The sequence below is a fragment of the Acinetobacter sp. I-MWF genome (assembly GCF_025433935.1).
Taxonomy (GTDB): Bacteria; Pseudomonadota; Gammaproteobacteria; order Pseudomonadales; family Moraxellaceae; genus Acinetobacter; species Acinetobacter guillouiae.
The window spans coordinates 2007886-2123228 of the sequence record NZ_JAMBAR010000001.1; the positions used below are offsets into that span (position 1 = coordinate 2007886).

The 115343-nt window shown below is 38.0% G+C and carries 116 protein-coding genes (2 of these 116 only partly in view); 66 read left to right on the top strand and 50 right to left on the bottom strand.

What is annotated here, in order from left to right:
* Both M2R48_RS09260 and M2R48_RS09265 read right to left on the bottom strand, forming a co-directional pair.
* On the bottom strand, positions 1-1396 hold the beginning of the coding sequence (locus M2R48_RS09260) for an efflux RND transporter permease subunit (protein WP_262085889.1). 1775 nt of this gene lie to the left of the window's left edge; the window shows 1396 of its 3171 coding nt (coding positions 1-1396); the start codon lies at positions 1394-1396; its stop codon lies beyond the left edge, outside the window.
* Position 1397: 1 nt separating this feature from the next.
* Positions 1398-2591, bottom strand: coding sequence for an efflux RND transporter periplasmic adaptor subunit (locus M2R48_RS09265; protein ID WP_262085891.1), 1194 nt, complete (start codon positions 2589-2591; stop codon positions 1398-1400).
* A gap of 413 nt (positions 2592-3004) precedes the next feature.
* Here M2R48_RS09265 and M2R48_RS09270 point away from each other — a divergent pair, with 413 nt between their 5' ends.
* The gene (locus M2R48_RS09270; RefSeq protein ID WP_262085893.1) at positions 3005-5227 is read left to right on the top strand and encodes a TonB-dependent receptor; all 2223 of its coding nucleotides are present in this window, start codon (positions 3005-3007) and stop codon (positions 5225-5227) included.
* A 52-nt stretch (positions 5228-5279) separates the two neighbouring features.
* On the opposite strand, the gene dapC is transcribed toward M2R48_RS09270, so the two are convergent.
* The 6 genes from dapC to M2R48_RS09300 all read right to left on the bottom strand — a co-directional run bounded on the left by dapC (position 5280) and on the right by M2R48_RS09300 (position 12310).
* A complete protein-coding gene (gene dapC, locus M2R48_RS09275) occupies positions 5280-6449 on the bottom strand; it encodes a succinyldiaminopimelate transaminase (protein ID WP_262085895.1) in 1170 nt (389 codons plus the stop codon).
* A 28-nt stretch (positions 6450-6477) separates the two neighbouring features.
* Positions 6478-9144 carry a [protein-PII] uridylyltransferase gene (gene glnD, locus M2R48_RS09280; RefSeq protein ID WP_056510738.1) on the bottom strand — a complete coding sequence of 889 codons (2667 nt, stop codon included), beginning with the start codon at positions 9142-9144 and terminating at the stop codon, positions 6478-6480.
* A gap of 26 nt (positions 9145-9170) precedes the next feature.
* Positions 9171-10379 carry a formate-dependent phosphoribosylglycinamide formyltransferase gene (gene purT, locus M2R48_RS09285; RefSeq protein WP_262085897.1) on the bottom strand — a complete coding sequence of 403 codons (1209 nt, stop codon included), beginning with the start codon at positions 10377-10379 and terminating at the stop codon, positions 9171-9173.
* 190 nt (positions 10380-10569) lie between these two features.
* Positions 10570-11067, bottom strand: coding sequence for a metal-dependent hydrolase (locus M2R48_RS09290; RefSeq protein ID WP_056510742.1), 498 nt, complete (start codon positions 11065-11067; stop codon positions 10570-10572).
* Positions 11068-11235: 168 nt separating this feature from the next.
* Positions 11236-11571: an L-valine transporter subunit YgaH gene (gene ygaH / locus M2R48_RS09295; protein WP_056510745.1), complete on the bottom strand. Its 336-nt coding sequence runs from the start codon at positions 11569-11571 to the stop codon at positions 11236-11238.
* A gap of 1 nt (position 11572) precedes the next feature.
* Positions 11573-12310 carry an AzlC family ABC transporter permease gene (locus M2R48_RS09300; RefSeq protein WP_004720941.1) on the bottom strand — a complete coding sequence of 246 codons (738 nt, stop codon included), beginning with the start codon at positions 12308-12310 and terminating at the stop codon, positions 11573-11575.
* Positions 12311-12412: 102 nt separating this feature from the next.
* Between M2R48_RS09300 and M2R48_RS09305 the strand changes: the two genes are divergently transcribed.
* Positions 12413-12895 (top strand): hypothetical protein, encoded by a 483-nt coding sequence (locus tag M2R48_RS09305; RefSeq protein WP_004720940.1) that lies wholly within the window; start codon positions 12413-12415, stop codon positions 12893-12895.
* Positions 12896-12970: 75 nt separating this feature from the next.
* Here the strand turns inward: M2R48_RS09305 and M2R48_RS09310 are convergent, their stop codons facing one another.
* Positions 12971-13378 carry a hypothetical protein gene (locus M2R48_RS09310; protein WP_262085898.1) on the bottom strand — a complete coding sequence of 136 codons (408 nt, stop codon included), beginning with the start codon at positions 13376-13378 and terminating at the stop codon, positions 12971-12973.
* A 168-nt stretch (positions 13379-13546) separates the two neighbouring features.
* Positions 13547-14248, bottom strand: a complete 702-nt coding sequence (locus tag M2R48_RS09315) for a Crp/Fnr family transcriptional regulator (protein ID WP_262085899.1) — start codon at positions 14246-14248, stop codon at positions 13547-13549.
* 332 nt (positions 14249-14580) lie between these two features.
* Here M2R48_RS09315 and M2R48_RS09320 point away from each other — a divergent pair, with 332 nt between their 5' ends.
* Entirely contained in the window at positions 14581-15123 is a 543-nt protein-coding gene (locus M2R48_RS09320) for a DUF962 domain-containing protein (RefSeq protein ID WP_262085901.1), read from the top strand.
* Positions 15124-15345: 222 nt separating this feature from the next.
* On the opposite strand, the gene M2R48_RS09325 is transcribed toward M2R48_RS09320, so the two are convergent.
* The 9 genes from M2R48_RS09325 to M2R48_RS09365 all read right to left on the bottom strand — a co-directional run bounded on the left by M2R48_RS09325 (position 15346) and on the right by M2R48_RS09365 (position 25273).
* Positions 15346-15957 (bottom strand): superoxide dismutase, encoded by a 612-nt coding sequence (locus tag M2R48_RS09325; RefSeq protein WP_151801703.1) that lies wholly within the window; start codon positions 15955-15957, stop codon positions 15346-15348.
* Between the two features lie 461 nt (positions 15958-16418).
* A complete protein-coding gene (gene ychF / locus M2R48_RS09330) occupies positions 16419-17510 on the bottom strand; it encodes a redox-regulated ATPase YchF (RefSeq protein WP_004720929.1) in 1092 nt (363 codons plus the stop codon).
* 349 nt (positions 17511-17859) lie between these two features.
* Positions 17860-18519: a methionine ABC transporter permease gene (locus tag M2R48_RS09335; protein ID WP_004720927.1), complete on the bottom strand. Its 660-nt coding sequence runs from the start codon at positions 18517-18519 to the stop codon at positions 17860-17862.
* Positions 18500-19570: a methionine ABC transporter ATP-binding protein gene (locus tag M2R48_RS09340; RefSeq protein ID WP_262085902.1), complete on the bottom strand. Its 1071-nt coding sequence runs from the start codon at positions 19568-19570 to the stop codon at positions 18500-18502. The genes M2R48_RS09335 and M2R48_RS09340 overlap by 20 nt, the downstream gene beginning before the upstream one ends.
* An 11-nt stretch (positions 19571-19581) precedes the next feature.
* A complete protein-coding gene (locus tag M2R48_RS09345; RefSeq protein WP_262085904.1) occupies positions 19582-20418 on the bottom strand; it encodes a MetQ/NlpA family ABC transporter substrate-binding protein in 837 nt (278 codons plus the stop codon).
* A 10-nt stretch (positions 20419-20428) separates the two neighbouring features.
* The gene (locus M2R48_RS09350) at positions 20429-21310 is read right to left on the bottom strand and encodes a MetQ/NlpA family ABC transporter substrate-binding protein (RefSeq protein ID WP_262085905.1); all 882 of its coding nucleotides are present in this window, start codon (positions 21308-21310) and stop codon (positions 20429-20431) included.
* A 55-nt stretch (positions 21311-21365) separates the two neighbouring features.
* Positions 21366-22799 carry an LLM class flavin-dependent oxidoreductase gene (locus M2R48_RS09355; protein ID WP_262085907.1) on the bottom strand — a complete coding sequence of 478 codons (1434 nt, stop codon included), beginning with the start codon at positions 22797-22799 and terminating at the stop codon, positions 21366-21368.
* Complete coding sequence (locus M2R48_RS09360; protein ID WP_262085909.1) at positions 22799-24031, bottom strand: SfnB family sulfur acquisition oxidoreductase; 1233 nt, start codon at positions 24029-24031, stop codon at positions 22799-22801. Before M2R48_RS09360 ends, M2R48_RS09355 begins: the two co-directional genes overlap by 1 nt.
* Before the next feature lie 36 nt (positions 24032-24067).
* Entirely contained in the window at positions 24068-25273 is a 1206-nt protein-coding gene (locus M2R48_RS09365; protein WP_105712788.1) for an SfnB family sulfur acquisition oxidoreductase, read from the bottom strand.
* A gap of 396 nt (positions 25274-25669) precedes the next feature.
* Here M2R48_RS09365 and M2R48_RS09370 point away from each other — a divergent pair, with 396 nt between their 5' ends.
* The 5 genes from M2R48_RS09370 to M2R48_RS09390 all read left to right on the top strand — a co-directional run bounded on the left by M2R48_RS09370 (position 25670) and on the right by M2R48_RS09390 (position 31591).
* Positions 25670-26434: a glutathione S-transferase family protein gene (locus M2R48_RS09370; RefSeq protein WP_262085911.1), complete on the top strand. Its 765-nt coding sequence runs from the start codon at positions 25670-25672 to the stop codon at positions 26432-26434.
* A 71-nt stretch (positions 26435-26505) separates the two neighbouring features.
* Positions 26506-26880 carry a hypothetical protein gene (locus M2R48_RS09375; protein WP_004821171.1) on the top strand — a complete coding sequence of 125 codons (375 nt, stop codon included), beginning with the start codon at positions 26506-26508 and terminating at the stop codon, positions 26878-26880.
* A gap of 318 nt (positions 26881-27198) precedes the next feature.
* Entirely contained in the window at positions 27199-27468 is a 270-nt protein-coding gene (locus M2R48_RS09380) for a hypothetical protein (RefSeq protein ID WP_004720907.1), read from the top strand.
* Between the two features lie 697 nt (positions 27469-28165).
* Positions 28166-30805 (top strand): bifunctional aconitate hydratase 2/2-methylisocitrate dehydratase, encoded by a 2640-nt coding sequence (locus M2R48_RS09385; RefSeq protein WP_004720906.1) that lies wholly within the window; start codon positions 28166-28168, stop codon positions 30803-30805.
* A gap of 87 nt (positions 30806-30892) precedes the next feature.
* Positions 30893-31591, top strand: coding sequence for a hypothetical protein (locus tag M2R48_RS09390; protein WP_262085912.1), 699 nt, complete (start codon positions 30893-30895; stop codon positions 31589-31591).
* Between the two features lie 86 nt (positions 31592-31677).
* On the opposite strand, the gene M2R48_RS09395 is transcribed toward M2R48_RS09390, so the two are convergent.
* Positions 31678-32106 (bottom strand): hypothetical protein, encoded by a 429-nt coding sequence (locus M2R48_RS09395; protein ID WP_262085914.1) that lies wholly within the window; start codon positions 32104-32106, stop codon positions 31678-31680.
* A 128-nt stretch (positions 32107-32234) separates the two neighbouring features.
* Here M2R48_RS09395 and M2R48_RS09400 point away from each other — a divergent pair, with 128 nt between their 5' ends.
* The gene (locus M2R48_RS09400; protein WP_004720899.1) at positions 32235-32567 is read left to right on the top strand and encodes a helix-turn-helix domain-containing protein; all 333 of its coding nucleotides are present in this window, start codon (positions 32235-32237) and stop codon (positions 32565-32567) included.
* Between the two features lie 353 nt (positions 32568-32920).
* Here the strand turns inward: M2R48_RS09400 and mqo are convergent, their stop codons facing one another.
* Both mqo and M2R48_RS09410 read right to left on the bottom strand, forming a co-directional pair.
* The gene (mqo, locus tag M2R48_RS09405; RefSeq protein ID WP_004720897.1) at positions 32921-34567 is read right to left on the bottom strand and encodes a malate dehydrogenase (quinone); all 1647 of its coding nucleotides are present in this window, start codon (positions 34565-34567) and stop codon (positions 32921-32923) included.
* Between the two features lie 320 nt (positions 34568-34887).
* Positions 34888-35373, bottom strand: coding sequence for an Lrp/AsnC family transcriptional regulator (locus tag M2R48_RS09410; RefSeq protein WP_004720894.1), 486 nt, complete (start codon positions 35371-35373; stop codon positions 34888-34890).
* Positions 35374-35854: 481 nt separating this feature from the next.
* Between M2R48_RS09410 and M2R48_RS09415 the strand changes: the two genes are divergently transcribed.
* The 4 genes from M2R48_RS09415 to M2R48_RS09430 all read left to right on the top strand — a co-directional run bounded on the left by M2R48_RS09415 (position 35855) and on the right by M2R48_RS09430 (position 40484).
* Positions 35855-36838 (top strand): ion transporter, encoded by a 984-nt coding sequence (locus M2R48_RS09415; RefSeq protein ID WP_151801695.1) that lies wholly within the window; start codon positions 35855-35857, stop codon positions 36836-36838.
* Between the two features lie 169 nt (positions 36839-37007).
* Complete coding sequence (locus M2R48_RS09420) at positions 37008-37460, top strand: hypothetical protein (protein ID WP_262085916.1); 453 nt, start codon at positions 37008-37010, stop codon at positions 37458-37460.
* A 331-nt stretch (positions 37461-37791) separates the two neighbouring features.
* Entirely contained in the window at positions 37792-39012 is a 1221-nt protein-coding gene (gene gltS, locus M2R48_RS09425) for a sodium/glutamate symporter (RefSeq protein WP_262085918.1), read from the top strand.
* A 458-nt stretch (positions 39013-39470) separates the two neighbouring features.
* Positions 39471-40484: a sensor domain-containing diguanylate cyclase gene (locus M2R48_RS09430; RefSeq protein ID WP_262085920.1), complete on the top strand. Its 1014-nt coding sequence runs from the start codon at positions 39471-39473 to the stop codon at positions 40482-40484.
* Positions 40485-40707: 223 nt separating this feature from the next.
* On the opposite strand, the gene M2R48_RS09435 is transcribed toward M2R48_RS09430, so the two are convergent.
* The 3 genes from M2R48_RS09435 to M2R48_RS09445 form a co-directional block, all read right to left on the bottom strand.
* On the bottom strand, positions 40708-41616 hold the full coding sequence (locus M2R48_RS09435; protein ID WP_262085922.1) for an alpha/beta fold hydrolase: 909 nt from the start codon (positions 41614-41616) through the stop codon (positions 40708-40710).
* 604 nt (positions 41617-42220) lie between these two features.
* Positions 42221-42679 carry a DUF441 domain-containing protein gene (locus M2R48_RS09440; protein ID WP_056510794.1) on the bottom strand — a complete coding sequence of 153 codons (459 nt, stop codon included), beginning with the start codon at positions 42677-42679 and terminating at the stop codon, positions 42221-42223.
* 108 nt (positions 42680-42787) lie between these two features.
* Positions 42788-43246 carry an RrF2 family transcriptional regulator gene (locus M2R48_RS09445; protein WP_262085923.1) on the bottom strand — a complete coding sequence of 153 codons (459 nt, stop codon included), beginning with the start codon at positions 43244-43246 and terminating at the stop codon, positions 42788-42790.
* Positions 43247-43348: 102 nt separating this feature from the next.
* Here M2R48_RS09445 and M2R48_RS09450 point away from each other — a divergent pair, with 102 nt between their 5' ends.
* From M2R48_RS09450 to M2R48_RS09460, 3 genes are all read left to right on the top strand, one after another.
* Positions 43349-44257, top strand: coding sequence for an NAD(P)/FAD-dependent oxidoreductase (locus tag M2R48_RS09450; protein WP_262085924.1), 909 nt, complete (start codon positions 43349-43351; stop codon positions 44255-44257).
* A 107-nt stretch (positions 44258-44364) separates the two neighbouring features.
* Positions 44365-45087 carry a pseudouridine synthase gene (locus tag M2R48_RS09455; protein ID WP_262085925.1) on the top strand — a complete coding sequence of 241 codons (723 nt, stop codon included), beginning with the start codon at positions 44365-44367 and terminating at the stop codon, positions 45085-45087.
* Between the two features lie 2 nt (positions 45088-45089).
* Positions 45090-45425 carry a peptidyl-tRNA hydrolase gene (locus M2R48_RS09460; protein ID WP_262085926.1) on the top strand — a complete coding sequence of 112 codons (336 nt, stop codon included), beginning with the start codon at positions 45090-45092 and terminating at the stop codon, positions 45423-45425.
* Between the two features lie 22 nt (positions 45426-45447).
* On the opposite strand, the gene M2R48_RS09465 is transcribed toward M2R48_RS09460, so the two are convergent.
* From M2R48_RS09465 to M2R48_RS09475, 3 genes are all read right to left on the bottom strand, one after another.
* Positions 45448-45891 carry a GNAT family N-acetyltransferase gene (locus M2R48_RS09465; protein WP_004821200.1) on the bottom strand — a complete coding sequence of 148 codons (444 nt, stop codon included), beginning with the start codon at positions 45889-45891 and terminating at the stop codon, positions 45448-45450.
* Between the two features lie 94 nt (positions 45892-45985).
* Positions 45986-46297 (bottom strand): type II toxin-antitoxin system RelB/DinJ family antitoxin, encoded by a 312-nt coding sequence (locus M2R48_RS09470; protein WP_004720870.1) that lies wholly within the window; start codon positions 46295-46297, stop codon positions 45986-45988.
* A gap of 107 nt (positions 46298-46404) precedes the next feature.
* Positions 46405-47322 (bottom strand): pseudouridine synthase, encoded by a 918-nt coding sequence (locus tag M2R48_RS09475; RefSeq protein ID WP_262085928.1) that lies wholly within the window; start codon positions 47320-47322, stop codon positions 46405-46407.
* A 147-nt stretch (positions 47323-47469) separates the two neighbouring features.
* On the opposite strand from M2R48_RS09475, the gene tsaE reads away from it, so the two are divergent.
* From tsaE to hfq, 4 genes are all read left to right on the top strand, one after another.
* Positions 47470-47928 carry a tRNA (adenosine(37)-N6)-threonylcarbamoyltransferase complex ATPase subunit type 1 TsaE gene (gene tsaE / locus M2R48_RS09480; RefSeq protein WP_004720868.1) on the top strand — a complete coding sequence of 153 codons (459 nt, stop codon included), beginning with the start codon at positions 47470-47472 and terminating at the stop codon, positions 47926-47928.
* A 65-nt stretch (positions 47929-47993) separates the two neighbouring features.
* Positions 47994-50003 carry a DNA mismatch repair endonuclease MutL gene (gene mutL / locus M2R48_RS09485; RefSeq protein WP_262085930.1) on the top strand — a complete coding sequence of 670 codons (2010 nt, stop codon included), beginning with the start codon at positions 47994-47996 and terminating at the stop codon, positions 50001-50003.
* Positions 50004-50009: 6 nt separating this feature from the next.
* Positions 50010-50954 carry a tRNA (adenosine(37)-N6)-dimethylallyltransferase MiaA gene (gene miaA / locus M2R48_RS09490; RefSeq protein ID WP_262085932.1) on the top strand — a complete coding sequence of 315 codons (945 nt, stop codon included), beginning with the start codon at positions 50010-50012 and terminating at the stop codon, positions 50952-50954.
* 90 nt (positions 50955-51044) lie between these two features.
* Positions 51045-51560 (top strand): RNA chaperone Hfq, encoded by a 516-nt coding sequence (gene hfq, locus M2R48_RS09495; protein ID WP_004720864.1) that lies wholly within the window; start codon positions 51045-51047, stop codon positions 51558-51560.
* A gap of 132 nt (positions 51561-51692) precedes the next feature.
* Here the strand turns inward: hfq and M2R48_RS09500 are convergent, their stop codons facing one another.
* Together M2R48_RS09500 and M2R48_RS09505 are read right to left on the bottom strand one after the other, a co-directional pair.
* Positions 51693-53009: a peptidylprolyl isomerase gene (locus tag M2R48_RS09500; protein ID WP_262085934.1), complete on the bottom strand. Its 1317-nt coding sequence runs from the start codon at positions 53007-53009 to the stop codon at positions 51693-51695.
* A complete protein-coding gene (locus M2R48_RS09505) occupies positions 53009-55459 on the bottom strand; it encodes an LPS-assembly protein LptD (RefSeq protein ID WP_096734006.1) in 2451 nt (816 codons plus the stop codon). The genes M2R48_RS09500 and M2R48_RS09505 overlap by 1 nt, the downstream gene beginning before the upstream one ends.
* A gap of 119 nt (positions 55460-55578) precedes the next feature.
* On the opposite strand from M2R48_RS09505, the gene M2R48_RS09510 reads away from it, so the two are divergent.
* The 27 genes from M2R48_RS09510 to M2R48_RS09640 all read left to right on the top strand — a co-directional run bounded on the left by M2R48_RS09510 (position 55579) and on the right by M2R48_RS09640 (position 77013).
* Positions 55579-56598: an aminoglycoside phosphotransferase family protein gene (locus M2R48_RS09510; protein ID WP_262085936.1), complete on the top strand. Its 1020-nt coding sequence runs from the start codon at positions 55579-55581 to the stop codon at positions 56596-56598.
* Positions 56595-57284 carry an N-acetylmuramate alpha-1-phosphate uridylyltransferase MurU gene (murU, locus tag M2R48_RS09515; protein WP_004821212.1) on the top strand — a complete coding sequence of 230 codons (690 nt, stop codon included), beginning with the start codon at positions 56595-56597 and terminating at the stop codon, positions 57282-57284. Before M2R48_RS09510 ends, murU begins: the two co-directional genes overlap by 4 nt.
* Before the next feature lie 106 nt (positions 57285-57390).
* Entirely contained in the window at positions 57391-58023 is a 633-nt protein-coding gene (gene rsmG, locus M2R48_RS09520; RefSeq protein WP_004821214.1) for a 16S rRNA (guanine(527)-N(7))-methyltransferase RsmG, read from the top strand.
* A gap of 24 nt (positions 58024-58047) precedes the next feature.
* A complete protein-coding gene (locus tag M2R48_RS09525) occupies positions 58048-58830 on the top strand; it encodes a ParA family protein (protein ID WP_004720853.1) in 783 nt (260 codons plus the stop codon).
* Positions 58827-59717, top strand: a complete 891-nt coding sequence (locus tag M2R48_RS09530) for a ParB/RepB/Spo0J family partition protein (RefSeq protein WP_004720851.1) — start codon at positions 58827-58829, stop codon at positions 59715-59717. Before M2R48_RS09525 ends, M2R48_RS09530 begins: the two co-directional genes overlap by 4 nt.
* A gap of 35 nt (positions 59718-59752) precedes the next feature.
* On the top strand, positions 59753-60385 hold the full coding sequence (locus M2R48_RS09535) for a MotA/TolQ/ExbB proton channel family protein (protein ID WP_262085938.1): 633 nt from the start codon (positions 59753-59755) through the stop codon (positions 60383-60385).
* A 20-nt stretch (positions 60386-60405) separates the two neighbouring features.
* Positions 60406-60828, top strand: a complete 423-nt coding sequence (locus tag M2R48_RS09540) for an ExbD/TolR family protein (RefSeq protein WP_004821219.1) — start codon at positions 60406-60408, stop codon at positions 60826-60828.
* 3 nt (positions 60829-60831) lie between these two features.
* Entirely contained in the window at positions 60832-62562 is a 1731-nt protein-coding gene (gene msbA, locus M2R48_RS09545; RefSeq protein ID WP_056510831.1) for a lipid A export permease/ATP-binding protein MsbA, read from the top strand.
* Between the two features lie 6 nt (positions 62563-62568).
* Positions 62569-63585, top strand: a complete 1017-nt coding sequence (gene lpxK / locus M2R48_RS09550) for a tetraacyldisaccharide 4'-kinase (RefSeq protein WP_262085940.1) — start codon at positions 62569-62571, stop codon at positions 63583-63585.
* Positions 63586-63589: 4 nt separating this feature from the next.
* The gene (gene kdsB / locus M2R48_RS09555) at positions 63590-64351 is read left to right on the top strand and encodes a 3-deoxy-manno-octulosonate cytidylyltransferase (protein WP_262085941.1); all 762 of its coding nucleotides are present in this window, start codon (positions 63590-63592) and stop codon (positions 64349-64351) included.
* Between the two features lie 67 nt (positions 64352-64418).
* Entirely contained in the window at positions 64419-65399 is a 981-nt protein-coding gene (locus M2R48_RS09560; RefSeq protein ID WP_004821226.1) for a DNA polymerase III, delta' subunit, read from the top strand.
* A gap of 26 nt (positions 65400-65425) precedes the next feature.
* Positions 65426-65767, top strand: coding sequence for a PilZ domain-containing protein (locus M2R48_RS09565; RefSeq protein ID WP_004821228.1), 342 nt, complete (start codon positions 65426-65428; stop codon positions 65765-65767).
* 30 nt (positions 65768-65797) lie between these two features.
* Positions 65798-66571 carry a TatD family hydrolase gene (locus M2R48_RS09570; protein ID WP_004720827.1) on the top strand — a complete coding sequence of 258 codons (774 nt, stop codon included), beginning with the start codon at positions 65798-65800 and terminating at the stop codon, positions 66569-66571.
* Positions 66572-66658: 87 nt separating this feature from the next.
* Positions 66659-67273, top strand: coding sequence for a TetR/AcrR family transcriptional regulator (locus tag M2R48_RS09575; protein WP_004821232.1), 615 nt, complete (start codon positions 66659-66661; stop codon positions 67271-67273).
* Between the two features lie 5 nt (positions 67274-67278).
* Positions 67279-67845: a prepilin-type N-terminal cleavage/methylation domain-containing protein gene (locus M2R48_RS09580; RefSeq protein WP_034610211.1), complete on the top strand. Its 567-nt coding sequence runs from the start codon at positions 67279-67281 to the stop codon at positions 67843-67845.
* On the top strand, positions 67832-68215 hold the full coding sequence (gene gspI, locus M2R48_RS09585; protein WP_004821236.1) for a type II secretion system minor pseudopilin GspI: 384 nt from the start codon (positions 67832-67834) through the stop codon (positions 68213-68215). Before M2R48_RS09580 ends, gspI begins: the two co-directional genes overlap by 14 nt.
* Complete coding sequence (gene gspJ, locus M2R48_RS09590) at positions 68215-68871, top strand: type II secretion system minor pseudopilin GspJ (protein ID WP_004821238.1); 657 nt, start codon at positions 68215-68217, stop codon at positions 68869-68871. Before gspI ends, gspJ begins: the two co-directional genes overlap by 1 nt.
* Positions 68872-68918: 47 nt before the next feature.
* Entirely contained in the window at positions 68919-69875 is a 957-nt protein-coding gene (gene gspK, locus M2R48_RS09595; protein WP_262085943.1) for a type II secretion system minor pseudopilin GspK, read from the top strand.
* 232 nt (positions 69876-70107) lie between these two features.
* Positions 70108-70704: a 6-pyruvoyl trahydropterin synthase family protein gene (locus M2R48_RS09600; protein ID WP_262085945.1), complete on the top strand. Its 597-nt coding sequence runs from the start codon at positions 70108-70110 to the stop codon at positions 70702-70704.
* A 74-nt stretch (positions 70705-70778) separates the two neighbouring features.
* Positions 70779-71492, top strand: coding sequence for a uracil-DNA glycosylase (ung, locus tag M2R48_RS09605; protein WP_151957114.1), 714 nt, complete (start codon positions 70779-70781; stop codon positions 71490-71492).
* Positions 71489-72610: an enoyl-CoA hydratase/isomerase family protein gene (locus M2R48_RS09610; RefSeq protein ID WP_004720808.1), complete on the top strand. Its 1122-nt coding sequence runs from the start codon at positions 71489-71491 to the stop codon at positions 72608-72610. The genes ung and M2R48_RS09610 overlap by 4 nt, the downstream gene beginning before the upstream one ends.
* 6 nt (positions 72611-72616) lie before the next feature.
* Positions 72617-73141 carry a tRNA adenosine(34) deaminase TadA gene (gene tadA, locus M2R48_RS09615; RefSeq protein WP_262085947.1) on the top strand — a complete coding sequence of 175 codons (525 nt, stop codon included), beginning with the start codon at positions 72617-72619 and terminating at the stop codon, positions 73139-73141.
* Positions 73142-73227: 86 nt separating this feature from the next.
* Positions 73228-73662, top strand: a complete 435-nt coding sequence (locus M2R48_RS09620) for an SRPBCC family protein (RefSeq protein WP_262085949.1) — start codon at positions 73228-73230, stop codon at positions 73660-73662.
* A gap of 11 nt (positions 73663-73673) precedes the next feature.
* Positions 73674-74363: a (d)CMP kinase gene (cmk, locus tag M2R48_RS09625; RefSeq protein ID WP_262085950.1), complete on the top strand. Its 690-nt coding sequence runs from the start codon at positions 73674-73676 to the stop codon at positions 74361-74363.
* Positions 74364-74481: 118 nt separating this feature from the next.
* On the top strand, positions 74482-76164 hold the full coding sequence (gene rpsA / locus M2R48_RS09630) for a 30S ribosomal protein S1 (protein WP_004821252.1): 1683 nt from the start codon (positions 74482-74484) through the stop codon (positions 76162-76164).
* 159 nt (positions 76165-76323) lie between these two features.
* The gene (locus M2R48_RS09635; RefSeq protein WP_004720793.1) at positions 76324-76626 is read left to right on the top strand and encodes an integration host factor subunit beta; all 303 of its coding nucleotides are present in this window, start codon (positions 76324-76326) and stop codon (positions 76624-76626) included.
* A gap of 21 nt (positions 76627-76647) precedes the next feature.
* Positions 76648-77013, top strand: coding sequence for a lipopolysaccharide assembly protein LapA domain-containing protein (locus M2R48_RS09640; RefSeq protein WP_004821255.1), 366 nt, complete (start codon positions 76648-76650; stop codon positions 77011-77013).
* Between the two features lie 141 nt (positions 77014-77154).
* On the opposite strand, the gene M2R48_RS09645 is transcribed toward M2R48_RS09640, so the two are convergent.
* The 6 genes from M2R48_RS09645 to M2R48_RS09670 form a co-directional block, all read right to left on the bottom strand.
* On the bottom strand, positions 77155-78222 hold the full coding sequence (locus M2R48_RS09645) for a fimbrial protein (RefSeq protein WP_262085951.1): 1068 nt from the start codon (positions 78220-78222) through the stop codon (positions 77155-77157).
* 15 nt (positions 78223-78237) lie between these two features.
* A complete protein-coding gene (locus tag M2R48_RS09650; RefSeq protein ID WP_262085952.1) occupies positions 78238-80742 on the bottom strand; it encodes a fimbria/pilus outer membrane usher protein in 2505 nt (834 codons plus the stop codon).
* Between the two features lie 24 nt (positions 80743-80766).
* On the bottom strand, positions 80767-81471 hold the full coding sequence (locus M2R48_RS09655; RefSeq protein WP_262085953.1) for a molecular chaperone: 705 nt from the start codon (positions 81469-81471) through the stop codon (positions 80767-80769).
* A gap of 87 nt (positions 81472-81558) precedes the next feature.
* Positions 81559-82095: a fimbrial protein gene (locus tag M2R48_RS09660; protein ID WP_262085955.1), complete on the bottom strand. Its 537-nt coding sequence runs from the start codon at positions 82093-82095 to the stop codon at positions 81559-81561.
* Positions 82096-83161: 1066 nt separating this feature from the next.
* Positions 83162-83497, bottom strand: coding sequence for an AzlD domain-containing protein (locus M2R48_RS09665; RefSeq protein WP_262085957.1), 336 nt, complete (start codon positions 83495-83497; stop codon positions 83162-83164).
* A gap of 1 nt (position 83498) precedes the next feature.
* The gene (locus M2R48_RS09670; RefSeq protein WP_262085959.1) at positions 83499-84161 is read right to left on the bottom strand and encodes an AzlC family ABC transporter permease; all 663 of its coding nucleotides are present in this window, start codon (positions 84159-84161) and stop codon (positions 83499-83501) included.
* Positions 84162-84277: 116 nt separating this feature from the next.
* Between M2R48_RS09670 and M2R48_RS09675 the strand changes: the two genes are divergently transcribed.
* Together M2R48_RS09675 and pyrF are read left to right on the top strand one after the other, a co-directional pair.
* Positions 84278-84826 (top strand): helix-turn-helix domain-containing protein, encoded by a 549-nt coding sequence (locus M2R48_RS09675; protein ID WP_262085961.1) that lies wholly within the window; start codon positions 84278-84280, stop codon positions 84824-84826.
* A gap of 103 nt (positions 84827-84929) precedes the next feature.
* A complete protein-coding gene (gene pyrF / locus M2R48_RS09680) occupies positions 84930-85625 on the top strand; it encodes an orotidine-5'-phosphate decarboxylase (RefSeq protein ID WP_004821273.1) in 696 nt (231 codons plus the stop codon).
* Between the two features lie 204 nt (positions 85626-85829).
* On the opposite strand, the gene M2R48_RS09685 is transcribed toward pyrF, so the two are convergent.
* Positions 85830-86738, bottom strand: coding sequence for a lysine exporter LysO family protein (locus M2R48_RS09685; protein WP_034610237.1), 909 nt, complete (start codon positions 86736-86738; stop codon positions 85830-85832).
* An 87-nt stretch (positions 86739-86825) separates the two neighbouring features.
* On the bottom strand, positions 86826-88349 hold the full coding sequence (locus M2R48_RS09690) for a flavin-containing monooxygenase (RefSeq protein ID WP_262085965.1): 1524 nt from the start codon (positions 88347-88349) through the stop codon (positions 86826-86828).
* 154 nt (positions 88350-88503) lie between these two features.
* Here M2R48_RS09690 and M2R48_RS09695 point away from each other — a divergent pair, with 154 nt between their 5' ends.
* The gene (locus M2R48_RS09695; RefSeq protein WP_004720772.1) at positions 88504-89514 is read left to right on the top strand and encodes an AraC family transcriptional regulator; all 1011 of its coding nucleotides are present in this window, start codon (positions 88504-88506) and stop codon (positions 89512-89514) included.
* Between the two features lie 108 nt (positions 89515-89622).
* Positions 89623-90771 (top strand): cell division protein ZapE, encoded by a 1149-nt coding sequence (gene zapE, locus M2R48_RS09700; protein WP_004720770.1) that lies wholly within the window; start codon positions 89623-89625, stop codon positions 90769-90771.
* Positions 90772-90974: 203 nt separating this feature from the next.
* Here zapE and M2R48_RS09705 read toward each other — a convergent pair whose 3' ends face one another.
* Together M2R48_RS09705 and M2R48_RS09710 are read right to left on the bottom strand one after the other, a co-directional pair.
* Positions 90975-92327 (bottom strand): TrkH family potassium uptake protein, encoded by a 1353-nt coding sequence (locus M2R48_RS09705; protein ID WP_004720769.1) that lies wholly within the window; start codon positions 92325-92327, stop codon positions 90975-90977.
* Positions 92328-92335: 8 nt separating this feature from the next.
* Complete coding sequence (locus M2R48_RS09710; protein ID WP_004720766.1) at positions 92336-92986, bottom strand: potassium channel family protein; 651 nt, start codon at positions 92984-92986, stop codon at positions 92336-92338.
* Positions 92987-93231: 245 nt separating this feature from the next.
* Here M2R48_RS09710 and M2R48_RS09715 point away from each other — a divergent pair, with 245 nt between their 5' ends.
* Entirely contained in the window at positions 93232-93777 is a 546-nt protein-coding gene (locus M2R48_RS09715; RefSeq protein ID WP_004720765.1) for a hypothetical protein, read from the top strand.
* A gap of 48 nt (positions 93778-93825) precedes the next feature.
* On the top strand, positions 93826-94320 hold the full coding sequence (locus tag M2R48_RS09720) for a hypothetical protein (protein ID WP_262085966.1): 495 nt from the start codon (positions 93826-93828) through the stop codon (positions 94318-94320).
* Between the two features lie 83 nt (positions 94321-94403).
* On the opposite strand, the gene ilvA is transcribed toward M2R48_RS09720, so the two are convergent.
* Positions 94404-95942 (bottom strand): threonine ammonia-lyase, biosynthetic, encoded by a 1539-nt coding sequence (gene ilvA / locus M2R48_RS09725; RefSeq protein WP_004821288.1) that lies wholly within the window; start codon positions 95940-95942, stop codon positions 94404-94406.
* Between the two features lie 115 nt (positions 95943-96057).
* On the opposite strand from ilvA, the gene rpiA reads away from it, so the two are divergent.
* The 5 genes from rpiA (at position 96058) to M2R48_RS09750 (ending at position 98845) form a co-directional block, all read left to right on the top strand.
* Positions 96058-96729 (top strand): ribose-5-phosphate isomerase RpiA, encoded by a 672-nt coding sequence (gene rpiA, locus M2R48_RS09730; protein WP_262085967.1) that lies wholly within the window; start codon positions 96058-96060, stop codon positions 96727-96729.
* A 97-nt stretch (positions 96730-96826) separates the two neighbouring features.
* Complete coding sequence (locus M2R48_RS09735) at positions 96827-97498, top strand: M48 family metallopeptidase (protein WP_262085969.1); 672 nt, start codon at positions 96827-96829, stop codon at positions 97496-97498.
* A 52-nt stretch (positions 97499-97550) separates the two neighbouring features.
* Positions 97551-97907: a VOC family protein gene (locus tag M2R48_RS09740; protein WP_262085971.1), complete on the top strand. Its 357-nt coding sequence runs from the start codon at positions 97551-97553 to the stop codon at positions 97905-97907.
* A gap of 29 nt (positions 97908-97936) precedes the next feature.
* The gene (locus M2R48_RS09745; RefSeq protein WP_262085973.1) at positions 97937-98359 is read left to right on the top strand and encodes a bleomycin resistance protein; all 423 of its coding nucleotides are present in this window, start codon (positions 97937-97939) and stop codon (positions 98357-98359) included.
* A 54-nt stretch (positions 98360-98413) separates the two neighbouring features.
* Positions 98414-98845 (top strand): GNAT family N-acetyltransferase, encoded by a 432-nt coding sequence (locus tag M2R48_RS09750; RefSeq protein ID WP_262085975.1) that lies wholly within the window; start codon positions 98414-98416, stop codon positions 98843-98845.
* Here M2R48_RS09750 and M2R48_RS09755 read toward each other — a convergent pair.
* A complete protein-coding gene (locus M2R48_RS09755) occupies positions 98835-99656 on the bottom strand; it encodes an alpha/beta fold hydrolase (protein ID WP_262085977.1) in 822 nt (273 codons plus the stop codon). The genes M2R48_RS09750 and M2R48_RS09755 overlap by 11 nt on opposite strands.
* Before the next feature lie 3 nt (positions 99657-99659).
* The gene (locus M2R48_RS09760; RefSeq protein ID WP_262085979.1) at positions 99660-100412 is read right to left on the bottom strand and encodes an HD domain-containing protein; all 753 of its coding nucleotides are present in this window, start codon (positions 100410-100412) and stop codon (positions 99660-99662) included.
* 449 nt (positions 100413-100861) lie between these two features.
* Here M2R48_RS09760 and M2R48_RS09765 point away from each other — a divergent pair, with 449 nt between their 5' ends.
* The 5 genes from M2R48_RS09765 to clpA all read left to right on the top strand — a co-directional run bounded on the left by M2R48_RS09765 (position 100862) and on the right by clpA (position 106691).
* Positions 100862-101968: a sensor domain-containing diguanylate cyclase gene (locus M2R48_RS09765; RefSeq protein WP_262087473.1), complete on the top strand. Its 1107-nt coding sequence runs from the start codon at positions 100862-100864 to the stop codon at positions 101966-101968.
* Between the two features lie 114 nt (positions 101969-102082).
* Positions 102083-103132, top strand: a complete 1050-nt coding sequence (gene argC, locus M2R48_RS09770) for an N-acetyl-gamma-glutamyl-phosphate reductase (protein ID WP_262085982.1) — start codon at positions 102083-102085, stop codon at positions 103130-103132.
* Positions 103133-103214: 82 nt separating this feature from the next.
* The gene (locus M2R48_RS09775; protein WP_004720739.1) at positions 103215-103958 is read left to right on the top strand and encodes a DUF6776 family protein; all 744 of its coding nucleotides are present in this window, start codon (positions 103215-103217) and stop codon (positions 103956-103958) included.
* Between the two features lie 21 nt (positions 103959-103979).
* The gene (gene clpS, locus M2R48_RS09780; protein WP_004720737.1) at positions 103980-104405 is read left to right on the top strand and encodes an ATP-dependent Clp protease adapter ClpS; all 426 of its coding nucleotides are present in this window, start codon (positions 103980-103982) and stop codon (positions 104403-104405) included.
* 9 nt (positions 104406-104414) lie between these two features.
* A complete protein-coding gene (gene clpA, locus M2R48_RS09785) occupies positions 104415-106691 on the top strand; it encodes an ATP-dependent Clp protease ATP-binding subunit ClpA (protein ID WP_004720735.1) in 2277 nt (758 codons plus the stop codon).
* Positions 106692-106750: 59 nt separating this feature from the next.
* Here clpA and M2R48_RS09790 read toward each other — a convergent pair whose 3' ends face one another.
* Positions 106751-107659, bottom strand: coding sequence for an alpha/beta hydrolase (locus M2R48_RS09790; RefSeq protein WP_262085984.1), 909 nt, complete (start codon positions 107657-107659; stop codon positions 106751-106753).
* Positions 107660-107879: 220 nt separating this feature from the next.
* On the opposite strand from M2R48_RS09790, the gene M2R48_RS09795 reads away from it, so the two are divergent.
* Positions 107880-108233, top strand: a complete 354-nt coding sequence (locus M2R48_RS09795) for a YnfA family protein (RefSeq protein ID WP_004720731.1) — start codon at positions 107880-107882, stop codon at positions 108231-108233.
* A gap of 13 nt (positions 108234-108246) precedes the next feature.
* On the opposite strand, the gene M2R48_RS09800 is transcribed toward M2R48_RS09795, so the two are convergent.
* The 5 genes from M2R48_RS09800 to M2R48_RS09820 all read right to left on the bottom strand — a co-directional run bounded on the left by M2R48_RS09800 (position 108247) and on the right by M2R48_RS09820 (position 112583).
* The gene (locus M2R48_RS09800) at positions 108247-109314 is read right to left on the bottom strand and encodes a hypothetical protein (RefSeq protein ID WP_262085985.1); all 1068 of its coding nucleotides are present in this window, start codon (positions 109312-109314) and stop codon (positions 108247-108249) included.
* A gap of 134 nt (positions 109315-109448) precedes the next feature.
* Complete coding sequence (locus tag M2R48_RS09805; protein WP_004720727.1) at positions 109449-109679, bottom strand: hypothetical protein; 231 nt, start codon at positions 109677-109679, stop codon at positions 109449-109451.
* A gap of 242 nt (positions 109680-109921) precedes the next feature.
* Positions 109922-111004 carry a tRNA (uridine(54)-C5)-methyltransferase TrmA gene (gene trmA / locus M2R48_RS09810; protein WP_262085986.1) on the bottom strand — a complete coding sequence of 361 codons (1083 nt, stop codon included), beginning with the start codon at positions 111002-111004 and terminating at the stop codon, positions 109922-109924.
* Between the two features lie 162 nt (positions 111005-111166).
* Positions 111167-112066, bottom strand: coding sequence for a LysR family transcriptional regulator (locus M2R48_RS09815; RefSeq protein WP_004821316.1), 900 nt, complete (start codon positions 112064-112066; stop codon positions 111167-111169).
* An 88-nt stretch (positions 112067-112154) separates the two neighbouring features.
* Positions 112155-112583, bottom strand: a complete 429-nt coding sequence (locus M2R48_RS09820; RefSeq protein ID WP_004720720.1) for an HD domain-containing protein — start codon at positions 112581-112583, stop codon at positions 112155-112157.
* Positions 112584-112704: 121 nt separating this feature from the next.
* Between M2R48_RS09820 and M2R48_RS09825 the strand changes: the two genes are divergently transcribed.
* Complete coding sequence (locus tag M2R48_RS09825; RefSeq protein WP_004720717.1) at positions 112705-113040, top strand: hypothetical protein; 336 nt, start codon at positions 112705-112707, stop codon at positions 113038-113040.
* A 209-nt stretch (positions 113041-113249) separates the two neighbouring features.
* Here M2R48_RS09825 and M2R48_RS09830 read toward each other — a convergent pair whose 3' ends face one another.
* Positions 113250-114203 (bottom strand): LysR substrate-binding domain-containing protein, encoded by a 954-nt coding sequence (locus M2R48_RS09830; protein WP_151803114.1) that lies wholly within the window; start codon positions 114201-114203, stop codon positions 113250-113252.
* 345 nt (positions 114204-114548) lie between these two features.
* Here M2R48_RS09830 and M2R48_RS09835 point away from each other — a divergent pair, with 345 nt between their 5' ends.
* Positions 114549-115343 carry the 5' portion of an acyl-CoA dehydrogenase gene (locus M2R48_RS09835; protein WP_262085987.1) on the top strand. The gene runs 429 nt beyond the window's last position, so the window shows 795 of its 1224 coding nt (coding positions 1-795); the start codon lies at positions 114549-114551; its stop codon lies beyond the right edge, outside the window.

Sequence of the window (115343 nt, forward strand, 5' to 3'; positions counted from 1 at the left end):
CCGCTGTCCAGCCAAATTGCACAAAGAATTTACCCGCAATACCACTCATAAAGGCAGTGGGTAAGAACACTGCAATCAAGGTGAAAGTGGTGGCAATCACGGCTAAACCAATTTCATCGGCTGCCTCCATGGCCGCTTCATAAGGTGTTTTTCCCATTCGAAGATGCCGGATGATATTTTCAATTTCTACAATGGCATCATCGACCAGTATTCCCACAACCAACGACATGGCTAACAGTGTGACAATATTTAAAGTAAAACCTAAGTAATACATGCCAATTAAGGCAGGTAGAATGGACAAAGGCAGGGCAGTTGCCGCAATGATGGTGGCACGCCAATCACGTAAAAACAGCCAAACCACCAAGATTGCAAGCAGTGCGCCTTCATACAGCAAGGACATTGAGCCTTTATAGTTATCAACCACAGGATTTACAAAGTTAAATGCTTCAGTGATTTTAATATCGGGATGCGCCGCTTTTAATGTTTCAAGTGCCTCTTTTACTCCGATTTCAACATCAACTTCACTTGCACCTTTACTGCGGGTAATTTCAAAGCCAATCACAGGGTGGCCATTTAACAGTGCAGCAGAACGTCGTTCAGCAATGCCATCACGAATGCTGGCAACTTGATCCAGCCGAATATGGCGACCATCACTCAAGGCAATATCCATTGCTGCAATTTCGGCAGCAGTTTTTACTGTGGCAATGGTACGAATAGACTGTTCACTGCCGCCTATTTTGGTTTGCCCACCAGAAGCATCTTGCTGAACAAGGCGTAATTGTCGGGTGATGTCTGTTGCTGTGGCATTTAACGCCAAGAGTTTTTCAGGATCTAATTCAACTTCAACTTGACGCGTGACACCGCCTACACGAGAAACCGCACCAACGCCTTTGACTTTTAACATTGCACGTGCAACGTCATAATCTACAAACCAAGACAGTGCTTCCTCATCCATACGAGGGGATTGGATGGTGTAGGTGAGAATCGGTGAACCTGAAAGATTGATTTTACTGACAATTGGATCACGAAGATCCGCAGGTAAATCTGAACGTACTTGTGAAACCGCGTTACGGACATCATCAACAGCTTCTTGCAGTGGTTTTTCCAGTTGAAACTCTGCGGTTACGGTGACTACACCATCTTGGATGTTGGTATATTGATTTTTAAGTCCCTGTAAAGTTGCAATCGAGTTCTCAATTTTACGTGCAACTTCTGTTTCCAGTTGCGGCGGTGCTGCACCGGGTAAAGCCGCAGTAACCGTAACCATCGGTAATTCAATATCGGGGAATTGTTGGATTTTCATCCAATGAAAACACATCAAACCGGCTAAACCAAGCATGATAAAAAGCAAGATACCGGGAATCGGATTTTTAATCGACCAAGCGGAGAAATTCATGTTATTTCTCCTGCGCGCTAACGAGTTGTTTGGTCAATGGTGTATCTGGAATGGCATGACCACGTTTGATTAAATCACCATCTGACAAGAATCCTGTTCCAGAGGCAACCAGTTGAGTATTTGCTGCTAAATCAACAATTTCAACGCGATCATTTAAACGTCGACCAAGTGTGACTTTCTGTTGAGTTACTCGATTATCTTTATTGACAATAAACACATAAGAGAAACCATCACGTAAAAGTACTGCGGTTTGAGGCACTGTTAGTGCTGGCTTTTCGCCTAGATCAAACTCACCTTTGACAAACATACCCATACGAACAGCATCAGTGGTAGGTATATCCACATAGACCAAGCCATAGCGTGTTTGCGGGTCAATGACTGGTGCAATCATCCGAACGCTACCTGAAACGGCTGAACGGCTAGGATCAGGTGAGGTGATATGCGCTGTCATACCTTTTTTAAGTTTATATAAGTCTGTCGAGGTGACTTCGGCACGCCATTCCAAACGGTTATCACGGATCAAGCGAAACAGTTCTTGTCCCGTTTGTGCCAATGAGCCAACTGTTGCTGTACGTGCTGAGATAACGCCATGATCGGGTGCAATCACTTGGGTTTGCGTTAAACGAAGCTGATTACTGTCAATTTGGGCTTTGGCTGCATCTAAGCGGGCTTGTGCTGTACTTTGAGAAGTCAAATATTTTGTCGCTTCTTGTTGTGAAATTGCACCAGTATTTTTGAGTTGTTGAATACGTTGATTATTGATACTGGCATCAGCTAGTACAGCTTTCGCTTCTGCATAATTGGCCTTTGCTGTCGCCAATTCAGCGCGAATACTTTCACTGTTAATTTCAGCTAAAACTTGCCCACGTTGTACGCTATCTCCAACGTTAACATTGACTTTGGTAATTCGTTGCCCCGAAAGTTCACTGCCAATCACCACTTCTTGCCATGCAGCAATATTGCCATTGGCTGTAAAGTTTTGCTTCCAGTTTTGTAGCTCGGGTTGTATCACCGTTACAGTCAGTGCTGGTTTTGCGCTAGAAGCGGATGTTGCTGCATTTTCTGGAGAAGGCTGTTTTTTATTTGAAGATTTCCATCCAATAAAAGCCACGATTAGCACAATAATAATAATTGCAATAATGATCCCGAGTTTTGAGTTTATGCGCTTTTTTTTCATTGGGTCATGCGATTTCATTTTAGTTTTTTAAATGAGTAGAGATAAGTTGAGTATCTCTAAAGGCTCTATGTTTGGTCAAGTTGCAATACAGCGCTTAATGTGATTTTTTGAAAGTTAAGCGGTTAAATTTTGCTATAGAGAGGCCGTTGAATTTAGTGATATTTGTTGTTTTAAGGCCTTGATTATTAGATCTCGTGAATGAATAAAATTATTTATATGTTTTTAATATAAAAATGATAAAAACAAGCATTATTTTGTATAAAAACTACATGGCTAATTGAGATTTATAATATTTTTTAATAAATAAATACCATGAGATCTTGCTTTTTTATTTAAAAAATCACGCTTATAAAATGAGAAAGCAAGTTTAAGTAAGAGTGATTATCATTTAATATGGCGGCTTAATTTAGATGACTGTTTTAGAGCCTCCTATGCGAAAAATTAAACCCTTAATTGTGATGATGGCAGTGGCGACAAGTGCTGCAATTGCGCATGCTGAACAACAAGATGCTTCATCGACTCAATCGAGCAATGGCAATGCAAAACAACTGAGTACGATTACAGTAGTCGCAAGTGCAGATGCATCAGCAGAGGGTTTAATGCCAGCATTTGCCGGTGGACAAGTGGCTTCTGGCGGTAAAGTTGGGATATTTGGCAATCTGAAAAATATAGATACGCCGTTTAATCTGACCAGCTATACCAATCAATATATTCAAGAGCGGCAAGCAAAAAGTGTTGGGGATGTTTTAAAAGCAGATCCAAGTGTTCGTGTCGGACGCGGTTTTGGTAATTTCCAAGAAAACTATTATATTCGTGGCTTTAACTTGGGTTCAGACGACACAGCCTATAACGGTTTATATTCAATTTTACCACGTCAATATATTCCTGCGGAGCTGTTTGAACGTGTTGAGGTATTAAAAGGGGCATCCTCATTTTTAAATGGCGCCATGCCAAGTAATGGTGGGATTGGTGGTGCAATTAACTTATTGCCGAAACGTGCAAGTAACGAACCACTCAATCGTGTCACAGTGGGTACGGATTTTAATGGTGGTTATATTGCCAATGATATTTCTCGCCGTTTTGGTGAAGATCAACAATTCGGTGTACGTGTAAACACAGCATATCATGGTGGTGATACGGCTGTTGATAATGAACAAGCATCTTTAGGTTTAGCTTCTATAGGCTTGGATTACCGCGGTGATCGTTTACGTCTTTCTGGCGATATGGGTTATGTGAATAATCGTTTAAAAGCGACTCGTCCAAACGTGACTTTAGGCGCGGGTATTACTGAGATTCCGAAAGCAATTGATGGCTCAGATAACTTTGCACAAAAATGGACGTATTCAAATGAAGAGGATGTTTTTGGAAGTTATCGTGCTGAATATGATTTAGCTGATAATTTAACGGCTTACGCTGCTTATGGTTTTCGACATGGCGAAGAGCAAAACAGTTTAGCAAATATGACCTTGACCAATCAGACAACAGGCGCGGGGACCATTTACCGATTTGACAATGCGCGTGTAGATATGGTCAATACTGGTGAAGTTGGTGTGCGTAGCAAAGTAAACACAGGTTCAATTGAACATAATTTAGTGCTATCTGCATCGGCATTTCAACAGAACACCCGCAATGCTTATGTGATGGACTATAAAAATACATTAGCCAACAATATCTATAATCCAATTCAGTATGACCAACCTACTTATTCACAAAATGCGTTGTTTGGGAATAACTTAGATACACCTAAATTAACGACTCGGACACGTTTAAGAAGTATTGCCATTGGCGATAACCTCAAAGCTTTAGATGATAAATTAACAGTTATGCTCGGTGGACGTTATCAAACCATCATGCAAGAAAACTATAATTATGGAACTTCAATTAAGTCTGGCGAATATGATGAGAGTAAGTTTACCCCTGCTTTAGGTCTAAGTTATAAAATTCTGCCTGAAGTTTCAGTTTATGCAAATTATATTGAATCTTTAGCTAAAGGTTTGAGTAATACCAATTCAACAACGAAAGAAACCACAACACTCAAACCATTCGTTGCTAAACAAAAAGAAATTGGTGCCAAATATGAAAATGATCAGTTTGGTGCAAGCCTAAGTTTGTTTGATATCGATAAGCAGCGCGCAGTACTTGAAAACAGTATTTTTAGTGATGCGGGTAAATATGTACATCGTGGTGTTGAACTCAATACTTTTGGTCAATTGACTGATTCTTTAAAAGTGTTAGGTGGTGCAACTTGGATTGATGCAAAGCAAAAAAATACAGGAAATGTTAACTACGATAATAAAAAGGAAGTGGGTGTTGCAGAATTTCAAGCAAATGTTGGTGCTGATTGGAAATTACCAACAGTTCAAGATGTGTCTTTAAATGCTCAAGTCACTTATACAGGTTCGACTCATGCAAGTTTAGACAACAAATTGAAAGTAGGTGATTGGACAACTTTAGATCTTGGTGCGACATATAAAACTCAGTTGGGGCAAACACCGACAACTTTTAATTTCCGCGTAAATAATGTCTTCGATAAAAATTATTGGTCATCAGTTGGTCTATTCGACAACATCAACAGTACTACTAACACCAATAACGGCTACTTGGTTGCTGGGCAACCTCGTACATTCATGTTAAGTGCAGCTTTTGATTTTTAAATACCATAAAAAAATGCCCCAAATTTGGGGCATTTTTTATAACAGCATATTTTTATAAAATGGTTTTTAGACGTTGAATCACTTGCTCACATTGAGCAATATCTGCGACCAATGCCATACGAACATGACCTTCACCAGGATTGCCTTGTTCAGTATCACGAGACAAATAACGCCCTGGTAAAACTTTAATGTTGGCTTTTTCCATTAACATTTTGGCAAAGTTTTCATCATGATCGACTTTTAACCAATAATAGAAACCTGCATCGGGCTTTTGTAATGGTAAAAGATGACCGAGTTCATTTTGGAACAAATCAAACTTAGTACGATACAGTCTACGATTTTCTTCAACATGTGTTTCATCGTTCCAAGCAACAATTGAAGCCAATTGATGTTGGACTGGCATTGCAGCGCCGTGATAAGTGCGGAATTTTAAATAAGGTTTAAGTAAGTTTGCATCCCCAGCAACAAAACCTGAGCGCATACCCGGTAGGTTTGAACGCTTAGACAGTGAATGGAACACGATACAATTTTTATAGTCGTCACGACCTAATTCAGCACAGACTTCCAATAAACCGATCGGTGCTTCATCAAACCACAATTCTGAGTAACATTCATCAGAGGCAATCACAAAGTCATATTGGTCAGAAAGTGCAATTAGCTTTTCGAATTGAGCTTTTGAAAGTACCGCACCAGTAGGATTTCCCGGCGTACAAACAAACAAAAGTGCAGTTTTTCCCCAAACTTCAGCAGGTACAGCATCAAAATTACCGAGGTAATTGTTGTCTTCGGTACAGTTGACAAAGTATGGCTTGGCGCCAGCTAAAAGTGTTGCACCTTCATAAATCTGATAGAACGGATTAGGCATTACTACATAAGGTGCATCATCACGATTAATCAAGGCCTGTACAAAAGAGAAAATTCCCTCACGTGTACCTGTAACTGGAAGGACATGATCTTCGGCACTGATTGCATTCAGTTTAAAACGACGGGTTAGCCACTGAGCAATACTTTCACGAAGTTCAGGTAAACCTTTGCTGTTTGGATAAGTTGAAAGGTGCTGAAAATTATCAATGATCGCTTGCTTCACAAACTCAGGAGCAGGATGCTTTGGTTCTCCAATTGAAAGTGGGATCAAAGGTAAATCTGCAGGTTTTACATCCTTAAAAAGCTGGCTTAACTTTTCAAATGGATAAGGATGTAATAAAGACAAACTAGAGTTCATGAAACAATTACCACGATAGAAAGTAAGATTAATGTTGCCCACAGATTTGATTGGATGCTTCATCTAATGCCGCTTTTAATTTTGCGGTAAAGACTTCAGCCTCAGCTTCAGTGAGGGGGGTGCCATCTTTTTTGGTGACAAAGAAGATATCTTCTGCTTTTTCACCCAGTGTGGCGATTCTAGCAGAATGTATGTCTAAACCTTGCATCATAAATAAACCACCAACGCGTGCAAGTAAGCCCGGTTGATCGAGGGTAGAGATTTCAACCATATTTTGTTGCAAAGCTTCGTTAAGTGTTACATCCACGGTATTCTCAATGTCGAAGTGGCGAAGTTGACGTGGAATACGACGTTGCATCAAACCCGGATATTTATCTGATTCACTTAAGGCTTTAATTAACGCCTGTTTGACTGTTTCTTCACGTTCAGGATCGGTTAATAAGGTACCGAAACGATCCAAGACCACATAAGTATCTAAACTAAAGGCTTTGGTTGCAGTGATAATCCGTGCATCTTGGACATCCAGATTCATACGATCCAAAATTGCCACTGTGGTGGCAAACAGATTGGGTTGGTCTTGAGTATAAATAAAGATCTGTACAGCATCTTGTGCTGCTTTACGGTGCGCACGCATGAGCACCAATGGTGCAGGGTTGTCGCCGTGTTGCAAAATGGCGCGAGTATGCCATGCAATTTCATCTGCGGATTCTTTAAGGAAGTATTCGTCCCCAAGCTCTTGCCAAACCTTTTCAACTTGATCGAGTGGAAACTCATCCACCAAGACTTCGCTTGCAGAGAATTTGGTATCTTCAATCAGCATTTGATAATCAACAGGTCGACCCAAACCAGAACGAATTACATCACGCGCATGGGTATAGAGTTGACGCATCAAAGAAGAGCGCCATGTATTCCAAAGTTTTGGATTGGTGGCATTGATATCGGCAACTGTCAGCGTATAGAGATAATCTAAATGCTCCATATCACCAAGCTTTTCAGCAAACTCTTTCACCACATCTGGGTCAGAAATATCTTTTTTCTGTGCGGTCATCGACATCAGTAAATGGTTTTGGATGAGCCAAGCAACCAGATTACATTCGCGCTCAGTAAACCCATGCGCAAGACAGAATTCAATTGCATCTTCAGCGCCAAGTTCACTGTGATCTCCACCACGGCCTTTGGCAATATCATGGAATAATGCAGCAAGGAATACGATGTCACGGCGGACTAAGCGTTGAAATACAGAACTGACAACAGGATAATCTTTGGCAAAGCCAGGTTCTTTAAAACGATTTAAATTACGAATTAACAGTAAGGTATGTGCATCGACGGTATAAATATGGAACAAGTCATATTGCATCAGCCCCATGATTTGACCAAATGCAGGAATATAATTTCCTAATACACCATAACGCTTCATTGCCACCATGGTTTCATATAAACGATATGGAGAGCGAATGATCGCCATGAATAATGCTTGATGGGTCGGATTATCACGAAAAGCTTGATCGATGCGTTTTGCTGCTAAAGTCAAAAGACGCAGTGTACGTGCACGAATACCCTCGATTTCAGGGCGATTCGCCAAGATATAAAAAATCTCTAAAATAGCGCTTGGATTTTCGGAAAAGGTTTTATGTTGTTGAACGGCAAGCTTGCCATCGACCAATTTAAAATGTTCGTTAATATTTTCGATTTTACGTTCATAGTCGGGTAAACGTGGGGTAATCACCGATTCATTGAAATAAGCCAATAACATTTCATTTAAGGTCGAAACCTGCTGCGCGGTACGATAATAACGCTTCATGAACTGTTCAATTGGATAATTTGGATGATGATCATCTTCTCGTGTATAGCCAAATTTAGCTGCAATATCACGTTGATAATCAAACAATAGGCGATTTTCATCACGTTTGGTTAAACGGTGTAAATGATGGCGGATTTCCCAAAGAAAGTTTTCAGCTTCTTCTAGGACACCCAATTCAAATTCAGAAATAAAACCCAAATGAACCAAGTCGTAAATACGATTGACTCGGAAATGCCGTTTGGCAATCCAGCCAATTTGGTTAATGTCCCGAATACCACCGGGTGCATTTTTAATATCGGGTTCTAAATTGCTTTCAGTATTGTTATGTTGCGCATAACGTTGTGCTTGTTCATCCATCTTGGCATCAAAGAAAGTCTTATCTGTCCAAGTTTGGGAAACGACACGACGAGGCCATCTTGCCAGATGTTGATTGCCAATAATTAATCGCGCTTCAATCAGCGAGGTTGCCACAGTGAGATCATTGGTGGCTTGTTCAAAACAACTTCGGATGGTACGTACACTGACACCCGGTTTAAAATTCCCCACATCCCAAAGTGTAGAAATAAATTGCGTCACTGTTTGTTCTTGTTCAGGAGAAAGATCTTCTTCTGAAAGAATCATGATGTCGACATCGGAATAGGGCAACATTTCGCGTCGCCCATAGCCACCAACAGCAAATAAACCGAGATCTGTTTGATCTAGCCCCGAATGCTTCCAGAGAAACATAAGGGCTTCATCTACCACATTTGAACGGGTACGGACAATTTCGCGTATTGTTGTACCATGATCATAGGCCTCATTTAACTGTTGCTCAACATCGCTACGCCATTGATTAATCGCTTTAATGTCATGTATATCAGTTACATATTCCAACAGAGGAGAGGTGTTGATCATGGATGTCTTGTCCGCAAATATATTGGCTAGTTGTTTAAATGAACAGTGACTTTTGCAGCCGTTTCTTGTGCAAGTTCACGTGCTTGGTCTGTTGTTTCAGCACGTGCTGTTGCCACGCCCATACGACGACGTTTAAATCCTTCAGGTTTACCGAACAGGCGTAAGTCTGTCGCAGGATTTTGCAAAGCAAGATTTAAGCCAGCGTATGAAAGATTCTTTGCATCTACACCTGCATAGATTACAGCACTTGCAGCAATACTATGTCGTTCAGTATTGACAGGTAAACCCAAAATCGCACGTGCATGTAATTCAAATTCGCTTTGGAATTGTGATGCAAGTGTGACTAAGCCTGTATCGTGTGGACGCGGTGATACTTCACTAAACCATACTTTATCACCTTTTACAAACAGTTCTACCCCAAAAATCCCACAGCCACCAAGTGCTACAGTGACTTTATTGGCAATGCGTTTGGCTTCATTTAAAGCTGCTTCTGTCATTGCTTGGGGCTGCCAACTTTCTACATAGTCGCCTGAATCTTGACGATGCCCAATTGGGTCACAATAAGCGGTTTCAATTTCACATGTTTCTGGATTTTTCGAACGTACAGTGAGTAAGGTGATTTCAAAATCAAAGTCAATTTGTGACTCAACGATGACTGTACCTTGATTTACCCGACCACCAGTTTGAGCATATTCCCAAGCTGCATCAACTTCAGCATATTCTTTGACACGAGATTGCCCCTTACCAGAGGAAGACATTACAGGTTTAACAAAGTTCGGATAACCAATGTCATCACATGCAGAACGGAAGCTTTCTAAGGTATTGGCAAAACGGTAAGCGGAAGTGGGTAAACCAAGTTCTTCCGCCGCTAAACGACGAATCCCTTCACGGTTCATGGTTAAATTCACTGCTTTTGCCGAAGGGATCACGGTTGCAATATTTTGTTGTTCGATTTCGACTAATACTTGAGTAGCAATCGCTTCAATTTCTGGAACAATAAGATTGGGTTTTACTTTTTCAATTAAAGCTTTTAATTCTGTTGCATCTGCCATGTTTAAGGCATAAGAGAAATGAGCAACTTGCATGGCAGGTGCGTTTTCGTAGCGGTCTGCCGCGTGAACTTCAACACCAAGTCGTTGTAATGAAATCACCACTTCTTTACCAAGCTCTCCTGAACCTAACAGTAAAACTTTAAATGCAGATGATTGAAGTGGGGTACCAATAGTAACGCTCATGCTATTCTTCCATGCTTGTCTTATGGACTGTTAGCATAGCAGAACTCAGGCGTGTGTTAAGGGCTGATTGACATAAAATAATGATATTGTCTAACAGATTTTTTTATAAAGTTTTTAGCTTATAGGCGGTTTGCCACTACAAATGAAGTGGCTTTGAATTTGCGCAAGGAAACTGATCAAGAATTTTTAATTAATTCTTTTTACGAACCAACAGAATCAACGCAATGAGGCAGATCAGTAGTTCTACAAAAAACGACCAATGCAGTATAAAGTTTAACCACCATGGCTGATAACGTGAGCTGACTTCAAAAAACACATAGGGTTGATCAATAAACGGTGCAAAAAGCCAAACATCACCTACAAAAGTATCCAAGCCAATATGTAGCAGGGCAGCACCCGAAAAAAGACTGATCATCAGGGCAGGTTTAGCCGTGTATTTTGAATGGATGAAATAAAATAAAGCGATTAGAAAGATTGGAATCCAAAATGAAAACCAATGTAAAAAATACTTATGGTGATGAACCGATCTATGATCGAATAAATAGAAATAGAATAGATCAATATCAGGAAAAACTGCACCAAGCATAATCAGCGTAAAAAAAGCTTTATTGGTGATTTTTGTCTGTTTAAATTTCTTGAGTAAAAGTTTAGCCAGTATATAGCCAGAAGGTAAGTGTGCGATAAACATATCAAGTTGCGTATTTTAAATATTTTATTTGAAAGTAATCATACACAACTAATTAATTCACATGGTTTTTTATTGTAAATTAATTAGATGAAAGCATTTTAAATCCGAAAGACTTTAAATTTACACGCTGATCTGCTGATGCATTAAAATATGCTTTAATCAACAAAACTACAGATAGGTATAGACCAAGCCATAGGCCAATGCTGCTGTGAGTGTCGCCAAAACGATTCTTTTAAATTTAAAATACAATCCTGTGAGTACAATAAAGCCCACCAACATCGCAAAACTTTTATTTGGAGTTTCGATCAATGGTGGAAGAGTGGCGACAATTAACATTGAACTGATTGCTGCAATTCCAATACTGCCTAATGCAATTTTTAACCATGTTGCGCCACGAGTTTGTGTGTGTTGTTGGCTTTTTTGCAGCAGATAGAATGGACCAAAGCGTGAAGCAAAATTTGCAATACCGACCAATATCCCCACCAAGATAATCTGTAAATCCATTTTAAATACTCACTTCATCAGTTTGCTTTAAAACATAATGTTTAAATAGTCCTGCTAAAATCCCAGATGCAATCCCAATAAAAATTGCTGCCGACATGTTGATAAAATAACAGGCCAATGCTGAAACCACTAAAGATACGGCAACCACAAAAGTATGTTTTTTCTCAAAGGCTGCTAGTAAGAAGCTTAAGAACAATGCAGGTAACAAAAAGTCTAAAGCGGCTTGTAAAAATTGCGGCAAGTCGCTGACTTGATCTGCAAATAAACCACCTAAAAATGAACCCAAGGCCCATGACATCCAGCTAAACAAGCTGAGTCCTAGCATCCAAGACTCTGACCATTCTTGACGACGTTGGGAAAGTTTAATCATTCCAGCCGCAAAAACTTCGTCGGTTAAACCCCAGGCCCATACTGCGGTCTTTTTAAGGTTTAAACGGTCTTGAATCAGGTTTTGTAAGGCTGGCCCATAAAGTACGTGGCGAATATCCAGTGCAATGACTGTAAGTGCTGTCATCCAAATAGATGTACCACTGCCCAATAATGCAACCACAAGAAATTGGCTAGCACCAGCGTACATAGAGCAAGATAGAAATAAGGCTTCCCATGCACTAAAACCAAATTGGGTCGCGGATACACCAAAGGCAAAAGATACAGGCAGATAAGTAAAGATGATGGCTTGACTGTCTTTAGCGCCTTGCCAAAAGCCAGCAGTTTGGACTGAGGGATTGTGCTCTGACACAGGACACCTAAAACGAGAGTAAAACAAAAGGTAAAATCAAGATTGTGTATTCTACCCGAATTTACTAGCATAGTAGCGAAATGTTTATTTAGGCGTAACTTTATGTTCGCAAATCAGTCGAAATTATTATTGAGTATGACCTTGGTGTTAGGTGTTTTAGGTTTACAAGCATGTGGTAATTCATCTTCTGAACCTAAAGAAAAAGTTGAAATTAAAGCTGCGCCAAAACTAACCAATGATGCGACAACCTATGCCAATGAAGCATGGAAGCTGATCAATCAGGTGGAACCCTTTGTCTACCGTAAGCAATTGAATTTGATTGAAGACAATGTACGTAAACCTTTACGGAAACTCAGTACCGACTGGCGTATCAATGTCAAAATGACCGATTCGGTGACAGAAGGTAAATACGCGTTGTGTCGTAAAGCCATGACCAGTTTAGATACTTGGGCAAGATCGACATTGGAAAAAGATGGTGAAATGCAAAAAAATCAAGCGCAATATGAGCGTGATAAAGCCCAGTGCAAAGATGCAATTGAAAATCCAAGTTTAGGCAATACCAAGGCAAATAATAATATTTTTTAACAGACCCTAGTAAATGGCGCAAATATGCGCCATTTTTTATTGATACAGATCTAGGTTAAGTACGTTCGGTGTTACTTAAGGTTTTAATGGATTGGTTGATGCAGTTTTCACTGCTTTGTCTTTGGCAGCAGTTGATTTTGCAGCGGCGCCATTTTTTACTGCTTTGGTTGTTGCTTCAGCTTTTGCTTTGCTTGCAGCAGTTTCAGTTTTTAGCTTTGTTGCTGTTTCTTTCGGTTTCGCTTCAACAGCTTTTGTTGCAGCTACACTTTTGTCTTTTGCTTGCGTTGCATCAGCTTTGGCTTTTGTACTTGCAGCCGTTGCTTTTTGAGTCGCTTGAGCTGCAGGATTAGCCGCAACACATTTGCCGCCTTTATGGTTTGGACCTGTACCACCAACCAATGTTGTGCCTTTAGGGCAAGCAAAAGCAGAAGCGCTAAGTACAGTGAATAATCCCGCTGTGAGCAATGTTGTGATTTTTTTCATTTATTTCAACTTTTATTGAGATGGCATTAGCGCCTCGCTAAAATATAATTGTATTTTTCACAAAGTAGAATAGATTATTTGTATATTTTATTTATAAAATGATTATATATTCCAGCCGTTTAAGGTGAATTTAATATTTGTCTAAAAGTAGAAAAGTGATGTGTTAAATTAGAGTTGGCCGAGTGAGTGAGCAATAGAATGTAATTGCTTGATATCTAAAATTTCTATTTTTTTAAAGGCAATTTTTAAAACGCCTTGTTGTTCGAGTAAATGTAATTCTTGGTTAATGGTCTGACGTGAGCATTTGAGCAGCAATGCCAATTGTTCTTGTGATAAATGAATGATGTTATTTTCAATACGGATATGATTGCCATAGCCGTTTAAGATAAACATCAAACGCTGAGCTAATCGTTGTCGTATATGCTGGGTTTGAATTGAAATGAGTTCTAAAAAAGCAAAGCGAAGTTTTTGACTGGTCAATTGGGCGATATGGAACCAATATTGCGGATAGTCATTTAAAATTTTCTGAATCGCTTGGCTGGGGAGATGTAAAATTAAACATTTTCCAACAGCAATGGCATCATGAGAACGTGATTGCTGATCCACCAAAGAAATTTCTCCAAACCACATAATCGGTTCTGCAATAGCAGCAACGGATTCATTTCCTTCAATATCAATATAACCTAAGCGTACCCGACCATCTAAGACCGCATAGATGCCATTAAATAGATCGCCTGATCTGAAAATCGCTTGATCACGCTCAAATTTTTGATAATGGGCTTGTTGTTGAATCAATTGTTGAAAAGGAATAGGCAGTTGTGAATACCATAAATTCTTTGATAATAATTCAAGGTCCGTTGAATTCAGCACAATATGTCCTTTTATGTATCATTGTTAATTTTTGCTTTGATTTTCAAATATATCTAACAGCATAGTCAGTAGGATAGAAAGTTCCTTAGATAAAATCAGTAGCGATAAGCACTGAGTAGAACCATTTACAATCCTCCTTTAAGGGCAGCAATTTAGCGTGAATATGACAGAGTCACTGGCCATAATGTATCAATAAATTTATTGTGAAAGCTGTTGTTATCTACTTCTTTGCAAATTTAAATGAAAAATCAATTCAACTTGTCAGCTAGACGACAACTTTTATCTTAGCGCTTTTATATAGTGAAATGAAGAGATTAACAAGGACGCTGAAAATGAACAGATTAGAACAACTTCTTAGCCAGTACGCAGCTTATCATTTAGATCATAAAAATGTATTTACGCATTTTATTGGTATCCCGATGATCGTATTTTCAATTATGTGTTTAACGGCTAGAGCAGGGGTGATGCTTTCAGGTTTTGAAATCACTTTGGCATTGATTCTACTGATTTTAAGTGTGATTTATTATTTAAGTCTGGATAAATCATTCGGCTTTTTAATGTTGCTTATTTATGCAGTAGCCTATCCATTTGCCTATAAAATTGCTCAATTAGGCATGGGAACTTGGCTAAGTATCAGCATTGGTACTTTTGTTGTAGGATGGGTATTCCAATTTGTAGGGCATTTTTATGAAAAGAAAAAACCTGCATTTGTTGATGATTTAGTCGGTTTAGCGATTGGTCCATTATTTGTCTTAGCTGAGTTTGTATTCTTGCTGGGTTTTCGTAAAGATCTACAAAAAAAAATGCGAGCAGAAGCCAGAAAGCAACGTAATGCAATGGATGAAAAATCATTAGACGCTTTACACGCGAAATAATTTGAAAGATAAAGAATCTAGTTCATGATAAAACCCTTTAAGTCAGTAATTTAAAATGACTTAAAGGGTATCGACTTCTATATTTTTGTTTGTTTTAGAATAAGAATTCTTTGATAAATATCACTAAACCAAAGAAAAAAATGGCGCAACCAATATAAAATTTTATTTTTTTAATCAGTGAAGAATTGAACATTGGCATCGTCATATGGTCTGTATAGTATTTCATTGGATTGCTTCTAAATAACGGCGATTCACTTCTTCCCAATTCACAACATTATAAAATGCCGCAATATATTCGGGACGACGATTTTGGTATTTTAAATAATAAGCATGTTCCCAGACATCTAAAGCCAGAATCGGAATATTGCCATTCATCAGTGGTGAATCTTGATTGGCACTGCTTTCTACGATGACTTTCTTTTCAGGGGTTACGCTTAACCATGCCCAGCCACTACCAAATCGTGTCAGTGCTGCTTTGGTAAAGGCTTCTTTAAAGTTTTCAAAACCGCCAATATCTCTGTCAATTGCTTCAGCGATTTGTTTAATTGGCTCTCCACCGCCTTGAGGGCTCATTACTGTCCAGAATAAAGAGTGGTTGGCATGACCACCACCATTATTAATCACGCTATTTTTAAGATCAGCAGGAACTTCATTCACTTTTGAAACCAGTTCTTCAATCGACAACTTTTCCCATGCTGTGCCTTCAACTGTGGCATTGATATTATTGATATAGGTTTGATGGTGCTTGGTATGGTGGATTTCCATTGTTTTTGTATCAATATTAGGTTCAAGTGCATCGTATGCATAAGGCAGTTGTGGAAGCGAGTAAGCCATGAATTAATCCTGTGATGTTAAGTATAGTGGTAATGCTAATAATTATCATTATTATATATGAACATCAAAAGTGCAACCTACTTAACTTTATTATTGTGTAGCTGATTTCAAAATAGAGATGATCAATTGAGGCAGGGTTTAGCGATAGACGTTTGGCGCGTTTTAAGATGTAAATAAATATCGCGTATATTTACTGGAATATTGTAATTTTAAATGTTGATTTTTTTATAAAAACCTGAATACGTGTTTCATTAAAAACAGGGCTGACCTTATAGAGATGAGATGAATGATCGAAATAGTCCGCAAATCAATCAACAGATCGTTGAATCTACATTTAGAAAACAAGTTTTAAATATTCGTCAGACATTTATAAACTAAACGAAAACCAGCGAAAGATTCTATGACGAAAAAAAACAGGTTGAAGAAGTCTTCAACCTGTCTCATTAAAGCATGAGATCCGTTTATACGTTAAAACGGAAGTGCAATACATCACCATCTTGAACGATGTAAGTTTTACCTTCTAAACGCCATTTTCCTGCTTCTTTAGCGCCGTTTTCACCGTTGTATTGGATGAAATCATCATATGCAATACATTCTGCACGAATAAAGCCTTTTTCAAAGTCAGTGTGGATTACACCCGCAGCTTGAGGTGCAGTTGCTCCCACTTTTACAGTCCAAGCACGAACTTCTTGAACACCTGCTGTAAAGTAAGTTTGTAAGCCAAGTAAGCTATAACCTGCACGAATTACCACATTTAGACCTGGTTCTTCCATGCCTAATGCTTCAAGGAATTCAGCGCGATCTTCATCATCCAACAATGAAATTTCAGCTTCGATTTGGTTGCAAAGCGGAACAACGATTGCATTTTCCTCAGCAGCTAACTTTTTCACAGCTTCAAGGTGTGGATTGTTTTCAAAACCATCTTCTGCAACGTTTGCAATATACATGGTCGGTTTTAATGTCATTAAACCAAAACCACGCACAAGTTTACGCTCATCATCATCTAAATCAGCTGCACGAGCTGGCTTGCCTTCATCAAGTAAAGGTAGAATTTTTTCTAAAACAGCTTTTGTTGCAAGCGCTTCTTTATCACCGCTTTTTGCAGATTTTGCCAAACGTGTAACGGCTTTAGTTACAGTTTCCAAGTCAGCAAGTGCAAGTTCAGTATTAATCGTTGCAATATCATCTAATGGATCAATTTTACCATTTACATGAATTACGTTTTCATCTTCAAAACAGCGTACAACATGTGCAATTGCATCAGTTTCACGGATGTTTGCAAGGAATTGGTTACCCAAACCTTCGCCTTTAGATGCACCCGCAACTAAACCTGCAATATCTACAAATTCCATCGTAGTTGGAATAACACGTTGTGGCTTAACAATGGCTGTTAATTTGTCTAAACGTGGATCAGGTACAGGTACGATGCCTGTATTTGGTTCAATGGTACAGAATGGGAAGTTTTCCGCAGCAATAGCAGCTTTAGTCAATGCATTGAAAAGTGTAGATTTACCAACGTTCGGCAAGCCGACAATACCGCAATTAAAACCCATGAAATAACTCACAAAGTGTTATATAAAAATTGCGGATGATTTTACATGAAAGCCATGACAAAGTCAGGTCTGCGACCTATAAGTTTTAAAATCAGATCATCTCAAATATATCAAGTGCTACATATTTGCCTGAGATCAGCACTTTTATTGAACAAAATGAGCATTCTAGGGGGTGACAATTGATTTAGCATGATTTTTATAAGTGGATCAAATTAAGTAAAGTTACTGTCCTGCATCCAACAACGACATCCATGTCGCCCTACAGATGTATAAGCCTTGTATCATTCAACAAGGCAAAAGCTGAATCTATTTTATTTATATTGATGCGAATTAAGTTAATTGGAAAAACTTAAATCTTCCGCTTATCCAACTGGCTTGCCAAACTGTCACCAAATGCTTGAACGATCATGACCAAAGCCACCAAGACCACAATCACAGCAAACATCATTTGCATATCAAAGCGTTGATAACCATAACGGTAAGCAATATCACCTAAGCCACCAGCACCAATTGCACCCGCAATTGCAGAGGAGTTAATCATGGTGACAATTGTGACTGTAAAACCAGCCACAATACCGGGAAGGGCTTCAGGTAAAAGTACATGCCAAACGATTTGCTTACGGTTACAGCCCATCGCTTGTGCAGCTTCAATTAGACCTTGATCAACTTCACGTAAGCTAACTTCTGCAATACGGGCAAAGAATGGTGTCGCTGCTAAAGTTAATGGAACAACAGCTGCCCAGACTCCGTAACTGGTTCCGACAATCCATCGGGTTAAAGGAATCAGCGCCACCATTAAAATCAAAAAGGGAACAGATCGAGTAATATTAATCACCGTACCCAATGCATGATTAATCTTTTTAGATGGATAAATCCCTTGTTCAGATGTATTGACCAAAATCACTGCCAAAGGTAAGCCAATCAAAAAGGCAACAATGGCAGATACGCCAACCATCAGTAAGGTATCTATGGTTCCTGTCAGCAATAAATCAATGAGTTGGTCTTGCATAGCCAAGTACCTCTATTTGTGCAATTTGATGTTTTAACCTTTCTTGTAAATTATGCAAGTCTAAATGGGTTTGTTCAGTACCGACAATCAGCGTTCCAATCAAATGGTTTTGGATATTGTCGATATGACTTTGATATAAATGTACCGATTTTTCAAAAACTTGAAAAAGTTCTACTAAATCAGGTGAGTTTTTCGGATCGGTTTCATAGCGTAGCTTCAAAATGCTATGGGTTGAATCTTGTTGCAACGCTGCATGCACTGGAAAGGGCAAATCGAGTTGTTCTAGGTTTAACAATTCTTGTGTGATTTTCTGCTGAGGTTGTGAAAACACGGACCAGACTTGTCCTGACTCAACGATTTCACCATGTTCAATCACCACCACTTGATCGCAAATTTCACGAATCACTTGCATCTCATGGGTAATTAAAACAATGGTAATCCCCAATTCTCGATTGATTTTTTTCAGCAAGGATAAAACCACTGAGGTACTTTCTGGATCAAGTGCAGATGTTGCTTCATCACACAATAAAATTTCAGGATGATGCACCAGCGCACGAGCAATACCAACACGTTGCTTTTGACCACCAGACAGTTGTGAAGGGTAGTTATGTGCTTTATTTCCTAAACCGACCAGTTCTAAAACATCGTTAACACGTGTTTCAATTTCAGCTTTATCGACATGGGCAATTTTTAAAGGCAATGCCACATTGTCCCAAACTGTTTTGGCAGACATTAAATTAAAATGCTGAAAAATCATCCCAATTCTTTGACGTGTTTGAATCAACTCAGCATGACTGAGTTCAGCCAAATTCTGTTGATGAATATGAATACTGCCTTCAGAAATACCTTCTAAACCATTTAAGGTTCGGATTAAGGAGGATTTACCTGCACCACTTTTACCGATGATGCCGAAAATCTTGCCTTGAGGAATATCTAAGTTGATATTTTTTAACGCATGGATCTGTTGATCTTGCCCATCATAGTATTTATTCAGATCACGAATTTTGATATGAGGGACTGAAAAATCAACATGCGAACCGAAACTCACCATTTCTATTCTCCTTATTTCCAGCCTGCAAACCACATATCTTTGCCGAAATCTTTATCTAAAATATCTCGAACTTGCTGTGAGTTTTGGAAAGCTTGAATAAATTTCTCTAACTTTTGATTTTTGTCTTGATAATCGGTACGTGTCACAAAAAGAATGGCGTACTTTTTATCAACGGGATCTAAAAACAGGGCACTATGCGGATCGGCTTTTTTTGCCATATTTAAGTAATGCGGAAAACCAAAAATTAGATCTGCATCATCATAAGCTAAAGCTGTTTGTGGACCTTCAACTTCTAAAAACTTCAACTGTTTTGGGTTTGAAACAATATCTTGAAGTGTGGAAAGTTCATTGTTGATGTCTTTGATTTGAATTAACCCCGCACGGTGTAACAAGATCAAAGCACGCGCAGAGTTGACGGGGTCACTCGGGATGACAACACGAGCATTTTGAGGTAAGGCCGCTAAGGATTTATATTGTTTTGAATATAAACCGACATGGCTGCCACTACCTATACCAAAAGCATGCAAATCGTAATTGGTTTGCTTAATGGCATTCTTTAAAAATACACTTTGTTGGAAAAAGTTAGCGTCAATGTCACGGTTTTGTACCGCAACATTGGGTGCTTGCCAATCTGAAAATTCGACCAGTTTGACATGGATACCATCTTTCTCTACCTCTTTGGCAACCGTTTGTAGTAATTCGGCATAAGGTGGGCTAATGCCAATCGTGAGTACATTATCCTTTTGTTGATTTTGTACATAACGATAGGCAAAAAGTCCTAATAATACGATGACAACAGCAAGACCAATCAGCAGGTTCTTGTTTTTGAGTTTGGAAACTTGAGACATGAGTTGTTCCTTATTTCCAACCTGGGAACCATAAATTTTCACCAATATCATCATTCAAAGCCTGTTTGACCTTGTCCGAAGTTTGGTAAATTTTTACAAATTCTTTTAACTGTTTGGCTTTTTCTGGATGCTTTTGCTCATAGTCATCTTTTACAACAAACAAGATGGCATAACGTGTATTGGTATTATCATCGAGTAATAATGCTTTGTTTGGATCAATGGTTTTTGCAAGACGTAAATAAAGTGGGTAGCTAAATACTAAATCAGCATCATCTACAGCACGCGCAGTTTGAGGTCCTTCAACTTCAATAAATTTAAAGTTTTTAGGGTTTGAGGTAATGTCTTGTAAGTTTGATAAATGGTTATTCGGATCTTTCAAGGTGATGAGTTTTGCCTGTTGTAAAAGCAACAGTGCGCGACCTTGGTTGACTGGGTCATTTGGAATCACCACACGTGCATTTTCAGGTACAGCCGTTAAAGAATCATATTTTTTAGAATATAAGCCCACATGAGTTGCAACACCTGTGGCAATCGGTTTCAGTTTAAAATTAGTTTCTTTTAACGCATTGCTTAAAAATGGTTGGTGTTGGAAATAGTTTGCATCAATATCACCATGATTCAGTGTGATATTCGGTGTGTTCCAATCTGAAAATTCCACCAGTTTAATATGAATCCCTTGTTTCTTGGCTTCCTCTGCTGCAACTTGTAAAGGCTTGGCAAAGGGTGGGCTAATACCAATGGTGATTTCTTCTGAACCGGCTTTTTTATGTTGGTTCCAATAAAAAAGTCCTGCAATCACGGCAATAATGATCACGCCAAGCAAAATAAATTTATTCTTGGAGCCTGATTTTCTGGATGGATTACCATTTGCAGGTGAGTTTATTTGAGTCATGTGACACCCCTTAAAGTGAAATTATTCAATTCATCATGTTTGCTGATTAGGATATTTAGGCAGTTTGCTTTTGCCGATCTGCCGTTTCGATGCTGTTGTTATGATTTGAGTTTTGACATCGAAAATCAGCAGCAGGGTGTTGTTGGGTTAAATGATCACCTTGTTTAAAGATTTTGTTGCGTAAAGAACCATTTTCATATTTGGTTTTAAATCTGCCACGTTGTTGCAGTTCAGGAATCACAAAACGAATAAAGTCATGATGTGATTCAGGCGCAACAGTACGCGTTAGGTTAAAACCATCAATACCTGTTTCATCAATCAACTGAATTAATTTTTCAGCAATTGTTTCTCCACTTCCAACAATCAGTGGATAACGACCACCGAGTTGATGCTGTGCTTTAAGATCGTTAGGTGTGATCTGGTTTTCCTTAAATTTATTATTGACTGAAGCAATACTGTTGGTTTGTTGATATGGGATGGCTTCATCATCAGCATATTTGGATAGGTCGATACCGACTGAACTTGAGAAATGTGCTAAACCAGCTTCAGGACTTGCATAGCGAGCATATTCAGCTAATTTCTCTTGAGCTAACTCATCTGTTTCAGCTGTAACCACTGTGATTCCCACAAAGATTTTAATATCTTCTGGATTACGGCCTTGCTGCACAGCCAGTTCTCGAATCTTATCCACTTGTTGTTTGATTTTTGCAGGTTGGTCCCCTCCAATAAATACACATTCCGCATGACGTGTGGAGAATGCTAAACCGCGTGGTGAAGCACCTGCTTGAAAGAGCACAGGGGTACGCTGTGGTGACGGTGAGACTTGGAAAACACCTTGGCTTTGATAAAAGCGCCCTTGATGGTTAATTTGATGAACTTTTTTCGGGTCAGTAAAAATACGCTTTTGCTTATCTTTTTGTACTGCATCATTTTCCCAAGAACCTTCCCAAAACTTATAGCAAAGCTCTAAAAATTCTTCAGCTTGCTCATAACGTAAGTCATGATCTTTTAGACTTTTTTGCCCAATCAAGCGTTCAGCACTGTCCAAATAACCAGTGACAATATTCCAGCCAATCCGACCTTGTGTCAGATGATCTAAACTCGCGAAGCGCCGTGCGAATTGGTACGGTGTTTCATAACTAAGGTTCACGGTCACGCCAAAACCTAGATTTTGGGTTACCGCTGCCATTGCTGAAATCAGGGTAGATGGGTCATGACTCGGCAGTTGAATGGACTCTTTTAAGGTTAAATCTATACCATTCTGGTAGACATCATAAACACCGGTAATGTCTGCGATAAACAGCCCATCAAATAAACCTTGCTCCAAGGTCTTAGCGAGATCAGTCCAGTAATTGAGCTCATTAAAACGATGAGATTCATCACGCGGATGGGTCCACAAGCCGTGATTGATATGGCCGACACTGTTCATGTCAAAAGCATTGAGTAAGATTTGTTTTTTGGATGCTGTATGTTGAGATGTATTTGTCATTACAATGTCCCTCTGCGTGGTGGAAGGATGTTGTTTAATACATAGTTTCCAATAAAATAATATTTCCAGCGTGATGCATCATGCAGTGTATGTACCCGTACATTGCGCCAATGTCGATCTAAACCATCGGCACGTTGACTACCCCGACTTCCAGCCAACTCAATCAATTTTGAAGATGCTTTTAATGCTGTTTCTGTGCTGTGTGCACGGACTTTAGCTACATCTAGTGAGGCTTTGGCAATATTTTCAACTGTAGGTAGTGGTTTTGCCGCATCAATAGATTGAGCAGCTTGTTTTAATAAAACCTCACTTGCTCTTACATCCGCAGCAACACGACCTAATTCATAAATGGTCAGTGGATCTTGGTCTGCACGTTCTACATTGGCATCAATCCATGCGCGTGCTTTTTTAACCCGTTCTATTGTTTCTTCAAATGCTGCACGCGCAATGCCTGTTTCAATCGCAGCATGCATAATTTGTGCAAATGGTCCAACGAGGGTGGGTTCAGAAAATGCGGTGTCAAAACGAATGACGTATTCAGATTCAACAAAAACTTGATTGAATTTAACGGTGCCACTGCCCGTGGTTTTTTGTCCAAAGCCTGACCAATCATTGATACGTTGTAAGCCTTGTGCATCGGCCGAAATAAAAGCTAAATATTCACGTTCTTCAGCATCACGGACTAATGTTGGAATACGATGGGCAAATAGACTGCCTGTGCAATAGAACTTTTCCCCATTGACCACATAACCATGTTCAGTTTGACTAATTTGGGTATGCTTTTGTGCCGCAGTCTTGGTCTTAAATTCAGCGAGGGCATTGCCAAAACGAGCGCCTTGGAGTACTTCACTATAGAGTTTTTTCTTTTGCTGCTCGGTGCCTGTATTACGTAATACTTCCAGTGCATAAAAATGGTTTTGTGGGATTTGACCAATAGAGCCATCTACGCCACTGAATAATGCAATTATTTTAGCAACAGTATGGCTAGATACTTCTGCACCACCATATTGCCGCGGTACTGTGATCGCCCATAACCCAGATTGACTAAAAGCTTCAACCTCATCAAAAGGTAAAATTCTTTCAGCATCACGGAGTACCGCATTCTCTCTAAATTGTTGACTCAACTGTTGCGCGATTTCTAAAGCTTCTTGATCATTTTGAATAATATGTGCTTGTGCAAAGGGATGATTGTGCACATCCAATGTTTTATTGATATCTTGATAAGTTGTCATATATATTTCCCTGATGAGTAACAAAGTCGTTTAACTTTAAATCCACGCATGGCGCTGATTTTGCGTACCATTTAAGTAATAGTTTCCAATGGCATGAAGTTTCCAACGCACAGGGTCATGTAAGGTATGTACACGAGCATTACGCCAGTGTTGATCGAGATTATGAGTTTCTAGACTTGAGCGACTACCGCCTAATTCAAGTAGCTTTTCAGAAATAAGTAGTGCTGCATCATTGGCATACACTTTTGCCTCAGCAACGATAATGGAGGCTTTACTGGCTTGTTCAGGACTGACGATGTCTTGTGAATCTAACTGATCTAAATATTCTGCGGCTTCATCCAGCAATAAAATCGATGCATCGAGTAAGATATTGAGCTTACCGACTTCTTGTAGGGTATACGCTTCAAAACTGGCTTTATCCACATTGGCATCAATGATTGGGCGTGCTTTATGGATTGCAGATAAAGTATCTGCAAAGGCAGCTTCTGCAATGCCCACATCAATCGCAACCTGAATCAGTTGTGAGTACGCCCCACGATATTTTGACGCATCGGCAAGTGGTTTTTCATCCATAATAAGATCTGGATGAACCACAACATTCTTTAAACGCACTGTGCCACTTGCTGTTGTACGTTGTCCAAAGCCATCCCAATCATCAACAATTTCAACACCGTCAGCTTTTGCATCAATAATCGTTAAAACAATATGACCATCTGGGTGAATTGCACGTATCGCCAACCAATCGGCAAAATATGAACCCGTTGAATAAAACTTCTCACCATTTAAAAGGTATTGACCATTGATCTGTTCTAAACGTGTTTCAATGGTGCGGGTATCTTTGGTATTGCGTTCTGGGCCACCATTAGAAAGCCGTTTACCATTTAAAATTTCAGTATAAATAAACTGTTTTTGCTGTTCATTGGCAATATGCTCAATGGCATTTAACAAGCCAAATTGATTTTGAGGAATCTGACCAACACTGGCATCTGCCTTGGATAAAATACGGAAAACATGCGCAAGGGTTTTATTTGAAACTTGAGCGCCACCATATTTTTTGGCAATACGAATTCCGCCTAATCCTTTGAGACTTAATTCTTGTATGACATCAACAGGTAAAATTCGTTGTTGATCACGTATATTTCGTTCTACCAAAGCAAAATCAGCAACTTGGTAAGCTGCATTTATTGCTTGTTGATCGTTTTGGATCACAAAGGCTGAGGTAGAAGAATTCAAACTAGACATATTGGCACCTTTCAATAGATACCAAAACGCTAAGCAATATTGTGGTAAAAATTAAACGAACTATTGTGCTTAACTTATCTAAAAATATTGTTAGGATAAAAATCGCAAAGTTTTTTAATATTGAATATAAGTTAAATAATTGAAATTTATTATTTATTTTGAGTTTATCAGGTCTGAATCTTAGTCAGAGTTAGCTTTGTTATTCCTATCACGAATAAAGAATAAAGAAACTGATATAACCATAGAATAAGCATTGGGTCATATGACGAGCGATTGAAGTAAAAAGTACATTGTAATTCAGGTGATGAATGTCTAAAGTACACAAGATTACTCAGGATTAATCTTAACTTTTAGATTTATCTAAGCTTTTAATTAAAAAAATAATTTGGAGACTACATGCGTACGTTGTACCAATTCCCACTCTCGCATTACTGTGAAAAAGCCCGTTGGTTGCTTGATCATAAAGAATTGGATTTTGTTGCGCAGAATTTAATCCCAGGTGTCCATCGAGCATTTGCACAACTTAAAACAGGGCAAAACAAGCTGCCTATTTTAAAAGATGGAGAACGTTTTATTGCGGGGTCGACTCAAATCGCATTGTATCTAGATGACGTTTATCCTGAACATCGACTGCTTCGTACAGATCACACGCTTCGCGAAAAAACCTTAGAAATTGATTTGATTGCCAATGAGTTAGGTATTCATGTACGCCGTTGGGGATTGGCACATGCTTTAGCAGAAGGCGATGAACCGTTAGAAATTATGATTGGTGAAAAAGGCTATTTACGTCAATTTGAAAAAATTTCAAAGCCTATTCTTAAAACCATGGTTTCAAAAAGTTATCAATTGGACAAAGAAAAAGTCGAAGAATCTAAATACAATTTAGAGCTGACTATCGACAGTTTAAATAAGATTTTGATTGATAACGGTTGCCGTTATTTTGTTGGTGATCGCCTTGGTTTGGCAGATATCTCGGTATGTTCAATCCTTGCGCCGTTATTAGAATTACCTGCGACACCGTGGGAAAAGGAATATGCAGAGAATATTTCTCAAGAATTTATCGAATTTAGCCAACATTTGTTAGAACTGCCTTTAGGGCAATACGTGAAAAGAATTTACGCCACTGAGCGCAATGCACGTGTAGATTGGCGAGGAATGTAAGATTTCAAAGCAAGAAACTCTCCAATTTACTGAAAAATTAAGTATCATAGTGTGGAATTGGAGATTTTTTAATGCAGAAGTTCGTAATTTTAGGTGCGATAAGCACTGTTTTATTGATGGCGGGTTGTACTGAGAAAAAGCCTGCAACTCCTGAAGAAATTTGGAAAGGTTACTGTACCAGTATTGGTAATGCTGCACGTTCTATTACTTTAGATCGTCAAAATGGGATTACCAAGAAAGAAGCAATTGAGTATGCAAATAAAGTCACTGATCCAACAACTAAGGGCTTTGTACTTGAGTATTTAGAGAAAGTCTATGCATTGTCAGATGCAGAGCTAAAAGCGGATAAAGATGCAGTTCAAGCAAAGTTTAAGAACGAAGCATTTGAACAATGTCTAAATACACCGCATGATCCGAAAAAAATGCCAGATTATAAACCGTTCTAAGGAGCGGTTTTTTTATAGCTTAAAGCACAACAGCAGGCGATATACCTGATCAGCAGACAATGAAAGAATACGATTTGTGTACATTAGAAACGTGAAGTTTGAGTAATCAGTACATGCAGGCTTTTGAGTGTCCATCCCTTTAAATCATTTATGTGTATTTTTGAATAAAGATTACGATGACGTGGTTTTTTTATGTTGAGTTATCGAGAATATATAAGTAATCGACTAGCCTCGTCACAAAAAATGATTAGCATAAAAATTGAAAAGCATATATACAATATAGAAATAGAAAACAAAAAGTAGCATAGGAGTGAGACAATGGAAGTAGTTGCTTATTTACATAATGCAGATTTGCTCTTAGAAGATGACAATGGTGTCGCTGTGATTAGCGGAAGTCATTATGTGCTGAGTTTAGGAGATCAAGTTTTTTTCCAAGAAGTCATTGATGAACGAGCAAAGTTATACCAAGTGAAAATTTCATTTGCGTGTACTGAACATTCAATGTTTCATGAAGATGAAGTGCAAATGAAATTTGAAGGTTGTCGTACGGAATTCCAAAAGTATGTAGACAGTACGACAGTCCACTAAGGTGGAATGTACTTTGTTCTAAAAAAAAGGCAACATATGTTGCTTTTTTTATGGCTGAAACAGTCTAAAGGCAAGGTAAACAAAACTTCAATCTTAGTAAAGTGAAGTTCATGTTTTACAAAGATAAGGGTCTGCTGGCATTTCATAAATGGCTTGCGTTGTAGGCTAAAATTGAGCAGGCAAGGCATGAAACGAAGAGAATAGCGAAACTATTTTTGAGTTTCATAACGCAGACTGAGATAATTTTAGCCACAACCCTGAGCAAGAACAAAGCACTGCTTTGTTTGCAGCGCAAGGCGCAGCGGGGGGACTAGAGTGTTTTTTGCTGCTACATCGTTACGAACTATTCATTTAGAATGACTAAATTTCATATTTCATGCCTTGTATCATCTAAAAAACACTCGTAGTCGCAAACGTAGACGAATTGTCAACAGACCCTGTATTTTTAGAGCTTTTTCAAATTAATTTGAGAAATAATTTACATAAACGTCTGATGAAAGCGTACTGTGTAGATCTGTAGTTAAATGAAGCGAAAAGTGATGAGTATTTATTTATAAAATAATGGTCATCACGAATTAATACGCTCATTGCATTAACTTTTGGCTTGATTTTTAGTAAAATTTGACAGTCCATATTGCCTGTGAAGCTTTAATAAGCAGGAATTCACAGGTAAATTTTTAAAAAGAGGAATTACACCGTGCTAGAAGCTTACCGCCAACACGTTGCAGAACGTGCCGCACTCGGAGTCCCACCGAAGCCACTTGACGATGCTCAAACTGCTGACTTGGTTGAATTACTAAAAAATCCACCAGCGGGTGAAGAAGCATTTTTAGTAGATTTGCTTGAAAACCGTGTTCCAGCAGGTGTTGACCAAGCTGCATATGTAAAAGCTGCTTTCTTGACTGCTGTGGCTAAAGGTGAAGCGACTTCTCCATTGGTTTCTAAAGAGCGTGCGGTTTACTTACTAGGTACTATGCTTGGTGGTTATAACGTAGCACCTTTGGTTGAATTACTTGACGATGCTGCACTTTCAAGCTTAGCTGCTGAAGCATTGAAAAAAACGCTTCTTGTATTTGATGCGTTCCATGACGTTGCTGAAAAAGCCAAAGCGGGTAATGCAAATGCACAAGCCGTTATGCAATCTTGGGCTGATGCTGAATGGTTTACTAGCCGTAAAGACGTTCCAGAAGAAATCAAACTTACTGTTTTCAAAGTAACTGGCGAAACAAATACTGATGATTTGTCTCCTGCACAAGATGCTTGGAGCCGCCCAGATATCCCATTGCATGCAAACGCAATGCTTAAAAACGTACGTGATGGTATCAACCCAGAAGTTCCTGGTGAAGTTGGTCCATTAAACCAAATCAAAGAACTCATCGCAAAAGGCAACCAAGTTGCTTATGTTGGTGACGTTGTTGGTACGGGTTCTTCTCGTAAATCTGCGACTAACTCAGTGCTTTGGTTCTTTGGTGATGACATTGCTCACATCCCGAACAAAAAAGACGGTGGTTACTGCTTAGGCTCTAAAATCGCTCCAATTTTCTTCAACACAATGGAAGATGCTGGTGCGTTACCTGTAGAGATTGATGTTGCTAACATGAACATGGGCGATGAAATCGTTCTTAAAATTGATCATGCTGCAGCAAAAGTCACTGCTTTTAAAGCAGGCGAGCAAATCGCTGAATCTGAGTTGAAAACGCCTGTTCTTCTTGATGAAGTTCGTGCGGGTGGTCGTATCAACTTAATCGTTGGTCGTGGTTTGACAACTAAAGCGCGTGAAGCTTTAGGTCTTCCAGCATCTACTTTATTCCGTGTTCCAGTTCAACCTGAAAACACTGGTAAAGGTTTTACTCAAGCTCAGAAAATGGTTGGTCGTGCTTGTGGTCTTCCAGAAGGTCAAGGCGTTCGTCCAGGTACTTACTGTGAACCGAAAATGACGACTGTTGGTTCGCAAGATACGACTGGTCCGATGACTCGTGATGAATTGAAAGACTTAGCTTGCTTAGGTTTCTCTGCTGATCTTGTGATGCAATCTTTCTGTCACACAGCTGCATATCCAAAACCAGTTGACGTTCAAATGCAACATACGCTTCCTGATTTCATCATGAACCGTGGTGGTGTTTCATTACGTCCAGGTGACGGTATTATTCACTCTTGGTTAAACCGTATGCTTCTTCCAGATACAGTTGGTACTGGTGGTGACTCACATACACGTTTCCCAATCGGTATTTCATTCCCAGCGGGTTCTGGTCTTGTCGCGTTTGCTGCTGCAACTGGTGTTATGCCGTTGGATATGCCTGAGTCTGTACTTGTTAAGTTCAAAGGTAAAATGCAACCTGGTATCACGCTACGTGACCTTGTACATGCAATTCCTTACTATGCGATTCAAGCGGGTGACTTAACTGTAGAGAAAAAAGGTAAGAAAAACATTTTCTCTGGTCGTATCTTAGAAATCGACTTAACAGAAATGGAAACTGACTTAACTGTAGAGCAAGCATTCGAACTTTCTGATGCTTCTGCTGAACGTTCTGCTGCTGGTTGTTCAATCACACTTTCTGAAACGAAAGTTGCTGAATACTTGAACTCTAACATCACAATGTTGAAGTGGATGATTTCTCAAGGTTATGGCGATGCACGTACTATGGCTCGTCGTGTTGAGAACATGGAAAAATGGTTAGCGAATCCATCACTTCTTCAAGCTGATGCTGATGCTGAATACACTAAAGTGTATGAAATTGATCTTGCTGACATTAAAGAACCAGTTCTTTGCTGCCCGAACGATCCAGATGACGCTAAACTTCTTTCTGACGTTCAAGGCGTTAAAATCGATGAAGTGTTCGTTGGTTCTTGTATGACGAACATTGGTCACTTCCGTGCTGCTGGTAAATTACTTGATAAAGTACCAGGTGGTTCATTGTCTACTCGTCTATGGTTGGCTCCACCAACACGTATGGACGAGCATCAATTGATGGAAGAAGGTTTCTATAACATTTATGGTAAAGCTGGCGCACGTACTGAAATGCCAGGTTGTTCATTATGTATGGGTAACCAAGCACGTGTAGCTCCGAACACTACTTGTGTATCGACTTCTACACGTAACTTCCCGAACCGTTTAGGTCAAGGCGCAAATGTTTACTTAGCTTCTGCTGAGCTTGCATCTGTTGCTGCGGTACTTGGTAAATTACCTTCTCCAGAAGAGTATCAACAATATGCTGCTCAAATCGACAGCATGTCTGCTGACATCTATCAATACTTGAACTTCGACAAGATGGGCGAGTATACAGATGCTGCTAAAGACATCGATACTAAGAAAATTGCTGCTGCTCAATTAAGCTAATTTATTGAAAAATAGATTAAATTGAGTTAAAACTAAGGGCTGATTATTCAGCCCTTAGTTTTTAGATATAGTGTGTATAGAATTGAAATGATGCAAAAATTAATCACAGTTTTAAAGGATTTATCAGAAGAGTTTAATCTCGAACATTATGACTGGGGAATTCCAAGTAGTTGTCCAATAGAAATTCCAGAACTAAATGACTCTAATTTTGAAAAAAATAGATACCTAAAAGAAAATTTAAAAGATTTTTTATTAAAACAGCAATCTTTAGATTGTTATTATTGGATTATCCAACAGTGGGGTGGCATAGGTTCTTTTAAGCAAAATGACGTTAATGATGCCAGAATCAAAAAATTTATAATTGAAATGGGGCAAGATAAATTAACTAAAAATTCATTTGATTGTATTTCTTCATTTTCTAAAGTTGCATCATTTATTAATCCTGATGATCATGCAATTTATGATTCAAGAGTGATTTATGCATTAAATTGGTTAATTTTTAATTATGCACCTGAAATAGAGTTGTTTTATCAACCTTTAGGGAGAAGCTCTGAGTTAGCTAAATATGACATGCAAACGATTTTTCGATTAAGTAAGAAAAAATATGTGTACAGAGGTAATAAAAGTGCTTACCAAGACTATTGTAAATTGATGAAAGAGTTATCAATTGAGGTTTATGGAAAAGGCAGTAAGCCATATTTACTGGAAATGCTTCTTTTTGTAATCGCACCAATTAAAATTGTTGGAGAAATTGAGGCTAAAGTTTCTGTTGCTATAAATTATTAAATATTAATAAAATAAAAGGTATTGGTGAGTATTTTGCTTTAAATATGGAATACTCATATTTTTAATATGTTATTGATAGAAAATGCTTAACTATACATTTTTATAATATCAGTCATCATCTTTTTAAAATCTAAAATAACCACATAATGATTGATGCTCGATGGATCAAAATCAGTGTTCACTGAATCAAATAATGCATTTGTTAGTGAGTTGATTTCTAGGTCATCGACAGGACAAGATGAGTCTAAATTAAAATACTCAATATAATAATTAACTTTTATTTTTGCATATTCTGAGTATTTAAAACCAGATAGAATGAGTTCTTGATCATCATTGCTTAGATTTTTTGAACATATGGTAAATAATAATGCGATGCAGAAATAGTCAAACTCATCTTTATCAACTACTAAAATATTTAAATCGATAAAATAGTTTTTAAGCATACTTTGAATCAAGGTAAACGAACTTGCTAAGTCCGCAGATAAATTTTGAATAATATTAGAATAAGGCATCATTTTTTTAAGTTTTAGTGAATCAATGGGTATTGTATTGCAAAACTATTGTTTTGTAAAACAATACTTATGGTGCAGAATATATTGCATTGCAATACGTCTAAGATACTTTGTTAAGCTAATATCAAAGAATGAATATAGGTCATGCAATACGTTATTTGAGAAAACGGAAAGGCTGGACTCAGCAGCAATTAGCCGATTTTTCCAATACTTCAAAAAGTAATATTTCCAATCTTGAGAATGGCAATCAAGGGTACAGTCCTGCAATACTTCAGTACCTTGCTGAGGCTTTTAATTGCACTGTAGCGCAATTGTTTTTATTGGCAGAAAGCTTAGATGATGATGAAAACATTGCTGAGAACTGGGATCAGATGCCCATAGATGCACTATTTATACAACTGCCTAAAGATATTCAAGATAATTTAAAACAGCTTATACATAGCTTGATTAAAAATAAGTCTTAATCCTATATCTCCATATTTATTAATATTCTACGATTGATTTTCATTTTCTATTTATTTCATTATGCATAATGATTTTAAGCAATTTAATCTAACTTGATATAATTGAAATCATCTCGTATGTGTCTTTGAAATTTATCACTTTTATATTCTCACTGTGTTTTAAAATAATAATACTCATTTAACTTATAGATAAAATGATCAGACAATAAAAAGCCCCTTATTCAGGGGCTAGTCGTATAGATCACTCTATACTTATATAAGGCTCATCTCATACTGGTTGTATTAAAACACAAAATGAGATATTCAGCCATAAAAAAGATGAGCCGTAGCTCATCTTTTTTTACACAAGAAAATTAATGTGCATTTGCTACAGCAGGTGCAGCAGCGGCTGTCGCATCATTTGCAGCTTTACGAGTAGGTGTGTAGTTTAAACCTAAAGTCGAGCTGGTATATGTACGCACTTGATCAAGCAGAGCAGGGTTAGTATTTAAATCCTGTTGATAAGACTTCACAATCTCATGCAATTTTGGATTCCATTTACCTTTCACTTGCTCAGGGAATGCTTTTTCCATCAAGCTCAACATAATGTATGGAGAGGTTGATGCACCTGGTGAAGCACCAAGAAGGCCAGTGATTGAACCATCTTTAGAGGTGAAGATCTCTGTACCGAATTGAAGTGTTGCAGGTTTACCCGGTGCTTTTTTGATGATTTGAACACGTTGGCCAGCTTGGCTTAAAGTCCAGTCTTCAATTTTTGCATCTGGATAATATTTTTTCAATTCATTGAACTGATCTTGCTTAGACATTGCCACTTGGCTGACTAAATATTTCACCAAGTCCAGATTTTCCATACCAATGGTTGCCATTGGAATCACATTGTTTTTGTTGGTCGCATCAATCAAATCAAACTGAGAACCATTTTTTAGGAACTTGTTTGAATAGGTTGCGAATGGACCAAACAATACATACTTTTTACCATCAACATAACGAGTATCAATGTGTGGTACAGACATTGGAGGTGCACCTAATTCAGGCTTACCATAGACTTTTGCAGTATGTTGTGATGTAACAGCTGGATTGTCTGTCATCAAGAAAATACCACCGATCGGGAAGCCAGCATATTGCTTAGTCTCTTCCAAACCTGTCATTTGCAATAATCTAATCGCAGCACCGCCCGCACCAATAAACACATGACGAGTTTTAACATGGCTGGTTGTGTTGGTTTTTAGATTTTTAAACGATACAGTCCAAGTTTTGTCTGCATTTTGACTAATACCTGTTACTTCAGATGACGTTTCAAGTTTGAATTTAGGCTGTTTTTTCAAATGATCAATTAATTGAGTCGTAATTGAACCATAATTTACATCAGAACCTACATCCATACGTGTTGCAGCAACTTTTTGGTTTGCATCACGGCCTTGCATAACTAAAGGCGCCCATTGCTTAATTTCAGCAGGATTTTCAGTATATTTTAATCCTTCGAACATTGGGCTTTGGCTCATCGCTTCATAACGTTTTTTCATGTAGTTCACGCTATCGCCCCAAACAAAGGCAATATGTGGTACAGGATTAATAAAGCTGTTTGGTTGACCCAACACGCCATTTTTGACCTGATAAGCCCAGAATTGTTTACTTACTTCAAATTGTGAAGCAGTATCAATGGCTTTTTTAATATCAACTTTACCGTCTTTTTCAGGGGTATAGTTCATTTCCATAAAGCCAGAGTGTCCCGTTCCTGCGTTGTTGAATCCCGCAGAACTTTCTTGACCTACCTGATCCAAACGTTCATACATATTGATGGTCCAGTCTGGTTCAACCTCATTGAGGTAAGTCCCCAAGGTTGCACTCATAATACCGCCACCAACAAGTACCACATCTACAACTGGTTCATCTGCTGTTGTGTTGACTTTTTTAGAAGCAATTGGTCTGAATAAAAAGATCAATCCAATAACAAAAATAACCCCGATGACAATCAGTAGGTATTTAAAAAATCTCTTCATATATTTCCTGTTTCATCAAGTTTTAATAATATTGTAATGTAGAAAAGTTACATAAATGTTAGTTTGTGTAATGATTTTTTTCGTAAATGATTTAAATATATGAAATAATTTGTTTTTAAATTTGTAAAGATGTGTACAAAAAACAATCAGATTAAAATTTGATTAGTATATTTGTGTAATAAATATTCAAAAAAGTCTTAGACTAAAGTACTATTTTTTGTAGGTGTTAAGCTTTTTGTAGCTTTAAGCTGGCTAAAAAATATGCTGAAAAGAAGAGTTTTCCTGCTTCAATGTGAAAACTCTTCTCAAGATTTTTTTGCTTATTCAATCATCATGAGGTCTGATTTATTTTCAAGCTTTAAAGGACGTAAAGCAAAAATAGAACGAGTATGGCGAATACCTTTCATTGAATATAAATTTTTACGTAAAAAGCGCTCATAATGTTCAGCATTTTTCACCGCAACTTTGACCAAATAATCATAATCGCCTGTTACCAAGTGCGCTTCTACAACTTCAGGCATTTGACTGAGTGCATCACTAAATTGTTCTAAAATTTCGTCATCATGACGTTCTAAGGTGATCTCAATAAAAAATAGTTCATTAATCCCGATGGCTTTGGCATTTATGGTTGCAGTATAGCCTTCAATGACATTTAAAGATTCTAGACGTTTAACACGTGTCCAACATGGCGAAGAGGAAAGTCCAACCAGTTCAGAGAGCTGAGCGACCGTTAAACGACCATCTTTTCGAAGTGCCGATAAAATTTTGCGATCAATCCTATCTAAAGTGTACTGACTTTCATTCATGAGCTTTACCACAGAAAATATTTTCGAGAATAATGGAATATATGAAAAATCATTCCGAAAATACTGGAGATTTATATTAAATACGGGAAACATTCTATTCAGTAGAACGCTAGAATAAACTTATCAAATCAAAGACATTTGGGAGACTGGCTTTGATTTAGCGGATAGTATCTTTAGAGGAAAGGGTGCCTTTAACGATACTGTCCGCGACCTTATTCTACGCTTTAAAAAAATTATAAAAATAGTTTCAAAACGATAAAATTCAACCGCGCCTTCACAAATTGCATATGATTCAATAAGACATTGTAATCTTATTTATTGTATAACAAAAAATTATGCAATGAATAAGATATATTTATACTTTGAGTTCGATGCTTAAACAGTCAAAATAATCAACAAAATTGTAAACTCAAGCAGCTGAAGATGTGCAATTAAATCGATAAGTATTAAGATGATTTATCTTTAAAATAAAGAATAATGCATGCGATTCACAGCTTGGTACACACTCCGAAAATTTGTATATGACAATTTGCATAATGAAGATTATGAAACGTGGTTTAGTCGTGCGATCAATTTTTCTTTGATTTTTCTAATCATTGGTAATGTTGTCGCGGTACTTTTAGAATCAATCAATGATGTTTATAAAGCCTACCAGCTTTACTTTGATGCTTTTGAGGATTTTTCAATCATTGTCTTTACAGTTGAATATATTTTACGTTTTTGGAGTGTTGCAGAAAAAGAACCGTTTGATTCTGAATGGAAAGTACGTTGGAAATATGTGACCAGTGGTGCTGCGATTATCGATTTACTGGCGATCTTACCTGCATATATCAACTTCTTTGTACATATTGATTTAAGATTTTTACGGATCCTACGCTTACTGCGTTTATTAAAACTTACCAGATATTTTATTTCATTACAGATTTTACTGCGCGTTATAGAACGTGAAAAAGGTTCATTTCAAGCCGTGATTTTTATTTTGGTGATTATGATCGTGATGGCGGCAGCAGGCATTTATGTTGTCGAAGGTCGTGCGCAACCCGATGTCTTTAGCTCAATCCCTGCATCTATGTGGTGGGCGGTGGTGACGCTCACTACAGTGGGTTATGGTGATGTAACGCCAATTACCCCACTTGGACGTTTCCTTGGTGCTTTGATTACCATACTCGGTGTTGGATTGGCTGCTTTACCCGCTGGTATTTTGGCAAATGGTTTAGCCAATGAGTTGGAATTAAGAAAGCAACAACTGGAGTTAAAGTTTCGAGATCTGTTAGAAAGCTGTGAAATTGACATCATTCATGATGAAGACAAGATTGATGATATTCGTAGAGATGTTGGCTTATCTGCTGAACAGACGCGAGATATTGTTTTACAACTGATTCGTGAACGTAAAGAACAGGAATTGGAAAGAGAAAAAAACAAGTATTGTTTCTGTCCAAATTGTGGTTATAAGTTACCTGAGTGAGTATGATTCAAAAGGAATTTATACGATCAAAAATAAATGAGAAAGTGAAGTGTAACGATTAAAAATAACTTTTTCTAAAGTTACACTTCAGATACAATGTAAATGATCAGGCAATTACAACTGAACAAAAGAATGGATTGTCGCATAACGCATTGGATTGTAATGAAGTATGAAAATTAAAAGTTTATCAAAAATTGTTTTATGTGCTGTAATTTCTCTAAATACAGGCTGCGCGGCTGTTATGGCAACAAAGCAACCGACAAAAAAAGATTTATCAATATTTAATAAAGGTGTAGATCGTAGTTTAATTATTGCTGAAATTGGGGCACCTATTACATCTGAATTTAAAAATGGTAAACGTTATGAAATTTACACATTTATGCAAGGGTATTCAAAGGCCAATAAAATAAGCCGTGCGGTTTGGCATGGTGCGGCAGATGTTGTCACTTTTGGACTTTGGGAAATTATTGGCACACCAACAGAATCAGCTTTTAATGGAAAAAAAACTTCTTATGAAATGGTTTTTGATGCTGATGATCGTTTAGAAAGCTCTAAATTATTGACAATGTCCGACTATAAAAATGATTCAAGTTCTGCAGCTGAAATAGAAGTTAAAAAATAGATAAATACTTTATAAGAATAGAAACAAGGAAGCGCAGTGCTTCCTTGTTTCTATTTTAATCTACCTTTATCAAGGTTTAATTAGGTCATCATCTACATAGCACTATCCATTCTTAATTTGGCTGAGACGAATCAATGCTCGCTTTATTTGCGCTGAGTGCTTCACAATAACAACGATAAATTCAATCTATATAATGATGAAAATTCTTCTAAATATTTTGACCAACGAATAGCCGAATAAGAGTTTTAAATTTATTTTTTACATATTTTTTAATGAATTATTGAGTAAATTTAAGTATTAATAACGCCATAAAAGTTTTGAATGGTTAACAATGAACATTAATGTTGATATTTTTGGCACGATTGCAATTGCTGTAGCCGTTCTTTTTATTGGTTATTTTCTTGTAAATAAGATCAGTATATTGAAGCAATATAATATTCCTGAACCTGTAGTAGGTGGGTTAATTGCTGCTGCTGTAACTTTTGTGCTTTTTAAGCAATTTAATTTAACCGTAAATTTTAATGCCAATATTCAACAAAGTTTTATGTTGATGTTTTTTACTTCTGTTGGACTGAGTGCAAGTTTGCTTAAGTTAAAAGAAGGGGGCAAGTCGCTGCTTCTTTTTATGGTCTGCGTAGTGATTTATGTGCTACTGCAAAATGCTGTTGGGATAAGTTTGGCAACAGCACTCGATTTAAACCCTTTGATTGGCTTGATTGCAGGATCCGTCACTTTAACTGGTGGGCATGGTACAGCTGGAGCATGGGGCAGTATTTTTGAAGAAAATTATGGTATCAAAGGTGCGATTGTCTTAGGAATGGCGAGTGCGACATTTGGTTTGGTTATTGGTGGAATGATGGGTGGTCCAGTTGCAAAGTTTCTGATTCGTCGTTATCAATTGGCTGAAGAAATAGCACCATCTGCAGCGCGTATGCAAGCTCCTCCTTCTGCTGAAACAGCGCCATTTGAATATCCAGAAAAAACCCGTTTGATTACAGCTGATGATGCGGTTAAAACCATAGGAATGTTTGCACTGTGTATTGTTTTTGCTAACTTTATGACCGGTGTTGCCAAAGGACAATGGTTTGAGTTACCGACTTTTGTATGGGCATTGGGTTGTGGGGTGTTTTTACGGAATACACTGGAATATGTATTTAAAATTGAACTGTTTGACCGTTGTATCGATGTATTTGGTAATGCCTCGTTGGCTTTATTTTTAGCTATCGCCTTGATGTCTTTGCAATTGTGGTTACTTGCTGATTTAGCTGGTCCATTGGTGATCATTCTGAACGTTCAGACGGTTTTTCTTGCTTTATATCTGTTTTTTGTCACTTTCCGAGTTATGGGTAAAAATTATGATGCAGCAGTATTGTGTGCAGGTCAGTGTGGGGTTAATTTAGGCGCAACACCGACTGCTATTGCCAATATTCAAGTTGTAACCAATACTTATGGGCCATCGCATAAAGCATTTTTAATTATTCCTCTAACTGGTGCATTTTTTGTTGATATTGTGAATGCTGTAGTCATTCAAACCATTACTAAGTTCTTTTAAATGTTTTTTTAGAAAAAGCGATGTGATGACTTAAGCATTTGGGAAACAGCCTCAAAAAGTGGCTGTTTTTTTGTATTTAAATCAGTTTGATCATTACTCTTTTGAATCTCACACTGTTTTATACAATTCATATGGCTGCAATGAGTCGTGATTTAGACTAAGGTTTTCTGTTGGTGACTTTAAACCTTCAAAAATGCTTAGATGAGGAATTGAATATTTGAGCGAGATCAACGCTTAAAGGATGTAACGGATTGAAGTTTTACTCAAAAATTTAATGAACACAGTAATATACTTTAAATATGAATCATCATAATATGTATGCCACAAACTCTGTATTTGATATATTTTACGTGTTCAAGCTTTGAAATTAAGTCAGCGCAAGACACTTGCATTTATTTCATCAGTGTAGAGTTTGAGCTTATATACTTAAATTGGATCACACTCGTCTAGGATGATGTATGTCTAAAACGAAACAACCAACCTCAAAACAATTACTGTCAGTGATTCAAACACAGACAGCAATTGCAAAATTAGGCTTAGATATCAATGCTGTCATGACCTTAGTGGCAGAGCAAGTTCAATTGATTACCCATGCAAAAGGTGCAATTGTAGAGCTCGCTGAAGAAGGTGATATGGTCTATCGTGCCGTTTCAAATGGTGCAAATCAATTTCTAGGTCTACGCTTAAAGATGGGTTCTAGCCTTTCAGGGCTTTGTATCGCGCAGAATACGACTTTATATTGTAAAGACAGTGAAACTGATGAGCGTGTAGATCGTGAAGCATGTAGACGGGTTGGACTGCGTTCTATGGCTGTTGTACCGCTAATTCATTGTGATGAACCGATTGGTGTATTAAAAATTTATTCAGAACGGGTAAATGCTTTTAAAGAAAGTGATATCAATTTACTTACACTCATGTCTGAGCTGATTGCTGCAGCAATGTATCATGCCAGTAAGTTTGGTGCTCAAGAACTCTATAAGCTTGCGACACAGGATCAGTTAACAGGACTTGCCAACCGTGCCTTGTTCCTCGATTGTTTAAGACAAGGTGTTGAACAAGCTAAACGTACACAAAAGTTACTTGGAATCTTGATCATTGATATGGATGGCTTGAAGCCAATCAATGATCAATATGGACATCGTTTAGGTGATGAGGCATTAAAAGAAATAGGTAAACGTATCGTCAATATTACCCGACACGATGATTTGGTTGCGCGTTTAGGTGGTGATGAGTTTGCAGTGATATTAAGTAGTCTTGGCGATCAAGAGCTGGCAAAAAAAGTCATGAATCGTATTGTTGAGGCGTGTGGATTACCGTTTGTATTTGAAAATGTCAAATTAACTATGGGTGCAAGTGTCGGTCTGGCTTTATTTCCTGAAGATGGTATTGAACTCATTAAGTTGATTGAATTTGCAGACCTTAAAATGTATGAACATAAACGTTCTAGAAAAATGATTAATCTAAACAATTGAAATTTAAAATCTTTGATAGGAAATAAGTTTTAGTGAGGTTTAGATCTCATCAATATCATTTATGTTGAGTATATGCATTGAAAGTATCTGCAATCATTATGTACACGCATTTATCAATTTTATGAATTGAATGTAGCTCAAATTTAACCTGACAGTCTCAATCAAATATCGGTAACTGTCAGATCAGGTTTGAGCTATACATATTAGCGCTGATAATAACTAATTACTGATAATGACTCATCACTACATTGTTATAAGCCTCTGGATGATGTAACCAAGGAATATGCCCTGAGTTTGAAAGTGTAAATAAATGTGCTGTAGGGTATCGATTGATCACGAAGTTTTTACTTGTTGTATAGATGTCCTGATCTCCATAGACAATGGTAATTTTAAAATCTGGTTTTTCTAATCCAGTTAACAGCGGATACTTGATGATTTCAGGTCTGGTTTTATTGATCGGCTCTGCTTTCAGTAAATCAAAATCATCAGTGAGATCTGGATGATCTGTTGCAATAAATCCTTCATTATAGTTTTTCATGACTTGTTTAAAGAGACGTTTATAAGCTTCATCGCTTCCAAGTGCGCCTAAAAGGCTATTTAATCCCATTTTTGTCCATGCCCAAGCACTTGTTTTGGACTTGTTGAGTTGCATGACTTCTTTTTCAGTTTTTTTCCATTGCGTATTGGTACCTGAACCTGGGCTACATAAAAAAAGACTGAGTAAGTTTTCGGGATGTTTTTCAGCATAGATTTGTGCATAAAGTCCACCCCAAGAGTGGCCCCATAAATGAAACTTATTGATTTTATAGAACTCTCGAACAGTTTCTATATCGCTTAAATAAGCCTGCATAGAATAGTCTTTATCAAGACAAGGAGATTTTTGGGTTCCTCTTTGATGAAATGTGACCACTTGGAAATGATCTTTTAAAAGATCGGCAACGGCAGAGAGATCACTTGGAAAACCGGGTCCTCCATGCAATAAAATTAGTGTCTCTTTGTCTGGATTTGGATAAATCATACTAAATAAAGTATTTCCATTATGATCGACAATGTTGCTTTGCATTTGTGTCTTATAATTTGCTGATTGCAGCGTAGAAGACTGTGTTTCTATCGAATTTGCATTATTCTTCATGTCCAATATGGTTCCTCATTTTATTTGAGCAAATCAAAAAATGGTAAGGTGAACGAATCTAAAAATGTTTCTGTATTGATTCTGATTTTTAAAAAGTATTTTTATACAAGCTTATATATTAGCTTATCTATACCAGATGATAAACCCGATGAATGGTCTAAGAAAAAACAAGTGTAGCGATGACTTGTAATTGTTTGATTAAAATATCTTGAGTTTCTATTTTGAAAACGGTGATTTGTTCACTTATTTTATGATAACAAATTGTTATTTATCTGATGAATAAAGATCTTTTAAAATTCAGAAAGTGATCATGAAAAGTGAGTTGTATGGGGGTTGAACGTTCTTTTTTCCCTTTGGGAGAAGGCTAGGATGAGGGGGATTTTATGCTGAGCTTTGGTTTTAAAAAGGACTTATGCAAGAGTCCAAATATAATAAGTAAATTTTAAAAAATTAATCTTATTAAAGCAGTGGAAGGATGATAAATGATGCGTGAAGAATTCTAAATTTGTGCTTTATCTATAGAATTACTGGCGAAAGTAAGTCCATTGATAAAATTCAGCGAGCACATGATTTTTAGATACACAATTGTTGATTTTAAAATACCTTAAGTTTTTCCAATCAGTAAAGATAGGATTCCTGCAGCAATCAAGGGACCCACAGGAACACCTCTGAGCAGTGCAACTCCAGCGACTGTTCCAATCAATAAGCCTGCAACAACATTGGGTTGGCTGGTCATTAAGGAAACGCCACGACCACCTAACCATGCAACCAATAAACCGATCGCAATGGCTGTTAATGATTTCCAGTGCATAAATGATTTTAAGATGACATCACCGGGAATTTTGCCACTGGCAATTGGAGTAAGTACGCCAATAGTTAAAATAATAATACCAACTTCTAAACCGTGAGTTTGTAATAATGGGAAAAATTCACTTAATGGTGTGATTCTAAAGACGATCAAAACTCCAGCTGCAATAGTGACCGCAGTATTGTGACTAAAAATGCCGCAGGCCAATAAAACAAGGAGTACAATTAAATTTAGGTCTAGACTAGAAAGACTCATCAATATTCAGCATTAAAAATTAATATATCCATCCATTATACTGAAAAGCGGTATGTGAATTTGCCTTGTCTGGCAATGATTCACATTTAAATTCAGTCGAGTGTGGATTTAGTGAACAATAAATTTTTCAGTTTCAGGGCCCAATAAATTCCACTCATACTCAAAGTCTTGGGCAAGTTTAGACAGATTTGTTGATTTAAGCTGTTGTATTAAAATATTTTGTGCTTCTTGCATGGCTTGGTTTAAAGCCTTGTTCACCACCAATTCAACCAGACAGTTGGGTGTTTCTTGTTCATTGCCAATGGCAAAAATAGTAGGTTCTCCAACAGCCTGATAAATATCAAATAAAGATATTTGCTCTAAAGCTTGTACTAAGGTCCAGCCACCACCGGGGCCTTTGTCTGCATGCACAAAGCCTGCTTTTTTTAAACCAGACATGGTACGACGTACTACGACAGGATTGGTGTCTAACATGATTGAAATTTGTTCAGAGGTGAACGGTTTTTTTTCACGGGCCATATGTAATAGCACATGCAACATTCGAGAAAGCTTACTGTCTTTACGCATAGTTTTTAAGTCAACGCTCTTTTGTTAATTGTAACATTAAAAGTTGCAATTATAAAAATAACTCAATATAGTAACTTTTAAAGTTACTTATTGGTGTTGAAAATGAACTACGATGTTGTAATTATTGGTGGGAGTTATGCAGGTTTATCAGCAGCATTACCATTGCTTCGTGCTAGAAAAAAAGTGTTAATGATTGATGCAGGCATGCGTCGTAATCGTTTTGCTGAACATTCGCATAATTTCTTAACCCAAGATGGCAATACACCAGCAGCAATTATTCGTGATGCAAAATTACAGTTAGACAAATACCAAACTTTGTCATGTATCAACGCATCTGTCACCGAAGTGAGGGCTGTCGGGGAGCAATATGAGATTCAAGTAGATCAAGCCGATGAGACGTGTACAACCATTCAAGTCAAAAAAATAATTATTGCTACAGGTGTTAAAGATGATTTACCTGAAATCGATGGTTTAGCAGAACGGTGGGGGAAAAGCATTTTTCATTGTCCATACTGTGATGGCTATGAGTTAAATCTTGGAACACTTGGAATGTTATGTTCAGGTCTACATTCGATCCATATGGCATTGATGTTACCCGACTGGGGCAATACCACTTTATTTTTAAATGATGTAATTTCACAAGCTGAATTAGATCCAGTCACACTTGAGCAGCTTAAACAAAGAAATGTGAAATTGGATACACGCAAAATTGTCAAAATACACAATCATTGTGATTTAGTTTTTGAAGATGGTGAGCAGGTTCAATTAGATGGATTATTCGTCTCCACTTTTATGCGCATCAACGCCCCTTGGGTTAAAAAACTGGGGATAGCGCTTGATATAAATGAATATAGCGAAGCCATTCAAACCACAGCCATGAAAGAAACCAATCTTAAAGGGATATATGCTTGTGGTGATATTACCCGTTCAGGTGGTTCAGTTGCTTTCTCAGTCGCAGATGGAGCACTGGCGGGTGTTGCTGTACATAAGTCATTTATCTTTAATACTTGATAAAAACATCTATTGATTAATCAATAAGGCTAAAAAAGCCTGAATGTTGTTTGGGTTTCAATTCACGATACTTTAAAATGTATCGTGAATTTTTAAGGTATTGATTTATGTTCTTGGAAAAAATGTTGCAATCACAAGGCTTTGGCTCACGTAAGCATTGCCAACAACTCATTAGAAATGGTGCAATTCAAATCCAAAACGAGGTCGTTACCGACCCTAAATTTAAACTTGATACCCAAAATCTAGTATTTTCAGTGTATACCGAAACATTTCAATACCGTGAAAAAGTCTATATTGCCTTAAATAAACCGCAGGACTACGAATGTTCCCATCAATCAACACACCATTTTAGTGTTTTTGATTTATTCGATGATGTCCTTATGAACCGTGGTTTACAAACTGTTGGTCGTTTAGATCAGGACACGACGGGGCTATTGCTACTGACGGATGATGGACAGTTTTTGCAAGCATTGACTCATCCTAAAAAGCATGTGGCTAAAGTTTATCAAATACAAACAGCAGATCCGATTACAGATGATCAGATTCAACAACTTGAACAGGGTGTAGAATTACGCAATGAAAAGGGTACCTTTGCAGCAACAGATGTACAGCGCTTGGCTGAATATGCATTACAAATGACTGTGCACCAAGGGGTTTATCATCAAGTCAAACGGATGTTGGCTGCTGTGGGGAATAAGGTTGAAAGCTTGCATCGTGCACAAGTCGGGCAATTAGCACTCAAAGACTTAGTTGAAGGTGAGTGGGTTTATTTGACAGAAGATCAGGTGAATGCTGCTAGAAATAGTCAAAATGAACAAATAGTGATTTGATCATGGCTTTAAAGCTCTATATTGCTGTTTTAGATGAAATGCCAGACTTTATGGTTCCAACCCTTGTTGCGCATGCAGTCTTGGCTGCGCATTTACAATTTGTTCAAGATGCTGATGCCGAAAGTTATAAAAATTGGTTAGAACATTCTTTTCATAAAGTTGTGGTCAAGGTGAATCAAAAAGAGTTTGATAAAATTGCTCAATTAAAGTGTTATTTAGGGCATGAAAGTACAGTATTGGATGCTAAGAAATCCTGCGCTGTGGTTTTTCCTATTTCACAGGACACGATACCCAATGTACTTAAATTCGCAAAGATGTGGAAACCTATGTTGAATTGATCAAAAAATGCATTGTAAAAAACTACTTGAGGAAACAATGAAATGTCTGGAATTCATTGTCTTTAACAAAGCCCATTTGCTCATACAGCTGATGTGAATGGTAATTGTTTTTCTGGGTTTCTAAACTGATTCGTTGCGCATCTTCATGGCGTGCAAACAGAATTGCAGTATCAATCAGTTGTTTGGCAGAACCTTGTCGACGAAAAACAGGTGTTACATATACATCATCTAAAATATAGTACTTTGAACAAGAAACAGATGAAAAGCCTTGGTATAACAACACAAAGCCTGTAAAAACATCGTCTTTTACATGGATGAAGATAACGCTTTCTTTATTTTCAAAACGTTGTTTTAAAAAATTAAAGGACTGTTGGATATTGGAAGATGCACCATAAAATTGGCGATATTCATCAAATAAAGTAGCAAGTTGATTTAAATCTTCTTTGGTCGCTCGTCTAACGATCATTTATTACTCCTTGCAATGATTTTTATCTTTGCAAAAGAGCATAACCAAAAAATAGAAAAGTAAACTTAATTATTTGTTTAAAAATGCGACAGTGTTATTTTTTGTCACTTTCACCCAAGATGGCATTCAGCTCTGCAAATAGATCTTCGTCGTCATCATTTAAATCAACAGAAGAATTGAGTTGTCCGTTTTGTTGGTCTTGCTTAAGTTTTCTCAGCTTGAATAACTGATCCATATTGATATTTTGATTTTCTATGGCGAAAGGGATGGATTTTGTGATGACAACTTGTTTAAAAAACAGTCGAACTGCTTGTGCAGGCGTAATCCCCAATTGTTTAAAAACAGCAAATGCTAGTTTTTTTTCTTGTGAATCAAGACGTACTTGATAGACTTCGGTTTTTCTCATGAATAGTGACCAAACAAAATTTGAGTTTGAATGCTTATTTTAATCAAAGCTTTCGGAATTTCAATGCTTAATCGTCAAAAAGTCATATATTTGTCATTACGTCAAAATTACAGTGTCAATTCATAGTCAGAACAAAAGCAATATTCGGCTTGTGTAATCGGGTCAAGGAACTCAATTTTCTTGGCTAATAGCTGTAAAGGTTGTGAAAAATCAGCAGCATCTTTATGCAGAACTTGCGGGTAAAAAGGGTCATTTTTAATTGGAATATTTAACCAATTTAAATGCACTCGTAATTGATGTTGTTTACCTGTAGTAGGCTTTAGTAAGTATTTTGCCCAAATTGGATTGTGCTCAATCAGATCAATTTCGGTATATGAGTTTGATTTTCCCTCAACAACTTTCATGGTGTAAAAGGGTTCGCCCTTTTCCATTCTCAAGTCCACGGCACATGGAAATTTTAAATCAGCATTGAATTGAGCAATCGCTTGATAGGTTTTCTTGACTTGTCGCTCAGCAAACATTTGTTGATATAAACCACGTGTTTGAGACCGTTTTGAAAACAATACAACGCCAGCAGTTTCCCGATCTAAGCGATGGATTGGGGTAAGGTCTGGGTTGTTTGTGGTTTTTTTCAAACGAACTAATAAGGTTTCTTGTATATATTGCCCAGAAGGGCTAATGGTTAAAAAGTGAGGCTTGTCTACCACGATTAAATCCTCATTTTCAAACAATATCTTTTCTTGAAATGGCACATGAATTTCATGGGGTAAAAATCGATAGTAGTAAAGATGGGTATTCTCTAGATAAGGCTGATCAATGGTTAATGCTTGACCTTGCATATCGATGATGAGTTGGTCTTGAAAACGTTGTTGCCATTCATTGGCTGAAATATGTGGAAAATGCTCACATAAATAACTGAATAAACTTTTAGGTAAATCTGCTCGCTTGGGGAGATAAACTTTTGATGCAGTTACGCCATCTCTCATTGGTGGTTGATATTCTGAAACAGGGGTGGCGGGTTTCATAAGCGTATTTTTTGTGCAGATAAGTTTAAAGTGAGTGGTCTAAGCATGTTGGAAAGTATCAAAACATGATTTCTAAACAATGCAACATAGGTTTTAAAGTCACGCAATGCTATCATATTGTCTGGTTTGAATCATGTCGTGAGCGTTATGCAATATTCATATAAATTAAGTCTGAGCAATGAACAAGACACCCAAATGTTGGCACAAAAGTTAGCTCAACATATTGCAAAAGGCGTGATTTATTTAATCGGTGACTTGGGGGCAGGTAAAACCACACTCACACGCTATTGGTTGCAAAGTTTAGGTCATCAGGGTGCGGTTAAAAGTCCAACATATACCTTGGTGGAACCTTATAATATCAATGCGAAAGAGGTGTTTCATTTTGATTTATACCGTTTAAATGATCCTTATGAGCTTGAATTGATGGGTATTCGTGATTATTTAGAGGTCGAGAATGCTTTGTTCTTATTTGAATGGCCTTCTAAGGGCGGTGATGAAATTCCACAGCCAGATCACGTCATTCGCATTTTAAAAACAGAAGATGAAGCTGCACGAGAAGTGGTCATTGAAAGTATTTCTGCTGAATTGATTGAAGCGTTGACTTGATCAATGTTTTCAGCATTTTAAGCCCATCATATATTTTAATTTATTTAAATTTTTAGGTTAATTGAATGCAACGCGAAGATATCAGTTTAAGACGTATCCAAAACTTAGATCCAGCACTGGCCAACCAAATTGCTGCAGGTGAGGTGATTGAGCGACCATCATCTGTAGTGAAAGAGTTGCTTGAAAACTCGATTGATGCAGGTGCGACTGAGCTGATTATTCGTGTGGCAAATGGCGGCAGTACCCTGATTGAAATTATTGACAATGGTCGGGGTATTCACGCTGAGGATTTAGCACTTTCAGTCACCCGTCATGCAACCAGTAAAATTCAATCTGCTGAAGATTTACATGCAATTGTGAGTTTGGGCTTTCGTGGAGAGGCGCTTGCCTCTATCGCAGCGGTTTCGCGTTTAACTTTAACCAGTAGTCAGGATGATTCAGGTGTCGGTTACCAACTGGAAGTCAATGGTACAGCATTTGACCATCAAGATATTCAAGCGGTAGCAACTCAACAAGGTACACATATCCGTATTCAGGATTTGTTTTTTAATGTGCCTGCACGGCGTAAATTTTTAAAGAAACCAAGTACTGAATTTGGTCATATTGAAGAAATTGTACGTCGAATGGCGCTTACGCATTTCGATATCCGCTTTGTTTTAGAACATAATGACAACATTCGTCTTAATTTGCCGATTGCAGATAGTGGTGAGCTAAGATTTCAACGGGTACAGCAATTATTGGGGCGCCAATTTACTGAAAATGCTTACTGGATAGACGCAGACAGTATTAGTATGCGTTTATCAGGCTGGTTAGGACATCCTTCAGATGCGCGTGCACAAGCCGATCTGCAATATGTTTATGTGAATGGCCGTATCGTCAAAGATAAAACCATTTCTCATGCTTTGCGTATGGCATATGATGGTATTTTGCATGGGCATCAACATGCTGCGTATTTGCTGTTTTTAGAAGTTGATCCTGAAAATATTGATGTGAATGTGCATCCAACTAAGCATGAAATCCGCTTCCTTAATCAGCGTGAAGTACATGAGTTTGTACGACATTTTGCTAAAGATACCTTATCTCAATTCCAAACTGCAACTGCGGATTTATCTTCTGCAATGAAGCAGGATGGAGCAACAGAAAATCAAGCATTGTCAGCGCAGCCACGCTATCAGGAACAATTTCCTTTACATCGCAATGCGCCAGCTGAGCAACATGTAAGTGATCAAAATAGCCGAAGCAATTCAGATGGGACTATACAGCATAGTGGTTTAACAGATTTTAGTGATACACAAGCTCAAACAGTCAATTATTCCCACTATGAACCACAACAGCAGTATCGTGGCACTCAACAACTCAATAACGCCTTGAAAAGCTATTTAGCCCCCTTACGTGAGTCTGGGGATGCTGATCAAGAATTAACAGATCAAGCGTCCTATGAGCGATCTGTACAAGAGATTCAAAATAAACAGGCCCATCAGGTTGATGAATATCCGTTGGGAATTGCAATAGCGCAATTACATGGAATTTATATTCTTGCACAGAATACGGAAGGCCTGATTATTGTCGATATGCATGCAGCGCATGAACGTATTTTGCTACAACAAATGAAATCTGCATGGGATAAACCAGAATTTTGGACCTCACAGCAATTGCTTATTCCTAAAGTCATTTCGATTACCCGTATGCAGGCAACCCGTGTTGATGATTTAAAACCACAGTTGGAACGCTTAGGCCTAGAAATCGATCAATATGGTGATGATCAAGTGATTGTACGTGGTGTGCCTGCGATTTTACATAAAGCAGATTTTGAATCCTTGGTACCTGAATTACTCAATGATTTAGATCCAAATGATGAAGCGCAGGCGCTACAGCAAAAGCGTGATCAAATTTTAGCAGGCATGGCATGCCATGGTGCAGTGCGTGCTCATCGAATGCTGAGTCTTTCCGAAATGAATGCTTTGTTGCGTCAAATGGAACACACAGAATTTGCCAGTCAGTGTAATCATGGTCGACCAACATGGCGTGCATTTCCATTGCCCCAATTAGATAAATTATTTGCTCGAGGAGAGTAGTTGTACATGTCAAATCAATTGCCCGTCATCAATTTAATGGGACCAACCGCAAGCGGTAAAACTGCTTTGGCATGTGAATTGTATGACCATGGGAATTATGAGCTTATTTCTGTAGATTCTGCCTTGGTCTATAAAGATATGGATATTGGTACTGCAAAGCCAACCAAAGCGGAGCAGGAGCGTTATCCGCATCATTTGATTGATATTATTACCCCACTTGAGGTTTATTCCGCTGCTGAATTTGTCGAGGATGCTTGTCGACTGATTGATGATATCCATGCACGCGGTAAAACACCTATTTTAGTTGGCGGTACAATGCTATATTTTAAAGCGTTGCTTGAAGGACTTTCTACAAATTTACCGAGTGCTGATTACGCGATTCGTGCTGCGATTGAGTTAAAAGGTGAAACGGAAGGCTGGCAATCGGTGTATGATGAATTAAAATCTGTTGATGTATTGGCAGGTGAAAAATTTAAAGTCAGTGATAAGCAAAGAATCATTCGCGCTTTAGAAGTGTATAAAATTACTGGTCGTCCGATTACTCAACTACAGGCGGAACAACCAAAGAATCAACCGTACCGATATGATTTTCATAATTATGCTTTATTGCCTGATCGCCTAGAGCTGCACAAGCGAATTGAACTTCGTTTGGAAAAAATGTGGGAAATCGGATTTTTAAATGAGGTTGAAAATCTTATGAAAAAATACGATCTCGAAGAAAATTTACCTTCTTCACGCTCTGTTGGATACCGACAAGCGATAGATTTTTTAAAAAACAGTGATTTGAGTCAAGAAAGTGAGCGTCAAATGAAGGATAAAGCACTATTTGCGACACGACAATTAGCAAAACGTCAATACACATGGTTACGATCTTTGCAAGAAACACACTCTTTTCAAACTTTTTTTACGATAAACCAAGCACAAGAAGACTTGCGAAACTTATACGGATAAAGCAAAATTTAACAACTACCTTTTTTATAAATTTTAATTGAAAAATAAAGGTAGTTTTTGCGCTGATTTTAATTTTTTTTGGAGTATAAAATGTCTAAAGGTCAAACTTTACAAGATCCGTTCTTAAATTCTCTCCGTAAAGAACGTATTCCTGTTTCTATTTTTCTTGTAAACGGTATTAAATTACAAGGTCATATTGAATCTTTTGACCAGTATGTTGTTTTGTTGAAAAACACAGTAAGCCAAATGGTTTATAAGCATGCTATTTCAACTGTAGTACCTGCACGTAATCCACGTCCAGCTGGTGCTCCTGCTGGTGCTCAAGGCGCTGCTGGTGGCTTCGGCGGTCAAGCTGGCGGCTTCGGCGGTCAAGCTGGTGGCTTCGGTGGTCAAGGTGGCTTTGGTGGTCAACAAGGTGGCTTTGGTGGTCAACAAGGCGGCTTCGGTGGTCAAGGTGGTTTCGGTAGCCAAGGTGGCTTCGGCGGTCAAGGTGGCTTCGGTGGTCAAGGCGGCTTCGGTGGTCAAGGTGGCTTCGGCGGTCAAGGTACTGACTTTGGCGGCGAAACAAAATTTGAAGATTCACAAGAAGATGAAAACAATCGTTAATTTCTTGATTTAACAAGAACGATTGTAAAAGAGACGCCAAATTGGCGTCTCTTTTTTATTGGTGTTGCTAAATTTAGAGATAAAAAAACCAGTGCAATGCACTGGTTTTTAATTTAACGACGTAGCACAGACTTAACTTTCATTTTTCTTTGGATCTAGGCTTGGGTCTTTGATTTCAATGTAAGTATTTGCACGCAGCTCTCTTAACCAGCCGTCATATTCTGATTCGAATTGACGCTCACCTAAAATTTGGCGAGCCATACGCTTTTGGTACTCTGAGGTCATATCTTGTTGACGTGTACCTGTAACTTGAAGAATATGCCAGCCAAATTGAGTTTGAAATGGTTTACTGATTTCGTTGACTGGCGAACTCTGCATGAGTTTGTCAAATTCAGGAACCATCATGCCAGGGCTTACCCAACCCAGACTTCCGCCATCACGAGCAGAACCAGGGTCATTTGAATAGGTTGAAGCAAGCGTAGCAAAATCATCGCCCGCTTTTAAGCGGTTATAAATACTGTCAATGGTTTGCTTTGCATTTTCAGGGCTAACAACTTCTGATGTTTTAATCAAAATATGACGCGTATTAAATTGCGGAACTAAAGCTTTTTGCTCATTCGATTTTTTTTCTAATAACTTTAAAACATGAACGCCATCTTTTGCTGGAATTAAGTCAGTGGTTTGTCCTGGCTCAAGGGTAGTAACACGTGCAGCAAGATCTGTTGGAATATCTGAAAGCGGACGGAAGCCCATATCAGCACCATCAACTTTAACTTGGGCAGTGCTAAATTTCTTTTCTATGCCTTTAACGTCATTGCTGTCTTTTAAGTCAGTACGAACTGCTTTTGCAATACTTTCTAACTCGCTTGCAGGTGCTTCTCCTGAAATACGCATATGTAGTACATGGACTTGACTACCAACCGCAGCTTGGCCTTCAGGTGATTTTAAGAAGTTTTCAACATCAAGGTCAGTGATTTTGATACGAGACATTACTTGTTGTTGACTCAATCGTTGAATGAGTAAATCTTCCGCAACACGGTTACGAAGTAATTCATAGGTACCAGGTGCAACCGCATCTAATTTTTTTTGAAAAGCTTCTAAAGAATTTGCACCAGATTGTTGGGCAACTTTCAATACGGCTTCATTTAAGCTTTTTTCATCTGCTTTTAAGCCATACTTCTTCACTTGTTCAAGCTGCGCATCATGAGTAATGAGCTGACTCAGTACTTGCTGTTGCAGAATGTTTTGTGGTGGAATTTCTTTCTTTTGTGCCTGAAGTCGATGCGTCGCTTCAGCAACACCTTGGTCTAAATCACTTTTTAAGATTGCTGTAGAACCAACAATTGCAATGATTTGGTCCTGCGGAGCAGCATAAACTGATACCGAGGTGGAGATGAGTAAAGCTAAGGTTGATGCTTTAAATAATTTTTTAAATTTTTGCGTCTTCATTAATGTGTCCAAGATTGATTAGCTTTATCAAAACCTAAAATACGATTTTCAAGTAATGAACTTAACTTGTTGTTCAAACCACCAAGTCCTTTTAGTGTGATCTCAGCCATCACTGCGCGTTTTGGCTTTGTATCAGGAAGAGAAACGTCATCTAGATCATTAAAGTACGAGCGACCATAGACGGAAATTCCCCAACAACAAGATTCATAATTCACACCCAATAAATATTCGCGTGCGACATGGTTGTCAAGGTCATATTGAACATGTCCCATAATACGCCAATTGTCTTTTACAGGCTGTATAAATGATGCAACTGCTTGATCATATGCACGTTGACGGTCAGGGAGGTTATTGCGATAAAAATAACCAACGTTATAAAGGTTTCCGCGTTGGCCTGTATAATACAATTGGAAGTCATGTTGAGCGCTATCACCATTTGACATCCACGCTGAATTGGTGCTCAGTGTGAAGTTTTGTGAAAGTTGGCTAGAAAGACTCAGCACAGGGCCAGTATGTTTTTCTCTGTCTAAATCATCTGTATTATTGAGTAGGGTAACTTTTCGATCATCAAAATAATAACTTTGACCTATACTGGCTCTTAAGCGCTCTAAGCCGACTGTATCAAATAAGCTATAACTTAAACCAAGAGATAAAAAGTTATTGTCTTCTAAACGGTCATGTCCATAAAAGCGGTACGGGCTAAACAATTGATCATAGCTGATAGAAGCTGTTGTTGAATCAAAGTTTGGATAACCTGTTTGATTTTTATATGGTGCATAAGCATAGAAAGCGCGAGGTGTGATGGTCTGGAGGAATTTTCCATCCTTTTCAAAAGTTAAACCCGTATCCAAAGTAAATTGAGGAACAACAACGGATTTGTTTTTGCTATCTTGGCTTTGGTTATTTAAATTAAGTTGATCTACAGTGGTTTGATCATAGAAAGTATTTAAACTCCGAACAGAGACTTCGGGAATCACAAAAGACCATGGATTACGGAAATTATAACGTGTCGCAAATTGGTTATATAAACGTGTACCACTTGGCTGGTTGTTATAATCGGCATCATTGATGTCTTTTTGGAAATACGCAGTATCGTTGTTAAATTCGTATTCCAAACCTTGCGGATTTCCAGCGACATAGTTCAGTAAAAACTGTGGTAGGCGGGCATATGGCTTATCTACATCTTTGATGGTTTTATCAAGGGTTTGGAAGTCCTCAACTTTAAGCTGAGCTTTTAAGCCTGGAATACCGTGATTGTAGTTGAGTTCCCATGCGCGACGTTGGTTCAGCTCTGTACGAGTGTTTGGGTTATTATCTAGATCTGAGAAAAAATCTTTATCAGAAACGTAGTTATATTCTAAGTTGGTTGACCATTGTTTAGTGATATCCCACTTGTGCAGAAAATGCAGGTCTTTACGATCTTCATCATTATAATCACGGTCAGAAGGTAAGTAACTTCCCCAAACGCTACCAGCACCAAAGTTCTCAGTTAAATAACGAAACTCACCTTGAGCCATAAGACCACGGTCAGTAATCAGCCGTGGCGTAATGGTGGCATCATAATTGGGCGCCAAATTTAAATAAACGGGAACTGCGAGTTCAAAACCACCATCATTGGTAAAGCCGAAACTAGGATTTAAAATCCCTGTAGTACGGCGGTCATCAATTGGGAAGTTAAAATATGGAACTGCGAGTACAGGCACATCCTTAACATAGAGTTTGGTCCCACGCGTTACACCACGACCAGTATCTTGATCCAATTCAATTTTATTGGCCTGAATTTTCCAAGTGGGTTTTTCATCGGGTGGGCAGGTGGTGTAGGTGGCATTTTCAAGGACGATATTGGTTGGCGAAGTTCTTTCTATTTTTTCTGCATGACCATGTGCGTGGGTCAATTCTGCAATATAGAAACTATTATTTAGCTGCCCAGTTTCATCTTTCAGGTTGTAATCGATTTGATCACTTTGCGCGATGATACCACCTTGTGCCATTTGTACATTGCCTTTCGCTTTGGCGAAAGTTTGTGTTTTATCAATGGTCACTTCATCAGCACGGATCATACGTCCAGATTGGTCAATGACCACATCACCAGACAGGAAAGAGTCGCCATTGGGATTGTAATAACCATTATCTGCAGTAATCACAGATGATGCTTCTTCTGGGTTTGTTGATTTAGCTTGGGTGCTAAAAGGTGTAACCCAGACACCTTCACAATAACGGGTACTTGGATTTTTTAAATCACGTACCTGTGCTTCAGGTGAGTTTTTGTCCACATAATATTGTTCAAAGAAATTTTGCCCTGCAAAGCTTTCTTTGATGGCTGCATTCAGTTGCTTATTATTAACTTCAGAAACAGTGTCTGTCGATTCAGCATAGCTGGATACTGAACTTCCACAAAGAAGTGTCAAAATAGCAGTCGCTAAAGGATTAAATTTAAACTGATGCTTCATTTGTCTCGTTAACCAAATATGCTAATCGCAATTAATTATTGTCGCATCATAGAGAAAAAGTCGATAAGTAGCTACACTTAGCACTTCAAAAATTCAGCCTGAATTAGATTAAATTGCAAATGAATACACAACGTGAACAATTGATACAAACATGGTTAACATCTGTACTCAGTTCAGATCAATTTGAAATCAATTTTTTAGCAGGCGATGCGAGTTTCCGTCGTTATGCACGAATTACCTTGAATAATAAAACATTTATGCTTATGGATGCACCTCCTGAGAAGGAAGATTGTCGTCCTTTTGTTGCGATTGATGAATTCTTTGACACAAATGGGGTGCGTGTACCTCATATTGTTGCCAAGGATTTAGATCAAGGTTTGTTGTTACTCGAAGATTTTGGCGATGTCTTGTTATCTACACAATTGAATGATCAAACGGTAGATGCACATTATGCGCAAAGTTTTAAGCAGTTGGTGCAGTTGCAGTCTATTGCTGCTGATTCATCGCACCTGCCAGCATATGCCTATGAAAAGCTGATCTCAGAAATGGAATTGTTAACGGATTGGTTGTTGCCATCATTAGCTATCCAAGTAACAGATGACGAGCTTGGGTTAATTAAACGAACTTTTGCTATTCTTGCCAATGCAGCTTTGGCACAACCTCAAGTAATCGTACATCGTGATTTCCATAGTCGTAATCTGATGATTCTTGAAGCTGAGAAAGACCAAGGCGTGATTGATTTTCAAGATGCAGTGATTGGTGCGGACACCTATGACTTGATTTCGATTACCCGTGATGCCTACGTACAGTGGGGTCCTGAGCGTGTGTATGGATGGTTTAAAGTGTTTTATGACTTATTACCAGAAACTGCCAAGCAAGATCGTGATTTTGATCAATTCAAACAAGATGCTGACTTTATGGCAATTCAGCGCCATATCAAAATTTTAGGTATTTTTGTACGTTTGTTTGAGCGTGATGGTAAATCTGGTTATCTCAAAGACTTGCCTCGTGTCATGTGGTACTTACTGGAAGAATCAAAACCTTACTCAGAATTACAACCGTTTATGCATTTTATTCATGCACGGGTTTTACCAAAATTTGAAGAAAAATATGGTGTATATGAGGTGATTGCAGCATGAAAGCAATGATTTTAGCTGCGGGGCTAGGCAATAGAATGCGACCTTTGACCCTCTATAAGCCAAAGCCTTTATTAGAAGTCGGCGGCAAAGCACTGATTGTATGGCATATAGAAAAATTAAAAAAAATTGGTGTGACTGAAATTGTGATTAATTCTGCATGGTTGGCAGATATTCTGATTGGTACCTTGGGTGATGGCTCACAATTTGGTGTGACTATACGCTGGACGCGTGAAGATGAGGGCTTGGAAACCGCAGGTGGGATTATCAATGCCTTAGCACTTCTCGGTGATCAACCTTTTATCCTGGTCAATGGTGATGTATGGACCACCTTTGATTTTGCATCATTATTAGATATCAATCTTGCCGATGATCTTGCACATTTGGTTTTTGTCAATAATCCTGAACAGCATCCTCAGGGCGATTTTACCTTGGCAAATGGTCGTGCTTATACCTTTGAGCAAAATCAGCAAGGTGAAAATTTAACGTATAGTGGTGTCGCTGTGATTAACCCAAAAATGTTTGATGGTCTGGAACAGGGTAAAAGACCGCTTGCACCTTTGCTTAAACAAGGCATGCTAGACGGTAAAATCTCGGCTGAGAAAATGCAGGCAGCGTGGGTTGATGTGGGTACACCTGAGCGTTTAACAGCCTTGGATTGGCAAATAAGACAGGGTGAGTATAGTTAAGTGAGGATAAATACGCTTAAGTGCGTATTAACTCATCGTTAACTACTGTTCCACGGGCGAGAAATAGGTATACTTTCAGCTAACTTTTTAGAGATGTTATTTGATCATGCATCCATTTTTTCAAGAGTTAAAGCAAGGCAGTCTAAAGCTTGGCTTAAAACTTAGTGATGAAGCATTAGGATTATTGTTGCAATATCAAGATGCGCTCGTCCTGTGGAACAAAGCTTATAACTTAACGGCGATTCGCGATCCAAAAGAAATGTTGGTTAAACATTTATTGGATAGCTTAAGTATTTTAAATGATTTACCCGCTGGTCGTTTACTCGATATTGGTACAGGCGGGGGTATGCCGGGGATGATCATTGCACTGTGCCAACCTGAACGCCAATGTGTTTTGTTGGATTCAAATGGTAAGAAAATTCGTTTTCTGAAACAGTTTATTGCAGATTTAAAACTAAAAAATGTTGTCGCAGTTCAGACACGTGTAGAAAATGAAGATAGTATCCATGATCTAGGGCAATTTGATGTGATCACCAGTCGTGCATTTGCTTCATTGACAGATTTTGTGACGGCTTCAAAACCTTATATGCATGAACGCAGTATTATTGCGTCAATGAAAGGTTTGATTCCCACTGAAGAAGTTGATGCTTTAAAAGACAAGTGGAGTTGTGACATTATTGAATTGCATGTACCTCGGTTGGACGAACAACGTCATTTACTTTTATTAAAACAGATTTAAAACAGACTAAGGGTTGGGGTTACCATGGCTCAAATTATTGCTATCGCAAACCAGAAAGGTGGCGTAGGTAAAACCACGACAGCCGTGAATTTGGCTGCCTCTTTGGCAGTGTTGAAAAAGCGTGTTTTATTGGTGGATATGGACTCTCAGGGTAATGCTACCATGGGGTCGGGTATTCAAAAAAATGATTTGTTGTATTCAGTCACCGATGTACTTCTGGGTGAAGTACCGATTGAAACTGCAATTAGTAAAGCTGAAGTCGGTTATAAAGTACTTGGCTCAAATCGTGATTTGGCAGGTGTTGAACTGGCAATTGCAGAGCAAGATGGACGTGAGTTTATTTTGCGTAACGCTTTACAGCAAATTGAAAAAGACTTTGATTATATAATTGTTGATTGTGCACCAAGTTTAAGTTTAATTACGGTCAATGCTTTAGCCGCAGTCGATGCAGTGATTATTCCAATGCAATGTGAGTATTATGCATTAGAAGGATTGGCAGATCTGACCCAGACCATTGATAAAATTCAACAGGCATTAAACCCTGAATTGGAAATTATTGGGGTGCTTCGTACCATGTATGATGCACGTAATGCACTCACTCGTGATGTTTCTGCTGAATTAGAACAGTATTTTGGTAAGAAACTTTATGATACAGTGATTCCGCGTAATGTGCGCTTGGCCGAAGCGCCAGCACATGGATTACCGATTATTTATTTTGAGAAAAGCTCTAAAGGTGCAATTGCATATTTAAATTTAGCAGCTGAAATGTTGAAAAAGAGTAAAGTGAAAAAAGGAAATAAAGCATGACCGTGAAAAAAAGAGGGTTGGCAAAGGGTCGTGGCTTAGATGCATTATTAGGTTCAATCCAAAAAGAAAAATTACAACTTGAAGTTCAAGCATTGGATCATGGCCAATTAAAACAGATGGATGTAACCCAATTAAAACGCGGCGCATATCAACCCCGTCGTTTTATTGGTGAGCAAGATTTACAAGAACTTGCAGCGTCAATTAAAAAACATGGTGTAATGCAGCCGATTGTGATTCGTCCGATTGAAAATGACGAAACTCCCTATGAAATCATTGCAGGTGAACGTCGCTGGCGTGCGGCACAATTGGCCGGTTTGACTGAAATTCCTGCAATTGTGCGTGATTTGACCGATCAAGTTGCGATTGCCTTGGCATTGATCGAAAACATTCAGCGTCAAGATTTAAACCCAGTTGATCAAGCACTGGCATTACAACGCTTCCATGAAGAATTTGGCTTAAGTCATCAAGAAATTGCAGACACTGTAGGTAAAGCACGGACTACCGTAAGTAATTTATTGCGTTTATTAAGTCTAGAAGATGAAATTAAAGATTTAATGCAACAAGGTCTGTTGGACATGGGGCACGCCCGTGCGATATTGACCCTAAAAGCTAAAGATCAATTGCAAATTGCAAAAATCGTGATTGATAAGAGTTTGTCTGTTCGTCAAACCGAGCAGTTGGTGCGTGATTGGAATACGCCAAAGCAGGAAAAATCTAAAGATCCACTTGCGCCAGATGTGCAACAACTGACTCAGAAACTGTCAGAGCGCTTTAGTGCCAGTGTAAAATTAGACTATAACAAACAGGGTAAAGGCAAGCTGGTCATCAGTTATAACTCGCTTGATGAGTTAGATGGAATTTTAAATATCTGTTTACCAGAACAATAATGTTTAAGCGATTTAATTAATTTGGGGAACTAAAGATGTGGGAACTTGTTAAAGCCGGCGGTTGGTTAATGCTGCCATTGGTTTTATGTTCAATTTTTACTGTTGCGATTTCAATCGAGAGATTTATACGGCTGAAACGATCTTTAGTTCTACCTAAGTCGCTTATGATGCAAAAAGGCCGAAGCGTTGACAATGTTTTAGATGAAATGGAACAAGATCAAGCGGTTTGCCAAACAGCATTGGGCTATATTTTTAAAGATGGTATCGATGCTTATGCTCAAGGTGAAGCATTTGCACGTGCTCAGATGGAAGCGACTGCTTCACGCGAAATTGGATATTTAGAAAAAAATATTAATTTCTTAGGTACATTGAGCGCTGTTGCACCGTTATTGGGGCTATTGGGTACAGTGATTGGAATTATCGAGTCTTTTCTGGTGATTGATTTAGGTACGAATGCCAATCCAACCATGATGATTCCAGGTATTTCTAAGGCATTAATTACCACAGCTGCGGGTATGGTAATTGCTATTCCAGCACTATTTGCCTACCGTTATTTTCAGCGCCTAGTTCAAGAATATGTGGCTGAACTCGAACAACAGTCGACTTTATTTCATGCTGCCTTATTTTTTCAGAAACACCTTGAAAATGAAAAAAAGAAAGCTGGTTAAATCCGTTTTAGGGGTGTTTCATGAAATTTAGACGCAGAACAGTTGAAGATATTCATATTAATCTTACGCCATTGATTGATTGCTTGTTATTTATATTGGTGATTTTATTACTGACCACCACGTTTAACCAGCAAAGTCGGATCAATCTTTCTTTACCGGATGCACAAGGTGTTCCGCCAAAAGAATACAAAAATAAAATTGAAGTCATGGTAGACTCAGCAGGGCATTATGCAGTAAATGGGCAGGCACTTTCGAGTAAAGAGTCGGCTGATTTGAGTACTGCAATTAAGCAAGCAGCAAATGACAATCGTGATCTGATGTTTGTGATTGCTGCAGATGCCAAAGCGACGCATCAAGATGTCATTCGAGTGATGGACGTCGCAGGACAGCTCGGTTTCGTTAACATCAATATCAGTACCAAAGTTCCATCTCGAGGTTATTAATTAGTGAATCAGGATTTTAAGGTCTATGTCCGTCTTTTGGCATATTTAAAGCCGTATTGGGGGGCAGCCTTACTCGTTATTGTTGGATTTGGCTTAAATGCAGCAACTGAAGTTTCCGTAGCGAAGTTACTTAAATATATTATTGATGCAATTCAAGGTGGTAATCGTGGTGATCTTGACTGGTTTCCAGCACTGATTATTCTATTGATATTCTTCCGTGGCTTAGGATTGTTTATGGGTGGCTACTTTACAGCAGTCATCTCAAGAAGTTTGGTGTTTAGTATTCGTCAAGAAGTTTACGCCAAGCTCCTAAAACTTCCAGCGCAGTATTATTTGGATAATTCATCTGGTCATATCACAGCAAAAATAATGTATAACGTGGAGCAGCTAACCGCAGCTTCATCTGAATCATTAAAAATATTAGTGCGTGATGGTGCAATTGCTTTAGGCTTGTTGGGCTATTTACTGTATACCAATTGGCGTTTAACTTTATGTATTTTCATCTTTATGCCGATTATTGGCTTATTGGTGCGAAAAGCTTCAAAACGTATGCGTAAACTCTCCATTCAAGTACAAAATACCATGGGCGATGTGAACCATATTGTTCAGGAAACAATCAGTGGTAATGCTGTTGTAAAGAGTTTTGCAGGTGAGGAAAATGAACAAAAGCGTTTTTATAAGTCTTCAGAAGAAAACTTAAAACGTGGTTTGAAAATGGTGGTTGTACAGAACTTAAATAGCCCACTAGTACAACTGGTTATGGCTTTTGCTTTAAGTATCATTATTTGGTTGGCATTACGTCCACAAATTTTAGGCGATACCTCAGCAGGCGAGTTCGTTGCTTATATCACAGCGGCTGGGTTGCTGGCGAAGCCGATTAAAAACCTAACCGATATCAATGAAAAATTACAACGTGGTATTGCTGCTGCATATTCTGTATTTGAAGTTTTAGATTTACCTCAAGAAGAGAATACTGGGACTTTAACCCCAAAATTATTGGGTGATATTAAGTTTGAACATGTGTCTTTAACTTATAAAAATAATGTAAAAGCAATTGATGATTTCTCACTAGACATACAAGCAGGCCAAACGATTGCCTTGGTTGGGCGTTCAGGTGCTGGTAAGTCATCTTTGGTGAATATGTTGGTGCGCTTTCAGGAAATTAGTGCAGGGCAAATTTATCTAGATCAACTGCCTATTCAGGATATTGAACTCAGTTGTTTACGCACACAAGTTGCAATGGTCAACCAGCAAGTGGTTTTATTTGATCGAACTGTACGTGAAAATATTGCATATGGTCAGTTAGAAAAAGCATCCGATGAAGCCATTGTTGCAGCAGCTAAGGCGGCTTATGCACACGACTTCATTATGGAATTACCAAAAGGTTATGACACACCATTAGGTGCGCAAGGTTTAAGTCTTTCGGGTGGTCAACGACAACGTATTGCCATAGCGCGTGCAATCCTTAAAAATGCACCGATTCTTATCTTAGACGAAGCCACCAGTGCTTTGGACAATGAGTCTGAACACTTTATTCAAAAAGCATTTGATGAAGCGATGCTTGATCAAAATAGAACCACGATTGTAATCGCTCACCGTCTATCTACGATTGAGAAAGCAGATAAGATTGTGGTTATGGATAAAGGGCGTATCATAGAGCAAGGTACTCATACTGAGTTATTGGCGAAGCATGGCGCTTACTATCAATTGTATGAACGTAACTTTGAGGAATAATCGAACATGTCTATTGCGCAAATCATTCAAGATGCTTGGAATAAACAGTCCAAGTGGTTGATTGCATTGCGGCCGTTGTCATGGTTATATCAGTTCGGTTTTACGGTAAATAAACAACTGTATCAAAAAGGTATAAAAAAAACCTATCAAGCACCTGTCCCAGTGATGATTATTGGAAATATTACTGTGGGTGGGAGTGGAAAGACACCGTTATTGATCCAGTTGGTGAAATATTTGCAACATCACCAAGTTCGTGTGGGCGTGATTAGTCGTGGTTATGGGGGGCAAGGGCCTTTCCCTGCACTGGTTACTTTAGACTCTGTGCCTGATCAAGTGGGCGATGAGCCCTGTTTAATTGTTCAGTCTACTGAGGTCCCCATGGTGGTGGGCGGTAATCGCCAAGCCAATATTGAGTTACTACTGCAACATTATGAACTTGATTTAATCATCAGTGATGATGGTTTACAACATTGGGCTTTAGCGCGTCAAATCGAATGGATTGTACTGGATAATAACCGAGGTTTGGGCAATCAGAAGCTACTTCCTGAAGGTTATTTACGCGAGCCTGTGAGCCGTTTAAAACACGGTACTGTGATTGAGCATGCGCATCAGCCGCATTCAGCTCTCAATATGCATTTAGAAGTGACTGAACCTTATCTATTAAATCCAAGTTTTGACCAATCTGAACAGTTTGATCCTACACTTGATTATTATGCAGTCGTTGGAATAGGTTTTCCGCAACGCTTTTATAACACCTTGGAAAGTATCGGTGTAACTCAATTTCAATGTCATGAATTTCCAGACCATTATGATTATGAAATTGATGATTTGCAGTTTGAAGATAACAATCCAATTATTACCACTGAAAAAGATGCGGTAAAGCTTTTACCATTATTGAAAAATCATTCTACATTTAGTCGTGAGATTTGGGTGGTTCCGGTGGGAGCGGTCTTGTCTGATGAATGTTATCTATTACTCAACCAACAACTTACTCAACTTGGTATTGATCTAATACAAGGTTAATTTGATGAAACATATTGTTATTCCTGCGCGTTTTGCCAGTTCACGCCTTCCTGGTAAGCCTCTTTTAGAAATTCATGGGCGAGCCATGATTTTACGTGTGGTCGATCAAGCAAAAAAAGTAAAGGGCTTTGATGATCTTTGTGTGGCGACAGATGACCCACGTATTGCAGCGCTATGCCGAGCAGAAGGTGTGGATGTTGTGATGACTGATCCGAATCATCCTTCGGGCACAGACCGTTTAAGTGAAGTTGCTCGGATCAAAGGCTGGGATGCAGAGGATATTATTGTGAATGTACAAGGGGATGAGCCTTTGTTACCTGCACAATTGGTGATTCAAGTTGCTGAGTTGCTGGCACAGAAAGCAGATTGTTCAATGTCGACCTTATGTGAGCCAATACATCAGCTTGACGAGTTTCAGCGTGACAGTATTGTGAAAGTGGTGATGTCAAAGTTCAACGAGGCGCTTTATTTCAGTCGTGCACAAATTCCTTATGATCGAGAGGGTGTTAAACAGGCCGAGCAAAAGCTACATCAGCATGCTTATCGCCATTTGGGCTTATACGCTTATCGTGTCAAGCTTTTACAAGAATATGTCACTTGGGATATGGGTGTTTTAGAACAGTTGGAAAGTTTAGAGCAATTACGTGTTTTAGAAAATGGACATCGTATTGCGATTGATATCGCACAAGTAAACTTACCACCTGGTGTCGATACTCAAGCAGATTTGGATCGCTTAAACGCCTTGGATGTAGCGGTTTTTGAATAGTTTGTATTTGCGTTATTTATCTTTGCATCACTTGTTTTTACCACACTTGTATTTAGGTTTTTGATTCATGGATGCTTCTAATTCTCAGGTTTATCCTTGGCAGCAACAAACATGGGAAACCTTAACTGGTCGCTTTCCAAAATTAGGGCATGGTTTATTGTTCTATGGTAAAAAAGGCTGTGGTAAACATGCATTTACCCAACATTTTTTATCATGGGTTTTGTGTTTAAATAAAACACCACAAGGTGCTTGTGGCGAGTGCGCAAGTTGCCAGTGGCTCAAATCGGATACCCATCCTAACTATGTTAATATCACGACCGATGAAGAGAATAAGAAGCAAAACGCGAAAATTAAGATCGAGAAGATCCGTGATTTACTACCATTTGTGCAGCAAACAGTAGATGGTTGGCGCGTTATTGTGATTGAACCTGCAGAAGCTTTAAACATTGCTTCTGCAAATGCATTATTAAAAACGCTAGAAGAGCCAGGTGATCGGGTACAGATTATTTTACTTGCGGAACATTATCTAAAGCTCCCAGCAACGATTCGTAGTCGATTACAGCACTTTGCCATGGATCGTATTAGCCCCACGCTTTCAGAACAATATTTGCAACAACATTTACCTGCTGAAATGCATTCTAAAATTAACTTGTTGATGAATTTATCCAATAATATGCCATTGCAAGCATTGGCGCTTGCTGAGCTAGATTGGTTAAACCGGCGTGGGGAGTTTTTACAGGATTGGCAAAAATTGGTCAGTCAAAAAAGCATGCCTTTACAGTTTGCTTCAAAATGGAATAAAGAACTGAGCTTTTATGATTTTTTACAAATGTTTGAATACTTGTTGTCAGATATAATTTGTGTCAAGCTGAATCAAGTTGTAAAGAATTCAGACTTGCAATTAGATGAGCTTGCTGCGCAGTATCAATTGCAAAGCTTGTTCTCTATTTATGAAGATTTACAACAATCGAAGCTAAAAGTTGATCAAAATGTACAAACAAATCTAATTATTGATCAATTGTCGATTCAGTTAATGAATGTGACATAAAATTTGAATATTCAGGGGGAATAATCATGCAACCACGTATGGGCGGTTTGATTCAAGTCAACATCAATGATCGTGCAACTTTACAAGCCAGTTATATGCCTTATATTTTAGGCGGTGGCTTATTTGTACCATCAAAGAATCCTGTAAAAATGGGCGATGAAGTGTTTGTACTGGCTGGTTTGCCAGATCAATCACAGAAAGTTCCTTTAACAGGGAAAGTGATTTGGATTTCGCAAAAGCAAAATGGAATTAAGCCACAAGGTTTTGCAATTCAACTCACTGGTGAAAAAGGCATCTATTACAAAATGGAAGCAGAAAAATTACTCGCAGGCAGTATGTCTTTAGACCGTCCTAGCTTTACAATGTAAGCCAATTTTCAATATTATTTAGGAATTTCTGTGTTTGTTGATACGCATTGCCATTTAACCATGTTAAATCTTGAACCTTATGCTGGGGATCTCGATGCCGCATTACAACAAGCAAGAGATGCTGGTGTGTCCAAGTTTATGGGGATTTCTGTAGATTTGGATGACCATATCGCACTTGCAGAAATTGCCGCAAGACATTCAGATGTGGGTTATAGTGTCGGTGTACACCCATGTGAAGATCCAGCAGTAATGCAACGTGCAAGTGTTGAAAAACTGGTTGAACTGGCGCAAGCTGAAAAAGTTTGGGCCTTGGGTGAAACAGGCTTGGATTATTTTCATAGTACTGAATTTATTGCTGAACAAAAAGCCTGTTTTGCACGACATATTCATGCATCGCAACAGCTTAAAAAACCTGTAGTTGTGCATACCCGTTCAGCAAAGCATGAAACCGTAGATATTATTCGGGCTGAAAAATCAACACATGGTATTTTGCATTGTTTTACAGAAGATTGGGAGACTGCAAAGGCCGTTTTAGATTGTGGCTATTATATCTCCTTCTCTGGAATTGTTTCATTTAAAAATGCGCAAGATTTAAGAGATGTTGCTAAGCAAGTGCCTTTAGATCGCTTGTTGATTGAAACGGATAGTCCTTATTTGGCACCGATGCCTTATCGTGGAAAACCGAATGAACCAAAATACGTTCCTTATGTAGCCAAAGCGCTGAGTGATGTATATGATAAAACGCTTGAAGAGATCGCTTTCATTACTACACAAAATTTTGAAAATCTGCTTCAACAAAAGTGATTGAAAAGCACTGATTTAAAAAGCAATCAATAGAAGTGCATCAATTTATTAACGGATAGAATTAACAAGAGAGTTTATCGGGTGAAGATGGATCGACAGGCTCAGTTTAGAGCAAGAGAAGCATTGATTTTTCAGGTTGCTGAACAACTGCTTTTAGAAAATGGTGAAGCAGGGATGACATTGGATGCCCTAGCAGCAGAATTAGATCTAGCCAAGGGAACACTTTATAAGCATTTTCAGAGTAAGGATGAGTTGTATATACTGCTCATCATTCGTAATGAACGTATGTTACTTGAAATGGTACGTGATACTGAAAAAGCATTTCCTGAGCATTTGGCTTTTTTTATGTTGCACCATTTACACCATCCTGAACGTGCAGTGTTATTCCATCAGATCGAAGAGCGATTATCCACCACTGGACAAGGCATCCATCATTTATTTAGCGAACTCTATCAAGTACGTAAACAACGTTTACGTATCATTATTCGCATGACAGAAAGCTATCTAGAATCGATTCAAAGTTTGATGTCGGTACGTGATTATTTGGCTTCGATTTGGTCGATTACGCATGGTGGAGCAGCGATACTGAATTCAAGCTTCTATCAGCGTTATTTAGGTTGTCGAGATACCTTACGTGTCGCATTGATTGATCAGGCGTTGGCTGTGCCAAAACATCCACAAGCCTCAGAACAGGTGGCTTAGCTGCAATGAAAAATCTACGATCATCTCAAAAAATACGAGGTTTTACCTTAATTGAGGTGATGGTGGTGATCGTCATCATCAGTATTATTGCCTCATTGATCATTTTAAATATTGATGGCGTAGATCAGCGTAAAGCTATGCAAGCACGTGAGATGTTATTGCTCGATTTAAAGCAGATTAATCGTGAAGCCAATGATCAAGCGCGTATTTATGCACTCGATTTACACAATGCTACCGATGTTGCAGCTGCACAGTATGGTGTTATTGAATATATTCCAGTCAAAGAAGATGCTGAGCAACGTATTCGAGTGGTTGACAATAAACCATGGAAAGAAGTGACGGACTTTCCTAAAAGAGCGTTGCCAGAATACGTTTCATTTTCTATTGAAACAGAAGATCATCAATTCCAAAATGCAAATAACTCAGAACTCTTGGGAAATAATGCACCTAAATTGATTTGGTTTGGAAATGGTGAAGTCAAACCTGTCACAATTCAAATGTATTATCAGCAAAAGCCAGTGGGTGGGGTAATTCGAGTTGATTATTTGGGTAAAGTAGATGAAGAAAAATAAAGGCTTTACTTTAATTGAGGTTGTTGTGGCTTTGGCGATTTTTGCAGTCGCAGCAATGGCTTTGACCAAAGTCGCGATGCAATATACGCAGTCGACAGCCAATGCGATTTTACGAACCAAGGCTCAGTTTGTTGCACAGAATGAAATCTCAATGATGATGATTAATCGTGAATGGCTGTCAGGAACGTCATCTAAACAAGTCACCACACAAGGTGAAACTTGGCAGGTAGATAAAAAAGCAGAATCTACACTGAGCCCAAATGTACAAAAAATAGATGTGCAAGTGAGCCTTTTTAATCCTGATACGGGTAAAGTCGAAGCAGGGATTACCAATATGGTGTTCTTTAATTATCCGATCAAAGAAAAATAATGATGAATCTAATCAAGCATAAAAAAAATCAAACTGTGTATGCACAGAAAAGCACAGGCTTTACCTTAATTGAACTTTTGGTGGCCATAGCAATCTTTGCTGTTTTGTCAGCATTGGGCTGGAAAATATTTGACTACCTGATTAAAGTTAAAGATCGTAATGTCATACATGAGGAAAATTTAGGCCAATTACAAGGTGCGTATCAACAGATTCAGCGTGATACCTTACAGATTGTTCCTATTTCTGCAAGAAGCGGTGAGGAAATTGAACCTGCTTTAGGTTTAGATAATCAAAAACTTTCTTTCAGTAAAACGGGTGTAACCGATCCGCTTAAACAGGGGTTGTCACCCTATGAACGAATTGAATATGTTTACAATGCACAAGAGAAAAAACTTTATCGGTTAAAATATTCAAATTTAAATCGAAATAATTCAGAACAGCCCTTGTCGAGTGTGTTATTGGCAGATGTGGATCAGTATCGTATTGATGTTTTAAATCCAACAGAATTAGATCGTTGGCCAAATGATATGATTAAAAATGATAGGCAATTACCGCGTGGGATTAAAATTAAAGTCACGATTCGTGATATAGAATATGAATGGATTTTTAGTTTGCTCAATTCTGACTATCTGATCAATAACGGCGCAGATAATTAAATCAGTATTGTGGTCGATGCGGATCAATAAATTTAGGTAAATCATTCATGCAATTAAAGCAGCAAAAGGGTATCGCATTAATTACGATTTTAGTGATGGTCGCTTTGGCAACCATCATTGCTGCGACGATTGCTAAACGTCAAAATTACACCAATGAAAGTACAGGGTTTTTAAAACGGCAAAGCCAAGCACTTTTTTATGCAAAGAGTGCGGAAGCATTTTATTCTGAGATATTGGTACAAGACAGCGAAAACAGCAAAGAGGCAGATTACTTACAGGAAACTTGGGCAAAACCGATGCCAGCATTTCCAGTTGAAGATGGGTATGTCACAGGTGTGTTGGAAGATGAGTCAGGTAAATTCAATTTAAACAGTTTATTAACCAATGAAGGTAAGCCCAACGAAGCGGCACAGAAATATTTTTCTAAGCTTTTGATTCGTGTCGGTTTACCTGCTGATACTGTTCAAGCAGTAATTGATTGGCAAGATCCAGATAATGAAACCATAGGTTCATACGGCGCTGAAACAAGTTATTACCAAGGTTTGCCTAAACCATATTTGGCTGCAAATCGAAAATTTTCCAGTGTTGAAGAACTTAAACAAGTGCGTGGTTTTGAAGAAAAAAAGTATGATTTAATTGCACCTTATATATCGGCACTGCCTGATATAGCAACAAAAATTAATGTCAATACTGCACCTGCAATGGTTTTGGCAGCCATGGATGAAAAACTAGACATAAATAGCATACAAACAGCTTTAAAAGCGCGACAAGAAAAACTTGAGCATTTTGCCAATGTGGGCGAGCTAATGAAAATCGCACCATTTGACAGCTTGGACGCTGCAAGCAAAACCGAGGCAGACAAGATTTTTGGAGTAACATCCAGTTATTTTAAAGCCAAGATCGAAGTATCTTTAAGCAATCGCAAGCGTCAATTTACTACACGCTTTATGCGTAATGATAAATCACAAGTTTATGTTTATTCGCGTAGCCTTGCACCATTTTGAAAATTTTAGTGAGTATTTTTTTAACTATATGATTTTAAATAACTATAAAAGATAGTTAAAAGGTAGCTAAAAGGTTGGTTGATTGAGTAAACATGATTCGATAGGCTAAATAAGCCTAAAAAATGAGATCATCCTTTTTGCTAATTGCAATCAACGTGAAAATTAATGCTCAGGGTTCGAGTTTTGCTTTATAATCGAGATTCTTTACCGATTTGTTTATAAAATTTGGCTCATGTTAATTCGTAAGTTATTTAAGTTTGAAAATGCACACATTGTGCGCAATTGCACGTCAGATCGTTGCAAACGGTCTATACACGGGCACAGCTATAAAGTTGAATTACTACTTAAAGCTTCAAAACTTGATCATGGTCAAATGGTATATGACTTTGGATTGCTTAAAGGTGTAATCAAAGAAATTTTCGACAGTTTTGACCATGCGATCTGTTTTTGGCAAGAAGATAACCCTGAATATATTCAGGCGTGTAAAACTTTTAGTGCTCGTTGGGTGGCTTTGCCAGTTTCTCCATCGGCTGAACAGTTTTCACGGATATTCTTTTTCCTCGCGCAACAGATTTTAAAATCAACCATTACCCAAAATGGGGAAGGGGATGTTGAAGTCTATTCTGTGATTGTGCATGAAACCGATACAGGTTATGCGCAAAGTTTTCAAGAAGATATTGAAAATGCTCAGATGGGACTGTTGAGTCTGGATAAAATTATTTTTTCTGAGCAGGTCACATCTGAATGGTCTGACCCAGAAATGTATGAAAAATTGAAACAAGGTATTCCGTTTCAAAACCCTGAAGTGGATTTACAGGTTAAACTTTAAATGATGATTCTTGAGTGAAATCCATCTTTAGGACAAATAAATTTTTAGGAAAATGAAATTTAGGATGAAAGTTGATGCAATTATCTGAACTCGAACAAACAAAATTAAATCAAGTTCGGTTAGATCAAAGTTGGAAAGAAGGTTTAGCTGAGTTTCTTTTGAGTCAGCAAATGGATGATTTGCGTTCTTTTTTAGTTGCTGAAAAAAATGCAAATAAAACCATTTACCCACCGAGCTCACTTATTTTCAATGCATTAGACACAACGCCATTGAATCACGTAAAAGTGGTGATTTTAGGACAAGATCCTTATCACGGTCCTGATCAAGCCCATGGGTTAAGTTTTTCCGTACAAAGAGGCGTTGCATTGCCTCCGTCTTTACGTAATATTTTTCATGAGTTAAATACAGATTTAGCTGTACCTGTATCCCGACATGGTGATCTCACCAAATGGGCTCAACAGGGTGTATTGCTTTTAAATAGTGTGTTGACAGTGGAAGCTGGGCAACCAACATCACATCAAAAACGCGGTTGGGAAAATTTTACAGATCATGTGATTGATGTGTTGAATGAGCATAGAGAGCACATTGTATTTATACTTTGGGGCGCATATGCTCAGAAAAAAGGACAACGTATAGACCAAACGAAGCATCTGGTATTAAAAGCTGCGCACCCATCTCCATTGGCAGCAAATCGTGGTGGCTTTTTTGGTTGTAAGGTTTTTTCAAAAACAAATAATTATCTGAAACAATATGGCATTGAGCCAATCGACTGGCAGCTGGACGCATGACAAACTCTCCCGAAATAAATAATTATCACCCAGATCTGATTATCGAAGAAGCGAAAAAGGGATGGCGAATTATTCGCTTAAATCGTCCTAAGTCGCTTCATGCACTTGATGAATCTATCGTTGCGGCATTATTGAAGCTGTTTGAGGATTTTCATCATGATGACTCAGTTAAGGCAATTTGGTTAGATTCAACCACGCCTAAAGCTTTTTGTGCAGGCGGTGACGTTCGTAAATTGCGTCAATTGGTGATCAACAATGAAGTTGAAACAGCCAATAAGTTTTTTGAAACGGAATATGCTTTAGATTTACTGTTGCATAATTATGCTAAACCTGTAGTGGTTTGGGGTGAAGGTTATGTCATGGGTGGTGGCTTAGGCTTATTCATGGCAGCGCCTTTCCGTTTAGTTACACCGTATTCGCGTCTTGCTATGCCTGAAGTGAATATTGGTCTATATCCAGATGTAGGTGCTACACGTTTCTTGGCAGATCGTGGTCCGATAGGTTTATTTACGGGTTTAACTGGATCGATCATGACTGCAGCGGGTGGTTATGGGATTGGTTGGGCAACCCATATTTGTGATGCACAACGTGATGTGGTTTTACAGAAACTGATTGATATCGATTGGGATCATTATCCTGCTGGTGATTTCCGTGCTTTAGATGACACCTTAAATAGTTTACATCGTCCTGTTTCACCTGGACCGTTGCAAAACTCTTTGGATGTGATTCATAGTGTTTGTCGTGGTGTAAACTTTGAACATGATTATGAGGCGATTATTGGTCTAAGTGATGCGCGTAGTGATTGGTTGCGTCAAGCCAGTGAGAATCTACAAAAAGGTTCACCAAGTACTGCTGCGATTACCTGGTTGTTATGGCAGTGGGGACGTCAAGTTCATCCTTGGTCTGAGGTTTTTGAATTAGAAAAACAAATTTCTGATTGGAAAATTCGTCATCCTGACTTTGTTGAAGGTGTACGCGCACGTTTGGTGGATAAAGATTTATCACCAGAGTGGGAACAGGTTGAGTCGCGAACATTGCGTGGAATCCTTGCGAAGAATCCACCTGTCACAACAATTGACAGTTGGAATGCGCTGCTAAGCCAGTACGGTATCATTTAAGGTCGTATGACTGAAGAAACTCAACATTACATAGATCAACAATGGATGCAGCTGGCTTTAGAGCAAGCTGCATTTGCTGCATCTATCGGTGAAATTCCAGTAGGAGCTGTGATTGTAAGTCAGGGGCAAGTGATCGGTAAAGGTTATAATCAACCGATTGCTCAGCATGATCCAACAGCCCATGCGGAAATTCAGGCACTGCGCAATGCGTGTCAAAAGATTGAAAATTATCGCCTACCAGAAGACGCCACTTTATACGTCACACTTGAACCTTGCACCATGTGTGTCGGTGCATTAATCCATGCAAGAATTCAACGTGTGGTTTTTGGTGCGACTGAACCTAAAGCGGGTTCACTCATCAGTAGTCGTCAACTGTTAGAGATTGGCTATTACAATCATATATTTCAGTTTGAAGGTGGTTGTTTACAAACGCAGTGCTCAAGCCAACTGTCTGATTTTTTTAAAATGCGCCGTGAGCAAAAAAAACAATTAAAGTTACAACAAAAGACCTTAAATGACTCATTAAAATGATCTAGAATACACAAGATTTTATTGACAATGAAAATTGTCAAAATTAGGGTTTAAAAAATATAGTTAAAGTTTAAAAGGGTATAACAATGAATTCTATTCAAGTAAAACAAGAGTTTAATGCACCAATCGATCAGGTATTTGACTTGTTATCAAAACATTCAACCTATAATGTGGCTTTTGCACCGATTCAAGTTGTACGGGTAAAAGATGCTGCTGATCCTGAACGCCCAGATGGATTAGGTTCTATCCGTCGTATGGGGTTCGGTCCGATCAAGCCGATTCAAGAGCAAATTACGCATCTGGATGTCAATAAACGTATCGAATATAAGTTAATTAACAATCCATTGATTAAACATCATATTGGAATTATTGAGTTTACAGCGCTTGCTAAAAACAAAACCCGTGTTGACTATACGATCGAATTACAAGCACGTGCACCATTTGTGAGTAAATTAATACTTGCACAGCTTAAACTAGCGATTACACTTGGATTTAAGAAACTTGCTAAGTCTGTAGCTTAATTGGAAATTCAATGACAATTCAAATTATCACAATCGATGGGCCAAGTGGTTCTGGTAAAGGAACACTTGCAGCAAAACTTGCGCATCACTATCAATTCCATTTATTAGACTCTGGTGCGCTGTATCGTTTGCTTGGATTGTCATTGCATCAAAAAGAATTGTTGGACGCATTAGACACTGAATCTGTATTGCAACAAAGTGTGACGATTGCAACAAATCTAGATATCGTATTTAAGAGTGCTGACAACGGAATCATGATTTTGTTGGATGGTGAAGATGTCTCACAAACGATTCGTACTGAACGCGTTGGTGAATTTGCTTCAAAAGTCGCAGCAATTCCTGCGCTTAGAGCGGCATTGGTAGATCGACAACATGCTTTTGCCCAGTTGCCTGGCTTGGTTGCCGATGGGCGTGATATGGGTACTTCTATTTTTCCACAAGCACAAGCGAAGATTTATCTCACTGCCTCAGCTGAGTCCCGTGCAGAGCGTCGTGTAAAACAGTTGCAGGGAATGGGGCTGGATGTTAAAATAAGCGACATTTTAGCAAATATACAAGCTCGAGATAAAAGAGATATGGAACGCACAGTCGCTCCACTCAAGCCAGCAGAAGACGCTTATGTCATTGATAGCTCAGAAATGAACATCGATGAAGTGTTTAAACTGATGACTGATTATGTCGAGTTACATTTAGCTAAATAAAGAATATTTAACCAAATATTAGCCAAAGCATAGCTTGATCAGTTTATACGGACTATGTGGATGGCTTAACTAAACCGGCCTTGTCTGATCCAAGACCGTTGACTTTACTAGGTATATCATGACCGAATCTTTTGCAGCCCTCTTTGAAGAAAGCGAATCAACTCTCAATATCGACAAAGGTGCCGTTATTAAAGGTATCGTTGTTAGCATCGACTCTGACTGGGTTACTGTTGACACTGGCCTTAAATCTGAAGGTGTTGTTGCACGTTCAGAATTCTTAAACGAACAACGCGAACTTGAAGTTCAAGTTGGCGATGAAGTTGATGTTGTTGTTGAAGCGCTTGACAACGGTATGGGTCAAACAGTTTTATCACGTGAAAAAGCGAAACGTGCTGAAACTTGGACTAAACTTGAAAAAATCTTTGAAGACGGCGAAATCGTTACTGGTGTTATTTCTGGTAAGGTTAAAGGCGGTTTCACTGTTGACATCGGTCCAGTTCGTGCATTCTTACCAGGTTCATTGGTAGATACTCGCCCTATTCGTGATACAACTCACCTTGAAGGCAAAGAGTTAGAATTCAAAGTAATCAAACTTGATGCTAAACGTAACAACGTTGTTGTATCTCGTCGTGCTGTAATGGAAGCTGAATCTTCAGCTGACCGTGAAGCGCTTCTTTCTCAATTGGAAGAAGGCCAAACAGTTACTGGTACGATCAAAAATCTTACTGATTACGGTGCATTCGTTGACCTTGGCGGTATTGATGGTCTTCTACATATCACAGATATGGCTTGGAAACGCATCAAACACCCTTCAGAAGTTGTTGAAGTGGGTCAAGAAGTTACTGTTAAAGTACTTAAGTTTGACAAAGAACGTAATCGTGTATCTTTAGGTCTTAAGCAATTAGGCGAAGATCCATGGTTAGCGATCATGAACCGTTATCCTAAAGGTTCTATCGTTAAAGCACGTGTTACAAACTTAACTGACTACGGTTGTTTCGCTGAAATCGCTGAAGGCGTTGAAGGCTTAGTACACGTTTCAGAAATGGATCACACTAACAAAAACATCCACCCATCTAAAGTGGTTCAGATCGGTGATGAAGTTGATGTTATGGTTCTTGAAGTTGATGAAGAACGTCGTCGTATTTCATTGGGTATCAAGCAAACTCGTGCGAACCCATGGGAAGAGTTCTCTAAGTCACACGACAAAGGTGAAAAAGTTTCTGGTACGATCAAGTCTATCACTGACTTCGGTATCTTCATCGGTTTACCTGGCGGTATCGATGGTCTAGTTCACTTGTCTGATATTTCTTGGAACGAACAAGGCGAAGACGCTATTCGTCGTTACAAGAAAGGTGATACAGTTGAAGCAGTTATCTTGTCTGTAGATGCTGAAGGCAACCGTATCAGTCTTGGTATCAAGCAAATGAACAGCGATCCGTTCAATGACTTCTTAGCTGCTAACGAACGCGGTGCGTTGGTTAAAGGTACAGTAACTGCTGTTGACGCTAAAGGCGCGACAATTAAGTTAGCTGACGAAGTTGAAGCTTCTTTGAAAGCATCTGAAATCAACCGCGATCGCGTTGAAGATGCAACTAAATTCTTAGAAGTTGGTCAAGAAGTTGAAGCTAAAATCATCAATGTAGATCGTAAATCACGTTCTATCAACTTGTCGATTAAAGCGAAAGACGAAGCTGAAGAGAAAGAAGCTGTAGCAAACTTGAAAACTACAACTGCGCCTACTGGTCAAGACAATGGTCCTAAGACAATTGGTGATTTGATCAAAGCACAGATGAACCACTAAGTGATTGTTAAGAAGTATTATTTAATGTAATTAATTAATATTTTTTATTCAAATAGTGTAAAAGGTAGCGTAGTATATGATTACTGCGCTACCTTTTTGTATTTAAAAAGGATATTATCTGGTGTATATCAATTAGCATTAAAATTAATGAGGTCTTAAATGACAACTGAAGCACTTAATAAGTCTGACTTAATAGAAAGAATTGCTCTTAAAAATCCGCATTTAGCAGAGCCATTAGTCGAAGAAGCAGTTAAGATTATGATCGATCAAATGATTGCATCATTATCTTCAGATGACCGTATTGAAATTCGTGGGTTTGGTAGTTTTGCTTTACATCACCGTGAGCCACGTGTGGGTCGTAATCCTAAAACAGGTAAATCAGTAGAAGTTGCAGCAAAAGCTGTACCTCACTTTAAACCTGGTAAAGCACTCCGTGATGCAGTAAACGAATCTGCTAATTAATAAAATTCGAATGAGGTGAGTATGCGCTATTTCTTAGTTGCATTACTACTGGTAGTCTTTGGTTATGCTTTAGCATTAGTCTTGCAGAATCCAGCTGAACTACCTGTAGATTTATTGTTTACTCAAGTACCAGCAATGCGTTTAGGGTTATTGCTACTATTAACTTTAGTGCTTGGGATTGTTCTTGGATTGTTGCTTGGTGTACAGGTGTTCCGTGTATTCCAAAATGCATGGGAAGTTAAGCGTCTTCGTAAAGATATTGATCATCTCCGAAAAGAACAAATACAGACAGCACAATTGGCCGCTGCTGAAGCTGCCGCAAGTGCTCGTCATGAAAAGACAGTATTAGATATTCAACCAGAAAATAAGAATATCAATACGCTTTAATCATTATGATAAAAAAGCGCTTTACCATCAGTGTAAAGCGCTTTTTTGTTGGTACTGATTTTTTTGACTGTGTCGATTATTCAACATCAAAAACTTTGTTCAATATCATCAAACAAAAAAAGAATATAAGTTCGCTATTTTTTAATCATATACGATATTTAAATAAGCTTGAGATCTGACCAGACCAGGTGTCACCGTATTTGCGGTTCTCACGTAATTGGCTTTAATCACATGTTGAATCAGTTGAGCAGTACTTAAATTACCAAAGGTCCATTTGTTAGTGCTCTTTGATTGGTTTGGATCTAGACTAATTATCGCATTATTTTTATCACGTAAACGAATACCTACACCAGTCGCATAACCTGCACCGACTTGATTCTCTAATATATTTGTTGCATTGGATTGATTTAAGGCGTCCGTGGTATAAGCCTTTATTTCACGACCTGCGCCATCATTTAAATTTGCACAATTTATACTGAGGGTTGCTGTATTGCTTGAGCTTAATGCGGTCTCATTTCCGACTAAACCCAAGTTTCGTACACTAACATCAGGCAGTGCAATGGTGTAGCTACTTTGACTCAGTGAGCATGTGGATTCAGAGATATTGACTGTTGCATTTAAATATACGGGAATTTGTGTATTTGCAGGGATAAGACCATTATCACTAACACGTCTTAAACTGATGGTTGCTATTCGTAGATTAGAAACATTGATCGTTGTGGGGTATGAGGTCATTGTTGATGTTCTAGGTAAAACATATAATGTCACCCTCATTTTTACACCATGGGTATCACCACTATAACTATAAATTGCTAATTCAGTGGTATTTAGTGTTTTTAATGTACCACTCGCCGGTGCATCGCCCATTTCAACTTTAATCCCTAAAGCTGGGTAAGCATTTAAACGCGAAATATTGGCATCATAAGGAGTCACATTGGCAGCAAAAATATTCCCAAAAATGGTTCTATTTGTGCCAACAGTACATCCAGTGTAAACACGGAAAATATCAAAATTTGCTGAAGCAACTTCGCGGGAATATACATTGGACTGTACTGATGTCCCTTCATATTTATTGATATTCATGGTGCTGGCATTCATCGTTGGCATGCTATAGCCGCTGGTGAAATTGCTGCCTACACTGCAATCTGCAAATACTGCAAAACTTGCAGGGAGTGTAGATAACATAAATAACAATTTATATTTCAGCATAAAATTACTCCGTGCTTATTTGCAATTTAGGCTAAAGCTTGCAAAAGGGATTTGAGTTTTACTTTGTTCCAATATTTCTTTTGAAATATTGAATTGACAAGAATCAGTATTACTCCAAGAGACGCTATAGCGTCCAGGATTTATATTTTGCATAAAAATTTGCTGACCTTGTCCTACTGTAGTCACTGCATTACCCAAAGCATCTTTCACTTGAGCACCCATTGGAATGAGCACCTCATTTGCGTGTTTAAGTTCAATTAAGGCTTTTGTAGTTTTTAACGCTTTAAAATCCACTAAAATACTTGCGTTCGATTTAGGTACAACTTGCAATTGGGTTGCATCAACATCGGTATTTAATGGAATTGTATTTGGGTTTAAGTTGATACTATTGTATTGGTAAGGATTTAGATAGGGAATAATCGCATTGCCCCAGCGATCAATTTTAATATTATTTCCATTGGAGAGGCTGGTTCCCTCTAAACCTTTGGCATGAATGATTGCAAAAGTATCATTTAAATCATTGGCTAAGGTAATGCCGTGTTGATGTGCAACAATTGCACCTTGTGCTTGTAAAGAGTATTGACGTTGTTGGTCAAAGTCGGTTGCATAAGTCGATGCTAAATAAACCGGATTGGTTCGATAACTCAAAGAACTGCTGAAGAGATCTTTATCTTTACTATTTGAATAATTGAAGTTATAGCCGAACTGCTGATTTTCACCTAAATTTCCAAATATGCCGACTTGGTTGGTATTGAGTGCATTATTATCAGGATAGACTTCACTACTTAGGCGTAAATTACTATTTTTCTTTTTAAACGATAGAGGAATATTCACATTGACAAAGTATTGAGTGTCTTTATCTAATTTGTATTGATCATTTTGAGTATGTTGCATACCGACATAGTAACTGATGCCTTTATAACTATTGCTATAGCTAATTTGATAAAATTTTTGTGTATTGATTTGATGCCAGAATTCATACTGTGAAAAACTGGCTGAAACAGCACCAAACTGATGACCTAGGTTCTGGCTCAGTTGAATATAGTTTGATGACTTGGGCCGACCATTAAGTACCAATGCAGAACTGTTGTTTTGAATATAACGATTCTGCATGGCTTCATCGAAGGAATAATATTGATCATTTCCATAAACAGTACTGTTTAAACTGATATTTGTTTTTGCACCGTTTAGAGCAAGGTTATAGCGCAGCGTAAGCAAAGAACTGTCTAAATTTTGGTTAGATTGGTTAATATCTGCTTTAACAAAATTACTTTCTAAAGCGATACCACCGAGTTTGGTATTTAACGCGGTTCCTAGAATATAGGATTGGTAATGATCACTGACCAGTGCTGAACTGCTCACTGAGATAAAATCATTTAATCCATAATCAAAAGATGCATTGATTAACTTCTCATCATAGGATTTGCTATTTTGACGAAAAGTACCTACTGCAATTTGATAACGATACTGCTTTGCGCGGATAGATTGAATAAAATTATTATAAGGTAAATCAAAACTGCGGATTTCACCATTTGCTTCAATAATATCTACATTTAATGTACCACCCGTCCCAGGTGTTTGGAGATCTGTAATATTAAATGCGCCGGCAGGAACAGTGCGTTCCATAATAATTTGTTGATTTTGGCGAACGCGTATTAAAGCATTACTTTTTGCATAACCTGAAATTGTGGGTGCGTAACTTTGCAATGAAACCGGAAGCATTCTGTCATCGCTGGCAAGTTGTACCCCACGAATGGCGATACTCGAATTACTATTGATGGTTTTGGTATTGGTATAGAAATCACCAAGAGTAAGCTGAGTTTTTAAACTAGGCAGTACTCGCATAAGCTTGTTTTCATAGCTGGTATATTGGCCTGAATGATTGCTGTCTCCCATACTAGTACTACCAGAATGACGGAATTGCCAATCATCAATATTGATACCAGAATTAATATTCAGAAAGCTAGAATCTTGTTTGTTGTCCTGACCATAATCTGAATTATAGTAATTGTAGTAATATTTGAGAAAAGCACTATTTCCACCAGTTTCCCAAAGTGATGGATCTATATAGCCAAATGGTCGTTCATTTAACATCGATTGAGGGCTTGAAACATCCACTCGTTGTTCCGCTATATTTAGCTTCCAGAACACGACATGATTCATTAAGCGTGTATCTATACAGTCACCAGTGACTTTATCTAAATCGATAAGTTTATGATTGAAATCAAGCTGCTTAACAGTACTGCGTGGAATACAATAACGTTGCTTTTCAGGTGATTCAGGATCATCTGAAATATGCACAATAGAGCGGGTGATATAACGATCATTTAGGTAAATATCGAGGATGTAATCATTTGGCGCGACTTTATCGCTTGAAACAAACTTTTCAAGATCAATTGTTTTAGAGTTTTGGCCGTATAAAAAACTATTATCGAATTGTGGTGCTTGCGCTATAACATTTTGATTGCATAGATATAGACTTAGCGCCAAAACACTATACCTAAGTGTGAAATGTTTCAAGCACAATTCTCCCAATAATTTAGATTAAAACTGTTTCTCTATTGTCGATAAACTGCCGTAGTCATTGATTAAATAAAGCTGTACGGACTTAGCGTCTGATAAATTTTCGACCTCAATTTGTTGTTTTGAAAATGGTTCTATGAAGCTTAGATTTTTAATTTCGCTTGGCGTACCATTTTTTAAAACCAGATTCGATTTACCAAAATTTAAGTAATAAGGTGTTGGATTGTTGATTTGTAGTTGGTTGTTTACACGCTGTACTTCAACTTTTTGAAACGCTTGTTGCTGTTCCATTTTGATGCTAGTTGGTCGGTAAAACAGTTTTAAGCGATTACGTATCGCAAATTGTAAATAATTTGCTTCAGCTGTTGGCTTGGCAGGGATATCAAGCACGTTAAGCCAAAATAATGTTTCTCGATCAGTAGCAAGCTTTTGTTTTTGATTGAAAATGACACGTAAAGATTGTCCTTTCGCAGCTTCAATCGTAGTTATCGGAGGGGTAACAATAAACGGGGCTTGGGTTGTGGTTGGATCTGCAATAATGTCTTTACTGTCCACCCATGATTGTACTAATGCAATTTGATCACCTACATTGGTTAATTGCACAGATACAAATTCTTTATCACTTGGGTAAATTACACGGGTACCTGTAATCACAATACCAGCATGCGCGGATGTGATCAAAGTACTGAGCATTAACAAGCTAGAAATAAAAAATGGTTTTTTCATTGAAAGACCCTTGGGGAGATGCAAGTCTGGTTAAGATGTAAAAATTAACCAGACCTGTTTAAAAAACTTACAGACCCAAATTTTTATTTATTGATATACAACATAGTAAGTTGCAGTCGTGCTTACATCACCAGCAGTTGTTGCACCTGTTGCATAGTAACGCGCATAAAAATCAAGATTTGCAGAACCGTTTGCAGTTGCAACATTTGAAGTCACAATGTTTTGACCTGTACGATCTTTAGTTAGGTCAATCACTGCTTTTGCAGAGTTTAATAATTGAATATTTACGTTTGTTGCACCGCCAGTGGTTACGGTATTGTTTAAACGACCTGAAGTATTAATATTTGCATTGGTGTTGTCATAATAAACACCCACATTACCTACAGGGCATGCTGTTAAATTAATCGTAAATTTAGTGTCGCCATTTGTTGTCGCCGCTGTCGCTAAAGTTGATTTACCTACAGTCGGTAAAACAACAGTGTAGTTACCAGCAGTACCACCAACTGTACAGGTTTGATCAACGATTTTTCCTGTAACTGTTACTGTACCATCAGCAGCCGCAAAAACTGTTGAAGATGCTAAACCTAAGCCAATGATCGCTAAACCCAATTGAATATTTTTCATAGAATTTCTCTCAATACTGCGTTGATTTGCCCTTTACTGGTACTTTCCTAATAAAGGGGAAGTGTTTAGGAGCTAAACAATAAGGGCTACTATAAATTTTTCCTAAATAAAAACAATGAAAAAAAGAGACAAATATCACATTATTTTTGTGTTACAAATACAATATAACGTTATTTGTTTTGGATTTATTTTTTATTATTTAAATACAATAGGATATTTATAATTAATATGTTTATTTATTTTAACAAGAATTTGTTTCTGTTTACTAAAAAGTGACAAAAAATGTCACTTTTTGTGAATAGCGTCATATTATAGCAAATTATTTTGATCTGCTTATATTAAGCGAGAATAAGTTTTTAAGATTTTCTAAAATAATTTATTATCATGATTAATTAAATGTTGGATTTTATTTTAAAACGCTGCATTTTAATTAAAAAAAATTATTAACTTTAATTTAAATGATTTTTTAGTATTTATTTAACTTCTTTGTAAATTATTTTTAAATTCTTAAATCAACATAAAATCGCGTTCATCCTAGATTACTTTTAAAAGCAGAAGGTGTTTTTAATGTGACTATGCTTCACTTAATATGATTACTTTTTTGATTTATCAAAGAGACTTATTGTTTAGTTATGATGTAATGTGTGTTTAGTTATAAAGAATATATTTAGAAATAGAGTGGATAGATTTATTAAAGATAAAACTCTAGTATAAACATGGATGCAATGAAGGAGAAAAATATAAATTTAATTTAATATTGTTTTAAGTTTTATAGGTTTTTTGAATACATGAAAAAGAATTTGTTTGCTGTAAGAATAAAGAATGATAAATAAAAGGTTATGTTCTGTGAAATGTTTTATTTGTTGGAGTGAGTGAAGTGCTTCACAATGATCAAATATAAAATGAATTTTAACCACTTCCAGATTGATTAAGTATCCATAAAAAATAAGCATAGAGATTAAAACAGTATATTCAATCAATAATTAAGCATGCGTAGTCACTTGCATTATGCTGTTAAAAAAGCGCTTTGATTGTTGTAAAACGCTTTTTTTAAGCTTTAACAATTCTATTGGGCTAACCAGAAAAATTCAGCAAAGCGGAATATTGTGGTGATCAGCATTGCTATTACGATCGTCGTGATAAGAGAGTGGTTTTTCCAAATCAGAAATAATCCTACCAATACCCCCATGATTTTGCCTAAGTCTGCCCAATCCGCACCTTCAAAAAAAGTGCTGAGAATCGCAATAGAAAACAGTAAAGTTGTTGCGGCATCATTAAAAAGTTGCTCACGTTGTTGAGTGATCGTAAAATATTGGCTGAGTGAAAGCCCTGCATATCGGATCAGATAAGTACCCATCGCCAGCAGCATGATCCCGATCAAAATGATAAATTGCTGATGCATATTATTTCCTTCCTACAAGCAAGCCAAATAATGACATGAGTATTGGAATCCCTAAGGGGAGAAATGGAAAAGTAGCGAGGCTGATGATTGCACCAGTCATTGCCGATTTTCGAGCAGATTTTCTTTTTAATGCTTTAAAGGTAAGTGCAAACAATACGACAGGAAAAATCGTATCGATACCCAGTAATTTTGCATAAGCTAAATGACTTCCCAATACATAACCGCTTAAAACGCCTATCGGCCAAGCAAATAAAATTCCGATGCCGCACAGCCAATAAGCACTCAGTTTTAGCTCATTTGATGATTGGCTTAAACCAAATAAAACACTTTCATCATTCATAATATGTGTAGCAAAATATTTTAATTTATTTTTTTCTATAAAATGGGTAATTGCTAAACCAAAAGGCAGATGTCGTAAATTAATCAGCAATCCGACAATCGCAGCTGTAATCGGACTGCTTCCAGTAGCAATCATGCCTATGAAAGTAAACTCGGCAGCACCAGCCAAGACACAGATTGAAAGTAGTAAAGGTATCCAGATCGGCAGTTGATAATTGACTGCAAGCGTACCTAATGAAATCCCGATCAATGCGGTTGCGATGCAGAGAATCACGATTGATTTTATCAGGGGCTTGGGTAAATTTTTTATTTCTTTATACTTCATTTTGATGAGCCTTGCTTGGGGTGATAAGATCGTTCGATAAAATGAACGATCATTTGTTATAATAGTTTGATTGTCATTGTTCGTCAAATCGAACGATCGTATTTTTTGGAAGGATAATGTCTATACCAATTGAAATCATTGCAAATAATCTGCAAAAAGAAAGAAAAAGTGCTGCATTATCTTTGGGAGAAGTTGCTCGACGTGCAGGCATTGCGAAATCCACACTCTCGCAACTTGAATCTGGGCAGGGTAATCCGAGTCTAGAAACTTTATGGGCACTTTGTGTGGCTTTAAATATTCCTTTTGCCAAACTTATGGAAGCACAAGCTCAAGCCACACAAGTAATTCGTTATGGCGAAGGTGCTTCAGTTGTTTCTGAAATATCAAATTATCAGGCTGTTTTGTTGGCGACATGCCCACCCAATGCACGACGAGACATGTATATGCTTACAACTCAACCGGGTGAGCCGCGTTGCAGTAAACCGCATCCTATTGGCAGTGTGGAGCATATTATTATTATGCAGGGCTCTGCCAAAGTCGGTTTATTAGACAGTGCTGAGTTACTTCAAGCAGGAGACTATATTTCCTATCCAGCAGATCAAGCGCATATTTTTGAAGCACTGGAGCAAGACACACGTGCAATTTTGATCTCAGAGCAGAGATAAATCATGAGCAAGATCTAAGAATAGTTGATTGTTTTGTGCTGAAGTCGATTTTCTGGCTTTGTACATGGCGTGAATCACTTTATAATGAGCGCAAATTTATGTGATGGAACTGAGATTCGTGAGTATTATTGTTGCCTTAGATGCAAAAAGCCAATATGACGCCCTAGCAATTGCTGATCAGCTTGACCCATCACTATGTCGTTTAAAAGTCGGTAAAGAATTATTTACCCATGAAGGCCCTCTGGTTGTGAAAGCACTACATGATAAGGGCTTTGAAGTATTCCTGGATTTAAAATTTCATGATATTCCGAACACAACTGCGCAGGCAGTTTGTGCTGCGGCTGATTTGGGCGTATGGATGGTCAATGTCCATGCTTCAGGTGGGCGTAGAATGATGGAAACTTGCGTAGAACGCTTAAAAGCAGGTAACTATAAAACTCAATTGATTGCGGTTACTGTACTTACTTCAATGGAACGTGAAGACTTGCGTGATATTGGTTTAGACATAGAGCCATTTGAACAAGTGAAACGTCTGGCTAAATTGACGCAACAGAGTGGTTTGGATGGCGTGGTATGCTCGGCTCAGGAAGCCAAAATGTTACGTCAGGATTTGGGTGCTGAATTTGCTTTGGTAACACCAGGGATTCGTCCAGCTGGTGCAAATGCAGATGATCAAAAGCGTATTGTAACGCCTAAGCAGGCCATGCTTGACGGTTCTACTCATTTAGTAATTGGTCGTCCTATTACTCAATCTGAACATCCAAGTAAAACCCTGCAAGATATTTTAGCGACTCTATAAAAACAAACCCTCTTTTTCAGTTGATCAAGAGGGTGATTTCTTTGATTTATATAATAAAAATTGCTGTGTATACACTGTAGTGTACCTGCGCTACTAGATCTTTTTTTCAGAAGTTTAAAAAACTTTTTATTCCAGTGATTCTATTGATCAGTATTACTATTTTGTCAGATAAAGCACGATGGATGCCACATTCAGCACTTAATTTTAAAGTGCAGCCAGAACACTTACCGCAATTGGCGCCAATACCGACAGAACAAAACCACTGACCATTGCATGTGGAATATAATCATTGCCGCAAGCTTGTTTCACCATAGGTAAGGTGACGTCCATTGCGGTTGCACCAGCAGAAGAAATTGCTGAACGTGGATAACGCCATCCAATCATATACATAAATAAAATGGCAAAAATCTCCCTAAATAAATCGTTCATTAACGCAATACTTCCCAGATGGGCATTCTTTAATTCAGTCACCACAATCCCTGTCATCGAATAGAAGCCGTAACCTTGCGATAGCATGATTAAATCTTTCATACTGATGTCTTGAATCAAGAAAAATGCCGCAACAGCACCTAATAGTGAGCCAATCACGCAGGCAATCGGTACCAGCATAATTTTCCAGTTTAACCAAGAACGATCCAGTGGCGAGTAAGCCAGATCCAAGCCGATCAGTAACATGTAAACTAAAAGTAAATTCCATGTGCTGACATGCAGGGGAACATGGAAAAGGTGGGCCAACTCTGCTAAGCCATAACCTACAGCTAGTGCAATAAATGCATAGCTGATGTTGAGTAATGAACCCATCAATAATTCAGCAGAAACTTTACCTTGTGATGGTTTGTAGCCAATCGCTGTAAATACCAGATAACAACAAAAAAATGCACCCATTGATGTGGTGAATGCAATTGTGATTGAACTGGTGAGAATCTGTGCAGGGCTGGCAATATTATGAATTGTTTGAGAAAACTCCATTGCAATCGCAATTAAAAGAATGTAGGTAAAATAAGGCAGTATTTTAAAAGCTATTTTTTCAATGGATTGTGGAATTCTGCGGGCTAAAATAAACCCTAAGCATAAACAAAATAAAAGTTGGAAAATAAGCCAAAGTGATTGCATGAAAAATAGATAGGCAATGGATACCTATCTATTATAGTCGAAGCGCAGAAAAGCGGTTGAAAATTTATAGAAGAATATCAAGCAAGTTTATGCAGCTTTTGACTTTTGCTTGGCACTTTGCTCACGGCCTAATAAGCGAAAATCTGCAGGGTTTACTTTGCGGGTGTTGAGCCAAAATTTCCAGGTATAGGTTGGCCATAATGCAAAGTTTTTTCCGCCATCTTGTTGGTACCAACTGACACAGCCTGATTGCCATACCGTACCTGCAAGCTGTTTCTGTACATCTTCATTAAATTGATCTTGTACGTCAGCTTTTACCGCCACAGCTTGCGTCTGTGTTTTTGCAACCATTTGAATCAATTGCAAAATATAATTCACTTGAGATTCAATCATGAAAATTACAGAGTTATGACCCAGTACGGTATTCGGACCAAGTAATTGGAATAGGTTAGGAAAGCCTTTGGTGCTGACCCCATAAAAACTTTCTGCACCGTCTTTCCATGCGGTTTTTAATTCAACGCCGTGTTCACCATAGCAATCAAATGATTTTAAATAGATGCGTGGGTCTGTAATAAAACCAGTACCATAAATTAAACACTCAATTTGACGTTCTTTGCCATCCTTGGTGATGATGCTATTTTCTGTAATTTCCTGAATTCCATCGGTGATTAATTCGACATTTTTACGATTAAATGTTGGAAAGTATTTGTTGGAAATCAGAATACGCTTACAACCCATAATATAGTCAGGGGTCAGTTTTCTGGCGACTTCTTTGTCTTTAACTTGGAATTTTATATAAGCTTCAGCAAGTTTTTGACCATATTTCATGATTTGTGGTTTTACAATGGGGACGACACGTGATTCATTTGACCAATACAAGCGAGCACGGTGTAATTTTCTAAACCATTCAAAGCGACTAAATAGTTTTTTATCAAGCGCATTATAGGCGCGTTCATCACGAGGAATCACCCAAGCAGGGGTTCTTTGAAACACATAAAGATTTTGAACTTTTTCAGCAATTTCAGGAATATATTGAATTGCACTACCACCAGTACCAATAGATGCTACATTTTTTTGATTTAAATTATAGTCATGCTTCCAGTGTGATGAATGGAAAACTTCACCTTTGAATTTTTCAATCCCTTTAATTTTAGGAATCTGTGGTACATGTAATGGCCCTGATGCAAAAATAACAAATTGAGCCTCAATTTTTTGTCCACTTTTTAGTGTTAAATGCCAATTGAAATTGTGCTCATCATAACGTGTAGACACCACCTCTTGATTAAATTGGATGTATTTCTTTAAATTGAATTGTTGAATTAAATCTTGAATATAGTCAAAAATCTCAGGCGCTTCAGCATAACGTTTTGACCAATCCGTTTTAGGTGCAAAAGAAAGCGAATACATATGTGATTGAACATCACATGCCGCACCTGGGTACTGGTTCTCACGCCATGTACCACCAACATCATCTGCTTTTTCTAAAATGATAAAATCATGAATATTGGCTTGCAATAGGCGGATTGCCATGGCTAAACCACCAAATCCAGATCCAATAATTGCAACTTGCGTTGATTGGGTTTTTGCTTCAGTCGTAGGGGCTGTACTCATTTTTGTTCGCTCTGACTTTTCCAGTTTTGCATAGAATATCGGAAATGCAGCGCTTGAAATATGATTGCACTGACACAAAAATTGATATATTCGGCAATTTGCAAAAAACCATCTTTGTAGTACAAAGTTTGGGTAGAAATCAAATGATGATCCAATGAAACGCTCGATTCTCGGTTTAATGTATTTAATTCATGGTATGCGTAATGCTGGAATCGATGTAGATTCACGACTTGCTAGTATTGGGATCAAAGCAGATGCACTTGATCCCAGTTCAATCATTCATCCCAGCTTAGAGTGGGATATACAAAAAGTGATTGGGCAGGGTGTGCAGCCAGAAACAGGCTTGTTTATCGGTCAACATTATTCTTTGGCGGGCTATGGCCCGTTACTCATGCTCTTGGTGACATGTAGTAATGTCGGTGATGCGATTCAAAATGGTGTGCATTATCAGGGTTTAACCTATTTATATGGTGTATTAGGGCTTGAGAAAGGCGATCATCAAGTTGCGTTAACTTACAAACCAGTAGATTTAGAAACAGAAATGGGTTTGTTGAGAGCGCAATGTGAAATCTCTGGAACTTATAAATTTCTGGATGATATTTATAAAATGATGGGACTTACAGCGCCCAGCGTGAGAATCGAGTTACCCTTTCAGCAGCCTCAGGATTTAAGTGTATTAAAGCAATATCATGATTATTATGGTTCAGATTTACATTTTAATTGTGAAAAAGCCGCTTTTTGGATCAATGAAGATGTGATGCAACTGCCGATTCCATCCGCAGATCCGATTACACATCGGGTTTACGAAGCCAAGTGTATTGCTGAAATTGAGCGATTAAATGCCGAAGAACAGAAAATTGCGCCGTTGATTCAACGGGTAAATGATTATTTGGAATTACAGCAAGGGATTATTCCGTCGATGGCTGAAGTTGCACAGGCGTTGAATGTGCCTGAAAGAACCTTGCGCCACCAGTTGCAGCAATTAAATACCAGTTATAAACAAATTCGGGAACAGTTGATTAAACACAAAGCATTGCGATTGATTGAATATAAGGAATATTCAATCGAGGTGATTGCGGAATTACTTGGTTACTCAGAACCCGCTGCATTTAATCATGCTTTTAAACGTTGGTTTGGGCAAAGCCCGCGTCAATATGGTAAATAAACAGGTAGTGCTGATATGAGATATAGAGTTAGAATTATCCCAAAGTTTTATTTATCAAAAATGAATATTCGATATACTTCCTTTAGCCTTTAAAAGTAACAAAATGATATGTTAGATCAGAATACAACTTCAACAGCATTTACTCCCGTATCACCCGCTGAGCGTTATGCAAAAGCATTGTCATCTGGACAGTTTTTACCAGATGATGCTCAGGCTCAAGCAGTACATGAGTTGGAGCGGGTATGGCAAGAATTGATCAATCGTTATAAAGCATCGAAAAAAGCTTTTCGTCGTTTCCGCCGTCAAACTGCACCGAGAGGTGTATATATGTGGGGTGGTGTAGGGCGTGGAAAGACATGGCTCATGGATCAATTTTACGATTCGATTCCTTTTCGCCGTAAAACCCGTATGCATTTCCATCACTTTATGCAATTTGTGCATAAAGAGTTAAACAAGCTTTCTGGACAGCGTAATCCTTTAGATATCGTTGCAGATCAAATTTATAAAGAAGCTGTGGTGATTTGTTTTGATGAGTTCTTTGTATCGAATGTAACCGATGCAATGATTCTCAGTGATTTATTCCAAAAATTATTTACCCGTGGCATTACCTTGATTGCCACATCCAATATTGCCCCAGATGGTTTGTATAAAAATGGAATCCATCGTGATCGTTTTATTCCAACGATTGAAATGGTAAAAAAACATTGTGTGGTATTGAATGTCGATGCGGGTGTTGACTATCGTTTACGGGTATTGAAACAAGCGCAATTGTTTAAATCGCCACTGACAGATGACAATAAAGTCTGGATGGCAAAGCGTTTTAATGCATTAACCACATCGCAGACAGTGTCAGAAGAACCAATTACGATTAATAACCGTGTTGTTGAAACTTTGGGCCATACAGAAGATGTATTGTGGTGTGAGTTTAGAGAACTCTGTATGAAACCGCGTAGTCCATCAGACTTTATTGAAATTGCCAATATCTATAATACCGTTTTGGTGAGTAATGTTCCGCACTTAACTGATTTGCTGTCAGAAGGTACACGTCGTTTTATTTATCTGGTAGATGAGTTTTATGACCGTGGAGTAAAGCTGTTACTAACATCTCAAGACTCGATTATTGAGATTTATGACGGAGAGAAGCTGGCTTTCGAAATTGAACGTACACGTTCTCGTTTACTCGAAATGCAATCAGATGAATATTTGCAGTCAGAGCATCGTTTGATTAAAGGCAATAGTGAGTTAGAAGTAGAATAATCATCCTTAGAAAGATGTAAAAAAGCGATCCTATCATTGATAAGATCGCTTTTTTTATGGGGGATACTGTCATCAGGATGCATTTTGCAAGGATTGTCTGAGCAATTTATTTAAAGGTGTTCATCCTATTTTAGATATATGCGATAAGATTAAAATGATCCCACAAAGCGGTTTCAGTTGTATTCGTCTGATAACTAGAACAATTAACCCACCTGAATTTCAGTATTTGGATGACGAACACGACTTTTATTTGGTGTAGCAATCAAATAAGCCAGTGTTAGTGGTCCTAAGCGTCCAGCAAACATTAAACAAATTAAAGCGATTTGGCTGCCAGCATGTAAATTTTCAGTAATTCCACGTGATAAGCCGACAGTACAAGCTGCAGAAACGGCTTCAAATAATAAGTCTAAAAACTTTTTATCAGGTTCAAGGATCAGTAGGGTAAAAAAGCCAATCAGGATCAGCAGTGAAGTAATTGAAATGACCGCCATTGCCTTAAAGGTGGCCTGATGAGAAACAGAATGCCCAAAAATGGTAATTTCATCTGAACGTTTTAAGAAGGTAATGACACTTAAAATCATAATAATAAATGTGCCGACTTTAATTCCACCAGCAGTACTTAAAGAACCACCACCAATAAACATCAATACCATGGTAATTAAGGTTGATGCATTGGTCATGCTGCTGACTTCCAAGCTGTTAAAACCTGATGAACGAGGTACAGTGGCATGGAACCACGCGTTTAAAGCTTGGTCACCAACAGACATCGGAGCCAGTGTTAAAGGATTGGATGCTTCGATTGCCCAAATAACAATAAAAGCAAAAAGGTTTAAGCCCGCAATTGTAGACAGAATTAACTTACTATTGGTGGAGAGTTTCTTCCAACGCTTGGCTCTTTTAATATCCATCAACACAACAAAACCAATCCCACCGATGATATACAGCATACTGATGGTAAATGTCACCATATACTGGTCAGAGAAGCTCATTAAGCTATTGGGGAATAAAGAAAACCCACCATTATTAAAAGCAGAAATACTATAAAAAAGCGCATAAAAAAATGCATGTTCAAGGTCATAGTGATGTGACCAAGCCATGGTTAGAATCCCTGTACCAATTGCTTCAAAGAACAATGAGTAAAGAAAAACCCCTTTTACTGTAAAGGTCGCTTTGGCCAAACTGGTTTGACCAATAGTTTCCTGTGCCATAACTTGCTGCCGAATACCAACTTTTGAGGAAAGACTCAAAGCAGCTAAGATTGCAAACGTCATAAAACCTAAGCCGCCGCATTGGATCAGGATCATCACCACAACTTGACCGAAGGTGGTTAAGGAGTCGCCAATATTGACGACAGACAGCCCAGTAATGGTTACAGCAGACGTGGCAGTAAACAGGGCCTCTAGCCATGTCAAATTGCCTTGATTAGCAAAAGGAAGTTTAAGAAGCAATGTTCCGATGATAATAAAGCTTAAAAAACCTAAAGCAAGTAAGCTCGGTGGGCTGAGATTAATACTATTGTGTTTTTTGTTGATTAGTTCTTTTTTAGATAAACGCATAGTTATAACTATAAGAAACGAATCGAAAATTGTCTTAACATTTCTACAGGTCCTTCAAGGATTAAAATATCCTTTTCCTGTAAAATCGTCCCCGGTGCAATATCATACAGTACATGTGAACCGCGTTGTAATAACAAGGTTGTAAGTTCGGGGGTATTTTCCATGACCGTTTGAAATTGCGCGCCTTGTAAATTTGCACCTATTTCAATTTTGACGATATAGCGATCATTATTTAACGCCATATAACGTCTCACCATTGGATAACTGAGTGATTGTGCAACACGAATCCCCATGTCTTCTTCAGGGTGAATGATTTTTGTAATGCCTAAATGAGACAAAATCATATGATGTGATTTAGATTTGGCCTTTACAAAGATTTTTTCGATACCCAAATTTTTTAAATGCAGTACGCATAGAATACTGGCTTCAATATCTTCACCAATGGCAACCACCACGGCATCACAATTTTTGATATTCAGTTCATCTAACACATGTTCATCGGTAGCATCTGCAATAACTGCATGACTGATTTTATCGGCAATGTTTTCTACATTTTTCTTTAATGTATCAATACCTATTACATCGTGATTTAAGTTGGTGAGTTCTAGTGCAACTGCTTCACCAAAACTGCCTAAACCGATGACAGCGAATTGCGCCATTCTACAAAGTCCTTATCCCGACACTGAATTTGTGTTGGTATGATCATATTCAATTTTTATATATTTTATCTTTAAAGTATTGCAACGCCAATCTACAAACTGAGAATAAAAAGCGATAAATGTAAATAAAACCAGATTTATGTCATAAAAACTTAAAATTGATCCGATATCATTGCTTTGAAATTTAAAAATGCAAAGCCAAGATTGAGCTTTCGATCCAAGAATAAAAAATGGATGATAAAAAAATGGATGATAAGAAAATTTTTAAAATTCTCCAACATTGGTTCCCAGCGTTGGAGCAAAGAGATATTCCCAAAAAGAAACATCGTAAACGTTTTGTCGAGTTCCTCAATTGGATCGAAGCTGAAAAGTTTGGTGGGCGATTTCGTGGATATTTAATGAAAATTGACCGTATGCAATTTCATGAAAATGAGATTGAGCGTTGTGCGGTTTTTCATGAATATGCAGTCGATAGCTTGGGAATTCAAACTCAAATTCGGGAAAGAGCGAAGCCTTTATTTGATCATTATGAAGTACATAAAGATGTTATTGGACGCTATTACAATGTTCAAGATCAAGTTTATGATGTTGTTTTTGAAGAAATATTAAAACAGGCCAGACAACATGATCATGAACTGTTGCTGATTTATGCTGAAGATTATTATTGGTTGATCGTACCAAATCATGAATATAAAATTGAAAAATTCTGCAAGTGTTTTAATAAACAATTTCATGATGAAGATGTCAGTATAGAACATTATGCATTATTTGATTGCTCAAGATCGACTTAGTTTTTTGCAATTAATTCAACATATTGATAATAAAATAGAGGGATATCCATGTCACAGAAAATATATTCATTACTTCAACATTTAATTCCCGAGCTAAATGCACAACAAATTCCTCAAGATACTGAATTTTATAGTTTTAGTAAATGGTTAAATCTACAGCATGATTTTCTGCATTATATTGAATTAAAAAAATATTATGACAATGGGATTGAAAACGATTTCTACTTTAACCAGCACAATATTGATGCTGAGCAATTGCAAAATGAAATCGAAGTTGCAATAGCTGAAGTATTTGATCAATACGATGAAGATGACCTTTCATCTGATGATCAAATGGACGCAATGCAACAAACAGAAGAAATCATTTTTGATCAAATTAAACTGGTTGCAAATCAGTATCAGCTTTCTTTATTGGTTATATATCGTGAAAATCCGTATTGGATACTTGTGCCCACACAAGATGAGCAACAATTAAATCAGATTGTGGATGCTTTTAATGACGCATTTAATGATGATGGTGATTTAAATATGGCGGTTTATTAAGTTAACTTTTTTCGAATTGTTCTGATTTTATAAAAAATAGCCCATAAAAAAATTTATAGGCTATTTCTATTTTGAAGCTATTTCTATTTTAAGAAACGTTGATAACCTAAGTTATTGGTAATTTCTTGATATGGGTAATTGATATTTTCCAATGTCTCAATCAGTCCATCTGGATTCTGTACCGCATCTTCCGCATCCAAGCCAACCAAAACACGTCCTTCTGCTGCACCGTGATTACGATAATGGAATAGGCTAATGTTATGGGTTGGACCAAGACGCTCTAAGAATGTTAATAAAGCACCTGGACGTTCTGGAAACTCAACACGGAACAAACGTTCATTGGCAATATCGGCATGACCACCAATCAAATAACGGATATGCAATTTTGCAACTTCATCATCCGATAAATCATCGACATCATAATGTAATTTCATTGCTTCATAGATGTCATGGCGTTCTTTTTCACCAGCTTTTAAGCTAATACCGACAAAGACTTGAGCGGCAGATGCATCACTGGCACGGTAGTTAAATTCCGTAATATTACGTCCTTGCAAAGCACGACAGAAATTTAGGAAAGACCCTTTTTCTTCTGGAATGGTCACTGCAAAAATAGCTTCTTTACGTTCACCAAGTTCGGTACGTTCAGCAATATAACGTAAACGGTCAAAGTTCATGTTGGCACCGCAAACAATCGACACCATATTTTTGCCTTCAAGACCGTGTGCCGCGACGTATTTTTTAATACCAGCGAGCGCCATAGCACCTGATGGTTCAACAATACTACGACATTCATCATAAGTGTCTTTGATTGCCGTACAGATTTCATCTGTATTGACCAGTACCACATCACGTTCAACAATTGGACCTGAGTTATCAGATTTTTGTAGTTGAATGACTTCAAATGGCTTTTCACCGATTTGAGCAACGGCTGTACCATCTGCAAATAAGCCTACAGAAGGGAGTATCACACGTTGATTGGCTTCAAATGCTGCCTTTAAACATGCAGATTCATCATATTCGACAGGAATAACTTTGACATGCGGGGCAACATCACCAAGATATGCTGCTACACCAGCAATTAAACCACCACCGCCCACAGCAACAAATACATATTCAACATCACGCCACTGACGCAATATTTCATTGGCAATTGTACCTTGGCCGGCCATAACCAGTTCATCGTCATAAGGCGGAATAAAGGTTAAACCTTCGTCATTTGCACGTTGAATGGCATATTTGTTGGCAACATCAAATGAGTCGCCATGAAGCACAACATCACCACCCAAACGCTTTACTGCTTGAACTTTAATATCAGGTGTAGTTTTCGGCATCACAATAATGGCGCGAATACCTAACTTTTGACCAGATAAAGCCACGCCCTGAGCATGGTTACCTGCTGAAGCAGTAATAACGCCACGTTCCAACTGAGATTTCGGTAATTGACTAATACGGTTATACGCACCGCGTAGTTTGAAGGAAAAGACAGGTTGTAAATCTTCGCGTTTAAAGCGAATGTTATTGTTTAGTTTTTCACTAATTCGTGGCGCTGCTTCGAGTGGGGTTTCGATTGCAACGTCATACACCGTTGCCTGTAATATTTGTCGAACCAAACGAGACAGCATGTTAATTTTCCATCTAACAGTTTAAAATGAGCGCTCATTGTAACAAACCGTTGTACCTTTGCGTTTTAAAATTATGCAAAATGTGCAGGAAATTGAAATTTTATTGAGAGATGTCATGAGCCTTTATGCAACCCAGGACGAGAAAAAACAAGCTGCAGCCCAAGCCGCTTTAAAACACTTACCAAGAGGGGGCATTTTGGGAGTCGGTACTGGTAGTACAGTGAACTTCTTAATTGAATTATTACCTCAGTTACAACTTGAAGCAGCCGTAGCCAGTTCAGAAGCAACAGCTCAACGTCTTAAGAAATTAGGCATTGAAGTAGTTGATATGAACCATGTTGGTGGTTTAGATGCTTATGTAGATGGTGCTGATGAAATTGATCGTCATTTACATATGATTAAAGGCGGTGGTGCTGCACTCACACGTGAAAAAATCGTGGCATCTATTGCGAAAAAGTTTGTATGTATTGTTGATGACTCGAAATGGGTCGATCAATTAGGCCGTGAATTTCCATTGCCTATCGAAGTGATTGCTATGGCACGTTCAGCAGTTGCGCGTAAAATTGTATCTTTAGGCGGTGACCCAGTTTATCGTGAAGGTGTGGTAACGGATAACGGTAATGTCATTCTGGATGTGTATAATTTAAATATTTTGAATGCATTAGAGGTCGAAAAAACCATTAACGATATTCCTGGTGTGGTGTGTAATGGTATTTTTGCGATCAATAAAGCTGATGTTGCTGTAGTTGCCACCAATCATGGTATTGAAGAGCGTACCGCAGGATAAGAAAAATTTCCCCTAACTTCTGCTTGAGTAAAGACGAGGCTTTTTCCTTGCTTTGTAAAGAAAGGTTCGGGGAGATTCTAAAAATAAGCGTATTAAGATGGCAAATCTTCCTGAAATAAAAATCACACATCATGCACGTGCAACACGCTTGCGTTTACGTGTTGAACCCACGCAGATTCGCCTAACTGTGCCCAAATATTGTACCCAACGTCAGATTCAGCATTTTTTACACGAGTCTGAACAATGGATGATTGAGACATGGCATAAACAGCAGGAAAAAATACAGCAAGTTGATCAGATATTACCGACAAGGTTGCAACTGTTTAATTTAAAACAGCCCTTAGAAATTATTTATAAAACTCAAAAAAATAGCTATATTTTAGATGAGCAAAAGCATCAGTTATTTATCAGCGAGCGTCAGCCTGAAAGCTATTTAAAAGCTTTTGTGATTGCTTATGCAAAGCATTATTTACCAATCTATTTAAAGCAAGTCAGTGGTGAAACCCGTTTAAAGTTTGGACAGTGTGCTGTTCGACACCCGAAAACGCGTTGGGGAAGTTGTACAGCCCGTCATGATATTATGCTCAATAGTGCATTGGTTTTATTTGATCAACAAATTACCCGTTATGTCTGTGTACATGAATTGGCACATACCATACATTTTGATCATAGCGTTGCTTTTTGGTCTGAAGTTGAAAAGCATGATCAACACTATCAGCAGCATCGTAAAGTTTTAAAAAGTAGTGTAATGCCTTGGTGGTGGGCGTAATAAAATAAGTAAACTTCTAGATTGTATTAAAACAAAAAATGAGGAAAAGCGTATGAGTGTAAAAAGAATCATAAGTAATATTAAAGCCTTAGATTTAGCCAGTGCGCAAGCTTTTTATGGTGATTTTTTAGCGATGGATTTAGTGATGGATCATGGCTGGATCAAAACATTTGCCAGTCAGGAAATCATGCATCCACAAATTAGTATTGCTTCGGAAGGGGGAAATAAAACAGATGTACCCGATTTTTCAATCGAAGTCGACAATGTGGATGAACTTTATGAAAAAGTCAAAAAATTAGATTTAGACATTCTCTATCCCTTAACCAATGAAGACTGGGGGGTTATGCGATTCTATGTCAAAGATCCATTTGGGAAGGTTGTAAATATTTTGCAACATATTGAATATTAAAAAATTAATGAATTAAGTAGGATTTTTAAATGCAGTGGAATAAATTGGTTCCAGAGCTGATCGTCACCGATTTGGATAAAAGTTATCATTTTTGGGTGGAAATATTGGGTTTTTCTGTAATGTATCAACGGACTGAAGAAAAGTTTATCTATGTGGAACTTGATGGTGTTCAGTTTATGCTGGAGCAACAACAAGAAGGGCAATGGTTAACAGGAGTATTGGTCTACCCATTGGGAAGAGGGATTAACTTTCAGTTCGAAGTAGACCAAATCGACAGTATTTTAAATCGTTTGAATGTCGCACAATGGCCGCTGTTTGAAGCGTTAGAAGAGCGTTGGTACCGTGCAGAAACTATAGAGCATGGACAAAGGCAATTTTTAGTTCAAGATCCAGATGGTTATTTATTACGAATTGTTGAGGTGATTGGAGAAAGGGCAATAACGTTAGATTAAATAAGGCTGGCTTAAATAAGCTAAGGTTATAGGGACTTTAATTGAGGTACAACGATGCACATCAGATCTTTTCAAAATCATGACCGAGCACCATTGAGTGAACTTTTTTTAAATACCAGAAAATTAAGTTGGCCGTGGTTAGATTCTTCAAAATGGGGGCTGAGTGATTTTGAAAAATATACCGAAAATGAAATGATTTTAGTGGCTGAAAAAGACCAAGAATATTTGGGATTTGCATCTATTTACCTGCAAGAGAACTTTTTACATCATCTATTTATTGCCCCAAATGCTCAAAATCAGGGTGTAGGAACAGCATTGCTACATGCAGTAGAACAACTGTTTACGGGTACAGGCTATCTCAAATGTTTATCAGAAAATAAACAAGCTTTGTCTTTTTATTTAGGTCATGGCTGGAAAGCAATCAGCACTGGAGTAAGTGAAGAAGGTGGATATATATTAATGTCAAAAGCAAAACTTATTCAGTAAAACCATCGATCCATTCCCGAATTGTTTCGACGACTTCATCAGGCTGTTTAATCCATGCACTATGTTGATTGCCCTTGGTTTTATGGGTTAAATCCAGCGTGTTTATTTGTGGGTTTTTAAAATAACCACTTAGGCCAAGCATTGAAGACATTGGTGCAAAATCATCGCCATTTAAATAGACAAATAAGGCAGCGTTATTCACCACGTTTTCTTGCCCAATAATATGTGCATAATTTCCTGTAAAGATAACTTTAGACCAATCATGCATTAAGGATTTTGTCTCTTTATTCCCAAAAGCAATTTTATAGCCTGCAAAACAACCATCTTTTAAAATCATGGCGTTGATCACTGAGACTGCTTTTAAAATATTGATTTTACCTTTTAAGTCCCAATTTTTTAAACCGATATTGCCTGTGGCAACACCAATGACTTTATTTACATGATTTTGTGCATAAAGTGTTGCTAAATGTCCACCTAAACTATGTCCAAATAAGATTGGAACTTGTTGGTTTAGTTCCAAGGCCAGCTTTTCCAGTTGAGGAATAAAGTCATTGAGTAAATCAGCATAACCATAATCAATCTTTGCTGAAACAGGCGGAGTATTACGCCCACAATGGGGATAATCAGCGACAATAACATTTAAGCCACTTTGGCTTAAAGCGGTAATGAGCACCTCGTATTTACTGATTGCTATGCCTAGCGCAGCCAGCAAGATAACACTATGGCTGTTTTCAGGGTTTGAATAAATATCGACTACAATTGGATATTGCCCAAAATCAATATTCTTTTGGGTAAAAGAGGTATTTTTCATGATTTAGTCCTTAAAAATATTCATTTGAATCATGTTTGAAAGTCCGAGTTTGTGCATTAAAGCAGTCCGTGATTGAGGGTTTCTTTTTGCTTCAATTGAGATAAGTTTACGCATTTCTGAATTAAAATGTACCCGCGGATATTGGCTTAAAATTCGGTTTTTAAAACTGTTTGAAAATAAGTAGAGATCAGTCCCAATTACATCACAGGAAGTGGCTTTTTGTAGTAATAGCACTTCTTTAGAAAGACTGTGATCACTTTCATCTAAACTGCCATTCATATGTAAACAAATCGCATTTGAAATATTAACCATTTTGTCTTCGGGATAATGGTGTTTGCTACAGAGTGTTTCAGCTCTTAAGGCACTTTCAAAGCTAAAACATTGACATGCATATTGATCCAAATGATTAACCAGTCCTAAATCATGCATCAAACATGAAATAACAAGACTTTCTTGATCAAATTGCCATTGTTTGGTGTGGGCGATAGCAACAGCCCAAAAATAGCTCCGCCAAGAATGATTGATGATCGCTTGAGAAGCTGTTTGTTCTAATTCGTTCATCGCTTCTTTGACAATTGCTGTGTCAGGAATCTGAAAACTATCCAGTGTAAATGATGTCGAATCATGATTCGCTTTTAGAAATGTTTTGCCATAGTTCAATGTGACAGGGATTAGAACTTGTTTTATAAGCTGAGTTTTCTCTTTAAAGCTAAGTTTTCCATTACTTGTATTCATCCACGCCCGTGATCCAATCATGACCAATACGTCCTTTTGTTAATTTTAGAGTAATTACTCTAAATTATTATGCATAGATCATTTAGCAAGACAAGACCGTTTTCTTTGAATTTGTTTGAATAGTCTTTTATGCCAAAAACGAGAATTAAAATGAAAAGGTTTGTTTATCATTTTTTTTAGAGGTTTAATTTGATGATTTTATAGGCGATGTCATTAAATTACATGTTTATTTGTGTATTTATCATCATGAATTTTAAGTGATGGTATAATGCTTTAAAAGTATTTCTTAATAAAAGCAGTTAAATTACAAAATAGTCTGATTATTTTAAGCATAAGTTGGGAGCGAATAAAAAAATACTCTAAACTTGGCGACTTGCCAATATTTCCTATTTCTTATCATAAAGATATCAGACGTGAATTTTGCAGATACTCATTACTTTATTTTGATTGTACCGATCTGCCTGATATTAATGGGCAGTTTACTTTTGATCTGCCATTATTTTTTTAAAGCACCTACTTATTTATTTTGGTTGGGTCTTGGATATATCGTGCCGTCTTTTGCTTTAGCTGCACAGAGTTTTATGTCTAACCAACAATTAACATTCTCAGCCCCTGTTGTTGGTGGTTTATACCTATTTGGTGCATGGGCCAGCGCCTATACTATGGCATTGAGAAAGAAAGCCAGTGCGCACACTTTAGTGGCTTTCATTTTGATCCTTATCACAATATGTCTGCTGGTCTATTATTCTTTTGTTGATGAACAGCTATGGATGCGCATGCTAATTTTAAACCTGAGCATTGCCACAGTTGAATCCTTAGTTTTAGTATCTATTTTTAAAGATGATAAGCAAAGTGATTGGTTAAATAAGCTGGTCGATTATTCTTACCTTTTTATTGTTTTATATACTTTTGTCCGCGTCATTATTATTTTCTTTTTTTTGAAAAATATTGAAGCCAGTATGCTTGTAAATTCAGTATGGTGGTTAATGATGCTTGCTGCCAGTATTATCCTGAGCATGTGGTTTGCGATCGTACTTTTAGGGACATTAGTTCGAGACATTATTTTGAAATTAAATGATGAACGTTCTAGAGATCCATTAACGCATTTACTCAATCGCCGTGGCTTTTATGATGCAGCTAAAATCAATTTAATCGATTTGCCAGAAAAACAATATTTTTTGCTGATGTGTGATGTCGATCATTTTAAGAAAATTAATGATACCCATGGGCATCTGGTCGGTGATCAGATTTTGCAAAGCGTAGGTCGTCTTGTCAGTCAGCATGTTGGTGAAAAGGGCTTAGTGGGGCGTTTTGGTGGTGAAGAGTTTATTGTTTTATTACAAGTTGAAGATCTTGATTATGCCTATAAAATTGCTGAGCGTATGCGAACTGCTATTGAGACTGAGCAATTTTTAACTCAATCGATCTTATTGACAGCCAGCTTTGGCTTAACACAAGTGAGACATCGTAATTTAGCCAGCGGTATAGAAGCTGCTGACAAACTTTTGTATGTTGCCAAACGTAGGGGGCGCAACTGTATTGCGCAAGATGCATCAATCGAACTTATGCGAATTTAACTTTATCATAATGCTAAAATATCATAAAAACCCAGCAAAATAGTTTAGAAAGCATCAACTTCCTGTCATACTACAGAACTACAAAATGGATACTTTTAAATCGAGGTAAAAAACGTGATTTCAGTGGGTATTGTCGGTGGAACAGGTTATACAGGCGTTGAATTGTTGCGTCTTTTACTACGACATCCAAATGTTCAAGTGAATGTACTGACATCACGTACCGAAGATGGTCGCCGTGTAGATGATATGTTTCCAAGCTTACGTGGACACACCGAGCTTAAATATTCAGATTTAAACATTGATGAATTAAAAAAATGTGATGTTGTGTTTTTTGCGACCCCGCATGGTGTGGCAATGCAACATGCGCAACAACTCTTGGCAGCAAATACCAAAGTTATCGATTTAGCCGCTGATTTTCGCTTGCAGAATTTAGCACAGTTTGAAAAATGGTATGGGATGCAGCATGCCTGCCCAGAGATACTGAAAGACTCTGTTTATGGTTTATCTGAACTTAATCGTGAACAAATTAAAAATGCCAATGTTGTCGGTAACCCGGGTTGTTACCCAACCACTGTTCAGTTGGGATTAGCGCCACTTTTTAAGCAAGCTGAAACATTGGTTAAACCAGAAAGTATCATCATTGACGCGAAATCTGGTGTATCAGGTGCAGGGCGTAAAGCTAGTCTAGGCATGATTTATTCTGAAAATGCAGATAATTTTAAAGCCTATGGCGTTGCTGGACATCGTCATCATCCTGAAATTGTAGAAGCATTAGAAAATATTTCGGGTCAAAAAAATCTATTTGATCAGATTCTTTTTGTGCCGCATTTGGTTCCGATGATTCGTGGTATGTTCAGTACAATCTATGTTGATTTGACAGAGCAAGGTGCAGCAGCAGATTTACAAAGTCTTTATGAAAAATTTTATGCAAATGAAATATTTGTAGACGTAATGCCTGCAAATAGTTCACCAGAAACACGTTCTGTACGTGGTGCAAACCAACTCAGAATTGCACTGTATAAACCGCATCCGAACAAGTTAATTGTTTTGTCTGTTCAAGACAATTTAGTCAAAGGTGCGGCAGGACAGGCTGTACAAAATATGAACTTAATGTTTGGTTTTGCTGAAGATGCTGGTTTACAAGGTATCGGATTATTACCATAAAAAACGCTTTATGGCTTCACACACATATAACTTTGCGGTTAAATGTGTGTTTTGATTCTATCAATAATACTTAGAGATGATGATGCAGAACACAGAAACAAATACCGCGTCACAACCAGCTCAAGCACCGAAAAAGCCTTTTTTAAAAGGGAATATGCCTTTGGTGATCGGTGGGGTTGTATTATGTGCTGGCAGTGTACTTTTAGGTTATACGGTTGGACATCGCCAAGGGCTAACGGTAGTCGGTTTTGATGCAGATGCAGAACAGTTGGTAGAAGTTGTGAAGCAACAAAAAACAACGCTGGCTAATTTAAATAAAAGCTTAAATGCTGCTGTACAGGAACGAGATGTGGCTGTTTCGAACTCTAACGATTTGTTAGAGTCATTGAACAAAGCCAATGCTGAAAAATCACAAGTTGATGTGATGAGTGCGATTTATCGTGAAGTGTTAAAACAACGTGGCGGTTTGAGTTTAACCATTCAAAACTTGGCCGTTAAGCCATTACCAGAAAACGCTTATGAATATCAGCTTGATCTTATTCAAGTTAGTCCAAGACGTGCGACGGGTTCTGTTGAAATTCGTTTGATTAGTGGTACTGAGGTGTTAACAGTGCCAATGGCAGATGCGAATTATAATTTTACTGATTATGAGCGCTTAACTGGACGTTGGACCATGCCTAAGGGCTTTAATCCACAATTTATCGAAATCCGCCTAAATGGTGCCACGCCAGTGGTTAAACGCTTTAGTTGGTCACGTGGGCAAGCTGTAGACAGTGCAGCTGCGTTTGCTGCAGAGGTTCCTCAAGCTGCGGCTAATTCTCAATAAATCATAAGTATTTTGAAAAATATGCGAACTAATAAACGTCAAATGAGTTTAAATGAAGTGAAATCATCATTCCGTGATTCAGGATTTATAGATTGGCACTTGAGTATTCGTATAAGTAATTCAGAAGATCCAAACCATCCAGACCATGATCAAGCAGATGTTGCAGTACAAACTGCGCCACCTGAAGTGAAGCGACCACCGATGTATTCTGTCGTTTTATTGAACGATGATTACACTCCGATGGACTTTGTTATTGAAATTTTACAACAATACTTTGCTTTGAATCTTGACCAAGCCACTCAAGTAATGTTAACAGTACATTATGAAGGAAAAGGTGAAGCTGGTGTTTATCCAAGAGACATTGCGGAGACTAAAGCCAACCAAGTTAATAACTACGCTCGATCTCAAGGTCATCCATTGCTTTGTCAGATTGAGCCAAAAGAATAAGGGGGTTTCATGCTCAGTCGTCAATTAGAAGTTTCACTCCGTTTGGCTGTTAGCATGGCTCGTCAAAAGAGACATGAGTTTCTTACGGTTGAACATTTATTATTGGCTTTACTTGATAACGATTCAGCGGTTAATGCCTTAAAAGCATGCGGCGCTGAAATTATCAGTTTGCGCAAAGAGTTAGAGGAGTATGTAGAACAACATACCCCTAAACTAGGAGAAAACAACGACCAAGCCCCTCATCCAACTGAAAGTTTTGACCGTATCTTACAACGTGCAATTTTCCACGTTCAGTCAAGTGGCGGTGATCGCACAGTAGAGGGTGCAGATGTACTGGTTGCGATGTACTCTGAGCGAGATTCTTTTGCCGTTTACTTGCTAAAACGACATCAAATCAATCGTTTGACTTTAACCCAATATTTGTCACACGGTGCGCGTAAAGAAGAAATTCAAGTTGAAGAAGAATCTGATGATTTAGAAGGTGAATCAAATGCTTCAGCAAATGCTGGACCACTTGAACTTTATACTTTGAATTTGAATATTGAAGCGCAAAAAGGCAAAACTGATCCTTTAATCGGGCGTGAAAAAGAAATTGAACGAACTGCTCAAATTCTTTGCCGTCGCCGTAAAAACAATCCATTGCTTGTGGGTGATCCTGGTGTGGGTAAAACATCGATTGCTGAAGGTCTGGCATGGTTGATTGTGAATGGTAAAGCGCCTAAGCCACTTGCGACTGCTGAAGTGTTTAGTTTAGACATCGGTGCATTGGTTGCGGGTACAAAATACCGTGGTGACTTTGAAAAACGATTGAAACAGCTTCTCAATGCTTTGAAAAAGAAACCAGAAGCAATTTTATTTATCGATGAAATTCATATGATCATTGGTGCTGGCTCAAGTATGGGCAGTACCATGGATGCATCGAATTTAATCAAACCTGCGTTGGCGAATGGTAGTTTACGTTGTATTGGTTCAACCACTTTCCAAGAATATCGCCAAGTATTTGAAAAAGATCATGCACTATCACGTCGTTTCCAAAAAATTGATGTGAATGAGCCTTCTATTTCAGAGACAATTGATATTTTGCGTGGTTTGAAAAGCAAGTTTGAAGATTTCCATCATGTTAAATATGAAGATACTGCGCTAGTTTCAGCGGTTGAGTTGTCTGCTAAGTTTATTAATGATCGTTTCTTGCCAGATAAGGCGATTGATGTGATTGATGAGGCTGGTGCACAACGTCGATTAAAAGCTGAACAAGATGATACTTTGATTACAGTTGAAAATATCGAAGATATTATTTCGAAGATTGCACGTATCCCGCCAAAAACAGTATCTAAAGATGATAAATCGGTACTTGAATATCTAGAGCGTGATCTTAAACGTGTGGTATTTGGTCAAGATGAAGCGATTACAGCTTTGGCTTCTGCGATTAAACTGTCACGTGCAGGTTTGAAAGCGCCAGATAAACCAGTGGGTAGTTTTGTTTTTGCAGGTCCTACAGGTGTTGGTAAAACTGAAGTGACCAAACAATTGGCAAAATTGCTGGGTGTAGAGCTTGTTCGTTTCGATATGTCTGAATATATGGAGCGTCATGCGGTTTCTCGTTTGATTGGAGCGCCTCCAGGTTATGTTGGTTATGATCAGGGTGGTTTACTGACTGACGCGATTCATAAGAATCCGCACTGTGTCTTGTTATTAGATGAAATCGAAAAAGCACATCCAGATGTCTTTAACTTGTTATTACAAGTCATGGATCATGGTGCTTTAACCGACAACAATGGGCGTAAGTCTGATTTCCGTAATGTGATTATTGTATTGACCACCAATATCGGTGCTGAAAGTATTTCGCGTAACAGTATCGGTTTTACTGAGCAAGACAATAGTAATGACAATCAGGAAGCGATGAAACGTGCATTTGCACCAGAGTTCCGCAACCGTTTAGATGGTGTAATTCAGTTTAAAGCATTACCTACCACAGTGATTGAGTCTGTCGTTGATAAATTCTTAACCGAACTTCAAGCGCAGTTAGATGACAAAAAAGTGGTGCTGGAAGTTGATCAATCTGCTCGCGATTGGATGGCTGAGAATGGCTATGATCGTTTAATGGGTGCTCGCCCAATGCAACGTTTGATTCAAGAACATTTGAAGAAACCACTTGCTGAGATGATTCTATTTGGTGAGCTTGCAGATCATGGTGGTAACGTTGCTGTTTCTGTGAAGAAAGAAAATGGTAAGGCGGTAGGGCTTACATTAGAAGTCTTTGAAGATCAGACTGCTGAACCAGCATAGTTGTGAATGAACTTTAAAATAACCCGCATTGATTGCGGGTTATTTTTTGAATTATAAGCTTATAAAATATCAATTTTCTTTAACCAAGCTAGGAATAATGTTGGCCATTGTGTTGTTTCAGTATTGGCTTTGCCTAAGCCCCAACCATGCCCACCATTTTTGAAAAGATGTAATTCATAAGCGATCTTGTGTTGCTGCAAAGCGGTTTGCATATTGAGGCTATTCTGAACAGGTGAAATCGGATCATCTATGGCATGGGCTAAAAAGGTTGGAGGTGTATTCTGTTTGACTTGTAAATCTACTGAAAACAAGATTTGTTTGGCTAAATCATGTTTTGAGCCAAATAAGCTTTTATAAGCATGGGTATGATCTAGCGGCGCTTGCATACTAATGATTGGATAGAGTAGCGCCACAAAATTAGGCCGAGCGGAAATTTGATCAATCGGATCATTTAAATTCGAAAATTGTTGTTGCCATTGTGTCGCAATGATTCCAGCTAAATGTCCACCTGCGGAGAAACCCAGTACACCAATTTTGTCTGGATCAATGTTGAATTGATGTGCTTGATAACGAATGATACGCAGTGCTCTTTGGCCATCTTGAAAGGGTGCAAGCAGATTATTGCCATCCTGATTAGGTAAGCGGTAGATTAATTCAAATACAGTAAATCCCTGTTCTTGTAAAAACTGTGCAGTTGGCGTGCTTTCTTTGGCCAATTCCTCTCTGGCATAACCCCCACCACTAATAACTAAAATAGCGATGTAATTGCTCTGTTTGGGGGAATATACGCGCAGTTGAGGAGAGGTGATATGCTCAATAGCACCATGCTTAATTAGCGTATATTGTTCACTGGATGGTGCCAGTGTTGCACTATTGGGCCACAGGGGAAGACTCAGTGTTGCTGCATCTACATTTTGGCTAAGCCAGAGGAAAATGAAGAAATTAAACACGAAATGATTTATTTTCATCCATAAAAAACCAAAAAATGTAGATGCTGATATTTTATCCTATTTTAAACAAGGCACATTCATCAACATATTTTAAAAATGTATGCTTTTGTGGATGAGGCAAACAACAACTACAATTTATAAATAAAAGCTTAGTTGTTTTAGTATGCTCAAAATTTTATTGCTTAGCTCACGTGAAAATCACATATACTCTAACTTCATGATTATTCTTTGAGTATCAATGGACATTGCATTTACTAAAATTTTAACTACGATTTTATTATTTCTTGTCACAGCTGTTGCAGAAATTTTAGGTTGTTATTTTCCTTATTTGATTCTGAATCAAAATAAAAGCCATTGGTTATGGATACCTACCGTTTTAAGTTTGGCGGTATTTGTCTGGCTATTAACCTTGCACCCGGCTGCTTCAGGGCGTATTTATGCCGCATATGGCGGTATCTATATCTTTAGTGCGCTGATGTGGCTGAAATTTGTCGATCAAGTCAGCTTAACTCGCTGGGATTTGTTTGGTGGATGTATTGTAATCATTGGGGCTTTGGTGATTATTCTGCAACCGCAAGGCTTGATTCGTTAAGTCTCCAACAGCATTATTCTAACGTATCTTGTGTTGTTTCAAGTTGATTGATCTTACATACTTTGGGAATTGCTTTACGATATGCAGCATAATCCTGTTTATATTGTTTAAACCATTTCTGATATTCAGGATTTAGCCTTAAATTGGCAAGATTGGGTTCATTTTCAAATGAGGATGGTTCTGTATTGTTCTCATCAGAAAATTCCAATTGTTTTAAGTAGGACAGTGCTCGATCCGTTTGACCAAGCAGCGCATAGAATTCAGCGAGGAACTCTTTTTCCCGTTGAGTTTGCTTACGATTCTTATTCACCACAGCTTCAATTTTAGCCTGATTATCACGCAACCATTTTTCAGCAAGTTTCGGGTCTTCACGATTGAGGAATTTAAAATACTGTTGCGCTAAAATAATAAAATTTCCTGCATCGAACGCTTGATTGGGATCAGATAAATAGTGAAATAAAGGCTTTTTAAGTATATTGATGAGGCGTTTTTGCTCATTCTGATCACGATGATATTTCTGTAATAGCATTAGTTTGTCACTGAGTACAGCATAATAATTTTTCTCATACTCCTCATTGTCTGGTTGCAACTTCATTAAGGTCTCAAATAATTGTTCAGCCTTTAGCAAATAGTTTAGACGTGGCGTTGGGTCTATGTTTTTCCGATAATACACTGACATTTGTGCATAGAATAAACCTAAATTATTGATTGCGATTGTATCGTTAGGATCACGTTTTTTTAACGCAAAATACGCCTGCTCAGTAAGTTCTTGAAAAGGCTGAGAGAGCGTGGTGCAGTGTTGTTCAAGCAAATATTCAGCATATCCAGAAGTCAGAATCGCATAGTTGTGTAAATAGACGGAATCGTTATATTCAATGTCTTTGGCTTTTAACAGTTTTTGCACATTGGGTTGGGCTTTCTGGATTTGAGCCTTAATCTGTGGTTCAAGTTTGGCAAGATTTTTGGTTGCTAATACTTGATCCGTTAAATCTTCTATGGCTTGAATCTCATCATCGTTGATATCTGCATAGCTAATTGAAGCGTTGAGTGATAATAAAAAAATAACAATTTTAATTTTCATTGTTGATTCTGCGTTTATCTATTCTTTGAAATAATTGTATACAAGCTAAGGAGAAACATCAAAAGTTGTTCTATTGGAATTAAAAAAGCATCCAGTAAACTGAATGCTTTTTCTTTCTTAGCGGTCATCCATGACTATTGAATAGGTGGATGCTGTAATTGGTTTAACTCTTTTTTACTGAAACCTCTAGAGATAAGTACCTTTTTAATCCCAGTAATTACATCCTGATCTGTCGCTTTCATCAACGCTGATAAAAGTTGATCATTGGATTTACAAGAGCAATCATTTTCAACACATGCAATTTGATTTTTATGTTCATTTTGCAATGTATCTTCAGCCGTAAACAGCTTTTGCCAAAAACTCATAGAGCCTTCATACACAACCTAACATAGTTCGAAATATAGCCGTTTTTTAATAAAATACAAGATCTGAGCGAAATAGATGGTCGAGTTATAGGCTGATTTTTTCGATGATTTGATATGTTTTAAACGGTTTGTTAAAAGGCCATGTTTTAAATGATTTATAACTTAATGATATATCAATAAATAATTTAAAGAAATAACTGCCACACTAATTTACATGGCAGTCTAATCTTGTAATAAATTGTTTAAATTTTTTCGAGAAGAACCCCAGATTCTACATGATGGGTGTAGGGGAATTGATCAAACATCGCAAATTTCACAATTTTATGAGTTTTAAGCAAGGTTTTTAAATTGTCGTGTAATGTATCTGGATTGCATGAAATATAAAGAATACGTTGAAAACCTTGCAATAGCATTAACGTATCGTCATCAATCCCTGCACGTGGTGGATCAACAAAAACTGTATCAAACTCATAGCCCTGAATGTCTATTTCTGCTTCTTGTAAACGGCGGAATTCACGTTCTCCGTTATAGGCCTGAGTAAATTCTTCTGCTGACAGGCGTGCAACTTGAATATTGTCGATCTGATTCTGTTGAATATTCCACTGTGCCGCATAGACCGAAGATTTCGCTAATTCAGTTGCCAAAACACGGTAAAAACTCAAGGATAAGGGAAGGGTAAAGTTACCATTACCACAGTACAATTCGAGTAGGTCTTTATTTTCGCCCTCTACTGACTGACACGCCCATTGCAACATTTTTTGGCAAACTTGTGCATTGGGTTGAGTAAAGCTACTTTCAATTTGCTTATATTGAAATTTACGCTCAAAGACTTGTAATTCTTCAACAACAAATTCATCGGTTAAGACAACTTTTTGTCCGCGACTGCGACCAATAATTTTAACATTCAGCTTATCAGCCAATTGTTTTGCTAAAACTTCCCATTCTTCACTCAGTGGCGCACGGTAAATCAATGAAACCAGCATTTCGCCCTTGAGCGTTGCTAGAAAATGCACTTCAAAAAGCCGTTTTGATAAGATTGAATTGGCTTTTAGCTCAGCCAATAAAACTGGCATAAGCTGATTTATACTTTGATCTGCGATCGGAAATTCATCGATACGAGCAACGGTTTTCTGTTGATTTTCATCTCGTTCAAACATGGCATAGAACATATCATCGTCAGTATGCCAAATTCGGAATTCTGCACGCATACGGAAGTTTTGTTCAGGTGAAGCAAATACTTCTAACGAAGGTGGATTAAATTCTGCGAATTGAGTTTGGATTCGTTCAATTTTGGCATCAAGCTGTTGTTGATAAGATGAAGTCATATAAATCAGAAAAACATTGGAATTAAGCAGTAGCGATGGTATCAAAAATAGCACCAGATGGACACCAGATTGCAGTCCATCTTTGTCAATTTATTTAGATCGGCTTGTCTATTGAAATAATCCTAGGATTCTTTAATCAAAGTGACGATGAAGATAAGTTACTCAACACTTACTTAAGTGCTTAACCAAATAGTCAATAAAGACTCTTACCGCAGGAAGTAAGCCTCGGCGAGAAGGGTAAACAGCGTGAAAGATCCCGTGTGGTGCTTTCCATTCAGGTAAGACACGAACCAATTCGCCTGTGGCGACAAAATCATTAGCAATCGTATCTGGAAGTAAGGCAATACCACAATTTTGGCTGGCTAATTTTGCCAGCATCATTAAATCCGACCCCATGAGTATCGGGTTAACTTTAATTTTTTTCTGTTGATTTTCACTATCATGTAACACCATTTGTTGATCTAAGTGCTCATCAACCATACTTAAAATTCGGTGTTCAGATAAATCTTCTGGTTTTTTGAGCATACCAAATTCATTTAAATAGGCTTGGCTTGCAAGAAGGTGCTGTTCAATATGTCCAAACTTTCTCAGCACTAAGCTCGGGTCATCGTCCAGATTTGCGCGCACACGCAAGGCAACATCAAAACCTTCATTGATGATATCTACTCGGCGATTACTGACTAAAAGTTGTACTCTGATTTCAGGATAAGTTTTTAAAAAGTCAGGAAGGATTTTGGACAATTCACTTTGCGCAACGGTCACAGGTACACTGACTTTAATCACACCACGTGGTTGTTCACTGAGATGATCAACCAGATCATGCGCTGATTGTGCTGCATTCATCATCACTTGGGCATGGCGGTAAATATTCATGCCAATGTCTGTAACTGCGAAATGACGTGAACTTCGTTGAATTAAACGAACCCCTAATTTTTCTTCTAAATTATATACACGGCGACTGAGCTTGGATTTAGGAATATCCGTTGCACGTTCAGCCGCACTAAATCCCCCATGCTCTACAACCAAACCAAAGCAGTAAAAGTCATCCAAATCAGTGAGCATAAATACATTCCATAATTGCAACAATGACGCACTATTAAACTTAATTGTTGCATCAAGTCAACTTGTTAATTGTGAAAATTTTCTAAGATTAGGCATTGCCTGTCATGAGAATATTTTGAACTTGCTTATATTCTTCTAATCTTAAAAGGTCTTTAGTGGTCGGATGTGGAATACGGGTGATATCCATGTTATCAGCAACATCTGCCAGTTTTACCACACGTGCAATTGGATTTTTTACTGCACGGTAGGCGGCTTCGATTCTAGATTCACCTTCTTTTTTGGTCAAGGCAACAACGGCATCGACAATTTCTTGACTAAAGCCAAGTGAGATTAAATCGACCACAGTGGTGTCGGTATCTTCTAAGATGTCGTGTAATACAGCAACAATCTGTTGATTGGGTGTTTTAACTTTGAACATCAACCTCAGAGGGTGAAAAATATAAGGCTGTTGCGCTTTATCTTTTTGGCCTGCGTGTTTACGAGCTGCTAAAGCAATCGCTTTTTCAATCGTTGACATAATATCCTTAGCTTTGTTTCGTGTATTTATAAAATATGAAAAGCAATTTTAGATTTATCTAAAACGAGTGTTTAATTTCCCTAACTCGTTTAAAATACAATTTTATTCTGTTCCAAAGCGTATGCCATTTCAACTGATCACTTTAGAAAATTCTCAAGAAAATGTTACATGCCCACATTGCCAACATGCGGTCATTGATTGGAATGAAGAACAATATCTACAACCGTGTATACATACCTTGTTTATTGCGATGGATTTGGGCTTTGAATATATTTCAGATGAATTTGAAGCGACCATGCCCCGTAGCGTCGATGAAATCCATGCTCATGATGATCAGGGATTGAATATTTTCAATGAATTATCTGAGAGTAATTATCCTGATTATCTGATTTATAAAACAAGCTTAGGTGTTGTAGGGGATCAAGATTTTTATCGTTATATTGGATTTAGCGCTTAAATTTTAAGATCGGTAGTCATTCATTTGTTTTTTAGCCTACTCTTATTAAAGATACTGTATAGGTATTAAAAATGGCGGAGTAGGCTTGTATTTTCTGTTGTAGGTGCTGTTCTTTTCATCTCCTACAAGCTGAGTTTTTTCATCACAATATAGAAGCTAAACTGCATTCTATAAATCTTCAACAAACTATTGTTTAACTTGAAATCGCGTTATTTTAAAAAAGTACTTTGTGATTGTTCAACTTCTGCCAATAACCATTCAACAAATTTAGCAATGAGAGGTGTTTGCTGTTGTTCTGCATAGACAAAATAATAGGCACGTGAACCTTTTAGCTTAATTTCTGAGGCGATAATTAAATCACCTGAGCGCAGTTCTTTTTCCAGTAGTTTTTGTGGAATAAGCGCAACCCCCATATGATGTATGGCTGCCACCGCAAGCATCGAAAATAATTCATGCCGTTGTCCTTCTAATGCAAAAGGATGCTCATAACCAGAAACTTCAAACCACTCTTTCCAAATATAGGGGCGTGTGGTTTGTTGGAGTAAGGGCAGCGTGGCAATCTCTTCCGCCGTTAAGCTTCGACGTAAATCTCCGGAAGGCCCTCTTAGCTCTGGAAAATGCTTAAAAATTAACTCAGCAGAACACACAGGAACAACATCTTCATTCATTAAATAGTGGACTTTTGCACCCGGCCAATTTTCAATTTGTGCAGGTGTACCTGTATATATTGCTGCATCAAAAATATGCTCACTGAATAAAAAGGGTTTGGTACTGGTCTCTAAATGAATGGTAATTTCAGGGTATATTTCATTGAACTTATACAGTCGGGGTAACAGCCAGCGTGTTGCAAATGTCGGTACAACCCCTAATTTTAGCGTACCGCCTAAACCTTTATGGCTCATTAAATCGAGTGTGCTTTGCTCAATACCCAATAAATGAGCTTTGATGTTTTTATAATAATGTTCACCCGCTTGTGTTAATTCAACGCCATGCCGTGTTCTGTTAAATAGATTGAGTCCTAAAAAATCTTCGAGTTGTTGTACTTGGCGAGAGATGGCACTTTGAGTAAGATGCAGCTCTTGAGCTGCAAAGGTATAGCTTAGATGCTTGGCAGCCGCTTCAAAACATATCAATGATTGTAATGAGGGAATCATTCTACGCATATTCATTCCTTGAATATCAAAGTTTAGTTAAGACTAAATTTAATCTATTCATATCTAGCAAAAAGAGCTTAAAGCAAAGCAGATGTTTGCAATGAAACTTTCATCAAACCACTTGGTTTTACCTCAAATAAAAACTTATAAGAGGACGTAAAGATGATAAAAATCTGTTAAAAAGCCTCGTTTAATACCAACATACTTAAACCGTAGTCATTGAGCGAGCCATATTATAAAAACACAAGATATGCGTAAATGGAATATCTGAGTGAGAATTAATCGTTTGAAAGTATGTATTTTCACACCTAACATCACTACTAAGACAACAAGATATGTTCAGCAAAGGATGCTATGAATCAAATGGTTAATTCTACAAAAACGGCACGCGTTCAATTTAACTGGCAAGACCCATTTTTATTGGAACAGCAACTCAGTTCTGAAGAACGCATGATTCGTGATGCTGCTTATGCCTATTCACAAGACAAACTGATGCCAAGAGTTTTGGAACAATTCCGCCATGAAAAAACAGATGCTTCTATTTTTCGTGAAATGGGTGAGTTAGGTTTGCTGGGACCGACAATCCCTGAAGAATACGGTGGTGCAGGTCTAAACTATGTCAGTTACGGTCTTATTGCCCGTGAAATTGAACGCGTAGATTCGGGTTATCGTTCGATGGCAAGTGTACAAAGCTCATTGGTGATGGTGCCTATCAATGAATTTGGTTCTGAAGAGCAAAAACAAAAGTACTTACCTAAATTAGCTACTGGCGAGTTTATTGGATGTTTCGGTTTAACAGAACCTGATCATGGTTCAGATCCAGGCAGTATGATCACCCGTGCCAAAAAGGTCGAAGGTGGTTATCGTCTGACTGGCGCAAAAATGTGGATTACCAATAGTCCAATCGCTGATGTATTTGTGGTCTGGGCGAAAGAAGTTTCTGCTGAAGGCAATGTCGGTGAAATTCGTGGCTTTATCCTAGAAAAAGGTTGGGAAGGACTTTCTGCGCCTACGATTCATGGCAAAGTCGGTTTGCGTGCATCGATTACTGGTGAAATTGTGATGGACAATGTTTTTGTTCCTGAAGAAAATGCATTTCCTGAAATTCGTGGTTTGCGTGGACCATTTACTTGTTTAAATAGTGCACGT

What these genes read in the sequence shown, in the direction of transcription:
- M2R48_RS09290 (WP_056510742.1), bottom strand. Translation starts at nt 11,067, where the DNA reads ATGTTTATCGCACACTTACCTTCTGGCTATATACTGGCTAAACTTTTA.
- M2R48_RS09655 (WP_262085953.1), bottom strand. Translation starts at nt 81,471, where the DNA reads ATGAAAAAACCATTTTTTATTTCTAGCTTGTTAATGCTCAGTACTTTG.
- M2R48_RS09560 (WP_004821226.1), top strand. Translation starts at nt 64,419, where the DNA reads ATGGATGCTTCTAATTCTCAGGTTTATCCTTGGCAGCAACAAACATGG.
- cmk (WP_262085950.1), top strand. Translation starts at nt 73,674, where the DNA reads ATGACAATTCAAATTATCACAATCGATGGGCCAAGTGGTTCTGGTAAA.
- rpsA (WP_004821252.1), top strand. Translation starts at nt 74,482, where the DNA reads ATGACCGAATCTTTTGCAGCCCTCTTTGAAGAAAGCGAATCAACTCTC.
- M2R48_RS09580 (WP_034610211.1), top strand. Translation starts at nt 67,279, where the DNA reads ATGAAAAATCTACGATCATCTCAAAAAATACGAGGTTTTACCTTAATT.
- M2R48_RS09410 (WP_004720894.1), bottom strand. Translation starts at nt 35,373, where the DNA reads ATGAATGAAAGTCAGTACACTTTAGATAGGATTGATCGCAAAATTTTA.
- M2R48_RS09765 (WP_262087473.1), top strand. Translation starts at nt 100,862, where the DNA reads ATGGGCAGTTTACTTTTGATCTGCCATTATTTTTTTAAAGCACCTACT.
- M2R48_RS09600 (WP_262085945.1), top strand. Translation starts at nt 70,108, where the DNA reads ATGTTAATTCGTAAGTTATTTAAGTTTGAAAATGCACACATTGTGCGC.
- lpxK (WP_262085940.1), top strand. Translation starts at nt 62,569, where the DNA reads ATGTCTATTGCGCAAATCATTCAAGATGCTTGGAATAAACAGTCCAAG.
- M2R48_RS09365 (WP_105712788.1), bottom strand. Translation starts at nt 25,273, where the DNA reads ATGTCTAGTTTGAATTCTTCTACCTCAGCCTTTGTGATCCAAAACGAT.
- M2R48_RS09530 (WP_004720851.1), top strand. Translation starts at nt 58,827, where the DNA reads ATGACCGTGAAAAAAAGAGGGTTGGCAAAGGGTCGTGGCTTAGATGCA.
- M2R48_RS09470 (WP_004720870.1), bottom strand. Translation starts at nt 46,297, where the DNA reads ATGAGAAAAACCGAAGTCTATCAAGTACGTCTTGATTCACAAGAAAAA.
- M2R48_RS09510 (WP_262085936.1), top strand. Translation starts at nt 55,579, where the DNA reads ATGAATACACAACGTGAACAATTGATACAAACATGGTTAACATCTGTA.
- M2R48_RS09325 (WP_151801703.1), bottom strand. Translation starts at nt 15,957, where the DNA reads ATGGCTTACTCGCTTCCACAACTGCCTTATGCATACGATGCACTTGAA.
- M2R48_RS09505 (WP_096734006.1), bottom strand. Translation starts at nt 55,459, where the DNA reads ATGAAGCATCAGTTTAAATTTAATCCTTTAGCGACTGCTATTTTGACA.
- M2R48_RS09415 (WP_151801695.1), top strand. Translation starts at nt 35,855, where the DNA reads ATGCGATTCACAGCTTGGTACACACTCCGAAAATTTGTATATGACAAT.
- M2R48_RS09500 (WP_262085934.1), bottom strand. Translation starts at nt 53,009, where the DNA reads ATGAAGACGCAAAAATTTAAAAAATTATTTAAAGCATCAACCTTAGCT.
- gltS (WP_262085918.1), top strand. Translation starts at nt 37,792, where the DNA reads ATGAACATTAATGTTGATATTTTTGGCACGATTGCAATTGCTGTAGCC.
- M2R48_RS09715 (WP_004720765.1), top strand. Translation starts at nt 93,232, where the DNA reads ATGGATGATAAGAAAATTTTTAAAATTCTCCAACATTGGTTCCCAGCG.
- M2R48_RS09825 (WP_004720717.1), top strand. Translation starts at nt 112,705, where the DNA reads ATGCCATTTCAACTGATCACTTTAGAAAATTCTCAAGAAAATGTTACA.
- M2R48_RS09575 (WP_004821232.1), top strand. Translation starts at nt 66,659, where the DNA reads ATGGATCGACAGGCTCAGTTTAGAGCAAGAGAAGCATTGATTTTTCAG.
- M2R48_RS09745 (WP_262085973.1), top strand. Translation starts at nt 97,937, where the DNA reads ATGCAGTGGAATAAATTGGTTCCAGAGCTGATCGTCACCGATTTGGAT.
- murU (WP_004821212.1), top strand. Translation starts at nt 56,595, where the DNA reads ATGAAAGCAATGATTTTAGCTGCGGGGCTAGGCAATAGAATGCGACCT.
- M2R48_RS09380 (WP_004720907.1), top strand. Translation starts at nt 27,199, where the DNA reads ATGGAAGTAGTTGCTTATTTACATAATGCAGATTTGCTCTTAGAAGAT.
- M2R48_RS09760 (WP_262085979.1), bottom strand. Translation starts at nt 100,412, where the DNA reads ATGATTGGATCACGGGCGTGGATGAATACAAGTAATGGAAAACTTAGC.
- M2R48_RS09540 (WP_004821219.1), top strand. Translation starts at nt 60,406, where the DNA reads ATGAAATTTAGACGCAGAACAGTTGAAGATATTCATATTAATCTTACG.
- kdsB (WP_262085941.1), top strand. Translation starts at nt 63,590, where the DNA reads ATGAAACATATTGTTATTCCTGCGCGTTTTGCCAGTTCACGCCTTCCT.
- M2R48_RS09445 (WP_262085923.1), bottom strand. Translation starts at nt 43,246, where the DNA reads ATGCGTAAAGACAGTAAGCTTTCTCGAATGTTGCATGTGCTATTACAT.
- M2R48_RS09675 (WP_262085961.1), top strand. Translation starts at nt 84,278, where the DNA reads ATGTCTATACCAATTGAAATCATTGCAAATAATCTGCAAAAAGAAAGA.
- M2R48_RS09440 (WP_056510794.1), bottom strand. Translation starts at nt 42,679, where the DNA reads ATGAGTCTTTCTAGTCTAGACCTAAATTTAATTGTACTCCTTGTTTTA.
- M2R48_RS09565 (WP_004821228.1), top strand. Translation starts at nt 65,426, where the DNA reads ATGCAACCACGTATGGGCGGTTTGATTCAAGTCAACATCAATGATCGT.
- M2R48_RS09305 (WP_004720940.1), top strand. Translation starts at nt 12,413, where the DNA reads ATGTTCGCAAATCAGTCGAAATTATTATTGAGTATGACCTTGGTGTTA.
- M2R48_RS09790 (WP_262085984.1), bottom strand. Translation starts at nt 107,659, where the DNA reads ATGAAAATAAATCATTTCGTGTTTAATTTCTTCATTTTCCTCTGGCTT.
- M2R48_RS09360 (WP_262085909.1), bottom strand. Translation starts at nt 24,031, where the DNA reads ATGACAACTTATCAAGATATCAATAAAACATTGGATGTGCACAATCAT.
- pyrF (WP_004821273.1), top strand. Translation starts at nt 84,930, where the DNA reads ATGGAACTGAGATTCGTGAGTATTATTGTTGCCTTAGATGCAAAAAGC.
- M2R48_RS09815 (WP_004821316.1), bottom strand. Translation starts at nt 112,066, where the DNA reads ATGCTCACTGATTTGGATGACTTTTACTGCTTTGGTTTGGTTGTAGAG.
- M2R48_RS09420 (WP_262085916.1), top strand. Translation starts at nt 37,008, where the DNA reads ATGAAAATTAAAAGTTTATCAAAAATTGTTTTATGTGCTGTAATTTCT.
- rsmG (WP_004821214.1), top strand. Translation starts at nt 57,391, where the DNA reads ATGCATCCATTTTTTCAAGAGTTAAAGCAAGGCAGTCTAAAGCTTGGC.
- M2R48_RS09710 (WP_004720766.1), bottom strand. Translation starts at nt 92,986, where the DNA reads ATGGCGCAATTCGCTGTCATCGGTTTAGGCAGTTTTGGTGAAGCAGTT.
- M2R48_RS09375 (WP_004821171.1), top strand. Translation starts at nt 26,506, where the DNA reads ATGCAGAAGTTCGTAATTTTAGGTGCGATAAGCACTGTTTTATTGATG.
- M2R48_RS09345 (WP_262085904.1), bottom strand. Translation starts at nt 20,418, where the DNA reads ATGTCTCAAGTTTCCAAACTCAAAAACAAGAACCTGCTGATTGGTCTT.
- M2R48_RS09535 (WP_262085938.1), top strand. Translation starts at nt 59,753, where the DNA reads ATGTGGGAACTTGTTAAAGCCGGCGGTTGGTTAATGCTGCCATTGGTT.
- M2R48_RS09830 (WP_151803114.1), bottom strand. Translation starts at nt 114,203, where the DNA reads ATGCGTAGAATGATTCCCTCATTACAATCATTGATATGTTTTGAAGCG.
- M2R48_RS09450 (WP_262085924.1), top strand. Translation starts at nt 43,349, where the DNA reads ATGAACTACGATGTTGTAATTATTGGTGGGAGTTATGCAGGTTTATCA.
- M2R48_RS09750 (WP_262085975.1), top strand. Translation starts at nt 98,414, where the DNA reads ATGCACATCAGATCTTTTCAAAATCATGACCGAGCACCATTGAGTGAA.
- M2R48_RS09665 (WP_262085957.1), bottom strand. Translation starts at nt 83,497, where the DNA reads ATGCATCAGCAATTTATCATTTTGATCGGGATCATGCTGCTGGCGATG.
- gspK (WP_262085943.1), top strand. Translation starts at nt 68,919, where the DNA reads ATGCAATTAAAGCAGCAAAAGGGTATCGCATTAATTACGATTTTAGTG.
- M2R48_RS09400 (WP_004720899.1), top strand. Translation starts at nt 32,235, where the DNA reads ATGAATATAGGTCATGCAATACGTTATTTGAGAAAACGGAAAGGCTGG.
- M2R48_RS09355 (WP_262085907.1), bottom strand. Translation starts at nt 22,799, where the DNA reads ATGACAAATACATCTCAACATACAGCATCCAAAAAACAAATCTTACTC.
- M2R48_RS09720 (WP_262085966.1), top strand. Translation starts at nt 93,826, where the DNA reads ATGTCACAGAAAATATATTCATTACTTCAACATTTAATTCCCGAGCTA.
- mqo (WP_004720897.1), bottom strand. Translation starts at nt 34,567, where the DNA reads ATGAAGAGATTTTTTAAATACCTACTGATTGTCATCGGGGTTATTTTT.
- M2R48_RS09820 (WP_004720720.1), bottom strand. Translation starts at nt 112,583, where the DNA reads ATGTCAACGATTGAAAAAGCGATTGCTTTAGCAGCTCGTAAACACGCA.
- hfq (WP_004720864.1), top strand. Translation starts at nt 51,045, where the DNA reads ATGTCTAAAGGTCAAACTTTACAAGATCCGTTCTTAAATTCTCTCCGT.
- M2R48_RS09320 (WP_262085901.1), top strand. Translation starts at nt 14,581, where the DNA reads ATGAACAGATTAGAACAACTTCTTAGCCAGTACGCAGCTTATCATTTA.
- dapC (WP_262085895.1), bottom strand. Translation starts at nt 6,449, where the DNA reads ATGAACTCTAGTTTGTCTTTATTACATCCTTATCCATTTGAAAAGTTA.
- M2R48_RS09685 (WP_034610237.1), bottom strand. Translation starts at nt 86,738, where the DNA reads ATGCAATCACTTTGGCTTATTTTCCAACTTTTATTTTGTTTATGCTTA.
- M2R48_RS09340 (WP_262085902.1), bottom strand. Translation starts at nt 19,570, where the DNA reads ATGGTGAGTTTCGGTTCGCATGTTGATTTTTCAGTCCCTCATATCAAA.
- M2R48_RS09800 (WP_262085985.1), bottom strand. Translation starts at nt 109,314, where the DNA reads ATGAAAATTAAAATTGTTATTTTTTTATTATCACTCAACGCTTCAATT.
- M2R48_RS09705 (WP_004720769.1), bottom strand. Translation starts at nt 92,327, where the DNA reads ATGCGTTTATCTAAAAAAGAACTAATCAACAAAAAACACAATAGTATT.
- purT (WP_262085897.1), bottom strand. Translation starts at nt 10,379, where the DNA reads ATGAGCGTTACTATTGGTACCCCACTTCAATCATCTGCATTTAAAGTT.
- M2R48_RS09645 (WP_262085951.1), bottom strand. Translation starts at nt 78,222, where the DNA reads ATGCTGAAATATAAATTGTTATTTATGTTATCTACACTCCCTGCAAGT.
- M2R48_RS09670 (WP_262085959.1), bottom strand. Translation starts at nt 84,161, where the DNA reads ATGAAGTATAAAGAAATAAAAAATTTACCCAAGCCCCTGATAAAATCA.
- gspJ (WP_004821238.1), top strand. Translation starts at nt 68,215, where the DNA reads ATGATGAATCTAATCAAGCATAAAAAAAATCAAACTGTGTATGCACAG.
- M2R48_RS09370 (WP_262085911.1), top strand. Translation starts at nt 25,670, where the DNA reads ATGCGTACGTTGTACCAATTCCCACTCTCGCATTACTGTGAAAAAGCC.
- ychF (WP_004720929.1), bottom strand. Translation starts at nt 17,510, where the DNA reads ATGGGTTTTAATTGCGGTATTGTCGGCTTGCCGAACGTTGGTAAATCT.
- M2R48_RS09690 (WP_262085965.1), bottom strand. Translation starts at nt 88,349, where the DNA reads ATGAGTACAGCCCCTACGACTGAAGCAAAAACCCAATCAACGCAAGTT.
- M2R48_RS09740 (WP_262085971.1), top strand. Translation starts at nt 97,551, where the DNA reads ATGAGTGTAAAAAGAATCATAAGTAATATTAAAGCCTTAGATTTAGCC.
- M2R48_RS09755 (WP_262085977.1), bottom strand. Translation starts at nt 99,656, where the DNA reads ATGAAAAATACCTCTTTTACCCAAAAGAATATTGATTTTGGGCAATAT.
- M2R48_RS09475 (WP_262085928.1), bottom strand. Translation starts at nt 47,322, where the DNA reads ATGAAACCCGCCACCCCTGTTTCAGAATATCAACCACCAATGAGAGAT.
- M2R48_RS09270 (WP_262085893.1), top strand. Translation starts at nt 3,005, where the DNA reads ATGCGAAAAATTAAACCCTTAATTGTGATGATGGCAGTGGCGACAAGT.
- M2R48_RS09635 (WP_004720793.1), top strand. Translation starts at nt 76,324, where the DNA reads ATGACAACTGAAGCACTTAATAAGTCTGACTTAATAGAAAGAATTGCT.
- M2R48_RS09335 (WP_004720927.1), bottom strand. Translation starts at nt 18,519, where the DNA reads ATGCAAGACCAACTCATTGATTTATTGCTGACAGGAACCATAGATACC.
- M2R48_RS09620 (WP_262085949.1), top strand. Translation starts at nt 73,228, where the DNA reads ATGAATTCTATTCAAGTAAAACAAGAGTTTAATGCACCAATCGATCAG.
- ilvA (WP_004821288.1), bottom strand. Translation starts at nt 95,942, where the DNA reads ATGCTGTCTCGTTTGGTTCGACAAATATTACAGGCAACGGTGTATGAC.
- M2R48_RS09465 (WP_004821200.1), bottom strand. Translation starts at nt 45,891, where the DNA reads ATGATCGTTAGACGAGCGACCAAAGAAGATTTAAATCAACTTGCTACT.
- clpA (WP_004720735.1), top strand. Translation starts at nt 104,415, where the DNA reads ATGCTCAGTCGTCAATTAGAAGTTTCACTCCGTTTGGCTGTTAGCATG.
- M2R48_RS09775 (WP_004720739.1), top strand. Translation starts at nt 103,215, where the DNA reads ATGCAGAACACAGAAACAAATACCGCGTCACAACCAGCTCAAGCACCG.
- trmA (WP_262085986.1), bottom strand. Translation starts at nt 111,004, where the DNA reads ATGACTTCATCTTATCAACAACAGCTTGATGCCAAAATTGAACGAATC.
- glnD (WP_056510738.1), bottom strand. Translation starts at nt 9,144, where the DNA reads ATGATCAACACCTCTCCTCTGTTGGAATATGTAACTGATATACATGAC.
- M2R48_RS09640 (WP_004821255.1), top strand. Translation starts at nt 76,648, where the DNA reads ATGCGCTATTTCTTAGTTGCATTACTACTGGTAGTCTTTGGTTATGCT.
- M2R48_RS09265 (WP_262085891.1), bottom strand. Translation starts at nt 2,591, where the DNA reads ATGAAATCGCATGACCCAATGAAAAAAAAGCGCATAAACTCAAAACTC.
- M2R48_RS09350 (WP_262085905.1), bottom strand. Translation starts at nt 21,310, where the DNA reads ATGACTCAAATAAACTCACCTGCAAATGGTAATCCATCCAGAAAATCA.
- M2R48_RS09455 (WP_262085925.1), top strand. Translation starts at nt 44,365, where the DNA reads ATGTTCTTGGAAAAAATGTTGCAATCACAAGGCTTTGGCTCACGTAAG.
- M2R48_RS09435 (WP_262085922.1), bottom strand. Translation starts at nt 41,616, where the DNA reads ATGAAGAATAATGCAAATTCGATAGAAACACAGTCTTCTACGCTGCAA.
- M2R48_RS09310 (WP_262085898.1), bottom strand. Translation starts at nt 13,378, where the DNA reads ATGAAAAAAATCACAACATTGCTCACAGCGGGATTATTCACTGTACTT.
- M2R48_RS09390 (WP_262085912.1), top strand. Translation starts at nt 30,893, where the DNA reads ATGATGCAAAAATTAATCACAGTTTTAAAGGATTTATCAGAAGAGTTT.
- M2R48_RS09525 (WP_004720853.1), top strand. Translation starts at nt 58,048, where the DNA reads ATGGCTCAAATTATTGCTATCGCAAACCAGAAAGGTGGCGTAGGTAAA.
- M2R48_RS09395 (WP_262085914.1), bottom strand. Translation starts at nt 32,106, where the DNA reads ATGATGCCTTATTCTAATATTATTCAAAATTTATCTGCGGACTTAGCA.
- ygaH (WP_056510745.1), bottom strand. Translation starts at nt 11,571, where the DNA reads ATGGATTTACAGATTATCTTGGTGGGGATATTGGTCGGTATTGCAAAT.
- rpiA (WP_262085967.1), top strand. Translation starts at nt 96,058, where the DNA reads ATGAGCCTTTATGCAACCCAGGACGAGAAAAAACAAGCTGCAGCCCAA.
- zapE (WP_004720770.1), top strand. Translation starts at nt 89,623, where the DNA reads ATGTTAGATCAGAATACAACTTCAACAGCATTTACTCCCGTATCACCC.
- clpS (WP_004720737.1), top strand. Translation starts at nt 103,980, where the DNA reads ATGCGAACTAATAAACGTCAAATGAGTTTAAATGAAGTGAAATCATCA.
- M2R48_RS09660 (WP_262085955.1), bottom strand. Translation starts at nt 82,095, where the DNA reads ATGAAAAATATTCAATTGGGTTTAGCGATCATTGGCTTAGGTTTAGCA.
- M2R48_RS09805 (WP_004720727.1), bottom strand. Translation starts at nt 109,679, where the DNA reads ATGAGTTTTTGGCAAAAGCTGTTTACGGCTGAAGATACATTGCAAAAT.
- gspI (WP_004821236.1), top strand. Translation starts at nt 67,832, where the DNA reads ATGAAGAAAAATAAAGGCTTTACTTTAATTGAGGTTGTTGTGGCTTTG.
- miaA (WP_262085932.1), top strand. Translation starts at nt 50,010, where the DNA reads ATGTCAAATCAATTGCCCGTCATCAATTTAATGGGACCAACCGCAAGC.
- tsaE (WP_004720868.1), top strand. Translation starts at nt 47,470, where the DNA reads ATGCAATATTCATATAAATTAAGTCTGAGCAATGAACAAGACACCCAA.
- ung (WP_151957114.1), top strand. Translation starts at nt 70,779, where the DNA reads ATGCAATTATCTGAACTCGAACAAACAAAATTAAATCAAGTTCGGTTA.
- M2R48_RS09610 (WP_004720808.1), top strand. Translation starts at nt 71,489, where the DNA reads ATGACAAACTCTCCCGAAATAAATAATTATCACCCAGATCTGATTATC.
- M2R48_RS09695 (WP_004720772.1), top strand. Translation starts at nt 88,504, where the DNA reads ATGAAACGCTCGATTCTCGGTTTAATGTATTTAATTCATGGTATGCGT.
- tadA (WP_262085947.1), top strand. Translation starts at nt 72,617, where the DNA reads ATGACTGAAGAAACTCAACATTACATAGATCAACAATGGATGCAGCTG.
- M2R48_RS09795 (WP_004720731.1), top strand. Translation starts at nt 107,880, where the DNA reads ATGGACATTGCATTTACTAAAATTTTAACTACGATTTTATTATTTCTT.
- mutL (WP_262085930.1), top strand. Translation starts at nt 47,994, where the DNA reads ATGCAACGCGAAGATATCAGTTTAAGACGTATCCAAAACTTAGATCCA.
- M2R48_RS09430 (WP_262085920.1), top strand. Translation starts at nt 39,471, where the DNA reads ATGTCTAAAACGAAACAACCAACCTCAAAACAATTACTGTCAGTGATT.
- M2R48_RS09460 (WP_262085926.1), top strand. Translation starts at nt 45,090, where the DNA reads ATGGCTTTAAAGCTCTATATTGCTGTTTTAGATGAAATGCCAGACTTT.
- M2R48_RS09735 (WP_262085969.1), top strand. Translation starts at nt 96,827, where the DNA reads ATGGCAAATCTTCCTGAAATAAAAATCACACATCATGCACGTGCAACA.